Here is a 115,343-nt window from a genome sequence, read left to right as displayed (position 1 = left end):
CGCTTCCTTCGAGGTGTGCTGCGGCGGGCGGGCGAACCGACCGTTGGTGCCCGCCGGGATCTCGGGGAAGACCACCGGCCAGGTGGACTTGTCCGGGAACGTCGGATAGTCGTCAGGCGCCGGAGGCAGCTGGGGGTAGCTGTTCTTCCGCTTGATTGCCATGCGCCATATCCTGCCTGATGCCCCTGGCAGCCTCGGCCCGACCCGGCCGCTCGACCAGTGGCAGCGTCCGCAGCTGGCGTTCCAGGTGCCATTGCAGATGCGCGGCGACCAACCCGCTGGCATGGCTGCGGTGCGCCGGGGTGGAGGTCACCGCGTGCTCCCAGTCGCCCTCGTAGAGCGCGGCCATCAGGTCGAGCACCGCCTGCGGCGGGGTCACCGACCCCGACGGCCTGCAGTGCACACACACGCTGCCGCCCGCGGCGACGTTGAAGGCGCGATGCGGCCCCGGGGCCGCGCACCGCGCGCATTCGACCAGCGCCGGCGCCCAGCCGGCCACCCCCATCGCGCGCAGCAGGTACGCGTCGAGGACGAGCTCACGCGGCCGGGTGCCGTCGGCGACGGCGCGCAGCGCGGCGACGGTGAGCCGGTGCAGCGCGGGGACCGGGGCGCGCTCCTCCCCCGCGATCCGCTCCGCGGTCTCCAGCATCGCGCAGGCACTGGTGTAGCGGCCGTAGTCGCTGACGATGTCGGAGGCGAACGCGTCGATGGCCTGGACCTGGGTGACGATGTCGAGGTTACGGCCCGGGTGCAGCTGAACGTCGATGTGCGCGAACGGTTCCAGCCGCGCGCCGAACTTGCTGCGGGTACGCCGCACCCCCTTGGCGACGGCGCGCACCAGGCCGTGATCCCGCGTGAGAAGACTCACGATCCGGTCGGCTTCGCCGAGCTTGTGCTGACGCAGCACGACCGCTCGGTCCCGGTACAGACGCATCCGCCAAGTCTCCCACTGCCGGGGGACGAATTTCGGTCCGCAGCGCCGATAGTCTTCTCACTGATGGCCGATTCGTCTTCCCGCAGCACCTCCCGCCCCCGGTTTCCCACCCGGTTTCCAACGCTGGGCAACCAGCTGTTTCAGCTCGCCAGCGGCACCGCCACCTCCGTCGACCTGGTGCGTCGCTCGCTGGCGGCGATCGAGGCCAGCCAACCGACGCTCAACGCGTTCCGGGTGGTACTGACCGAGCAGGCCCTCGCGCAGGCCGCCGAGGCCGACCGGGTCCGCGCCGCGGGGCACGACCCGGCCCGCCGGCCCCTGCTCGGTATCCCGATCGCGGTCAAGGACGACGTCGACGTCGCAGGGGTCCCCACCCGCTTCGGCGCCTCCGGCGAGATCCGGCCCGCCGACGCCGACGCCGAGGTGGTGCGCAGGCTCCGCGCCGCCGGCGCGGTGATCGTCGGCAAGACCAACACCTGCGAGCTCGGCCAGTGGCCGTTCACCAGTGGACCGGCCTTCGGCCACACCCGTAATCCGTGGTCGCGGGAGCACACCCCGGGCGGATCGTCGGGCGGCAGTGCCGCCGCGGTCGCCGCGGGCCTGGTCGCGGCCGCGATCGGGTCCGACGGCGCGGGCAGCGTCCGCATCCCGGCCGCATGGACGCATCTGGTCGGGATCAAACCCCAGCGCGGCCGCATCTCGACCTCGCCGCTGCCGGAGGCGTTCAACGGCATCACCGTCAACGGCGTGCTGGCCCGCACGGTGTCCGACGCGGCGCTGGTGCTCGACGCGGCGTCGGGCAACGCGCCCGGGGACCTGCACACCCCGCCGCCGGTGTCGGTGTCCGACCACGTGTCCCGCGCACCGGGACCGCTGCGCATCGCGATGTCGACGAAGTTCCCGTTCACCGGGTTCCGGGCCACCCTGCATCCGGAGATCCGCTCGGCGCTGTCCGGCGTCGCCGAGCAGCTGGCCGAGCTCGGACACACCGTCGTCGCCGCCGACCCCGACTACACGGTGCGGATGTCGTGGAACTTCCTGTCCCGCTCGACCTCCGGTATCCCCGAATGGATGGACCGGCTGGGCCGCAATGCGCCCGGCGGCGTCACGTGGGACCGGCGCACCCTGTCCAACGCCCGGATGGGCTGGCTGCTGTCGCAGAACACACTGCGCAAGGCGCGCGCCGCCGAAGCCGAGGCGCAGCAGCGGATCGGCTGGATCTTCAACCTCGCCGACGTCGTGCTCGCCCCGACGACGGCCCTGCCGCCACCGAAGGTGCATGCGTTCGACGCGCTCGGCGGGCCGGCCACCGACCGCATGATGATCCGGGCCTGCCCGGTGACGTGGCCGTGGAATCTGCTCGGCTGGCCGTCGATCAACGTCCCGGCCGGGTTCACCTCCGACGGGTTGCCGATCGGTGTGCAGCTGATGGGGCCCGCCAACAGCGAACCGCTGCTGATCTCGCTGGCGGCGGCGCTGGAGGCGCTCAACGGCTGGGCCAGATACCAGCCCGAGAACTGGTGGGCTCCGCAGCCGCCGACGGAGCCGGATCTGACCGCTCCGGACTCGGTGACCGGCCGGGTCGCGTAGTCTCCCGCTGTGACCGTCAGCAACCTCGTGCGCACGCTGCCCGCCCTCGCGGTGGCCGGCGCGCTGGTCGTCGGCACGCCCGCGGCCCATGCCGACAATCGGCGGCTCAACGAGAGTGTGGCCGTCAACGTCTACACGATCCAGCACCACGCCGGATGCGACACCGAGATCCAGATCAACCCGCAGCTGCAGCTCGCGGCGCAGTGGCACGCCAACGACGTACTGCGCAACCGGGCACTGGACGGCGACATCGGCTCCGACGGGTCCACCCCGCAGGTGCGCGCCAACAATGCCGGGTTCGTCGGCACGGTCGCCGAGACCGTCGCGATCAACCCGGCGCTGGCGATCAGCGGCATCGAGATCCTCAACCAGTGGTACTACCGTCCCGATTACATGGCGATCATGTCGAACTGCGCCAACACCCAGATCGGCGTGTGGTCGGAGAACAGCCTCGACCGCTCGGTTGTCGTCGCGGTCTACGGTCAGCCCGGCTGACCTCTTTCAAGTTCTGCATCCAAATCCAGTTTGCACTCCTACTCTTTTCAGGGTGCGCGTGTCGTGGCCGCTGGTCGGCCGCTCCGGGGAGCTTCGGACGGTCGAGGCTGCGCTCGCGTCGGCCGAGATGTCCGGGGTGGTCATCTACGGCGCCGCCGGGGTCGGTAAGAGCCGGGTCGCGCGCGAGGCACTGTCCACCGCGGCCGGACACGGCTGGATCACCCGGTGGGCGGTCGGCACCTCATCCGCGCGGTCGATTCCGCTGGGCGCGTTCACCACATGGGCGCCGCCGGGCGTGGCCGAACCGGTGCAGCTGCTGCGCGGTGTGATCGACGCACTGACCGCGGCGCCCGCCGGTGAGCCGGTGGTCATCGGGATCGACGATGTCCATCTGCTCGATGACCTGTCGACGTTCGTCGTGCACCAGATCGTCTCGCGGCAGGCGGCGAAGCTGATCCTCACCGTTCGGGAGGGCGACCCGATCCCGCCTGCCATGCAGGAGGTCTGGCGGGCCGGACGGCTGGAGCGGCTCCACATGCAGCCGCTGCCGCTGCCCGAGACCACCGGCCTGCTGTCGCAGGTGCTCGGCGGGCCGGTGGAACCGGATGCGGCCCAGCGGCTTTGGAACCTGACGCTGGGCAACACGCTGTATCTGTCCCATATCGTCGAGCAGGAGATCGCCGACGGCCGCATCACGTCGGTGGACGGGACATGGCACTGGGTCGGGGACCCGCGGCTGCCGCCGAGCCTGGTCGAACTGATCGAATCCCGCACCGGCGATCTGCCCGGACCCGTCGGCGACGTGATCGACGTGCTCGCCGTCGGCGAGCCCGTCGAACTGGATGCGCTGCGCAAGATCGTCGAACCGGATGCGGTCGAGGAGGCCGAGACCCGCGGCCTGATCCTGCTGGCGCCCACCGCGACAGGCCATCACGTCCGCCTGTCGCATCCGATCTACGGCGAGGTCCGGCGAAAACACGCCCCCGCGACCAAACTTCGCCGGCTGCGGCGGATGGTCGCGACCGAACTCGCGGCGTCCGCCGAGCGCGACGAGATCCCGGTGCTGGTGCGGCGCGCGGCGTTGAGCCTGGACTCGGATCTGGCCCCGGACGCCGACCTGCTGACCCGGGCCGCGCACGGCGCCGTGTGGCTCGCCGATCTTGTTCTGGCCGAACGGCTTGCGCTGGCGGCTGTGCGGGCGGGTGCCGGCGCGGAGCCGAGTCTGGTGCGCGCGCACGCGCTGTCGTGGCTGGGCCGCGGACAGGAGGCCGACGAGGTGCTGGCCGCGATCGACCCGACCGCCCTGACCGACCGCGAACGTGCCCGGCTGGCATTCCTGCGGGCCAGCAACCTGCTGTGGGCACTCGGCGATCCGGACGGGGCGAAGGCGTTGATCGACGAGGCCTCCCGGAGCACGCCGGCGAAGGACCGCGGCTACATCGACGCGTTCCTGGCGGTGTACTGGTTCGCGATGGACGAGCCCGCGGCAGCGCTGGCCGCATCCGAGGATCTCGCGCCCGAGGACATGCCTCCGGTGGTCGGAGCCGAAACCGCCTGGGTGCTGTCCACCATCCACGGCGACGCCGGCCGCACCACCACCGCGGTCACCCGTGCCCAGTCCGGATACGTCGCCGCCACAAGGGATTTCGACAATCCGCAGATGCGGTTCAACATCGCCGACTCCCACGTCGGGGCGCTGCTGCTGGCCGGACGCATCGACGAGGCCCGCGAGGTGGCTGCGCAGGTACACGGTCAGGCCGCCAACCTCCCCGGGGCGACGCAACTGATCGGGACGGCGGTGGCGGGCCGTGCCGCGCTCGGTGCCGGCGACCTTCGCCAGGCCTGCACGCTGCTCGAGCACGCGGCAACCGGGCTGTGCGCCAACCATTCTCTCGGCTGGGGCTACCGGTACCAGATCCCGTGGGCCACCGCGCTGGCGATGCGCGGCGACACCGCCGCCGCGGCGGAGACATTGCAGGCGCTGACGTCGATGCCGCGCCCGTTCCGCAAGCTCGACCATGAGCACAGCGTGGCCGGCGCCTGGGTGGCCGCCAGTCAGGGTGCGGCCAGTGAGGCGGTCAACATCCTGCTGCCCGCCGCCGAGCGGGCAGCGGCGGCAGGGCAGTTCGCCGCCGAGGTCATCTGCCTGCAGACCGCGGCCCAGTTCGGTGAACGAGGCTGCGGCGCACGGCTGTCGGTGTTGGCCGAAATCGTCGAGGGGCCGCGGGCCGCGCTGGCGGCGCGGTTCGCCGAGGCATTGGCGCACGGCGACGCCCCCGGACTCGCCACGGTCGCAGAACAATTCGCCCAGATCGGCGATCACGTCGCGGCCGTCGATGCGAGCTCACATGCCGCGATCGAATACCGCCGCCGCGGGCTGCGGGGGTCCTCGCTGGGATGCTCCGCGCACGCGACCCGGTTGGCCGAAGAGTTCGGCATCAGCACGCCGGCGCTGCGTCAGGCCAGTGGCCGGCTGCCGCTGACCGACCGCGAGTACGAGATCGTGATGCTGATCGGCGAAGGTCTGTCGAATCGCGCCGTCGCCGAGCGGCTGACCCTGTCGGTGCGGACCGTCGAAAGCCACATCTACCGGGCGATGTCGAAGACCGGCACCTCCACCCGCGAGGAACTCGCCGCACTGCTCCCCCGCCGGACGGGCTGACGCGTCGGGTCATCCCGCGCGGCGTGGCGATGAGTTCTGCCCGCCGGTGCAGTCTGTTCTGTGTGGGCAGACTCATCTACGGCATGAACGTGTCTCTGGACGGCTACATCGCCGATGCGCGCGGCGACATCGACTGGTCCGATCCGAGCGAGGAACTGCACCAGTACTGGAACGACTTCGAGCGTGAGACCGCGTTGGCGTTCTACGGTCGGCGGCTCTACGAGCTGATGTCCGCGTACTGGCCGACCGCGGACCAGGATCCGGATGTGCCGCCGCTGATCGCCGACTTCGCTCAGATCTGGCGTGACATGCCCAAGGTCGTGTTCTCCCGCACGCTGGAGTCCGTCGACTGGAACTCCCGGCTCGAGCGGGGCGACCCGGTCGAGGTGGTCAGAAAACTCAAGGCCGAGACCGACGGCCAACTGGAGGTCGCCGGCGCGACACTGGCCGCACCGATCGTGCGGGCCGGACTGGTCGACGAGTACCGGCTGGTGATCGGACCGACCGCGGTGGGCGGTGGCATCCCGTTCTTCCCGACCCTGCCGTCGTGGATTTCGTTGCGGCTGATGGAGAGCCGCACCTTCCCGGGCGGCGCGATCCTGGTTCGCTACGAGGCGGCCACCTAGAAGCGCGGCGACCTAAAAGCCCAGCCGGCCCAACTGTTTCGGATCGCGCTGCCAGTTCTTCGCGATCTTGACCCGCAGGTCGAGGTAGACCTTCGTGCCGAGCAGCTTCTCGATCTGGGTGCGCGCCGCGGTGCCGACCTCACGCAGCCGCGCACCGCCCTTGCCGATCACGATGCCCTTCTGGGAATCCCGCTCGACGTAGAGGATCGCGTGCACGTCGATCAGCGGATCGTCCTCGGGACGACCGGGACGTTCCTCGACCTCGTCGATCACCACGGCCAGCGAATGCGGGAGTTCGTCGCGCACACCTTCGAGCGCGGCTTCCCGGATCAACTCGGCCATCAGCACTTCTTCGGGCTCGTCGGTCAACTCGCCGTCCGGGTAGAACGCGGGACCGGGAGGCAACTGCGCGACCAGGACGTCGACCAGCACGTCGAGCTGTTCGCCGGAGGTGGCCGACACCGGCACGATCTCGGCATCGGAGCCGAACAGCTCACTGACCGCCAGCAGTTGTTCGCCGACACGATCTTTGGACACCTTGTCGATCTTGGTGACGATCGCGATCAGCTTGGTGCGCGGGGCGATGGTGCGGATCTGTTCGTAGATCCACCGGTCTCCCGGTCCGATCTTCTCGTCGGCCGGGATGCACATCCCGATGACGTCGACCTCGGAGTAGGTGTCCTTGACCAGATCGTTGAGCCGCTGGCCGAGCAGCGTCCGGGGACGATGCAGTCCGGGGGTGTCGACCAGCACGATCTGGAAGTCGTCACGGTGCACGATGCCGCGGATCGTGTGGCGGGTGGTCTGCGGGCGGTTGGAGGTGATCGCCACCTTGGACCCGACCAGCGCGTTGGTCAGCGTCGACTTGCCCGTGTTCGGCCGGCCGACGAAACAGACGAAGCCGGACCGGAATTCGGTGTCCTCACTCATAGCGGGGTACCCGACCGGTCGGTGACGATGATCGTCGCGCCTGCGGAGAGTTCACGTACGGCCGCGACCCCGGCGTCGTCGGCCGAGCCGCCGACGAGCACGGCGGCCTCCAGGCCCGCCGCCCCGCTGGACACCGCCGCGGCGACCGCGGCCTGCAGCGCCGTGAGCGTCAGCGCGTCGAGCGTGACCGGCGCGCCCGCGTAGGTCCTGCCGTCGAGGTCACGGACCGCGGCGCCACTGGCGGCTTCCGCGCGCCCCATCGCACCGCGGGCCAGCACCACCAGCTTGGTGTCTTCGTCGTCGAGGACCTGGGTCATTCTCGTTCTTCTCCGTCTTCGGGTTTCGGTTCGACAGGGCTGACCAGCACGGTGCTGACCCGGACCCGGCCGCGCGGATCCGGTCCGCCCTCGGCGCGCAGCCGCAGGCCGTCCCATTCGACCTCGGCGCCGGGCAGCGGCACGCGGCCCAATTCCAGGGCGACGAGGCCGCCGACGGTGTCGACGTCGAGGCCCTCGTCGAAGTGGATGCCGTAGAGCTCGCTGAGATCTTCGATGGGCAGTCGTGCCGACACCCGGTAGCGGTGATCGCCCAGGTCCTCGACCGGGGCCACCTCGTCGGTGTCGTATTCGTCGGCGATCTCGCCGACGATCTCCTCCAGTACGTCCTCGATCGTGACCAGCCCGGCGATCGCGCCGTATTCGTCGACCAGCAGCACCATGTGCACGCGGTCGCGCTGCATCTCGCTGAGCAGCGTGTCCAGCGGTTTGGAGTCCGGCACGAAGACCGGCTTGCGCATCACCGCCGACACCGCGGTGTCCCGGCCGGCGTTGTTGGAGTAGTAGGTCTTCTGGACGAGGTCCTTGAGGTAGACCACACCGACGATGTCGTCGACGTTCTCACCGATGACCGGGATGCGGGAGTGCCCGCTGCGCACGGCCAAGGAGGTCGCTTGACCTGCAGTTTTATCACTTTCGATCCACACCATCTCGGTGCGGGGCACCATCACCTCGCGCGCGGCGGTGTCCCCCAGCTCGAACACCGACTGGATCATCCGGCGTTCGTCGTCGGCGACGACGCCGCGCTGCTGCGCGAGGTCGACCACCTCACGCAGCTCGATCTCCGACGCGAACGGGCCGTTGCGGAACCCGCGCCCCGGCGTCAGCGCATTACCGACCAGCACCAGCAACCGGCTGATCGGCGTCAGCACCACCGAGATCGCTTGCAGCGGAAGCGCGGTCACCAGCGCGATGGTGTAGGCGTTCTGCCTGCCCACCGTCCTCGGCCCGACCCCCACCACCACGAAGCTGACCACCGTCATGATCGCCGCGGCGGCCATCAGGCCGCGGCTGACCCCGAAGTAGTCGTCCAGATAGGCGGCCATCAACACCGTCGCGGTGACCTCGCATGTCATGCGCAGCAGCACGATGAGGTTGATGTAGCGCGGCCGGTCGACCATCAGTTCCAGCAGGCGCACCGCACCGGGTCGTTCCTCGCGCACCAGTTCCTCGACGCGCGCGATCGACACGGTGCTCAGCGCCGCGTCGATGGCGGCGAACAGGCCGCCGAAGCCCACCAGCACGATCGCGCCGATCAGTTGTCCGAGGTTCGTCACAGAGTGTCGCCCGCGGTCACGGCATGTCGAAGTATCGGGACTTGTCCAGCAAGCTGCGGTCCTTCTCGGTCTGCCGGTCCTGGTGGTAGGCCGCGACCTGCTCGGCCACCCACTCCTCGAGAAGCTCGCGCTGCAGCGCGAACATCTCCTTCTCCTCGTCCGGTTCGGCGTGGTCGTAGCCCAGCAGGTGCAGCACCCCGTGCACCGTCAGCAGCGCCAGTTCCTGGCCGAGGGTGTGCCCGGCGTCGGCGGCCTGCTTGGCGGCGAACTCGGGGCACAGCACGATGTCGCCGAGCATCGACGGACCGGGCTCGGGTGCGTCGGGGCGCCCACCGGGCTCGAGCTCGTCCATCGGAAAGCTCATCACGTCGGTCGGCCCCGGCAGATCCATCCACCGCATGTGCAGATCGGCCATCGCCGCGGTGTCGACGAGCACCATCGACAGTTCGGCGCCGGGGTTGACGTCCATCTTGCTGATCACGAAGCGAGCGACGCTGACGAGTTCGGATTCGGAAACGTCGATGCCCGATTCGTTGGACACCTCAATGCTCATCGCTTTTCCACGTCTCTGTTTCTCAGTCCTGTTACCGCCGTGGACGTCCCGAGCTCGACGCGCGCCGCTGGGCCCTGTTCATCAGCGTGGGTTCCTCGTGTTTGGCTGCTGCCCTCTCATAGGCGTCCACGATCTCGGAGACCAGCCGGTGCCGCACCACGTCGGCGCTGGTGAGTTCGGCGAAGTGGATGTCGTCGACGTCGCCGAGCACCCGCATCGCGGTGTTCAGCCCGGACGGCGCACCGCCGGGCAGGTCGACCTGCGTGACGTCGCCGGTGACAACCATTTTCGAGCCGAACCCGAGCCGGGTCAGGAACATCTTCATCTGCTCGCCGGTGGTGTTCTGCGCCTCGTCGAGGATGATGAACGCGTCGTTGAGCGAGCGGCCGCGCATGTAGGCCAGCGGCGCGACCTCGATGACGCCGGCGCTCATCAGTTTCGGGATCAGCTCCGGATCCATCATGTCGTGCAGCGCGTCGTAGAGCGGCCGCAGATACGGGTCGATCTTCTCGCTCAGCGTGCCGGGCAGGAAGCCAAGGCGCTCACCGGCTTCCACGGCGGGCCGGGTCAGGATGATCCGGCTGACCTGCTTGGTCTGCAGCGCGCTGACGGCCTTGGCCATCGCGAGGTAGGTCTTGCCGGTGCCGGCCGGGCCGATCCCGAACACGATGGTGTGAGCGTCGATCGCGTCGACGTAGCGCTTCTGGTTCAGCGTCTTGGGCCGGATCGTCTTGCCGCGCCGCGACAGGATGTCCAGCGTCAGCACCTCGGCCGGCGACTCCTCGACCTCTCCGCTGAGCATCGCCACGGTGTGGCGCACCGCGTCGGCGGTCAGCGGCTGGCCGCTGGCGACCACCTCGACGAGTTCGGAGATGGCTCGTTCGGCCAGCGCGACGTCGGCGGGGTCACCGGCGATGGAGATCGAATTACCGCGCGCGTGGATGTCGGCGGGCAGCAGGCGTTCCAGTGCGCGCAGGTTCTCGTCGGCCGAGCCCAACAGGCCCATGACGTACTCGGGCGGAACCGTAATGCTGCTGCGGACCTGCGCTCCAGGAGAAGGGGATGCGTCCGAGCCGGCGCTCTCGCGGGACACCACGTGTGGTTTTCTGCCTGCTTTCTGGGTTTCGTCCGATGCTGGTGAGAACCCAGTTTAGCCCGGTCGGTGCTGCGTCCCCAACTGGTTACCGGCGGCACGCGGCGGCCGCGACCGCACCACCTGCGGCCACCAGAACCAGCGGCCCAGCAGCGTCGCGATCGACGGCATCATGAACGCGCGCACCACGAACGTGTCGAACAGCAGACCGAGCCCGATGGTCGTGCCGACCTGGGCGATCACCCGCAGGTCGCTGACCACCATCGATGCCATGGTCAGCGCGAACACCACGCCGGCGACCGTGACGACGCTGCCGGTGCCACCGATCGAGCGGATGATTCCGGTCTTGATGCCGGCGCCGATCTCCTCCTTGAACCGCGACACCAACAGCAGGTTGTAGTCCGAGCCCACGGCGATCAGCGCGATGATCGACATCACCAGCACCATCCAGTGCAGCTCGACGCCGATGATGTGCTGCCAGATCAGCACCGAGACGCCGAAGGACGCGCCCAGCGACAGTGCGACCGTGCCCACGATGACGATCGCGGCGATCAGGCTGCGGGTCAGCACCAGCATGATCATCAGGACCAGACACAGCGCCGCGAGGATCGCGATCATCATGTCGTAACGGGAACCGTCGGACATGTCCTTGAAGGTCGCCGCGGTGCCGCCGAGCTGGATGGTGGCGTCTTCGAGCGGGGTGCCCTTGAGCGCCTCGATCGCCGCGATCTTGATGGGCTCGACGCGGGCGAGGGCCTCGGGGGTGGTCGGGTCACCGCGATGGGACACCAACAGCCGGACGGTCTTGCCGTCGGGTGAGAAGAAGCTCTCCATCGCCCGCTGGAAGTCCTCGTTCTCGAACACCTCCGGCGGCAGGTAGAAGGAGTCGTCGTTCATGGCCCGGTCGAACGCTTTCCCCATCTCGGTGGATCCTGCGCTCAGCTCGTCCATCTGGTCGTAGAAGCCGCCCATGGTGGCGAACGTCGTCAACATCATGTGACGCATGCTCTCCATGGTCTCGATCATCGGCGGGAACGTGGCGAGCATCTGCGGCAGCAGCGCGCGCATCGTCTCCATGTTCACCAGCGCCTTGTCGAACGACTCGGTCATGGTGGAGATGCCGTCCATCGAGTCGAACAGCGAGCGGAACGACCAGCACAGCGGGATGTTGTAGCAGTGCGGTTCCCAGTAGAAGTAATTGCGGACCGGGCGGAACTGATCGTCGAAGTTGGCGATCATGTCGCGGATCTGATGCACGGTCTGCTGCATCTCGGTGAAGTCGTCGATCATCACGGTGGTGACCGTCGACAGCTGCGTCATCAGCCCGTACATGGTGCGCATGGTCCCGATCGTGCGGCCCAGGTCCTCGGCCTGGGTCTGCATGTCTTTCATGCGGTCCTTCATCAGCTTCATGTTCTGCACCTGGCTGACACCCTGCATGCTGATCAGGAACGGGATCGAGGTGTTCTCGATCGGTGCGCCGTCGGGCCGGCTCGGCGCCTGGACGCGGGCCACTCCCTCGACGGCGAACACCCGCTTGGCCAGTCGGTCCAGGACCAGGAAGTCCGACGGGTTGCGCAGATCGCGGTCGGATTCGACCAGCAGGATCTCGGGGCTCATCCGCGACAGCGAGAAGTGCTCGGTCGCGGCCTGCAGCCCGGCGTTGGCCGGGATCGACTCCGGGATGTAGCGGGTGTCGTCGTAGCTGGTCTGGTAACCGGGCAGGGCCGCAAGCCCGACGAACGACAGCGCCAGCGAGCCCACCAGGACGGGCCCGGGCCAGCGCACCACCGTGGTGCCGACCCGGCGCCAGGCACGGATGCGCATCGCGCGTTTGGGTTCCAGCAGACCGAACCGGCTGCCGACGGACACGACCGCCGGTCCGAGGGTCAGCGCGACGGCAACACCGGCGGCGATGCCGACCGCGCACGGAACCCCCATGCTCTGGAAATACGGCATCCGGGCGAAGGACAGGCAGAGCATCGCGCCGGCAATGGTCAGACCGGAGCCCAACACGACATGCGCGGTGCCGCGGAACATCTCGTAGTAGGCCTCTTCGTGGGTGGCGCCGGAGGTCCGGGCCTCCTGATAGCGGCCGACCAGGAAGATCACGTAGTCGGTACCAGCCGCGACCGCCAGGGAGATCAGCAGGTTCGTCGCGTAGGTGGACAGGCTGATGATCTCGTAGTGGGCCAGCGCGGCGACGACGCCGCGGGCTACCACCAACTGGATGCCGACGACGGCGAGCATCAGCGCGACGGTGGAGATCGAGCGGTAGAAGAACAGCAGAAGCACGATGATCACCACGAAGGTGACCAGCAGGACGATCGCCATGCTGCTCTCGCCCGCGATGTTCACGTCGGCGATCAACGGTGCCGGCCCGGTCACGTGAACCTTCACCCCGGGTGGCGGCGGTGAGTTCGCGACGATGTCGCGGACCGCGGCGACGGCCTCGTTGGATTCGGTCTCACCCATGTTGCCGGCCAGGTTGAGCGTGGCGTACGCGGCCCGGCCGTCAGAGCTCTGGGCGGCGGCCTCGGTCAGCGGGTCACCCCACATGTCCTGGATGTTGCGGACGTGCTCGGTGTCAGCGGTCAGGTCGGCGATCAGACCGTCGTAATAGTCGTGGGCGGCCTCGCCGAGGGGCTCGTCGTTCTCGCTCTCCAGCACGATCAGGGCGATCGAGTCGGAGTCCGACTCTTCGAACAGCCTGCCCATGTCGGCCATCGCCTGCATCGACGGCGCGTTGCTCGGGCTCATCGACACCGCGTTCTTCGCCGCGACGACCTCGAGTTGGGGCACCAGCGCATTGAGGGCCACGGCGAGCAGCAGCCAGCCCAGGATGATCGGAACGGCCAGCCGCCGGATCCACTGCGGGATGGGCCGGGGTTCCCGAAGGTTGCGGCGGGCCTGGGGATCGTCGCTGTCGTGTCTCATCACGAGGTCGTGGCGCATCAGGAGGCCTTCGCGATGCAGTAGATGTAGGCGCTGACGTTGGAGATCGTGCGTTCGTCCTTGACCCGGCCGTCGCCGGTGATGCGGCACCCGATGAAGCTGCCGTCGCCCTGGGCGACGACGTTTCCGGTCAGGGCCACGGCATCGGTCTCGATGTCGACCGACCACGGCAGGGGGACGTTCACGAGCTGGGTCGCGTCGCCCTCGGCGTCGGTGTAGTTGATGTCGGCGACCGCACCGGGCTCACCCCAGATCTCGTAGCGCAGGATCTTCGGGTCGGACTTGTTCGAATCCTCGGTCACGTTTCCCGCGTAGGTCGGCAGCGGATTCGAGGCGAACATGCCCCGCAGCCGCCACACCGCGAAACCGGCGACGACCAGCACGATCACCAAAACGAGCGGTATCCACGCTCGGGTCACACGGGTGAGAATCGGAGGTCCTTCTGGCTCGGCGCGATCCGCGGGGCGGTGAGGGCTAGAGGGAAGGCTAACCTATCTAACCGTCGCCCGTGGGACTACCCCCCGGGGGTGTATCAGGACCAGCGTCGGGTCAGCACTCCGAGCGCTCCCAGCGCCACGGCCGCCGCGGTGGAGGTGCGCAGCACCGTCGGTCCGAGCCGCACGGTGTGGGCGCCGGCGTCGGTCAGCGCGGCCAACTCGTCGTCGGTGATACCGCCCTCGGGCCCGACGACCAGGGTCAGCGCTTCCGTGCCGGACGGAACCGCTCCGGCCAGCGGTTCGGTCGCCGATTCGTGCAGCACCAGCACGGATCCCGGTGGCGCGGAACGGGTCGACTCGATCAGATCGCGCAGCACCGCCACACCGTCGACGGCCGGGATGTACGGGCGCCGGGACTGCCGGGCCGCCGACCGCGCGACGGCGGACCACCGGCGCAGCCCCTTCTCCGTCTTGGCGGCGCCGTCCCAGCGCGCGACGCACCGCGCGGACTGCCACGCGACGAACGCATCCGCGCCGGCTTCGGTGGCGAGTTCGATCGCCAACTCGGAACGATCCGATTTCGGCAGCGCCTGCACGACGGTCACCGTCGGCACCGGCGGTTCGACGACGCGCCGGTCCTGGACGCGCGCGGTCAGGCGCCCCTTCGCGACGTCCTCGACGATGCAGTGCGCGACCACTCCGGCGCCGTCGGACAGGTCGAGGTGCTCCCCCGCCCTGGTCCGGCAGACCGTCGCCGCGTGGTGGCCCTCGTCGCCGTCGACGACGGCGAGCCCACCGACGTCGGGGACCCCGTCGTCGACGTAGAACAGACTGCGCACGCCGGAACTAGCGGCCGGTGAAGGTCTCGCGCAGCCGGGAGAACAGCCCGCCGCCGTGCGAACCGGATGCGCCGCCCTGTGTGGACCGCACCTCGGCCTCGGCGCGACTGCGTTCCTTGAAGGTGCGCAGCAGTTCGGCGTCCTCGTGGTCGAGCCGGGTAGGCACCATGACGTCGATGTGTGCGTGCAGGTCGCCGCGCACCCCGGAGCGCAGGTGCGGCATCCCGCGACCGCGCAGGGTGGTCACCGATCCCGGCTGCGTACCGGCCGGGATCGTGATCTCGGTGGGCCCGTCGAGGATCGCGTCGACCGTGACGGTCGTGCCGAGCGCGGCGTCGACCATCGGCACCGAGACCGTGCAGTGCAGATCGTCGCCCTCACGCACGAAGACCGGATGCGGCTTCTCGTGCACCTCGACGTAGAGGTCGCCCGCGGGTCCACCACCGGGGCCGACCTCGCCCTGGGCGGCCAGCCGCACCCGCATCCCGTCCCCGACACCGGCGGGGATCTTCACGCTGATCTCGCGGCGCGCACGCACCCGGCCGTCACCGGCGCAGCGGTTACAGGGGTTGGGGATGACCTCGCCGACCCCGCCGCAGACCGGGCACGGGCGCGACGTCATCACCTGGCCGAGCAGCGATCGCTGCACCGTCTGGATCTCGCCGCGGCCGCCACACGTGTCGCAGGTGACCGGCTGCGAATCCCCGTGTGTGCCCTTGCCGTGACACAGGTCGCACAGCACCGCGGTGTCGACGGTGACCTGCTTGGTCACGCCGGTCGCGCATTCCTCGAGGTCGAGGCGCATCCGCAGCAGCGAATCCGAACCGGGCCGGACGCGGCCGACCGGTCCGCGCGACGCGGTGCCGCCGCCGAAGAACGCCTCGAAGACGTCCCCGAGACCACCGAACCCGGAGAAGCCCCCGGCGCCGGCCGCCGCGGACTCCAGCGGATCGCCGCCGAGGTCGACGATGCGGCGCTTCTCCGGATCGCTGAGCACCTCGTACGCGGCGCTGATCTCCTGGAAGCGCGCCTGCGCGGCCTCGTCGGGATTCACATCGGGGTGCAGTTCGCGCGCGAGCCTGCGGTAGGCGCGCTTGATCTCCGAATCACTCGCGTTCTTGCTCACTCCGAGCAGCCCGTAATAGTCGCGTGCCACGTTCACCTTTCCCACCCGACCGACCCGCGTAACCCCCGAAGAGGTCCGCAGGTCAGCGGTTACCTAAGACTTCGCCAATATAGAGAGCAACCGCGGCGACGTTGCTGATGGTTCCCGGATAGTCCATCCGTGTGGGACCCAACACACCCATGCCGCCGAACACTTTGCCGGAACTGCCGTACGCCGTGCTGACCACCGAGGTGTTCGCCATCTCCTCGGCCTCGGTCTCGTGGCCGATCCGCACCGTAACCTTGCCCGCCTCCTGTTGCTGGGCGAGCAGCCGCAGGACCACCACCTGTTCCTCGAGTGCCTCGAGCACCGACCGCAGGGAGCCGCCGAAATCGGCGGTGTTGCGCGTCAGGTTCGCGGTCCCACCCAGCAGCAGCCGCTCCTCGCGGTGCTCGACCAGGGTCTCGACCAACACCGTGGCCGATCGGCCCACGGCGTCGGCCAGCGTGCCCTGGCCGTTGAGATGGGTCGCCAGGTCGGAGACCGCCACCGACGCGGTGGCCAACGGCTTGCCCTCCAGGGCCTGACCCAGCAGGTCGCGCAGCTGGCTCAGCTCGTCCTCGGAGATCGCGTCGCCGAGTTCGACGATGCGCTGATCCACGCGGCCGGAGTCGGTGATCACTACAAGAAGCAGCCGCGCCGGCGTCAGCCCGACGACTTCGAGACGACGCACCGTCGACGACGACAGCATCGGGTACTGGACGACCGCGACCTGGCGGGTCAGTTGGGCCAGCAGCCTCACCGCCCTGCGCAGTACGTCGTCGAGGTCGACACCGGATTCCAGAAAGCTCAGGATGGCCCGCCGCTCGGCGCTGGACATCGGCTTGACGACGTCGAGCCGGTCGACGAATTCGCGATAGCCCTTCTCGGTCGGTACGCGGCCGGAGCTGGTGTGCGGCTGGGTGATGTAGCCCTCCGCCTCCAGCACCGCCATGTCGTTGCGCACCGTCGCGCTGGACACGCCGAGATTGTGGCGATCCACCAGGGTCTTGGACCCGATCGGTTCCTTGGTCTCGACGAAATCGGCGACGATCGCGCGCAGTACTTCGAAGCGACGGTCGTCAGCACTGCCCATTGCTCACCTCACCCTGACGTTAAGCGGACCTGGCTCTCCCATTTTACGGGCACGCCCGGACACGGGGCGTGCTCGGCGCGGGCGGGATACCCTGGCGAGCAAAAGTCAGAGTCATTGCGGGGACCGAGGACAGCGAAGGCGCGTTCGATGATCTTCAAAGGGGTGCGCGACGGCAGGCCCTATCCGGACCACGGGTTGTCCCATCGACAGTGGGCCCAGATCCCGCCCCGCCAGATCCGGCTCGACGAATTGGTCATGACGACAACGGTTCTCGCGCTGGACCGGCTGCTCTCCGAGGACTCGACCTTCTACGGCGATCTGTTTCCCCACGCGGTCAAGTGGCGCGGCAACGTCTACCTCGAAGACGGGTTGCACCGGGCCGTTCGGGCCGCGCTGCGCAACCGCACGGTGCTGCACGCGCGGGTGTTCGACATGGACGCCCCGCTACCGCAGCCCAGCTGAACCGTCGCCACGCGCGACCGACGGTTTGGGCAATCTCTTCATCACGCGGGGCGTGCGCCCTCTCGGCCGCTGCCTGCTCTCTGTGTTGCAGGTCATAGAAATTTAGGTAAGCCAAACCTGCCACACTTTAGGTAACCCTCAGCTAAGGTCTGCGTTCACAGGAAAAACACAGCTAACGAATAGGAGTCCCCTGTGAAAGCCGATCTTCGTGCGGGTGGCGTCAACAAGTTCGCACTCGCCGGCGCCGCGGTGGCCACCGCGAGCGCGATGGCCGTGGCCCCGGTGACCGTGACACCGACCGCCCCTGCGCTGCCCGAATTCTCGACCTCGATGGAGCTCTCGGCGTTCCAGAACCCGTTGACGCTGTGGGCGACGACGATCTCGAACACGCTGACCACCACCGGCGGGCTGGGAACCAACATCGTCACGCAGCACACCGCGCTGGGCGACACCCTGGGTGACCCGGCCATCCGCGCGGAGATCCTGCAGTCCCTGGTCGGGACCATCGGCAACCCCGTCGCGATCTTGCGGGAGGCGCTCGCGTTCCCGGCCACCTACGGCGACCGCATCAAGGCGGCGCTCGCGTCCGCGGGCGGAGCATCGGGCGATGCGCTGTCGAAGCTGCCCGCGGTGCTGCAGACCTCGCTCGGCCACCTGTTGCGTGGTGAGTTCCTGTTGGCGTTCGGCGAGCTGAACTACTGGTTCCTCACCGACGGCCTGAGCGACGGCCGCGGCGCCCTGCTCGACGCGCTGCGCATCCCGGGCGACTTCCTCGAGTCGATCGGGCTCGATCCACTGGCCCGCATCCTCGGCACCTCCTGGATGGACGAGGGCACCAACGGACCCGGTTACGGGCCCGGCCTGCTGTCGCGCGGGGTGATCGGCAACTTCGGCCGCGCCCTGCTCGCGCCGGCGGTCACCGCGATCTTCCAGACCGTCGAGATCCTCGACAGCGCTCGCGAGGCCCTCTTCTCGGGTGATCTCGTGACGCTGGCCAGCGAGGTCATCAACGCCCCGGCCAAGATCCTCAACGCGTTCCTGAACGGCTACGTGCCCGATTTCGTGACCGACCCGGACAGCCCGTACCCGCCCGGGCCCGGACAGAGCTTCCCCGGCCTGCTTTCCCCCACCGGGACGTTCGACTTCTTCTTCGTCCAGATCCCGCAGCAGATCGTGCGGGCACTGAAGATGGAGAAGCCTGCGCCGGCAGCCACCGCGGCGTTCGCCGGGGTCTCCGATTCACCGGCCGATGCGTCGGTGGGTCAGGTTTCCGACACGATCACCCTCGATCTGGTGTCCAGCGAGACCGGTACGGCCCCCGAGGGCGACGACGGCGCCCCGGCGCCCGTCGACGAGGTCGACGAGGTCGACGAGGTCGACGAACTCCCCGTCGACGAACTGCCTGCCGAGGAGCCCGCCGACGTCGACGAGGTGGACGACGTCGACGAGGTCGAGGAGTCCGACGACACGGAGCCCTCCGACGAGCCCTCCGACGAGCCCTCCGACGAGGACTCCACGGACGACAGCGCCGGCGGCGACGACACCGAGTCCGATGCCGGCGAGTCGACCAGCCGGACCAGCAGCAAGCCCAGCGCCGGCGACGAGTGATCGCACCGGCTCTCGGGGGCGGCCGAATCCGGCTGTCCCCGAGGGTCGGTCGTCAGTCGGCGAGCATGGCCTCGCGCAGGCTGCGCGGGCGCAGATCGGTCCAGTTCTGCTCGACGTAGCTCAGGCACTCCTCGCGGGAGGCCTCCCCGAACACCACTCGCCACCCGGCGGGCACATCGGCGAAGACCGGCCACAGGCTGTGCTGGTCCTCGTCGTTGTCCAGCACGTAGAACCGGCCGGCGTCGTCATCGAAGGGGTTGGCGCTCAACGTTTCTCCTCAATGGTGCGGGATGACCGGCACCGAAGTCCGCACCCAGCACGCGGTCGGACAACAGGCCGAGACAAGACAGGTTCGGGAACCCCGGACCTTGGTTGAGCCCGGACAGGCCGGGCAGGAACAGCTTCGGGGCGACCCCGGCTACGGCGAGGTCATAGCCGATCGACTCCTCGAGGGCCTCACCGGTCAGCGGGCCACCCAGGCCGAGTTCGATCAGGTCGAGCGCGTCCTGGCCCAGCAGCGGCAGGAACCACAACGCATCGGCGCCGGAACCGTCGATCACCAGGTCGAAGCCGTGCACGGTCTCCAGCCGCTCGCCGCCGCGATCGGTGTTCAGTGTCAGCCGGATGCGGCCGTCGCGGGGCACCGCGTGCGCGACCCTGCCGCGCAGGTGCCGGATCCGGTCGTCGGCGAGCAGCGCGTCCTGCACCCGCGCCGAGAACACCCCGCGATCGGTGCGGGCCATCGCATCCCGGCGTTCCTCCAGGGTGAGGCCGGTCCATCCGGTCGGGTCGGAGAACAACGTGTTCTCGAAGAAGCTCTCGCCGCGGGTGAACAGGGTCACCGATGGTGAGATCACCGTGATAGTCGAAACCCGGTGCCGGAACAGCTCGTTGAGCATCGAGGCGGCGGTCTCGCCGCCGCCGATCACCGCGACCCGCTCGGCGGAGATGCGTTCGTGCTCGGCGGCCCGGTGCCAGAACTGGGCGATGGACAGCACCCGCGGATGGCCGGGCAGGATCGAGCGTTCGGCCTGACCCGGCCCGGTGACCATCACCCCGTCGGCGCACAGCACGGTCTCGTCGGTGTGCACCGCCCAGCGGTCGCCGTCGACCGAAATCCGTTGCACCTCACCGGTGACCACGGATATTCCGACGGAGTCGGCGACCCAGCGCAGGTACTGACTCCACCGCAGATGGGTCGGGGCGGGCCGGCCGCGGTCCACCCAGTCGGCGAACTGGCCCGTCGAGATCAGGTACGACTGCCAGCTCAGCCGGGTCATCCGCTCGTCGAGTTCGGCGTTGCGGCGGCGGACGAGCGAGGACCGGTACGGGAAGCCGATGTCCTTCTCGGGACTGGTGCCCAGCCGCTGCTGTCCGTCGGTCCAGCCGCCGACCGCGGCCCAGTTGGCCGCCACCTCGGCGCGCTCCACCACGACCACCTCGGGGGCGTCGACACCCATGTCCCGCAGCACCGCGGCCTTGGCCGCCACGGCCACGCCTTTGGCACCCGCCCCGATCACCGCCAGCCTCGGGCTCACCGTGTCACCTCGCTCAGAGCTTCCTGCCATATCGATTGCAGCTCCTCGATATCGGGTCCGGTCAGAATGTCGGGTAGCGCGCGCCACTGCGTGACCAGCACCGGCGCGTCACCATGGGCGACGACGGCCGCGACGATCGTCAACTCGTGGCGCACCGCCAGGTGCGGTTCGGGCACGGTGGACAGCCCCGCCAGCAACAGCTTGTCGGCCTCCACCGCACCACCGGCCGGCCGCAGATCGGTGCGGCCGAGGTAGTTCAGCAGCACCTGCGGTTCGGGGTGGCGCGTCAACCGCGCGGCGGCGTCGGGACGCAGATAGCGCAGCAGCCCGTAGTCGATGCCGCCCGACGGCACCCGTGCGAGCTTCTCCGACACCGACTTCGGGTCGTCGTCGTCGATGCGCAGCGGGTAGATCGCCGACAGCAGCCCGACGGTCTCGGAGCTATCCGTGCCGGTGCCGTGGATGTCGATGTCGATGCGCCCGTGGGTTTCCAGCGCCAGCAGCGGCGGCGGAGTCGGCAGGCCACGGCGTTGCCGCCAGCGGGTGACGGTCCGGGCCGCCGCGGCGACGAGCTGATCGGCCACCGGCCGGTCCGCGGCGAGCAGGCGGGCGGTGCTCTGCGCGTCGCTGACCGCGACGGTGACCGCGAGGCCTCCGGCGCTGTCGGCCTGCGGCTGCACGCGCCGCGCGCCGAGGGCGGGGTCGTCGCCGTCGAGCTGCGACTCCCAGAAGTCGACGCTGTCAAGCGTTTCGGCCCTCTGCCGCAACGCGTGTGACCACCGCCGGTAGCTGGTGTGCTCCACCGATGGCGCCGGGGCGCGCCCGGACAGCAGCGCGTGCCAGCCGGCGTCGAGTTCGCCGATGACGATCTGCCACGACACCGGATCCATCGCGAGCACGTGTGCGGTCAGCACCAGCACACTGGTGCGTCCGGCCCGCAACCAGCCCACGTCGAACAACGGGCCACGTTGCGGATCAAGACTTTCCACCGCTTTGCGGGCATACTCCCCGACCGCCGCGGACAGGTCGCCGTCGACGCGGACCTCGGTCAGCAGATCCGGCAGCGGATGCTCGACCAGGGTCATCCCGGCGCGGTCCAGACGGGTGCGCAGCACGGGGTGCGCGTCGACGACCCCACGAAGCAGCTTCTCGAGGTGATCCCGGGTGATCCCGTCGGGCAGGCGCAGCGCCTCCGTGGACGCCAGCCGGCGCGGGTCGCCGTACTCGTAGAGCCAGTGCGCGTTGGGTAGCACCGGGATCGGACCGTCGCCGTCGTCGCGCCCGGACCCCGGAATCCGGATGTCATCGTCGATCGCGGCGGCGAGCTCGCGGATCGTGGCGCAGTCCAGCATCAGTCGGGCGCGCATCGCGACCCCGCGCCGCCGTGCGGCCTGCACCACCGACAGCGCCACGATGCTGTCCAGCCCCAGCTCCAGGAAGTCGGCGGTGACGTCGACCTCGTCGACGCCGAGCACCTCGGCCAGCAGCCCGGCCAGCTCCGTCTCCGTCGGCGTCTGCGGTGCCACGGATCCACTGTCGGCGGCGGGTTCCAGCGCGGCCAGCGCGCGCTCGTCGATCTTGCCGTGTGAGGTCAGCGGCAGCTGATCCACCGGCACGATCCGGTTCGGGATCAGGTAGCGGGGCAACCGCTCGGCCAGCAGCGCGCGCAGTTCGGCGACCGACGGGCTGCCGGTCACATAGGCGACCAGCCGGGAGCCGCTGACGTGGGGTCGGACCATCACGTACGCCTGCATCACCGACGGGTGGGTGCTGAGCACCGCGGCGACCTCCCCGGGTTCGACGCGGAACCCGCGAATCTTGACCTGGCTGTCGGAGCGGCCGAGAAACGACAGCGTGCCGTCCTCGCACCGGCGCACGACGTCGCCGGTGCGGTACATCCTGGTGCCCGCGACGAACGGGTCGGGGACGAACCTCGCCGCGGTCTCGGCGGCCCTGCCGAGGTATCCGCGGGTGAGCTGCCCGCCGGCCAGGTACAGCTCCCCGACCGCGCCGGCGGGCACCGGGCGCAGCCAGGAGTCGAGCACGTAGGACCGCGTCGACCCGGTGGGCGTGCCGATCGTCGGGCGATCGTGCTCGGCGATCGCGGCGACCACGGCCTCGACCGTCGTCTCGGTGGGTCCGTAGCAGTTGTGCGCGGTCATCCCGGTGCGGTCGCACTCGTCGCGGATCTGCTGCCACACACCGGGATCGATGGCCTCGCCGCCGAGCGCCAGCACCGCCAGCGGGACCGTGGACAACAGCCCGACCGCACGCAGCTGCCCGAACATCGACGGGGTGGTATCGATCATGTCGATCCCGAAGCGGGCTATCACCTCGACGAGCGCTTCGGCGTCGCGCTGGGTCGCGTCGTCGATGATGTGCACGCTGTGCCCGTCGAGCAGCGCGGCCAGCGGCTGCCAGGCGGCGTCGAACGTGAACGACCACGCGTGCGCGATGCGCAGCGGTCGTCCGACACGGGCGGCGGCGGGGCGCAGCACCGCGTCGATGTGGTCCCGGGCGTAGGCCAGCAGCGCCTCGTGAGTCCCGATGACGCCCTTGGGTTCTCCGGTGGTGCCCGAGGTGAACACCACGTAGGCGCCCTGGCCGGGAAATGTGCGGCTCGGCCGATACCCCGGCGGCGGGTCGGCGGCGGCGCCCGCCATCCAGGTCTCGTCGATCACGTGGGCGGCCGTGCACTGGCGCAGGATCGCGTCGATGCGCTCGGCGGGCATCGCCGGATCCAGCGGCACGATCATGCCGCCGGCCTTGAGCACCCCGAACATCGCGATGACGTAATCCGGTCCACGCCGCAACCGGATCGCCACCGGGGTCTCCGGACCGGCTCCCCGCGCGAGCAGCGCCGCGGCCACCCGGTCGGCGGCCTCTTCCAGCTGACGGAAGGTGAGCACGCCGTCATCCCAGCTCAGTGCCACCGAACCCATTCGGGCTGCGGCCATCTCGGCGAGCGCGCCGTGCACCGAGGCGACGGTGGCGATCGCGGCGGGCGCGGGAGCGGGCGGCGTGTCGGCGGGGATCATGCTGACCGCGCGCAGCGGCCGGTCCCAGCCGTCGATGAGGCGTTGCACGGTCGCCAGCAGCCGCTCGCCGACCGATCGCGGCGCGACGGCGCCCAGCGCACCGTCCTTGGCCTCGACGAGCACCGTGAGCCGGCCGTCGGTCAGGTGTGCGGCGAGGGTGACCGGAAAGTGCGCGAGGCTCTGCAACGCGACCGGGGTGAAGGTGGCGTCGCCGGCCTCCAGCGACGGCGCGCCCGCGACCGCGCCGATCGGGAAGTTCTCGTACACCAGCAGCGTGTCGAACAGTTCGCCGACGCCGCCGAGTGTCCTCAGCTCGGAATGACCGAGATGGCTGTGGTCGCGCAACGCGGCGAACACGCGTTGCAGCGCAACACACTGCGCCCCGGCCGGGGTGTGGGGATCCAGACGCACCCGCAGCGGCACCGTGTTGACGAACAACCCGATCATGGACTCGACCCCGGCCAGTTCGTCGGGCCTGCCGGACACCGTGACACCGAAGACCACGTCGGACCGGTCGGTGAACGACGACAGGATGACGGCCCAGGCCATCTGTACCAGGGTGTTGACGGTGACCCCGCGCGAGCGGGCCGCCTCGACCAGCGCCGCGGTGGTCTGCGTGTCGGCCCGCACCTCGGTGATCACCGGCAGCCCGTCCGGCAGCAGCGTGGCGCCGAGTGCGGGTGCCAGCAGGGTCGGGCCGTCCAGCCCGGCCAGGTGTTCGGTCCACGCGGCGCGGGCGGCGCTCTCGTCGCGGGCGGCGAGCCAGCCGATGTAGTCCCGGTACGGGCGCGGGGGCGGGGGCAGCGCCGCGGTGTCCCCGCCGGCGCGGTAGAGCGCGAGCAATTCCGAGACCAGCAGCGACAGCGACCATCCGTCGATCACGATGTGATGGGCGGTCACCACGAATCGCCAACGCGCACTGGTCGTTTCGATCAGCAGGAAGCGGATCGCCGGCCCGCGTTCCAGGTTGAATCGGCGGGCCCGCTCGGCGTGCTCGGCCGCGTCGACTTCACCCGGGTCCGCGGCCACCTGCTGCCAATGCAACTCGGCCTTCTCCGGGATCACCTGCACCGGCCGGCTCAGATTGCCCTGGAAGAAGCCGGCCCGCAGGTTCGGATGCCGCACCAGCATCGCCGCGGCGCACTCGCGCAGCAACGCCACGTCCAGCGCCCCGGTGATGTCGGCGCTCATCCCGATCACGTAGGGGTCGTCGCCGTCGGTCATCGCGGTCAGCGAGAACAGCCCCTGCTGCAGCGGGGTCAACGCCATCACATCGGCGATGGCGGGCGTGGTTTCGGCTGCCGTCACGAAGTCTCGTCCCGGTCGGCCCACGACGCCGCGACCATCGCCAGCTCCTCGTCCGACAGCCCGGAGGTGCTCATCGGTGCGTGGTGGATGTCGCGGGATTCGGTGTCCGCCGCCGAATCCACGGCGGCAGCCAGATCGTGCAGCACCGGATGTTCGAACACCATCCGCGCGGTCAGGCGCAGACCGGCCTTCTTCGCCCGCCCGGCCAGCTGGACGGCGAGAATGCTGTCGCCGCCGAGCTCGAAGTAGTCGTCGTAGCGGCCGATCTCGGCGCCGCCGAGCACGTCGGACAGCACGTCGGCGAGCATCTCCGCGAGCGCCCTCTCCGTATCGGTCCGCGGCGGTTCGCTCGGGCCTGCCGCGCGGGGCGGCGGCAGGTCGCGGCGGCTGGCCGGCAACGTGTCGAGCACGACGATCTTCGGCGGTGCGGTGCCCTCGGGCAGCGCGGCACGGACCGTCTCGGCGAACGCCGCAGGGTCGTCGACCGGCTGGTCGGGCGCCACGTACGCGGCGACCGTGCTGCGGTAGCCGTTGTCCCAGTTGCGGACCGCGGCTTCGGCGACACCGGGGATCCCGGCCAGCGCCGCTTCGAGTTCGTGGTCGACGCGCTCGACGTAGTCCAGCCGGCCGTCCTCGGTCCAGCGCGCGCGGTCCCCGCGGCGCCCGGCCGCCTCGCCGGTGTAGTGCACGTCGGCGACGACACCGACGGGCACCGGGTTGCCCGCGGCGTCGAGCAGGATCGCGTCGGCATCCGGCGGCGGCAGCACGGGGTCGCCGATCGCGAGGTCGTCCAGGGCCAGGTCCGGGTTCTGGGCGAAGGCGGTGATGACGCGGCCGAGCCACCCGGCGAAACGCTCCGCGGTGGCGCGGGCGTACAGGTCGGTCCGGTAGATCACGTGCCCGCGATAGCCGTTGTCCCCGGCGAAGAAGTTGATCGACAGATCCGCGTGCGCCATGTCGAACGTCGGCTCCAGCGCGGTGAACAGCGTGTCGCCGTCGGGGCCGGTGCTGATCGGTCTGGCTTCGGAAAGTTGTTCGCGCACATGGACGACGACGCCGAACAGCGGGTTGCGCGACAGCGAGCGCACCGGGCTGACGGCGTCGACGACCTGGTCGAACGGCAGGTCCTGGTGGGCGTAGGCCTGCAACGCCATCTCGCGGGCACGAAGGCCCACCTCACGCAACGTCGGATTGGCGCTCAGGTCGTTGCGCAGCACCAGGATGTTGATGAAGAACCCGATCAGCTGGTCGAGTTCGGGTTCGGTGCGTCCCGCCACCGGTGTGCCCAGCGGGATGTCGGCGCCCTCCCCCGCCTTGTACAGCGTCGCGGCGACCGCGGCCTGCAGCAGCATGAACTCGGTGACCCCGAGTTCGCGGGTCAGCCCGACGAGTTTGTCGCGCACGCCCGCGTCGAGGGTGAACTCGACAGCATCGGCCGCACCGCCGGGAACCGGTGGCCGCGCGAAGTCGGGTTGCAGCCCGGTCTCACCGGAGAGCCCGTCGAGTTGGGCCTTCCAGTAATCCCGTTGCGCGGCGATGATTCCGGTGTCCTCGGCCAACAGCGAGGCCTGCCATGCGGCGTAGTCGGCGTACTGCACCGGCAGCGGCGCCCAGGTCGGGGCGTCCCCGGCGCAGCGCGCCCGGTACGCGGTGAGCAGTTCGGTGAACAGCACCGCCGCGGACCAGTGGTCGGCGGCGATGTGGTGGATCACCAGCGACAGCACGTGCTGGCCGGGGATCGACAGCACCGCGGCGCGGATCGGCCACTGCTGCTCGAGGTCGAACACCTCCAGTCGCTCGGCGTCGAGTTCGGCACCCAGCCAGTCCTCGTCGGCGCCGGCGCCCAGGCGCACCGGGAACTGCGGGTCCGGTGCGTTGACGAGCTGGTAGGGCACGCCGTCGATTTCGCAGAATGTGGTGCGCAGGCTCTCGTGCCGGGCCACCACGTCGCGCACCGCGGCGACGAGCGCGTCGACGTCGCACGGTCCGGTGAACCGGGCCGCGAACGGCACGTTGTTCACCGGGCCCGGGCCGTCGACGCGGTACTGGAACCACTGCCGCAGCTGCGAGGCGGACATCGGCGCGGGCCCGTCGTGCGGCACGGGCATCAGCCGGGGCCGCGGCAACGGCGCATCGCCCGCGGCCAGTTGGTCGACACGTTCGGCGAGGCCGGCCAGCGTGCCGAGTTCGAAGATCTCCCGGATCTCGATCTCGACGCCGCAGCGCGACCGGATCGCCGCGACCAGCTTGGTGGCCAGCAGCGAATGCCCGCCGAGTTCGAAGAACGAGTCGTCGGCGCCGACCCGGGGAGCACCCAGAAGCTCGGAGAACAGTTGCGCGAGTGCGCGTTCGGTGTCGGTGGCCGGTTCGCGGTAGTCGGCTCCGGTGCTGATCTCGGGAAGCGGCAGCGCGGCCCGGTCGATCTTGCCGTGCGCGGTGATCGGGATCTCGTCGAGCACGACGTACGCGGCAGGGGTCATGTAGTCGGGCAGCGCGGCGGCGACCCTGGCCCGGATACGGGCCACGTCGACCTGCTCACCCGCCGCGGCCGGGGTGAGATATCCGACCAGGCTCTTGCCGAGCCCGGGGAGGTCCTGGCCGAGCACGACGGCCTGCCCGACGGACGGGTCGACGGTGATCGCCGCGGCGACCTCGCCGAGTTCGATGCGGAAGCCCCGGATCTTGACCTGTTCGTCGGCGCGCCCGACGAACTCGAGATCGCCGTCGGCGTTGCGACGGGCCAGATCCCCCGAGCGGTACAGCCGTCCGCCCGGCGTGAACGGATCGGCGACGAAACGCTCGGCGGTCGGGCCGGGCCTGCGGTGGTAGCCACGCGCGACATGGGTTCCGCCGATGTAGATCTCGCCGATCACGCCCGGCGGTACCGGCTGCAGCGCATCGTCGAGCAGATGGACGGTGGTGTTGATCTTGGGTTTGCCGATCGGCACGATCCGGGCGCCCTGCGTACCCTCCACCTTGTACCGGGTGGTGTTGATGATCGTCTCGGTGGGGCCGTAGAAGTTGTGCAGCAATGCGTCGAAGGTGGCGTGGAACTTGTCGGCCAGCTCTCCGGGCAGCGCCTCTCCCCCGATCGGCACCCGCTCCAGGGTGCGCCAGTGGTTCACTCCGGGCAGCGACAGGAACAGGCCGAGCAGCGACGGCACGAAGTGCATCGCGGTGATGCCCTCGCGCTGCAACAGATCCGTCAGGTAGCCGATGTCGGTGAGCCCGTCCGGGCGCGGGATGACGAGGCGCCCGCCGCAGGCCAGTGTTCCGAAGATCTCGCCGATCGACACGTCGAAACTCGGTGACGCGACCTGCAGCAGCCGGTCGGTGTCGCGGATGTCGTACTCGCCCTCGAACCAGGTGAAGTACTCCGAGACCGGCCGGTGCGGCACCGGCACACCTTTGGGCAGCCCGGTCGACCCCGACGTGTAGATCAGGTACGCGGCGTTCTCCGGGCGCAGCGGACGCACCCGGACGTCGTCGGTGGGGTTGTCGGTGCGGTGCTCGTCCAGTCCGGTGACGGCCTCGCGGATCACCATCTTCGGGTCGGAGTCGCCCAGGATGAACGACAGCCGGTCCTCGGGGTAGGTCGGATCGACCGGCAGGTACACCGCGCCGGCCTTGATGATCCCGAGCGCGGTGATGAGCAGCTCCGGGGACCGGTCCAGCAGCACCGCGACCCGGTCCTCGGTGCCGATGCCCTGCTCGATCAGCCAGTGCGCCACCTGATTCGCGGACTCGTTGATCTCCCGGTAGGTGTACTGGCGGCCTTCGTAGACCACCGCGACGGTGTCGGGGATCTTGGCGACCCGGTCCTCGATACGTTCGGCGATGGTGGCCGCGGGCACCTCGAACGTCTCCCCGTGGGAGACCTCGCGCAGCCATTCGGCGTCGCCGGCGCCCATCAGGTCCAGCTTCGCCAGCGGGGTGTCCGGATCGGCCAGCGCGGCGTCGAGCAGCACCACGTAGTGCTCCAGCAGTTGGCGGGCCAGCGCGTCGTCGATGATCTCGACCAGGTACTCGGCTTCGACCACGGCTGCTGCGTCGTCGAGTTCGACCATCAGGCCCAGCGGCAGCTGCGTCAGCTGCCCGCGCAGTTCGGCGCGCGTGCAGGTGATCCCGGGCGGGGCGAACCCGCCGCCGTCGGGTTCGCGGAACCCGAAGCTGACGCGGGTCATCCGCTCGGCGCCGTGCCTGCGGTCGGGGTTGAGCTCGCGCACCACGCGGTCCACGTTGACCTGCTGGTGGGCGATCGCGCCGAGGACGAAGTCCTTGGTCTCGGAGAGGAATTCGGTGAAGCTCTGCATACCGCGTGGCTTCAGGCGCATCACCGCGGTGTTGCCGTGGTAGCCGATGACCTCCTCGCTGTCCGGGCCGCGGAGCAGCACCGGACTGGCGACCAGGATGTCGTCGGCGTGGGTGTAGCGGTGCAGCAGCGCGCCGAATGCGGCCAGCAGCACGATGTACGGCGTTGCTCCGGCGGCACGCGCGGCCGCGCGGACCCGCGCGACGGTGTCGGCCGACAGCGTGACGGTGGTGCGCTGCGACCGCCAGCTCGACGGGACCGCCGAGCCGTTCGGCCCGGGGAGTTCGAGCGGCTCGGGCAGCGCGGTCATCGCGGCGCGCCAGTACTCGAGATCCTCATCCGAGGTCACCGGCTCCGGCGGCGGCGCGGGCGTCGGCGCGAGTTCGGCGCCGGTGTAGGCGCGGGTCAGGTCGGCGAAGAACACCCGCCAGCAGCCGTCGTCCCACGCGATGTGGTGCACCACCAGAAGCATCACGTATTCGGCGGGAGCGGTGCGCGCGACGGTGATCCGCAGCGGCGAGCAGGTCTCGAGGTCGATCGGGGTGCTGAACTCGCGCTGGGCGAGCACCTCCAGTCGCAGCCGGCGTGCATGCTCGGACAGCTCGGAGATGTCGTGCACGGCCCATCCCGGCTGCAGGTCGTCGTGCACGGTCAGGTGTGGTTCGCCGTTCTCGTCGGCGTGGAAGGTGCTGCGCAGCACCGGATGCCGGCGGGACACGGCCGCGACGGCGTCGTGCAGCCGGGACAGGTCCAGCTCGCCGGTGATCCGGTAGGACAGGCTGATGTTGAGCAGCGCACCGCTGGGGTCGACGGACTGGACGAACCACATGCGCTGCTGGCCGTCGGTCAGCGCACCGTCCCGCCGCTCGGCGTCCGGGGTTTCGTGCGCGCGCAGTCCGCGGCCGGCCAGTCGCTGGCGAAGCAGCTCGAGCCGCTGGGCATCCAGGTCAGTGTCAGTCACGCGGGAATCTCATTCTTCCGTGGTTGTTCATCGAGGGCGGCGACCAGTTCGGTGCCGGTGATACCGCCGAGCATGGCGGCCAGGGGTACCGACCTTCCGGCGGCTCGGCGCAATCTCTTGCGCAGGTCCAGGGCCAGCAGCGAGTCGACACCCATGTCGAGCAGTGCCGCGGTGAGGTCGATGGTGTCGGGGTGCACACCGAGTACCGAGGCGAGTTCGGAAACCACCAGCGCGGTGCGGTCTTCGGCGCCGGCATCGACGCCCGGGGCCTCGGCGGCGGGCGCGTCGCGGAACACCTGCAACCGTGCCCGGTCGGCGCTGTAGATCACCGCGTCGCCGCCGTGCTCGCGCAGGCTGGCCTCGATCGCGTCGTCGGCGTCCATCGGCACGAGCCCCGCCCTGCCGATGCGGTCCACCGCCGCATCGTCGACGATGCCGGTTCCGAAGAGCCCGAACCGTGCCGCGCTGCAGCGGAATCCGCCGGCACGCAGTTGCCCGGCCAGCACGTCGAGCATCCGGTTGGCTGCCGCGTAGGCGGCGTGGCCCCGTCCGCCCCACAACCCTGACACCGAGCTGCACAACACGATCCGCGCACCCGGGCGCAGCGGCCAGTGCTCGACGACGTGGGTGATGCCGGCGACCTTGGCGGCGCACGCGTCGGTGAAGTCCTGTGCGGTGAGTTCGGCGCGGTCGGCGAACCGCGCGGTCGCGGCGGCGTGGATCACCAGCGTCGCCCCGTCTCCGCCGAGTTCGGCCGCGGCGACGGCCACCTGAGCGGGGTCGGTGATGTCGCAGCCCAGGCTACGGCTCAGCACCGTGATGCGGCGGGCGCCGTGGCGGGCAAGAACTCTTGCGTAGTGCTGCCCGACCGTGCCGTTGCCGCCGGTGATGACGACGTCGTCGAGCACGCCCGGGTCGGTGAGCCACAGCTCCGGGACCGTCACGGTTTCGTGTTCGACACGCGCGAACAGGGTTGGGCCATCCTCGGTTTCGCGTACCGCGAGCTCATCGCCGTCGGTGAGCACCGCATCCAGCACAGCCGCGGCGTCCACGGTCACCGGCGGGAGGTCCAGATGCCGGAAGTTCACGTCGGGGTGTTCGAACCCGATGCTGCGGTGCACGGCGGCCAGTGCGGCCTGCCCGGGCAGCGGTGCGTCGTCGTGGCGCACCTGTTCACCGGCGACGGTGATCAGGCAGAGGTCGCGGCAGTCGGGTCCGACGGTGTCGCTGTAGCCGAGCAGTCCGGCACCGATCAGATCCGCGAGGGCCCGGGCCGACCGGGTGGCGTCGGAGTCGTCGAGAACCGGCGCGACGACGAGGACGAGGTCGGCCTCGTCGACGGTGGCTGCCTGAACGCCGAGGTGCCGGTCGACGGCGGCGCGCAGCTGACTCCCCAGACCGCTGCGGGGCCCGGGTAGTTCGACGACGGCGGTGCGGCGCAGCGCCAGGGCGGCCGGCGCCGCGTCGCGCGGCTCCCACGCCTCGGTGGCCAGGGTCAGCGTCGGGGCCGGCGGAAGCGGCTGGGGCAGCGCCCACAGGTGGGTGGCGCGCATCGGCGTGTTCGGAAACCCGCGTAGCAGCGGGGTGCCGACGTCGACCGTGTCATCCCAGGCGAAGGCCGGGTCGGAGGCCGCGACGGTCGCGATGCCGGCCGCCATCGTGTCCGCGATCGGCGCGTCGCGGCGGCCGGATCCGACGGTGAGCGCGTCACCTGCGCTCTGGCCCAGGGCGAACAGCAGCGCCGGATGCGCCGACATCTCGATGAAGATGTCGGCGCCCGCGTCGGCGGCCGCTGCCGCCGCGTGGTCGAAGCGAACGGTGTTGCGCAGGTTTGCGAACCAGTAGTCGGCGAAGTCGGTGTCGTGCGGCACCGCGGTTCCGGTCGCCGAACCGATGAACGGGACACCGCCGTCGCGGAACGAGGCGTTCGGCAGCCGGCCGAGCAGGTCGGTGCGCAACGCGTCGAGCAGGCTGGTGTGCGCGGGAAAAGCCATGGTGACCGTGCGAGCGAAGATGCCGCGCTCGGTGGCGACGTCCTTCAGCTTCTCGACCGCCGCGCTCTCCCCCGACACCGCGACCGAGGACGCGGCGTTGACCACCGAGAGTTCGCACCAGCCGCCGGTTTCCTCGATCAACGTGTGCGCGTCGGCGGCCGCGACACCGAGGACGACCATGCCGTAACCCTCGGACAGGTTCTCCAGCACGCCGGCGCGCGCGATCACCACCGCCGCGGCGTCGGCAAGCGTGAGCATGCCCGCGACATGGGCGGCGGCAACTTCGCCGAGGCTGTGCCCGACGGTCAGATCCGGTTCGATCCCGCAGGACCGCCAGACCGCCGACAACGCGACGGCATGGGTGAACTGTGCTGCCTGGGCGTCGATCTGCGACCAGCCTTCAGCGCCCGGCGCGGCGGTCAGGTAGTCCAGCGGGGACCGCTGCCCCGCCTCCTCGAATGCCGCGGCACACTCGTCGGCCGCCGCCCGGTACACGCTCAGCGTGCGGTAGGCCTCGGCGCCCATCGACGGCCACTGATTCCCCTGACCCGGGAACACGAATGCGCGGCAGCCGTTCTCGGCGACCGTGGCACGGGTGACCAGCGGATGGTCGGCGCCGTGGGCCAGCGCGGCCACCCCTTCGGCGAGGTCGCGCAGGTCGCCCGCGCGCACGACCGCGCGGTGGCGCTGGCGCCTGCGCAGCCGCAGTAGCGAGGCCGCGACGGCGTCGAGGGCCGGCTTGCGATCCAGGTAGCCGAGGATTCGGCGCGCGTCCTCGGCGATCAGCGCCTCGGCATGAGCGCTGAGCAGCACCGGGATCCGGGCATCGGGCAGCATCACGGCGCCCCTCCGGCGGGGACTGCGACGATCGCGTGCGCGTTGGCGCCGCTCATCCCGAACGCCGACACCGCGGCCAGCCGTCGTCCTCCGATCTCGGGCCATTCGGTCAGCTTGGTGGCCAGCCGCAGTCCCTGGTTATCCCAGTCGATCTCGCGGCTCGGCTCGTCGGTGTGCAGGCTCCTCGGGATCGCGCGGTGTTCGGCGGCGACCAGGATCTTGGCAAGGCCGAGCGGCCCGGCGGCGGACTGGGCGTGCCCGATGTTCGACTTGACCGAGCCGAGCACACCGCCGTGTCCGGGGCGGGTCGCGCCGTAGGTCGCTGCGAGTGAATGCAGTTCGGTGCGGTCGCCGAGCCGGGTGCCGGTGCCGTGGCCCTCGATCATGCCGATCTCCTCGGGCTGCGCGCCGGAGGCGTCGAGCACGCGCCGGAACAGCCGGGCTTGGGCGTCCCCGCTCGGCGCGGTCATGCCCCTGGTGCGGCCGTCGGAGTTCACACCGCTGGCCAGCACCTCGGCCAGTACCGGGTATCCGTGCCGGTCGGCCACCGAGCGGCGGGCCAGCACGAACATCGCCGCCCCCTCGGCCCACACCGTGCCGCTGGCGTGCGCGCTGTACGGGCGGCAGTGCCCGTCGTCGGACAGCGCGTGCTGCTTGGAGAATTCGACGAAGTAGCCGGGCGAGCCGAGCACGCAGACCCCGCCGGTCAGCGCGATGTCGCAATCGCCGCCGCGCACCGCGGTGACCGCGACGTGCAGCGCGGCGAGCCCGCCGGTGCAGGACGCGTCGATCGTCAGCGCGGGTCCGCCCAGCCCCAGGACGTAGGCGATGCGCCCGGAGATCGCGCCGAGCGTGGTGCCGGTGAGCAGATGCCCGCTGTAGGCCGAGTATTCGGCGAGATCACCGCCATAGCCGAGGTACGAGGCGCCGACGTAGCATCCGACGTCTTCTCCGGCCACGGTGTCGGGGTTGATGCCGGCGTTCTCCAGGGCCCGCCAGCCCACCCGCAGGGCGACCCGCTGCTGCGGGTCGATCGCGACGGCTTCCCGCGGTGAGATACCGAAGAACTCGGGGTCGAATGTCGCGGCGCCGGTGAGGAATCCCCCCAGATCGTGAATGCGTTTGAAGCCCTCGCGGCGTGAGCCGTCGAGCAACTCCTGCACTCGCCAGCCGCGGTCGGTCGGGAACGGGCCGAGCACCTCGCGCTCCTCGGCGAGCATCGCCCAGTATTCGTCGGCGGTGTCGATACCCCCGGGTGCCTCCAGGGCCATGCCCACGATGACGACCGGGTCGTCGGCGCTAACGGCCATGGATCAGCTCTGCCACGGGCCCGGCGAGTTCGGTGATGTAGAAGTGGCCGCCGTCGAACAGGTCCCGCGCGAACGCGCCGCCGGTGTGGGCTTGCCACCGGTTCAGCATGTCCGGCGCGATGCGGTGGTCGCTGTGGGCGCCGAGGGTGTGGATGTCGGCGCGGATCTTCACGTCCGGGGCGGCCGAGTAGCGGTTGAAGGCCTCGTAGTCGGCGCGCACGGCCATCAACAGCAGCTCGACGAAATCCTCGTCGGCGAGCAGTCGGGCATCGGTGCCGCCGAGATCGAGCATGTGCGCGAGGATTTCGCGGTCCTCGGTCGGCAGCCGGGGCGATGCGGCCACCGCGGACGGCGCCTCACTGGCCGACACCCACAGTCGCCGCACGTCGACGCCGCGGGCTTCGGCGATCCTGGCGAACTCGAACGCCACCACCGCGCCCAGGCAGTGCCCGAACAGTTGCAGTTCGCCGAGCACGGACCAGTCGGCGGCGTCGAACAGGTCCTGCGCGAGTTCTTCGACCGTGGCCGTCGCCGGGTGGGTGAGACGTTCGGCGCGCTGCGGGTACTGCATCACGTACGCGTCGAGGCCGCTCGCGGACAACGCCGTGGCCAGGCCGCGGTAGGTGGCGGCGGCACCACCGGCGTGCGGGAAGACCAGGATGGGGCCCGAACTCGCCCGTCCGACGGCGGGGAACCGTTTGATCCACGGCTTCACGGTCAGCGGAGCGCTCACGATGCCGCGGCGTCCATCTGCGCAGCCGCCACCTCGGTGGCGTCCATCTGCGCAACGTCGAGGTACACCTCGGCGACCTCTTCGAGGCAGCTGTCCCGGTCAGCCAACCGGGCCGCCAGCGCGGAAACGGTGCGGGCGGCGAAGATGTCGGCGACAGCGACGAACGGTGCGTCCAGCCAGGCGCGGATTCTGGCGACGGCCTGGGTCGCCAGCACCGAATCGCCGCCGCTGGAGAAGAAGTCGTCGTCGACGCCGACCCGCTCGCTGTCGAGCACCGAGCCGACGATCGAGCACAGCGCGGCCTCCAGCGCCGTCGCCGGGGCACGGTAGGCCACCGCGGTGCTCGCGCCTGCGTCCTTGAGCGCAGCGGCGACCGCGGTCCGGTCGATCTTGCCGCCGACCGTGTAGGGCACCTGGTCGACCACCACGATGGTCTGCGGGATCATGTGCGGCGGAACGACGTTCGCGAGCCCTTCGGCCAACGTGCGGGTGTCCAGCTCGGCCGTGTCCGCGGTGACCAGCGCCGCCAGCACGTCTCGGCCACTGTCGGCCGAGACCACCGCTGCGACAGCGGAATCCACTCCCGGCAGGCCACGCAGGGCGGCCTCGACCTCGCCGAGTTCCACCCGGTATCCACTGATCTTGATGCGGTGGTCGGCACGTCCGACGAACTCGATGACCGCGCCGGGCCGGTACCGCACCAGATCGCCGGTCCGGTACCACCTGATGCCGTCGTGCTCGACGAACCGTTCGGCGGTCAGATCCGGGCGGGCGCAGTATCCGCGCGCCACACCGCGTCCCCCGACCCACAGTTCACCGGGAACCCAGTCGGGGCAGTCCCGTCCGTCGGGGCCGACCACCCGGCACATGTTGTTCGGCAGTGGCACGCCCAGCGGGATCGAGGTCCAGTCGTCGGGGAGGTCGCCGACGACCTCGCAGATCGTGTTGTGGGTGGCCGTCTCGGTGGCGCCGCCGAGTCCGGCGAACCGCATCCGCGGTGCCCGCTTGCGCAACGCGCGCACCATCGCCGGCCGCACCCAGTCCCCTCCGGTCGGCACCACGCGCACCGAGGACAGGTCGCCGTCGACGGCCGAGAGCATCTCCAGCCAACCCGGCATGAAATGCAGGACGGTGACGGCGTGTTCGGAGATCAGCCGCGCCCAGGTGTCCGGATCGCGGCGGTGCTCCTCGTCGACCACGACGATCGAGGCGCCGGCGCGCAGCATGCCGAAGATGTCGAGGACCGACAGGTCGCATTCCAGCGTCGACAGCGCCAGGCAGCGGTCCGCAGGCCCGATCTCGAAGTGTCCGTTGATGAATTCAACGGTGTTCATCGCGGCGTCGTGGGTGATCTCGACGCCCTTGGGCTCGCCGGTGGAACCGGAGGTGAACAGGATGTAGGCACGCTCGGACGGGTCGACCTTCGGGCGCTCGTAATCCCGGGCGCGGCGGCCGACGCGGATCGCTTCGGCGACGGTCAGCGCGGCCATCGTCGTGGGCGGCTCGTCACCGCACACCAGCGCCATCTTCGCGCCGGCGTTGGCCAGCATCCGTGAGCCGCGCTCGGCGGGATGATCCACCCCGACCGGTACGTAGACCGCACCGATCGCCGAGATCGCGAGCAGCGCGATGATCTGCTCGAAGTTCTTGGGCCCCAGCACCGCAACGGTGTCCGAGCGTCGGACACCGGCGACGTCGAGCGCCGCGGCGACAGCAAGTACCTGCTCCCGCAGTTCGGCATAGGTCAGGGTGCCCGCGCTGCTGAGCACCGCGGGCGCGTCGGGCTGCTCGGCGGCGCGCCGGAAGAACCCGTCGTGCAACGCGTCGCCGCTCGCCGCGGCCACGACACTGTTGACGGCGTCGCGGGCGGCCTGTTGATGCGGTGTCACGGCGGGCAGATCGGCGGCATCCCAGGCGGAGTCGTCGGTGGCGAGCCGTTCCAGCTCGGCGATGTGGTGAGCGAACATCGCATCCGCGACGCCGGGACGGAACGCATCCTCGCGGGTGTCCCAGTTGATCATCAGCCCGTCGGCGATCGGCGTGGCCTGGGCGTCGAGCAGCACCTGGGGGCCTTGGGAGATCGTCCACACCGGCTTGCCGAAGAACTCGGTCACCTTGCCGGCGAACAGATCTCCGAGACCGAGCGCACTGGTGTAGACGATCGGCGCCAACACCGGTGTGCCGTGGTGGCGTGTCAGGTCGCGCAGAACGGACAGGCCCGAGTAGCTCGAATGGCTCGCGGTGGTGTGCAGCGTCTCCTGCAGCGCCCGGGCGCGGGCGATCGGGGTGTCGGCCTCGGTCAAGTCCACGTCGAGCATCAACGACGACGTGAAGTCGCCGACCAGTTTGTCGACGTCGGGATGGAACTGTTCGCGGCCGAACATGGGCAGGTTCAACAGGAATCGGCGACTCGTCGACCACCGTGCGAGCGTGCCGGCGTACGAGGCGCCGACCGCCATCGCCGGGGTGACACCGCGCCGGTGTGCCGCTTCGAACAGCGCATCGCGGGTCGCGACGTCGAAGATGTGCACCCGCCGGGTGCCGCGGCGCGGGTCGGCCTGCTCCGAGCGGGGCACCAGAGGCAACGCGGGACCTTCGGGCAACTCGGGGATCCGTTCGGCCCACCACTGCCGGTCGTCATCGGTCCCGGACGCCGGCACCGTCCGCTCGAGCGCGGACCGGTATTCGCGGTAGGTGTATCCGAGTTCGGGAAGGGTTGCGCCGCCGTAGAACTCGGCGAGGTCGGACATGAAGTTGCGGTAGCTGACCGCGTCGGAGGCCTGCATGTCCATGTCGACGTGCAGCCGGGTCCGGCCACCGGCGAGAAGTGACAGCGAGATCTCCAGGACCTCGCCGTGCAGCATCTGGTGCGATTTGGCCTGGCGGATCTCGTCGAGCCGCGCGCGGGTGGCGGCCTCGTCGTGGTCGCGCAGGTCGTACACGGTGACCGGCAGCCCGCGGTCGGTGATGCGCTGGGTTCCGTCCGGCAGGATCTCGACGCGGAGCATCGGGTGACGGGCGGCGAGTTTGGTTGCGGCGTCCTGCAGGACCACGGGGTCCACGCCGGCACCGTCGAGCTCGATGTAGAGGTGCCCGGCGACGCCGCCGAGCTGCTGATCGTCGTTGCGTCCGATCCACATCGCGTGCTGGATCGGCGCGAGTGGGAAGGTCTCGCCGGCGGCGGCGGTCGTGGCGGGAATCGGCTCCGTGGCCGGCGGCACGGTGCGTTCGGCGACCAGGTCCGCCCACGCGGCCACCGTCGGGTTTGCGGCGAGCGCGGCGAACCCGACGTCGATGCCCTGCCTGCGCCAGCGTCCGGACAGCGACATCATGCGGATGGAGTCGAGCCCGGAGGCGATCAGATCCGCCTGCGGGTCGAGCTCGGTGGGATCCACGCCGAGCAGTTCGGCGACTTCGTCGCGAACGGACTGCGTAGTCGTCGACGTCAAAACCACCAACCTCCTCGACCACCACGAAATTTAAGTCAGGCTGCCCTAACTTCGTGCAGGCTACCCTATATTCGATTCACCGAGAACTCCTACCCAGATCGGCGATTTGACTGATGAGTACGGCATTCCTGCCTGACCGCGACAAGGGCTTGTCCCGTGACCTGGCTGTCGGTTTCGTTCCGTTCCCGGCCGAGCGCGCCGAGGAGTACCGCCGCGCGGGCTACTGGACGGGACGGCGACTGGACTCGATCCTGTCCGAGGCCGCCGCGGCGAGGCCTGACAAGCCGGCGATCGTCGACGCGCAGAGCTCGTACACGTTCGCCGAACTCGATGCGCTCGCCGACCGGGTTGCCGCCGGATTCGTCGACCTCGGCATTGCTGCCGGCGACCGGGTGCTCTTGCAGCTGCCGAATTCGTGCCAGTTCGCTATCGCGTTCTTCGGCCTGCTGCGCGCCGGTGCCGTACCGGTGATGTGCCTGCCCGGGCACCGCACCGCCGAGCTGGGGCACTTCGCCCAGATCAGCGATGCCGTCGCACTGATCGTGCCGGACAAGGCGGCGGGGTTCGACTATCGGGAGATGGCCACGCAGCTGGTCGCCGGGCATCCGGCGCTGCGCCACGTGATCGTCGACGGGGAGGCCGGCCCGTATGTGCCGTGGTCATCGATCGTCGGGTTCTCCGGCACTCTGGCCGAGCCACCGCCGGTGAATACATCGCTGCCCGCGTTGCTGTTGGTGTCGGGCGGCACCACCGGGCTTCCGAAGCTGATCGCCCGAACCCACGACGACTACGTCTACACCTCGGTGGCGTGTGCGCAGGCGTGCGAGATGACCGACCGCGACGCGTACCTCGTCGCACTGCCCGCCGGGCACAACTTCCCGCTCGGGTGCCCCGGCATGCTCGGCTCGATGACCGTCGGCGCGACCACCGTGTTCACCGCAGACCCGAGCCCAGAGAACGCGTTCGCGCTGATCGACAAGTACCGGATCACCGTGACCGGTCTCGTCAACGCTCTGGCAAAGCTGTGGGCCCAGGCGTGCGAATGGGAGCCGGTACTGCCGACGTCGTTGCGGTTCGTTCAGGTCGGCGGCTCACGGATGAGCCCCGAGGACGCGCGGTTCATCCTGGAGCGGCTGACGCCGGGGATGTCGCAGATCTTCGGGATGGCCGAGGGCATGCTGAACTTCACCCGGCCCGGCGACCCCGAGGACGTGGTGGTGCACACGCAGGGCCGGCCGATGTCGCCGCACGACGAGATGCGCGTCGTGGACGAGAACGGCGACGAAGTGGCACCGGGCGAGGAGGGCGAGCTACTGGTGCGGGGCCCCTACACGCTCAACGGCTACTACCGCGACGACGAGGCGAACGCGCGGTCGTTCTCCCCCGACGGCTTCTACCGCAGCGGGGACCGGGTGCGCATCTTCGCCGACGGTCCGCGCGCGGGATACGTGGAGGTGGTCGGCCGGATCAAGGACGTGATCCACCGCGGTGGCGAGACGGTGTCGGCGACCGACCTCGAGGATCACCTGCACACCCACCCGGCGATCTACGCGGCCGCCGCAGTCGCACTTCCGGATGAGTACCTGGGCGAGAAGATCTGTGCCGCAGTGGTTTTCCGAGGAAAGCCGATCTCACTGGCCGAGTTGAACGCGTTCCTCGACGATCGGGGCGCGTCCACACACGCGCGCCCCGACGTGCTGGCGCCGCTTCCGTCGCTGCCGACGACCGCGGTGGGCAAGGTCGACAAGAAGGCGTTGGTCGCGCGGCTGAGCTCGCCTCAATAGCGACTTTCACGCCGGGATTTGTCGGTGGTCGCACGTATGTTCGAAGCATGTCGAGGGCGGAGTTGCAGGACGCGGTCAGCGCGCTGCGCGCCGCCTTTGACACCGTCGCAGCCTGTGATCTGGACCTGCTGACCCGCGATGAACTCGTCGAGGTGATGGACGAGCTCGAAGCCCTGGGGTGTCAGCAGCCGGGGATCGGTCATCGATTGTTGGCGCGGCTGCAGACCGAAACCACCGCCCGGGAGATGGGCGCGAAGTCCTGGAAAGACGTGCTGCGGATCCGGTGGCGCATCTCCGCAAGTGAGGCCAACCGGCGCCTGACCGAGGCTGCGGTGTTGGCGCCGCGGCCCTCGGTGAGCGGGCCGGTGCTGCCGCCGCTGCTTCCCGCGACGGCGGTTGCTCAGTCGAGGGGGTTGATCAATCCCGAGCATGTGGAGGTCATCCGCAAAGTGGTCGACAAGCTGCCCTCTTGGGTGGATGCGGTGACCCGCGAGCAGTTCGAGGTCGACCTGGTGCGCACCGCGGTCGGGGTCGGGCCGAAGGAGGTGAAGGACGCCGCCGAACTGACCCTGTTTCTGTTGGATCAGGACGGCCCCGAACCCGATGACACCGAACGCGCCCGCCGCCGCGGTGTCTCGCTCGGTAACCAAGGCCTCGATGCGATGAGCGCGATCACCGGACACCTCACCCCCGAAGCCCGCGCAGTCTGGGAAGCGATCTTCGCCAAATACGCCGCCCCAGGCATGTGCAACCCCGCCGACCCACAACCCTGCACCAGCGGCACGCCGTCGCAGGCGCAGATCGACGGCGACGATCGCAGCCTGGCCCAGCGCCAACATGATGCGCTGATCGCCGTCGGGCGCATCGCGTTGATGAGCGGCGAACTCGGCCAACTCAACGGGCTGCCGGTGTCGATCATCATCCGCACCACACTGCAAGACCTGGAATCGCGTGCCGGGGTCGGCACCACCGGCGGCGGCACCAGAATGCCCATCAAAGACGTCATCCGCATGGCCGGACACGCCAACCACTACCTCGCGGTGTTCGACAAGGCCACCGGGTCGGCGCTGGATCTGTTCCGCACCAAACGCATCGCCACCCCAGAACAACGCATCATGTTGATCGCCCGCGACGGCGGCTGCACCAAGCCATGCTGCCCCGTCGGCGCCTACGGCACCCAGGTCCACCACGTCGTCAACGACTGGGCCCGCGGCGGTCTGACCAACGTCGACGACCTCGGCCTGGCCTGCCCGGCCGACAACCGCAGCGTCAACAACGACGACCCCACCGCCTGGACCACCCAGATGAACACCCGTGGCGAGGTCGAATGGATCCCACCCGAACACCTCGACACCGGCCAAACCCGCGTCAACACCCACCACCGCCCCGAACGGCTACTACACCCACCCGAGGAACCCGAAAACGGCAGTGCGGCCGCCGAACCCGACGACGGCGAGCCAATCCGTGACGCCGAGCCCGATACCGTGCAACCGCCCGACACCCCCGGCGAACCCGGCGGCCCCGCACCACCCGAAGACCACGCGGCTTAACCGCCGCCGGACCCACCGAGCACCTGGACGCCGACTCCGGCGAGGTACGAACGCCCGGAATCGCCGACTTTCCCCCGCCGCGAGGACGGCACGAATCGAGAGAAAGTGGCTGCCCGCCTCTTACGGGTCGGCGCCTCCTTCAATGCCCCCGCACACCTTCTCATCGACCTCATCGACGAGGACGGATTCCGCGCAGTCGGGACACTTTTCACAGAGGGAGGGGCCGGCGCAGCGAGGGCTACACCCCTGTGGGCGGCGCGTCGTATCGACCACGGTTCTTGTTCGTCACCATCCACGTGACCCCGAGAATGACGTCGATGAGTGCCCAGAGGAAAAGAATGAATGCCAAACCGATCATCGTTCCGATCGCCGCACTGGTGACGCAGGCGTCGGAATATTCGCTATCGGTACACGCATGTGCTCCCGAATTGGCTGCAGCGATCACCCAGACAAGAAACAAGACCTGAACGATCACAATTACCCAGGTCAGTGGACGCCACGACCGCATAATGCCCCTTGTCCTGCGACTCGGCACGGTATTGCTGCCCCAAAGTACCTCCGGTCGCGAGCCAAAGCGATCACCACGACTATCCCTCCGCACCGATGCCGGCAAGCGGCCCGCCCGAGCGCCGGCAGCGTCAGACCTCCGCGGCCTCGCTCGTATCCGCACCCCGTGGCACGAGCAGCTCGATGATGCGTTCCGACACCGCGGCGGCAGTCGGGTGCTCCCACAACAGGGTCGGCGGCAATGTCAGCCCGGTCCGCTTCTCCAGTGTGCGCCGCAGCGCGACCGTCATGATTGAATCGACCCCGGTTTCCACCAGCGGCATCCGCGGGTCGACATCCGACGCGGCCAAACCCAGTTCTGCCGCGACGGCTTCGATCACCTGCGCGGATACCCACTCGTCGAGGTCACCGTCACCGGGAACCACCGGTCCCCCGCCGGTGTCCTCTGGTTCGGCGGTCGGCGCCACCTCGGACAGCATCGGCACCGCCGTAGCCTCCGGAAGCACCGGCAACACAACGATATTGGCCTCGTCCCCGCGCAACGCGACGTCCAACGCCCGCATCGCGTCGTCCGCACCGACCGTCCCCATACCGAGAGCTTCGAGTTGGGCGGCTACGAAGCCGGACGTCGACCCCATTCCGAGCCCCCGCCACGCCGTCCACGCGATGCTGACCGTCCGGTCACCGAGCTTGCGGCGGTGCCTGGCAGCCGCATCGAGAAACGCGTTCGCGCAGGCATACGCTCCCTGACCCGGGAAACCGGCCAGGTATCCGCACGACGAGAACAACACCATCCAGTCCAGTTGCCCCGGCGGGAAGAGTTCGTGCAGCGTCATCATGCCCGCGACCTTCGGCCGCATCGCCGCGTGCAGATCCTCGGTGGACGTATCCAGTAGCAGTGCACCGGCTTCCACACCCGCGGCGTGGACCACGCCGCGCACCGCGGGCAGGTCCCGCAGCACCGCCCTGAGACGCTCGCCGGCGTCAGGGGCGCCGATATCGATCGCCGCGACCGAGACGCTCACGCCGCGCTCCTCCAACGCCGACACCACGGCGACGGCCTCGTTGTCGACGGCGTCGGGCCACGCTTGGCGGTGCGGTATCCCCGAGCGCGACAACAGCACCAGCCGGCGAGCCCCCAGATCGGCCAACCGCTGCGCGATCCGCAGGCCGAGCGCACCGGTACCGCCGGTGACCACGTACGTGCCGCCGGGCGTGCACGACACCGGCGCGCCCGCCGCGGCCTGCGCCGGTGCGAGGCGCGCCGCCATGGCCTCCCCGCCGCGCACCACCACCACGCCATGACCGTGCAGTGACGCCAGCACCCCTGCGGGCAGCGGGCCGTCGTCGAGATCGAGCACGCCGCCCCACAGTTGCGGATGCTCAGACGCCGCGACGCGCGCCATTCCCCACAGCGGTGCGTGCGCCAGGCCCGCACCCTCGTGGACGCCTCGGGTCAACACCCACAAACGCGCGTCGGATTTGTTGCCGTGCAACGTCTTCAAGCTCTGCAGCACCATCTCCGCACATGTCTGCGGCTCGACGTCCGCGGGCGGCACCAGAAGTACGACGGTCCCGGAGCCCAGCGGACCCGGAATCTCGCCGACGCTCGAGTACACCGAGCTCGGCACCCCGGCCGCCGCGAGATCGCCGACCACCGCCGCCCCGTCACCGACGACGGCAACCTCGGCCGGGCGGGCGTCCGCAGCGAACGGGGCTGCGCGCCAAGACACCTGGTGCAGCATTCGCGCGAGGTCGGTGCCCTCGGGGCTCTCCAACTCCTCGAACGTCATCGCCGTGATCGCCGCCCGCACCACGCCGGACTCGTCGGCGATCGACACATCGGTCGACGTGCCACCCCGGCGCCGCACATGCAGCAGGGCCACCGCCGGCGGATCACCCCAGACGTGCACACGGTCGATCCGTGCGGGCATCCTCAGCCGCGGCGCGCCGTCGAAGATCGTCGACGCCGCCGAGGTCGCCGCGTCGAGCAGGCCGGCCCACGTCTGCGGCACCGAGCCGTCCGGCTCCGCCGAGACCCGCAGCAGCAGTTCGCCGTTGCCGCGGCGGATGTCCAGCACCCGCCATCCGAAACCCATCGCGGCGACCCCGACACCTGCCAGCGTGTCCACGACATGATCGGCGGGCAGCTGTTCGGGACAGCGGGCGCAGATGTGCGCGTCCAGCTCGCCCGCGAAGTCCTCGTCGGGGGCGATGACGGCGCTGCTGTGGGTGAGCCACCCGTTCTCGGCGATGTCGGTGTCGGTCAGCTGCGAGGAGATCCGCAGCGAGCGCTCCTGCCGCACGACCTGGATGTCGCGGGCCCGGCCCGGCGGCACCGGCGTACGCAGCCGCACGTCCGCCACGCCGGCGCCGGCGGCAGTCAGGAAGGTATTGAGAAGCACTGCGGCAGGAACGATCTCGGTTCCCTGCACCGGATGGTCACCCGGATACGGGCGGTTGTCCATGTCCAGCCGGGTCTGCCAGACCCGCGCGGGCACCTCACCAGTGACGTCGACGACGCCGCCGAGCAGCGTGTTCGCCGCGGGGTCGTGCAGCGCACGCGAACCCGGCGGCGGTGTCGGGGTGCGCCAGTACCGGCGGTGCTGCCACGGCGTGCCGGGCAGCTCGGTCGCCCAGCGTGTGGTCGGCGAAAACCCGTGTGCGACGGGCGCACCGTGGCAGTACAGCGCGGCCACCGCAGCGCCGACCGAGCGGCGCTCCGGCTGATCCCGCCGCAGCACCGGCACCACCGCGTGCTCGGTGATGCCCAGTCCGAGCAGCGTCTCGACGATCGAGTGCGCCACCACCGGATGTGCGGACACCTCCAGGAACAACCGGTGCCCGTCGTCGGCGGCGGCCTGCACCGCCTCGGCGAAGCGCACCCGCTCGCGCAGGTTCGCCGCCCAGTAGTCGGGGCCCCGCGATGCCGTGGACCGCGGATCCTCCAGCGCCGTGGTGTACAGCGGTACCCGGGCCGCACCCGGTGTCGGCAGTTGCGCAACGAGGCCGGCCAGGTCTGCGGTCAGCCCGTCCATCGCCGGGCTGTGGAACGCGACGTCGGTGTTCACCCGTCGCACCGTCATCCCGTCCGCGGTCCAGGCGGCGACGATCTCGTCGACCGCGGCGACCGTGCCCGAGACCACCGTCGACTCGGTCGACGCACTGATCGCCGCGACGATGTCGGAGCGCCCGGCGAGGCGGCGCTGCGCCTCGTCGAACGGCAACCGCACCAACGCCATCGCGCCGTGGCCCATCACCGACCGGAATCCTCGGGCACGGAAGCACGCGACCGACGCCCCGTGCGCGAGGTCGAAAACGCCTGCGACGACGCATGCGGCGACCTCGCCGACCGAATGCCCGATCACCGCGGCGGGCGACACCCCGCGCTCCGTCAGCACCGCGGCCAGACCGACCTGCATCGCGAACGTCAGCGCCTGCACCTGATCGGTGCCACCGAGTTGTTCGGAGGTCAGCGCCTCCCGTGCGGTGAACCCGAGCTCGCGGGCGAACACAACGTCGACCTCGTCGATGGTCGCCGCGAACGCCGGTTCGGTCATCAACAACTCCCGGCCCATGCCGGCCCAATGTGAGCCGTGACCCGAGAACACCCACACCGCACCGTGTTCGGCGGCGGGAAGCACAGTGCCGGTGACGACGCGCGGGTCACGGCGATGTTCGGCCAACGCGGTGAGCGCATCCACCGCGGCTTCGTAGGCCCGCGCACCCGCCAGCCCGTCGGTGACCACGGCACCCCGCACCTGCTCGTGGCCCCGCCGCATCCACATCGTCGTCGCGACTGCCTCGACGGCGGCAGGATGTGCGCGCAGGTGATCGGCGAGCGCCTGGGCGTGGGCGGCGAGCCGAACCTCGGAGCGCGCCGAGACCGGAACGAATGATGTTGGTGCCGAAATGTTCTCGGGAACAGCCGGCAAGAGCGCCTCTTCGACCAGCACGTGGGCGATGGTGCCGCCGTAACCGTAGCTGCACACGGCCGCCCGCCGAGGCGCGGAGCCGCGGGGCCACGGTTCCGGTTCGGTCGGCACCCGCAGTCCGCAGGCCGCCCAGTCCACGGCGGTGGTCAGCGTGCGCACCCCCGCGGTCGGCGGCAGCATCTCGCGCTGCAGCGCGAGCACCGTCTTGATCAGCCCGACGACACCGGCACCACCCTCCAGGTGGCCGACGTTCGGCTTGACCGAACCCACCGCGCACGGGTCATCGATGCGGCCGTACACCGCCGACAGCGCGCCGATCTCGACGGGATCGCCTGTCGGAGTGCCGGTTCCGTGCGCTTCGAGGTAGTCGACGCTGTCCGGGGTGACACCTGCGGCGCGGCAGGCGAGCCGGAACAGGTCAGCCTGGGCGTCGCCGTTGGGCGACATGATGCCGACGGTCCTGCCGTCCTGGGCGACGGCGCCGCCGCGGATCAGCGCGAGCACCCGATCACCGTCGCGAACCGCGTCGGCGAGCCGCTTGAGCACCACGACGCCCGCGCCCTCACCGCGGCCATAGCCGTCGGCGGCGTCGTCGAAGGTTTTACACCGCCCGTCGGGGGCGGTCGCGCCGGCCACGTCGAGCACCCGCGTCAGGCCCGGGCCGATCAGCGCGCTGACCCCACCCGCGAGCGCCAGCGACGTCTCGCCGGCCCGCAGCATTTGGCACGCCTGGTGCACGGCGACCAACGAGGCGGCGCACGCCGCGTCGAGCGCGACGCTCGGGCCGCGCAGATCCAGTAGGTGCGACACCCGGTTGGCGACACCGCACAGCGACGTGCCGATGCCGGTCCAGGCTTCGATGCCGGGCAGGTCTTCCATGATCAATTTGCCGTAGTCGTCGGAGTTGACGCCCATCAGCACCGCGGTGTCGCTGCCCGCCAGCGAACGCGGCGCGATGCCGGCGTGCTCCAGCGCCTCCCACGACACCTCCAGCGCGAGCCGTTGCTGGGGGTCCATCAGTTCGGCTTCACGCGGGGACACCCCGAAGAACTCGGCGTCGAAGCCCGACAGGTCGTCGAGGAAGGTGCCCCACCGGGTGGTCTCGCGCAGCACCGCGGCATTGCGGGGGTCGCGGTGCAGGTAGGGCTCCCACCGGTCGGCCGGGACCTCGGAGACCGCGCTGCCGCCGGCGAGCAGGAACGAGAAGAACTCGTCGGGGGTGGTGATGTCCCCCGCGAGCCGGCAGCCGATGCCGACGACCGCGATCGGCTCCACCGCCGGTGTGACGTTCAGCGCCACGTCGACACTGCCGGCGACGATATGTGGATAGCCTTCCCTAACCCTAGCTTCGCCATGGCGAACATCCTGGCACAGCGACTTTGCTCGCGGTGCACTACCCGGGTTTCACCTGGGCGGCTGGGCTCCGGTGTCCTCCGGATCGACCTCGACCGCGTACGAGGTGATGGCACTGATCTGTTCGCCGTCGAACTCGTAGATCGCGCAACTGGCGACCGCCGTCACCCCGTCCGGGCGCACGTAGCGCACCACCGTGTCGACCGCGACCACGTCGGCACCCGCGGCCACCACCCGCCGATCGAAGCGCACCTCGGCGCCTTCGAGACTCTCCAGGGTGTCCCGGCAGGTGTCGCGCACGGCCTGAGCGCCTTCGAGCACCATGCCGCCGACGATCGTCCACTTCACATCCCTGGCGAGATGGCCGAGCGCGTCCTCGAAGCGGTGCTCGGAGAACGCCAGGGCGACGGCGCCGGGATCGAAGGCCATGGGCACGACCGTAGCGCCCCGGCACAGCGGCACGGTATGACTAGACATATGAATCTGTCGGGTGTCGGTCTGTGGAGTTCGCAACTGCGATACGGAAATCCGGAGGAGGCAGCCGAAGCCGCCGCCGAACTCGACGGGCTCGGTTTCGCCGCGCTGTGGATCCCCGACGTCGGCGGGCCGGTGCTCGACGCGGTGGAGAACCTGCTGTCGGCGACGCAGCGCACCGTCATCGCCACCGGCATCCTGAACCTGTGGATGAACGACCCCGCCGAGGTCGCGTCCCGCTACGCGACGCTGACCGACAAGCACGGCGAGCGGTTCCTGCTCGGCATCGGCTGCAGTCACGCGCCGCTGATCGACTCCAAGGAGCCCGGCCTCTACCGCAAGCCGCTGGCGGCGACCGAGAAGTTCCTCGATGAGATCGACGCGTCCCCACAGCCGGTACCCGTGGGCAACCGGGTTCTCGCCGCGCTCGGCCCGAAGATGCTGCGCCTGTCGGCGACCAAGGCCGGCGGCGCGCATCCGTACCTGACCACGCCGACCCACACCGCCCAGGCCCGCGAGGTGCTCGGGCACGGACCGCTGCTGCTGCCCGAGCAGACGGTGCTGCTCACCGACGACCGCGACAAGGCCCGCGAGATCGGAACGGATTGGCTGCGCTCCTATCTCGCGCTGCCGAACTATGCGAACAACCTGTTGCGGCTCGGGTTCACCGAGGAGGACCTGTCCTCGGTCAGCGACCGGTTGTTCGACGCGCTGATCGCTTGGGGCGACGAGGATGCCGTCAAGAGCCGGGTGCAAGAGCACCTCGACGCCGGCGCCAGCCATGTCTGCGTGCAGGTCCTGACCGCCGATCCGCGCGAGTTCCCGCGCGAGCAGTGGCGCCGGCTGGCCTCAGCGCTGCTCTGATCGGCGCTGCCCTGATCAGCTCAGCAGATCCCGCACCACCGCGTCGGCGAGCAGCCGGCCGCGGTCGGTGAGCACGAACCGGCCCGCCGCCTCGTGCAGCAGGCCGTCGGCGACCGCGGCCCGCGCGCGTTGACGTTCCTGATCGGTCAGCTCCGAGGCGGCCAGCCCGGTGCGCAGCCGCACCGCGAGCATCACGTCCTCGACATGGGCGGTGTCGGCGTCGATGTCCTCGAAGTCGGCGACCGGTAGCGCGCCGGATTCCAGCGCTGCGGCATAAGCGTTGGGGTGCTTGACATTCCACCATCGAGTGGAGCCTGCGAAGCCGTGCGCGCCCGGACCCACGCCCCACCACTGGCCACCGTTCCAGTAGCCGATGTTGTGCCGGCACTCCCCCCCGGGCCGGCTCCAGTTCGACACCTCGTACCAGTCGAATCCGGCAGCGGTCAGGCGGCGGTCGAGCAGTTCGTAGCGGCGCGCGTGCACGTCGTCGTCGGGCGCGGGGATATCGCCGCGCCGGACGCGCCGGGCCAGGGCCGTGCCGTCCTCGACGATCAGCGCGTAACCGGAGATGTGGTCGACGTCGGCGTCGATCGCGGCGTCGGCCGAGCGCAGCAGGTCGTCGTCGGACTCCCCCGGCGTGCCGTAGATCAGATCCAGGTTGACGTGGTCGAAGCCTTCCGCGCGGGCCTCCCGGGCGGCCTGCAGCGCCCGCCCCGGGGAATGCACCCGGTCGAGTGCGGCCAGCACGTGCGGCGCGGTGGACTGCATGCCCAGCGAGATGCGGGTGTAGCCGGCGGTGCGCAGCGCCGTGAAGAACGGCGCCGAGGTGGACTCCGGGTTCGATTCGGTGGTGATCTCCGCCCCGGACGCCAGGGTGAAGTTGTCCCGGATCGCGGTGAGCAGCTCGCCGAGGCGGTCGGCACCCAGCAGCGACGGGGTGCCACCGCCGACGAACACGGTCTGCACGGGCGGCGCGGCGCCGAGGTGGGCGGCGGCCAGCCGCAGCTCGGTGCGCACCGCCGCGAGCCAGCCGTCCGGGTTGGCTCCGCCGAGTTCGGCCGGGGTGTAGGTGTTGAAATCGCAGTACCCGCAGCGCACCGCGCAGAACGGCACGTGGATGTAGATGCCGAAGGCACGGCCCGGACGGGCCGTCATCGGGGGCAGCTGAGGTCGCTGCGCGACATCCGGTTGCGGTGACACATGCCCAGTGTCCCAGAGCGCGGTTTTGCTCACGGTGAGCGCAAATATCGGCCGGTTAGGGTGCACGCAGGTTCCCGTGGCACAATGGCCGCGTGATTGCAGCCCACAGCCTCCCTCGCCGGGTCTCGCTGGTGGCGCGTCTTCATGTCGACTTCAAGCGCGTTTGTACCTGTTGCTGTCTTCGCTGACGCCAGACCTGACCCAGCCCCGATAAACCCTGCTGGCCGCCGGATCTGCGCCGCCGGACAGCCCTCCGGTACGAAGCGCGATCTGAACGCCGGTTCCGACCAGGAGCCCGCCTCATGACCACAGCACAGAACAAGCCCGCCAAGCCCGCCAAGCGTCCCCGCGGTGAAGGCCAGTGGGCGCTCGGCTACCGCGAACCGCTCAATCCCAACGAGCAGTCCAAGAAGGACGACAACCCGCTCAACGTGCGGGAGCGCATCGAGAACATCTACGCCAAGAACGGCTTCGACAGCATCGACAAGGGCGATCTGCGCGGCCGGTTCCGCTGGTGGGGGCTCTACACGCAGCGCAAGCCGGGCTATGACGGCACCTGGACCGGTGACGACAACACCGACATGCTCGAAGACGAGTACTTCATGCTGCGGGTCCGCAGCGACGGCGGTGCGCTGACAGCCGCCGCGCTGCGCACGTTGGGCCAGATCTCGACCGAGTTCGCCCGCGACACCGCCGACATCTCCGACCGGCAGAACGTCCAGTACCACTGGATCGACGTCAAGGACATGCCCGAGATCTGGCGTCGCCTCGACGAGGTCGGTCTGCAGACCACCGAGGCGTGCGGCGACTGCCCCCGCGTGGTGCTCGGCTCTCCGCTGGCCGGTGAATCGCTCGACGAGGTGATCGACGGCACGCCCGCGGTCAACGAGATCGTCAAGCGTTACATCGGCAAGAAGGAGTACTCCAACCTGCCGCGCAAGTTCAAGACCGCGATCTCGGGGCTGCAGGACGTCGTGCACGAGGTCAACGACGTCGCGTTCATCGGCGTGAACCACCCCGAGCACGGCCCCGGCTTTGACCTGTGGGTCGGCGGCGGGCTGTCGACCAACCCGATGCTGGGCCAGCGGGTCGGCGCCTGGGTGCCGCTCGACGAGGTGCCCGACGTGTGGGAGGGCGTGGTCAGCGTCTTCCGCGACTACGGCTACCGGCGGCTGCGCTCCAAGGCCCGGCTGAAGTTCCTGATCAAGGACTGGGGCGTTCAGAAGTTCCGCGAAGTTCTGGAGACCGAGTACCTGAAGCGCCCGCTCATCGACGGTCCGGCGCCGGAGCCGGTGACCCGCCCCATCGACCACGTCGGCGTGCAGAAGCTCAAGAACGGCCTCAACGCCGTCGGCGTCTCGCCGATCGCCGGCCGCGTGTCGGGCACGATCCTGACCAAGGTCGCCGATCTGGCCGAGGCCGCGGGCAGCGACCGGATCCGGTTCACCCCGTATCAGAAGCTGATCATCCTCGACGTCCCCGACGAGAAGCTCGACGAGCTGCGCGCCGGCCTGGATGCGCTGGGGCTTCCGTCTAGCCCGTCACACTGGCGGCGCAATCTGATGGCGTGCACCGGCATCGAGTTCTGCAAGCTGAGCTTCGCCGAGACCCGCAGCCGCTCCCAGGTGCTGGTGCCCGAGCTGGAGAAGCGACTCGAAGACATCAACGCCCAGCTCGACGTGCCGGTCACGATCAACATCAACGGCTGCCCGAACTCGTGCGCCCGGATCCAGGTCGCCGACATCGGCTTCAAGGGCCAGATGGTGGACGACGGCAACGGGCCCGAAGAGGGATTCCAGGTGCATCTTGGCGGCAGCCTGGGCCTGGACAGCGGTTTCGGGCGCAAACTGCGTCAGCACAAGGTGGTTGCCACCGAGCTCGGTGACTACATCGAACGGGTTGTCCGCAACTTCGTGAAACAACGAGAGCAGGGCGAGCGTTTCGCTACGTGGGCGCTGCGCGCCGACGAGGCGGACCTTCGATGAGCGCTCGCGCGAAGAGCGGAAGCTGAGGTGACGGAATGACTGAGACGATGAGCGAGACCGATCTGCAGGCGCTCGCCGAACGCGGCGCGGCCGAACTCGGGCCGAACGCCTCGGCAGACGAACTGCTGGCCTGGACCGACCGGCACTTCGGCGGCAACTACATCGTGGCGTCGAACATGCAGGACGCGGTGCTGGTGGATCTGGCCGCGAAGGTGCGCCCGGGCGTGGACGTGTTGTTCCTCGACACCGGCTACCACTTCGTCGAGACGATCGGCACCCGCGACGCGGTCGAGGCGGTCTACGACGTCAACGTCGTCAACGTGCGCCCCGAGCGCACCGTCGCCGAACAGGACGCGCTGCTGGGCAAGAACCTGTTCGAACGCAACGCCAACGAATGCTGCCGGCTGCGCAAGGTGGAGCCGCTGACGAAGGCGCTGCAGGGCTATTCGGCCTGGGTGACGGGCATCCGCCGGGTCGAGGCGCCGACGCGCGCCAATGCGCCGCTGATCAGCTGGGACAAGGCTTTCGGGCTGGTGAAGATCAACCCGCTGGCGGCGTGGACCGACGAGGACATGCAGAACTACATCGATGCCAACGGCATCCTGGTCAATCCCCTTGTCGACGAGGGTTATCCGTCGATCGGGTGCGCGCCGTGCACCAACAAGCCGGTCGAGGGTGCCGATCCGCGCAGCGGCCGCTGGGCGGGTCAGTCCAAGACGGAATGCGGGCTGCACGCCTCGTGACGGGATCACTTCCCACCCACCCCCCGCTGGTTCTTACCGCACACGGCAGCGCCGACCCGCGGTCGGCCGCGACCGCACGCGCGATCGTCGAATGCATCCGCCGGCTGCGGCCCGGCCTCGACGCGCGAATCGCGTTCTGCGAGCAGAACTCCCCGAATCTGCGCGATGTGCTGGCCACCCTGGGGCACGAGCGTGGCGTCGTGGTCCCGCTGCTGTTGGCCGACGCCTATCACGCCCGGGTCGACATCCCGGCGATGATCGCCGAGTCCGGCGCCGATGTCCGCACCGCGGCCGTGCTCGGTGAGGACGACCGGCTGATCCACGTGCTGCGGCAGCGGCTGGAACACGCCGGGGTGTCCCGGCTGGACCCGAGCGTCGGGGTGCTGGTGACAGCGGTCGGATCGTCCCGGCCGCAGGCGAACGCCCGCACCGCGACCGTCGCGCGCGAACTCACCCTGACCACCCGGTGGGCGGCGACGACCGCGTTCGCCACCGGCCCGCAGCCCTCGTTGGCCGACGCCGCCGCCGAACTGCGCGCTCGCGGGGCCACCCGCCTCGTCATCGCGCCGTGGTTCCTCGCGCACGGCCGGATCACCGACCGTGTCGCGGAATTCGCCGGTACACAAGGCATCCCGATGTCCGCGCCGCTCGGCGCGCACCGCCAGGTGGCCGAGACGGTGCTGGATCGCTACGACGCGGCGCTGGCGCTGCGCGCGGCGGCCTGACTCGTCGCAGCCGCCGGCGACACGGAATCGGTATATTGAGGGACGCAACCCTCACGCGAGCAAGGACTTGATGCAACCTCATAGACCCAAGGCGGTCGCATGCTGACCGCCGTTCTCGGGATTCTCGTCGGCTTTGTCGTCGTACTGCTCATCACCGCCCTGACCGGCTATTTCGTCGCGCAGGAATTCGCGTACATGGCGGTGGACCGGTCCCGTCTGAAGGCACGCGCCGAAAGCGGTGACGCGGCTGCCGGACGCGCCCTGACCGTCACCCGGCGAACCTCCTTCATGCTCTCGGGCGCCCAGCTCGGCATCACCGTCACCGGACTGTTGGTCGGCTACGTCGCCGAACCGCTGATCGGCCGCGGTTTCGAAACCGTGCTCGGCGGGACGGGCATCCCGACCGCCGTCGCCGTGGGCATCGGCGGGCTCGTCGCCATCGGGGTGTCGACCGTGGTGCAGATGCTGTTCGGCGAGCTCTTTCCGAAGAACCTCGCCATCGCGCGTCCCGAACCGCTGGCCCGCCGGCTCGCGATGTCCACCACCGTCTACCTCAAGCTGTTCGGCTGGCTCATCTGGTTGTTCGATCAGTCGTCGAATCTGCTGCTGCGCGCGCTACGCATCGAGCCGGTGCACGACGTCGAGCACTCGGCCACCCCGCGCGACCTCGAGCACATCGTCGCGGCATCGCGCGCGACAGGCGAGATTCCGCGCGAACTGTCCGCGCTGCTCGACAGGATTCTCGACTTCCCCACCAGCACCGCCGAACACGCGATGATCCCGCGTTCCCGGGTGGACGCGATCCCGGCCGACGAGCCGCTGGACGCCGTCCTGCGCCGCATGGCCACCGGCCACACCCGCTACCCGGTGACGGGGTCGGATTCGGACGACGTGGTCGGCATCATCCACCTGCACGACCTGCTCGGCGAGGTGCGGCCCACCGACCGCGCCGGGGAGCGCTGCCGGCCCGCGGTGGTCGTGCCCGAGACGTTGCCGCTACCGAACGTGATGCGGGAGCTGGAACGCGGTGACGACGAGATGGCGATCGTCATCGACGAATACGGAGGTTTCGCAGGCATCGTGACTCTCGAGGATCTCGCCGAAGAGCTCGTCGGCGAGATCGACGACGAACACGACGCCGACACCGAAGCCGACGCCGTCGCCGAAGCCGACGGCTGGTTGCTCGCCGGCGACCTTCCGCTCGACGAGGCGGAGCGCATCCTCGACCTGACACTGCCGCCCGGTGACTACGAGACCGTCGCCGGGATGGTGATCGCCCACGCCGTCGGGCTGCCCGCCGTGGGCGACCAGATCGTCGTGGACCTACCGGGCGATCCTGCCGACCTGATCCACGACGGCACACCGCCGACGAGGAGACTGTCTGTCGAGGTTCGGTCGATCGAACGCCGGGTCCCCGCAACGGTCTTCGTCACCGCACGCACAGACAGCGAGGCCGGCGATGAGTAGTCCTTGGGTCATCGCCGCGATCACCGCAGCGCTGATCGGGTTGAGCGCGTTCTTCGTCGCGGTGGAGTTCGCGTTGATCGCCGCACGGCGCAACCGGCTCGAGGATGCGGCCGCGACGAGCGCGGCCGCCCGGGCGGCACTGCGCAGTGCCGGCGAGCTGTCACTACTGCTCGCGGGGGCCCAGCTCGGTATCACCGTGTGCACCCTGCTACTCGGTGCCATCACCAAACCCGCTGTGCACCACGCCATCACACCCCTGATCAGCGACCTCGGCGCTCCGGCATGGCTGGCCGACACCGGCGGCTTCGTCCTCGCTCTGCTGATCGTGACGTTCCTGCACCTGGTGATCGGCGAGATGGCGCCGAAGTCGTGGGCGATCGCCCACCCGGAACGGTCGGCCACCCTGCTGGCATTGCCGATGCGGGGCTTCATGTTCGTGACCCGTCCGCTGCTGCGCGCGCTCAACCACGGGGCCAACTGGTGTCTGCGCCGAGTCGGTGTGACACCGGTCGACGAACTCGCCGACAGCCAGGACCCCGAGGCGCTACGGCAACTGGTCGAACATTCGGCGGCAACCGGCACCCTGGACGCGCAGTATCACGCGAACCTGGCCAGCGCGCTGAATCTCGAAGCGCTGACCGTCGGCGAGGTGGTCCGGCACGACGCCGAGCCCAGCGACGTCCCCGCTGATGCCACAGCGGACCAGATCCGCGAAACATCCCGGAACACCGGACATCTGCGGTTGCTCGTCCACGACGGCGGAGCCATCGTCGGCGTGGTTCACGTGCGGGACAGTCTCGTCGGCGTCGGAACGGCGAGACAGCTGATGCGTCCCGTGCTGACCATGCCGGAAAGCCTGCCGGTCTACGAGGCGCTGCGGACGATGCGGGAGACGCGGAACCATCTGGTGGTCGTCGAGGGTCCATCCGGACGCGGACTGCTCACGCTGACCGACCTGCTGCACCGCCTGTTGCCGACCGCGGCCTGACCAGGGCACGGCCCGACTAGGAGATGACAACGGCTCCGTCGACCGGCAGCTCCGGCACCCGGGTCGCGCGCACGTAGACAGTGTCACCTTCCTTGAGGCCGAGCGCCTCGGCGTCACCGCGCGTGATCTGCGCGGTGAACGGTGTATGCGTCGCGGCGTTGATCAGTTCGACCCGCACCTCGAACCCGAGCATCACGACGCGGTCGATCACCGCGCGGGTCACCCCGGTGGCCTGGATGGAGTCGTCGGTGGTCGCGATCGCCATGTCGGGATTGCGGCCGACGCGAATGTCGTGCGGCCGCACCAGAACTCCGTTCAGCGACGACACGGCACCGAGAAACGACATCACGAACGCGTTCGCCGGGGCGTCGTACACCTCACTGGGCGAGCCGACCTGCTCGATACGGCCCTTGTTCAGCACCGCGATCCGGTCGGAGATGTCGAGCGCCTCGGACTGATCATGGGTCACCAGCACCGTGGTGACGTGCACCTCGTCGTGCAGGCGGCGCAGCCAGGCCCGCAGGTCCTCGCGGACTTTCGCGTCGAGCGCGCCGAACGGCTCGTCGAGCAGCAGCACCTCGGGGTCGACGGCCAGCGCACGCGCGAGCGCCATGCGCTGCCGCTGGCCGCCGGAGAGCTGGTTCGGGTAGCGGTTCTGAAAGCCGGACAGCCCAACGACTTCCAGCAGATTGTCGACCTTGTCCTTGATCTCGGTCTTCGGCTTCTTGCGGATCTTGAGCCCGAACGCGACGTTGTCGCGCACCGTCAGGTGCTTGAACGCCGCGTAGTGCTGGAACACGAACCCGATCCCCCGCCGCTGCGGCGGGACGTTCGTCACGTCGCGGCCGTTGATCACGATGGTGCCGGAGTCGGGATCGTCGAGGCCCGCGATCGCGCGCAGCAGCGTCGACTTGCCCGAACCGCTCGGGCCCAGCAGCGACGTCAGTGAGCCCTTCGGCACGGTGAAGTCGACGTCGTCCAGCGCCGCGAAGTCACCGAAGCGCTTATTGGCGCCGCGCACGACGATCGCATCAGTCATTGCGTGCTTGTCCCCTCGTTCTGATGGTCGACCAGCGTAGTTGGTGATCAGACCGAGACCCCGACGCGCTGCGCGATCGGTGGGACCCGGGTCGCCCGCACGTACACCGTGTCGCCCGCCTTGAGCCCGAGCGCCTCGCTGTCACCGCGGGTGATCTGGGCGGTGAACGGCGCCCCTGTGCCGGGATCGGTCAGCTCGACGCGCACCTCGAAGCCCAGCTTCACCACCCGGTCGATCGTCGCCTCGACCACCGCGGTGCCGACCCCGGACCCGTCGGCGGCCAGCGTCATCTCAGGGGTGCGGCCGACCCGGATGTCGTGCGGGCGCACCAGCGCGCCGTCGAGCGCGGATACCGCGCCGAGGAAGCCGAGCACGAACTCGGTCTCCGGCTGGTCGTACACCTGGGTCGGGGATCCGACCTGCTCGATGCGGCCTTTGTTGAGCACCGCGATCCGGTCGGACACGTCGAGCGCCTCGGCCTGGTCATGGGTCACCAGCACGGTCGTGACGTGCACCTCGTGATGCAGGCGCCGCAGCCACAGCCGCAGGTCCTCGCGCACCTTGGCGTCGAGCGCGCCGAACGGCTCGTCGAGCAGCAGCACCTCGGGGTCGATCGCCAACGCGCGCGCCAGCGCCATGCGCTGGCGCTGACCGCCCGACAGCTGCGACGGGTAACGGTCCCTGAACCCGCCGAGGCCGACGATCTCGAGGAGATCGTCGACCTTGGTCTTGATCTCGGTCTTGGACTTCTTGCGGATCTTGAGCCCGAACGCGACGTTGTCGCGCACCGTCAGGTGCTTGAACGCCGCGTAGTGCTGGAACACGAACCCGATCCCGCGCCGCTGCGGCGGCTCGTGGGTCACGTCGCGACCGTTGATCACGATGGTGCCGGAGTCGGGCTGATCGAGGCCGGCGATCGCGCGCAGCAGCGTCGACTTGCCCGAACCGCTCGGGCCGAGCAACGAGGTCAGTGAGCCCTTCGGGACCACGAAGTCGACGTTGTCGAGTGCGGCGAACTCCCCGTAGCGCTTGTTCGCGCCTTTGACCTCGATCGCGATGTCATTGGTGGCAGACATGAGTCTCTCTCCTGCTCAGTCTTCGGCTCTGGCGCGTTTACGTTGGGCGTCGAACACGATCTGCGCGATGAGCACAGTCACCGCGACCGCCATCAGCACCGTCGAGATGGTGTAGGCGCCGTAGTCGTCGCCGCGGGTGTAGCGGTCGTGCACCAGCAGGGTCAGCGTCTGCGACTGGCCGGGCAGGTTCGACGAGACCACCAGCACGGCGCCGAACTCGCCGAGGGTGCGGGCCACGGTCAGCACGACACCGTAGGTCAGCCCCCACCGGATGGACGGCAACGTCACGCGCCAGAACGTCTGCCACGCGTTGGCCCCGAGCGTCGCCGACGCCTCCTCCTGGTCGGTGCCGAGTTCGTGCAGCACCGGTTCGACCTCGCGGATCACGAACGGCAGCGTCACGAAGATGCTCGCCAGCACGATGCCGGGGAACCCGAAGATGATCTTGACGCCGAAGTCGTTCTGGACGAACCCGAACAGCCCCGCGGTCCCCCACAGCGCGATCAGCGCGACGCCGATCACCACGGGCGACACCGCGAACGGCAGGTCGATCGCGGCCTGCAGCAGGTTCTTGCCGCGGAACTTGCGGCGCGCCAGCACCAGCGCCGTCGACACGCCGAACACCACGTTGAGCGGCACCACGATGGCCACCACCAGCAGCGACAACGACAGCGCGGACTGCGCGGCCGGCGTGGTGATGGAGGCCCAGAACGCGCCCAAACCGGGCGCGAACGTCTGCCACAGGATCGCGCCGAGCGGCACGATCAGCAGCGCGGTGACGTAGAACAGCGCGATGACGCGCAGGATCAGCTTCGTCGGCAGCGACAGGGTCATCGCGCCGCCTCGTCCCGCTTGGCGGCCTTGGCGCCGAGGTACCGCAACACGAACAGCACCGCGAACGAGATCGCCAGCAGCACGATCGAGATCGCGGCGGCGCCGGCCGGGTCGTCGTTCTCGATGAGCGTGCGGATCCACTGCGACGACACCTCGGTCTTGCCGGGGATCGCGCCGCCGATCAGCACGATCGACCCGAACTCACCGATCGCCCGGGAGAACGCCAGACCGGCGCCGGACAGCAGCGCCGGGGCCAGCGCGGGCAGGATCACCGAGAAGAAGATGGTGGCGTTGTTGGCGCCCAGTGACGCGGCGGCCTCCTCGACCTCTCGGTCGAGTTCCAGCAGCACTGGCTGCACCGCGCGGACCACGAACGGCAGCGTCACGAACGCCAGCGCCAGCCCGACACCCCACGCGGTGTGCTGGATGTGGATCCCGACCGGGCTGCGCGGGCCGTACAGCGCGAGCAGCACCAGGCTGGCCACGATGGTGGGCAGCGCGAACGGCAGGTCGATGAGCGCGTCGACGATCCGCTTTCCCCAGAAGTCGTCGCGCACCAGCACCCACGCGATGAGCAGCCCGAACACCACGTTCACCACGGTCACGGCGATCGAGATGGTCAGCGTGACCTTGAAGGACGCGATCGCCGACGGTGAGGTCACCGTCGTGACGAAGGAGTCCCACCCGCCCTTGGCGGCGATCCACATGATCGCGGCCAGCGGCAGCAGCACGATGATGGACAGCCACACCACCGCGACGCCCACCTGCAGGGAGGCGCCGCCGGGCCGGCGGAATCCCGGGCCGCCGCCCGGAGCCGGTGTCGGCTCCGGGCGGCGCGCGTCAGGATTCGGGTCGACGACAGAAGAGGTCATCCAGTGGCCTGCTTGTAGATCTTGGTGATGGTGCCGTTGTCCTTGTCGAACAGCTGGGTGTCGACGTTCTGCCAGCCGCCGAGGTCAGCGATCGTCCACAGCTTCTCCGGGGCGGGGAACTTGTCGGCGTACTCGGCCAGCACGGCCGGGTCGACCGGGCGGAAGTTGGCTTCGGCCCACAGCTTCTGGCCCTCGGGGGTGAACTGGAAGTCGACGAACGCCTGCGCCTTGTCGCGGTGCGCGCTGGTGTTGACCACCGCGGTGGGGTTCTCGATCTTGAACGTCTGGGGCGGGTTCACATGCTCCAGGTTGAAGTTCAGCGCCTCGTTCTCGTAGGCCAGCAGTACGTCGCCGCTGCCCTGGCGGAACACGTCGGTGGCCTCCCGGCCCGAGCCGGGACGCAGCTTCACGTGCTCGGTGACGAGCTTGTTGACGAACTCGATGCCCGCCTCGGGGTCCTGGCCGCCGTTGCTCGCGTAGGCGTAGGGCGCGAGCAGGTTCCACTTGGCGGCGCCGGAGCTCAGCGGGCTCGGGGTGATCACCTCGATGCCGGGCTGCAGCAGGTCGTCCCAGGTGCGGATGTTCTTCGGGTTGCCGGGGCGGACCGCGAAGCTCACGACCGAGCCGAACGCGATGCCCTTGTTCGGGCCGGCGTCCCAGTTCTCGTCGACCTTGCCCGCCTTGACCAGGCGGGTGATGTCGGGCTCGACGGAGAAGTTCACGATGTCGGCCGGCTTGCCGGACTCGACGCTGCGGGACTGGTCGCCGGAGGCGCCGTAGGACGCCGTGACCTCGATACCCTTGCCCTCCTCGGTCGCGGCGAACGCCGGCGCCACCTTCGACCAGCCCGGCTCCGGCACCGCGAACGCGACCAGCGTCAGCGTCGTCTCGGCGTTACCGCTTCCGCCTTCCCCACCTGCCACGTCGCTCGCGCCGCCGCCGCAGGCGGCCAGCACCGTCGCGGTGGTGGCGAGCGCGGCCGCAGTGCGCCAGCGCCTCGTGGATTTCAGCAGGTTTCGCATGGGTGACCTTTCCGGGTTATCGGGATTCGAGCGGGACCCGTTTGCGGAAAGGCAGGCTCAGTACTGAGGGCAGATACGCCCCAGCCGTCGCCGACCCCGAGCCACGAACGGGCAGGGTGTCAGCGACAACAACAGACATCAGCAACGGCAGAGAAACCCACGGCAATGAGGGCCACGATGTGACCGCTCTTGTTGCCGGACGCCGGTTGCATGGCGCGAAGAATAACAGAAGCTGTGAACTGTCATCTCGTCAGCAGCCACATCACGATGACCAGGACGATCAGCGCGACCAGCGCCAGCGTCACCCGCGAGCGCGGCATCCCCGTCATCGATCGCCCCTTTCGGTATCTCTCACGCCATCTCTCACGGCGCCGTCGTGGCTGCGCCGGGCCCGGCGCAGAACCCGGAGCCCTTTGATGCCGGTGCCCAGCAGCGCGTCGAGGACGACCGCGGTGACATAGGCCAGGGTCAGCACCACCGGCATCACCACCACCGTCTGCGCGACGAACGGCAGACCGGACAGCCACAGCTCCACTCCGTCCCACCAGTTGAGGAAGCCGTCCACCCGGCCAGACTATGCGCCCGCACGCCGGCCGGGACACGGGGTTTGTTCCGGTAGACGCCGGGGCGCCGGACAGTCGATGATGTGCGAATGGTTTTGCCGCAGTCCGATGCGTCCGAGGCCCTGTCGTCCAACGGTGAGTCGTCGGCCCTGACACTCCCGTCGCCGACGATGAACTACAGCCACGGCCCGCTGCGGAATCCGTTCCCGCCGATCGCCGACTACGCGTTCCTATCGGACTGCGAGACGCAATGCCTGATCTCGTCGGCCGGCTCGGTCGAGTGGTTGTGCGTGCCGCGGCCGGATTCCCCGAGCGTGTTCGGCGCGATCCTGGACCGCGGCGCGGGCCACTTCCGGCTCGGCCCCTACGGGGTGTCCGTTCCGGCCGCGCGGCGCTACCTGCCCGGCAGCCTGATCCTGGAGACGACGTGGCAGACCCACACCGGCTGGCTCATCGTGCGCGACGCGCTGGTGATGGGGCCCTGGCACGACCTGGAGACCCGGTCGCGCACCCATCGCCGGACCCCGATGGACTGGGACGCCGAGCACATCCTGCTGCGCACCGTGCGGTGCGTCAGCGGCACCGTCGAGGTCGTGATGAGCTGCGAGCCGTCGTTCGACTACCACCGCACCAGCGCGCACTGGGAGTACTCGGCGCATGCCTACGGCGAGGCGATCGCGCGGGCCACCAAGAACCCCGATTCGCACCCGACGCTGCGGCTCACCACCAACCTCCGCATCGGTCTGGAGGGCCGGGAGGCCAGGGCGCGGACGCGCCTCAAAGAGGGCGACAACGTCTTCGTCGCGCTGAGCTGGTCCAAGCATCCGGCGCCGCAGAATTTCGAAGAGGCCTCCGACAAGATGTGGAAGACCAGCGAATGCTGGCGGCAGTGGATCAACGTCGGCGACTTCCCCGACCATCCGTGGCGGGCGTACCTGCAGCGCAGCGCGCTGACACTGAAGGGGCTGACCTACTCCCCGACCGGCGCGCTGCTGGCCGCGCCGACCACATCGCTGCCGGAAACACCTCACGGCGAACGCAATTGGGACTACCGGTACGCGTGGGTCCGTGACTCCACGTTCGCGCTGTGGGGGCTCTACACACTGGGGCTGGACCGCGAGGCCGACGACTTCTTCGCGTTCATCGCCGACGTGTCGGGCGCGAACAACGGTGAGCGGCACCCGCTGCAGGTGATGTACGGCGTCGGCGGTGAGCGCAGCCTGGTCGAGGAGGAACTCAACCACCTGTCGGGCTACGACAACGCCCGGCCGGTGCGGATCGGCAACGGCGCCTACAACCAGATGCAGCACGACATTTGGGGCACCATGCTCGATTCGGTCTATCTGCACACCAAATCCCGTGAGCAGATCCCCGAGACGCTGTGGCCGGTCCTGCGCGAGCAGGTCGAGGAAGCGATCAAACACTGGCGCGAACCCGACCGCGGGATCTGGGAGGTCCGCGGCGAACCGCAGCACTTCACGTCCAGCAAGATCATGTGCTGGGTGGCCCTCGACCGCGGCGCCAAGCTCGCCGACCTGGAGGGCGAGAAGTCCTACGCCCAGCAGTGGCGCGAGATCGCCGAGGAGATCAAGGCCGACATCCTCGAACACGGCGTCGACGAGCGCGGGGTGCTGACCCAGCGCTACGGCGATCCGGCGCTCGACGCGTCACTGCTGCTGGCGGTGCTGACCCGGTTCCTGCCCCCCGACGATCCGAGGATCCGGGCGACGGTACTCGCGATCGCCGAGGAGCTCACCGAGGAGGGTCTGGTGCTGCGCTACCGGACCGAGGAGACCGACGACGGGCTCTCCGGCGAGGAGGGCACCTTCACGATCTGCTCGTTCTGGCTGGTGTCGGCGCTCGTCGAGATCGGCGAGATCGACCGCGCGAGGCATCTGTGCGAACGGCTGCTGTCGTTCGCGAGCCCGCTGCACCTCTACGCCGAGGAGATCGAGCCGCGCACCGGCAGGCACCTGGGCAACTTCCCGCAGGCGTTCACCCATCTGGCACTGATCAACGCCGTGGTCCACGTGATCCGCGCCGAGGAGGAGGCCGACAGCTCCGGGGTGTTCCAGCCCGCCAACGCCCCGGTGTGACGGCCGCGCGGGGGATTTGCGTCTGCCCGCGCGGAATGCTCGCCGAGGCCCCCGCCGCGGCGGAGCATCGGTGACATGAGTCTCACCGGAGCAGACGAGACATCTCGTCAAGTCATCGACAACGCCGTGGGCATCCTCATCGGGCTGCGCGGATGCTCACGCACCCAGGCGTTCGAGGAGCTGGTGCGTGTCGTCCACCAGACCGGCCTCGGCCTCGGTGCGATCGCGTCCGGGCTGGTCGCGGTCGCCAGTGGCGCCGCGTCCGCCGATCACGCGGAGGCGTTCAACGCCTGGGATGCGCTGATCAGAGGCCGCAGGGCGCACTCATTCTCCTCCGGCTGACGATCGGCAACTTTGAACCTCGCTGACCAGAACTCTGTGCACCGCAGCGTTTCTCGGTCTGAATGTCTAGGCCCGTTGCGGCACAGGCTCTCGACAGCGAGGAAGGTATGTCCATCTACACCGAAGACCTGACGAAGGTCTACGGAAGCACCCGCGCGCTCGACGGCGTGTCCATCTCTGTCGAGCAGGGCGCGATCCTCGGGGTCGTCGGCAGCAGCGGGTCGGGCAAGAGCACGCTGGTCCGCAACATCGCGCTGCTGGAACGGCCGACGCGGGGCCGGGTGGTCCTCGACGGGCAGGACCTGACGGCGCTCCCGGAGCGGGAACTGCGGATCGCGCGCCGCCGCCTCGGCAACGTCTTCCAGTCGGCGAACCTGCTCGACAACCGCACCGCGCGGGCGAACATCGAGTTCCCGCTGGAGATCGCGGGCTGGGATCGCACGGAGCGCTGGCACCGCGCCCAGCAACTGCTGGAGCTGGTCGGCTTGGGTACCCGCGGCGAGAGCTATCCGGCCCAGCTGTCCGGCGGCCAGCGGCAACGGATCGGGATCGCGCGGGCACTCGCGGCGCGGCCGAGCGTGATCCTCGCCGACGAACCCACCAGTGCACTGGATCCGGCGACCACCCAGGAGATCCTGGGCCTGCTCACCGACCTGCGCGACGAACTCGACGTGACCATCCTGCTCATCACCCACGATCTGTCGATCGTGCGCCAGATCGCCGACCGCGTCGCGGTTCTCGACGAGGGCCGGGTGGTCGTACAGGGTCCGCTCGCCGACGTCGCCGCCGATCCCGGCTCCGGGCTGCTGCCGCCGCTGAGCGCTCCCCCGCCTCCCGCCGACGGCGAACTGATCGTCAACGTGGTCGCCGGCGCCGACGCGTCGGCGTCGTTCATCAGCACGCTGGCCCGCGAGCTCGACACCGACGTGCGGATCATCGACGGCGAGGTACTCCGCCTCGGTGAGCAGACGGTGTCGCAGTTCCAGCTGGCGCTGTCGGCATCCGGCCGATCCACCGCCCCCGACCGGGTCGCGGAGTACGCGCGATGGTTCCGGCAACACCGGCTCGGCTTCACCGTCGCCGGGGTGCGCGTATGAGCGCCTTCACCGATTGGATCGACGACTCGATCCTGCTCAAGACCGACGCCGTCCCGGTCGCGCTGAACGAGACGCTACAACTCGTGTTCGTCCCGTTCGTCTTCGTGGTGCTGTTCGGGATACCGCTGGGCGTCCTGCTCTACGCGACCTCACCGGGCGGGTTGTCCCCGGTGCGCTGGCTCAACCGCACCCTGGGCGCGCTCGTCAACGTGACACGCTCTCTGCCCTTCCTGGTGCTGGTCATCGCGTTGTGGCCCCTGGGCCGGTTGCTGGTCGGATCCAGCCTCGGCACCGTCGCGGCGATGGTGCCGCTGACCATCGGCACCATCCCGTTCTTCGCGCGGCTGGTCGAGGCGTCCCTGCGCGAGGTGGATGCGGGCAAGATCGACGCGGCACGCGTCGTCGGCGCCACCCGATGGCAGATCATCACGAAAACTCTTCTGCCCGAATCGATCAGCGGCATCATCGCCGCACTGACCATCACGATCATCGCGCTGCTGGGGTTCTCGGCGCTGGCCGGCGTCATCGGTGGCGGCGGACTCGGGGACCTCGCGATCCGCTACGGTGCGCGGTCCTATGACGGGCCGGTGCTGTGGTCGACCGTGCTGCTGCTGATCCTTCTCGCCCAGTTCTTCCAAGTGGTTGGCGACTTCTTCGCCCGCCGCACCGACCATCGGTCACGCACCGACGAAACACCCGCTGTCGCAGCATGACAGGAAAGGACACACTTTGATGACCACGACTCCCCCGGCCGGACCACCCACCCGACGGACCCCGCTGTATCTGGCGTTGGCCGCCATCGCCGCGGTGGTGGTCGCGGTGGCCGGCTTCCTGTGGCTCGGCGGCGAGGACAAGAAGGACCGCATCACCGTGGCGGCGACCCAGGTGCCGCATGCGGAGATCCTCGAGTTCATCAAGAACGGCCCCGCCAAGGAGGCCGGCCTCGATTTCGACGTCCGCGTCTTCGACGACTACTCCCTCGGCAACCGGTGGCTGGCCGAAAACGACATCGACGCCAACTACTTTCAGCACAAGCCGTACTTCGATGAGCAAGTCGCCGATTTCGGCTACCGGCTGCACGCGTTCCCCGGCGTCCACATCGAGCCGTATGCGGCGTTCTCCGACAAGTTCACCTCCGTTGAGCAGTTGCCCGACGGAGCGCGGATCAGCATCACCGACGACGGCAGCAACCAGGCCAGGGCGCTGGCGCTGCTGCAGACCAAGGGCCTGGTGACGCTACCGGCCGACGGACCGGTCAACGTCAAGACCGTCGGCAACCCGAAGAACCTCCGATTCATCGAGGCCGCACCGGATCTGCAGGCCAAGGCCGTACCCGACGTCGACCTGGCGATCCTCAACGGCAACTACTTCCTCGACGCCGGGTACACCCTCGCAGACGCGCTGATCGTGGAATCCACCGACGACAACCCGTACGCCAACTTCCTGGCCAGCCGCGAGGACAACCAGGGCGACCCGAGCATCGTGAAGCTCGACGAGCTGTTGCACAGCCCGCAGACCAAGGAATTCATCGAGCAGCGCTGGCCCGGTGGCGACGTCTACCCCGCGTTCTGAGGACACCGCGATGAGCATCCACCTGCACTGGTACCTGCCCACCAATGGCGACAGCCGCGAGATCGTCGGCTCGGGCGACGATTCCCACCTCGGGCCCTCGGCAGGCGGGATCCGGCCGCCGACGATCGCCTACCTCGGCGAGATCGCCCGCACCGCCGAACTTCTCGGGTTCGAAGCGGTGCTGACCCCGACCGGGACGTGGTGCGAGGACGCGTGGATCACCACCGCGGCGCTGAGCCAGGTCACGACGCGGCTGAAGTTCCTGGTGGCGTTCCGGCCCGGGTTCATCTCGCCCACCCTGGCCGCGCATCAGGCGGCCACGTTCCAGCGGGTGTCCGGCGGGCGGCTGCTGCTCAACATCGTCACCGGCGGCGACCCGGTCGAGCAGGCACGCTTCGGCGACCACCTCGACCACGACGAACGCTACCGGCGCACAGGCGAATTCCTGTCGGTGCTGCGCGGGGTCAGCTCCGCGCCTCGCGGCACGACGTTCGACTTCGCCGGCGACCACTACCGCATCGACGGCGCCCGCATCGACTTCGGCGACTGGGATCCGCCCCAGATCTTCTTCGGCGGCGCCTCCGAAGCCGCGGAGGAGGTCGCCGCCGAACACGTCGACACCTACCTGGCGTGGGGTGAGACGCCGGCGCAGATCTCGCAACGGTTGGACCGGTTGCGGATCCGGGCCGCCGCGCACGGCAGGACACTGCAGTTCGGCATCCGGTTGCACGTGATCAGCCGCGACACCTCCGCCGATGCGTGGGCGCACGCCGAACGGCTGCTGTCCTCGATCAGCGACGACCGGATCCGGGCGGCGCAGGAGGTTTTCGCGCGTTCGGAGTCGGTCGGCCAGCGCCGGATGACGGCGTTGCACGATGGCCGGACATCCGATCTGGAGATCTCGCCGAACCTGTGGGCGGGATACGGCCTGGTGCGCGGCGGGGCGGGCACCGCGCTGGTGGGCAGCCACACCGAGGTCGCCGACCGCATCGCGGAGTACCACGCGCTCGGCATCGACCACTTCATCCTGTCCGGCCAGCCGCACATCGAGGAGGCCTTCTGGTTCGCCGAGGGCGCCGGAGCGGTGCTGCGGGCGCGTGGGCTGGTGTGACGCACCGGATCCGCCCTCTCGAGACCGACGACGAGCTGCTCGCGGCGTCGAACGTGTTCCGCGCGGCGATGGTTGGCTTCGCGCCGCTGACCGGACTGGAACCGGGACAGATCGCCAAGCTCTCCGAGCCGGGACGCACACTGGGTGCGTTCGACGGGGCCGAGCTGGTGGGCACCACAGAAGCGGTCGGCAGCAGCCTCACCCTGCCCGGTGGCCGGTGCGTTCCGCACGCGGCGGTCACCCACGTCGGCGTGCTGCCGTCGCACACGCGACGCGGTATCGCCACCGCTCTGCTCGCGAGCCAGCTGCACGACATCAGGACCCGCGGTGAAATGGTCGCCACGCTGCGGGCGTCGGAAGCGACCATCTACGAGCGTTTCGGATACGGCGTGGCCAGCACGTCGAGTACCGTAGAGCTCGACAGGAGGCGCGCCGTATTGCGTGCCGGCGTCGAGGGCGGCGGGCAGGTGCGGCTCGTCGACCCCAGCCACGCGTGGGATGTGTTGCCGCGCATCTACTCCGAGAACCACCCGGCCCGCCCCGGCAGCATCGCCCGGCCCTCGGTGTGGTGGCAGCTCCAACGGCTGCGCGCAGCGGGGACCACCGGGGCGCGCTACGTGGCGTTGCACGGCGATCCCGGCGCCGAGACGGGTTTCGTCCGGTATCACCCGGTGGACACAGACAGGTGGTTCGTCAGCGAGCAACGCACCGTCGTGGTCGACGACTTCTTCGCCCCGACCACCGAGGCCTACCTCGGGTTGGTCCGGTTCCTGCTCGACCTCGACCTGGCCGACCGGCTGGTGTTCACGATGTTGCCCCTCGACGATCCGCTGCCCTGGCTGCTCACCGATCCGCGCGCCGCACGGGTGACCGCCACCCGCGACGAGACGTGGCTACGTGTGGTCGACGTCGCCGCGGCGCTCGCCGCGCGCACTTATTCCGGCACCGGGGCGATCACGCTGCATATCAGCGATCCACTGCTTCAGGACAACTCGGGTACCTTCGAGATCTCGGCGGGCGGCGTGCAGCCGAGCACAGCCGCCGCGCGGCTGCGCACCGGGCCGGTCGGGCTGGCGGCCGCGCTGCTCGGCGCGACGCCGTGGCGCACGCTCGCGCTCACGGGTCTGGCCGAGGCCACCGATCCGGAGGTGATTGCGCTGGCGGACAGCTTGTTCCGCACCGACCAGGCAGCGCACACCGGAATCTACTTCTAGCGCACCGTTAAGCTGGCCATAACTTCCGGTTGATCGTAATTCGTGTCATACCACCGCTGTTCGCGGACAGTGTCGAACATGACATGGGCGAACGATGGCGCTGTTTGACGTCTCCGACCTCGCCGTCACCCTCCACACAGGAAATCGCGCCACCGGACGGCGGGCGGTGCGCGCTGTCGAATCATTCAGCTTCTCGGTCGACGCGGGCCAGACCCTGGCAATCGTCGGCGAATCAGGTTCCGGGAAAAGCATTTCCCTGCTCGCCGCGACCCGCCTGCTCGGAACGAACGCCGACGTCACCGGTACGGTGCACTTCGCAGGCAGCGACCTGCTGACGCTGCCGGCCCGGAAACTGCGCCGGGTCCTCGGCAAGGACATCGGGTTCGTCTTCCAGGATCCCCAGAGCAACCTGCACCCGTTCAAATCCATCGGCACCCAGATCGACGAGGTGCTTCGCATCCACGGCGGTGGCACCCGGCGCTCCCGTCGCGCGCGGACCATCACACTGCTCGACGAAGTGGGCATCGTCAGGCCCGAAAAGGCTTACGACAGCTACCCTGCCGAGTTCTCCGGCGGTATGCGGCAGCGCGCGATGATCGCGATCGCCATCGCGAACAACCCGGCGCTGATCATCGCCGACGAACCCACCACCGCTCTCGACGTCAGCGTGCAGGCCGGAATCCTGCGGTTGCTCACGCGGTTGCAGGCCGACCATCGCACCGCCATCGTCTTCGTCAGCCACGACCTCGGCGTCGTCCACGAGATCGCCGACACCGTCGTGGTGGTCAAGGACGGCCGTGTCGTCGAATCCGGTTCCCGCGACCAGATCTACCACGCCCCGGAGCAGCCCTACACCCGGGAGCTGCTGGACGCGTCACGGGTACACAGCATCGACGTGGCACCGTCGACCGGCAGACCCCCGGCGGCCAGAGATGCCGCCCCGCTGCTGGAGGTACACGGCCTGCGGAAGTCGTATCGGGAGCGCGGCCGGCAAGGTCGGCGCCGGACCGTCGTCGAGAACCTCGACTTCACATTGCACACCGGCGAAATCGTGGGTCTGGTGGGCGAATCAGGGTCGGGGAAATCCACCGTGGGACGCATCATCGCCGGACTGCAGTACGCCGACGCGGGCGAGATCACGCTGGCGGGAACGAGGTACCCCACGTCGGTGTCCGACGGGATTCCGCGGCTGCCCGCCGAAATCCGGCGAACGGTGCAGCTCGTCTTCCAGGATCCGTATTCCAGCCTCAATCCGCGCCGTACTGTCGCGGAGTCGCTGGCCGCTCCCCTGCTGGCCCAACGCGAGCCGCGTGAGCTGATCTCCGCGCAGGTCGAGCGCGCCGCTGACGCCGCCCGGCTGCCCCGAGCGTTGATGCAACGGCACCCGGCGGAGCTGTCCGGCGGTCAGCGCCAGCGGGTGGCGATCGCGCGCGCGCTGGTACTCTCCCCGCGGCTGATTGTGGCCGACGAAGCGTTGTCGTCTCTCGATGTGACCACGCAGAGCCAGATCCTGGCCCTGATCCGTCAGCTCGTCGAGGAACAGCACACCGCGTTCCTGTTCATCACCCACGATCTGGGCGTCGTATCGTCGATCGCCCCACGCGTGATCGTGCTCGGCCCCGACGGCGTCGAGGAGATCGGCGACACCGCAGCGGTCTTCGCCGCCCCGCAGTCGTCCTACACCCGGGCCCTCATCGACGCGGTGCCCCGACTGGAGACGCGGGTGTCGTGAGCGGGCTGCTGATTCCGTCGTCGGTGAACGGCGGGCTTTCCGCTGTTCCCGCACGCACCCCGCTGCGGTCGTTGTCCGCCGACCCCGGATTGGTGTTCGGCGCGGTCCTCGTCGGCGTGGTCCTCCTCGCCGCACTGAGCGCGCCGCTGATCGCGGCACTGACCGGCCATGGTCCCACCGACCAGTTCCCCGACGACACGCTCGACGACGCGGGCCTGCCCATCACCGGTGGGAACGGCTTCCTGCTCGGTGCTGACGGCAGCGGGCGCGATGTGTTCATCCGAACCCTGTACGGAGCCCGGATCTCCCTGGGTATCGGCATCCCCGCCACCACTATCGCGATGCTGCTCGGCGTCGCTGTGGGACTGGCCGGCGGCTACTTCGGGGGCCGGATCGACGCGGCGCTCTCGGAGCTGACGAACATCGCGCTGGCGTTCCCGTTCCTCGTCACCGCGCTGAGCGTGGTGACGCTCAACCGTGGCACCGCCGGCACCACCCTCGTCGATCCGATCATCGTGGTGATCGGCATCATCGCGTTGTTTTCATGGACCTATTTCGCCCGCCTCGTCCGGAACTCGGTCATCGAGATCAAGGCAAAACCGTTCGTGCTCGCAGCGATCGGCGCCGGAAGCTCGCATACCCGGGTGATCGTCACCGAGATCCTGCCGAACATCGCTCCGACCGTGATCATCTACTGGGCGGTGCAGTTGCCCACCAACATCGTCGCCGAGGCATCGCTGTCGTACCTGGGCGTCGGGATCAAGGCGCCGACTCCGAGTTGGGGCACGATGATCGCCAACGCACAAGACTCCGCGCTGTATCAGGTGCAGCCGTTGATGCTGATCGCGCCCGCTGTCGGCCTTTTCGTCACGGTGCTGGGATGCAACGTGTTGAGCACGCGGCTGCGCAGCCGCTTCGATCCCAGTTCGGCCCGGTGAACGATGGCGCCCTTCCTGCTCGCCCGGGCCGCCCGGATGGTGATCACCGTCTTCGCCGTCGTGCTGATCACGTTCGGCCTCACCAAGCTCGCCTACCAGAATCCGGGCCGGATGCTGGCCCCGGAGAACGCCTCCCAGCAGACGGTCGACGCCATCACCAAGAGTCTGCGGCTCGATGACCCGTGGTATGTCCAGCTGTGGCACTACGTCGTGCGCGGACCGGAAATCAAGGGCACACCGACGGGACTGCTCAATTGGCCGCCCAGCCTTGGCTATTCGTACCGGGAACAGCGGCCGGTCACCGGATTGATCCTGGAGAAGTTCCCGGTGACGGTCAGCCTCGCCGTCGGCGCGCTGGTGCTGTGGATCGCGTTGTCGGTGCTGCTCGGTGTGTACGCGGCACGGAGACCGGGCGGCTTCTTCGACACCGTGACGTCGGGGATCTCCTACGTTTTCCTTTCGGTACCGACGTTCGTCACCGGGGTGCTGTTGCTGTTCGGGCTGTACTACCAGCTCTCACTCGCAGGGTTCAAGTTCTTCCCGAGCGGCGGGTATGTGCCGTTGACGACCTCACCGGCGCAGTGGGCGCTGCACCTGTTGCTGCCGTGGGCCACCCTGGTGATCGCGCAGGTCGGGTTGTTCCAACGGGTCGTACGCGCCTCGGTACTCGAGGTCGCGAACAAGGACTTCATCCGCACCGCACGGGCCAAGGGCCTACCGCCGCGCAGCGTGTACTTCGATCACGCACTGTCGGCGGCGCTGAACCCGATCCTGACCCTGGGGGCCATCGAGTTCGCCGCGATCCTCGGCGGCGCCATCATCACCGAGCAGATCTTCGGCCTCGACGGCATCGGCCGGCTCGCCGTGAGCGCCGCCAACAGCGGTGACGCGCCGGTGGTGATCGGCTGCACACTTCTGGGCGCCGTCATCTTCGTTGTCGCGACGTTCGTCATCGACGTGATCACCCACGCCCGCAGCGGCAAATAGACCGCGCACCGCAACACACAAGGAGAAATAACGATGAGATCGGTAGTACGCGCTGTCGCTGCGATGGCGGGGGCGGTGATGTTGGTGTCCGGGTGCGGCGCCAGCGATGAGCAGGCCGCCCCCGGTGACCCGTCGCAGCTCTACGGCGGCACCCTCAAGGTGGCTTCGGTCGGCGACATTGATGCACTGGACCCGTTGATCGCCTATTCCGCGGAATCGTGGCAGGTGATCAGGGCGACGACGCGGCAGCTCGTCACCTACGCCGGGAACCAGGAGAGCATCGGGGCCGACACCGAAGTCGTGCCAGACCTGGCCGAGAGCTGGGAGGTCAGCCCGGACAAGCTGACCTACACCTTCCATCTGCGCGACGACATCAACTTCTCGGGTGCCTCGACGCGCCCGATCACCGCGCACGATTTCGTCTACGCCGTCAAGCGTTTCCCCGATCCCAATGCCCAGGTCAGTGCGATCACCTACTACAACGCGCTGTTCGCCGGGTTCGAGGAGTACGCCGCCGAATTCGCCAAGGTGCCCACGGGCGATCTGGCCGCGGTGCAGGAGTTCATCGACACCCACGAGATCAGCGGGCTGAAGGCGCTGGACGACAGGACCTTACAGCTGACTCTGACCCAGCCGGCGAGCGACATCCTCGACATCCTGACGCTGAACTTCGTGTCGCCGCTGCCCGAAGAGGTGGTGTCGAAGTACTTCGCCGACAGCCTGGAGTTCCGGAAGAACTACGTCTCCAGCGGCCCGTACTTCATCGAGTCCTACGAGCCCGACCGTCAGCTGACCCTGACGAAGGTGCCCGAGTACAACAGCGACGGAGACCCGCGAAAAGCGTACGCGGACAAGATCGTCTTCGATACGACAGTCGCCTCAGCCGACGCGGCCTCCCAGCAGTTGCAGACCGGTACCGCCGACATCGGACTCTACATCCGGTCCTATCCGGCCAACGTGATCGCCCAGTACAAAAAGACCGACCCGGACCACCTGCACAAGTCGGCAAGCGGTTCGGCGATCTTCATCAGCTGGAACAATCCGGCCGAACCGGCGACACCTGCTCAGGGTGCACTCAAGGATCTCCGGGTCCGGCAGGCCTTCAACTACTCGTTGAATCGGGCCGACATCGTCCGCGGGCTCGGCGGACCGGATTCCGCGATCGTCAGCAACGAGATCCTGACCTCGACGATCACGGGATACAACGAGGAGAACCCCTACCCGACACCGGAAGACAAGGGCGATCCAGAGAAGGCGAAGGCGCTGCTGACGGAAGCCGGTCAGCAGGACCTGACCGTCAACGTCGCGTACCGCAACACCCCGGAATTCGAGAAGATCGCCACCTCGGTGCAGGCGGCAGCCGAACGCAGCGGAATCACGGTGCGGCTGACCCCGATACCGGGCGAGAGCTGGGGTGCGTTCAGCGCATTCCTCGCCGACAAGTCCAAGCTCGACCAGTGGGACCTCGCCATCACCAACTGGACCCCGGACTGGCAAGGCAACAGCGCCAGGATGACTCTGGGCGGCTGGCTGGATTCGGAATTCGCTCCGGGCGGCACCTGGAACGGTGTCACCTACGACAACCCCGAACTCAATGCTGCGGTGCGTCGTGCGTTCGCCGCCGAGGATTCGACCGAGGACTGGAAGCAGGCCAACAGGATCGCCACCGAGGATCTTGCGTGGTTCCCGTTGATCGAGCGAGTGAAGTCGGTGCCCACCTCGGACCGGGTGACGAATTGGACGTGGCAGTCACTGGGCAACGGCGGCGACATCACCAACATCGCCGTGACGGGATAACGAAAAAGGCGCGTGGTGCCGGCCCCCCGGTCGGCACCACGCGCTTTGTTCAGATCTCAGTCGCCCTGGCCGCCGCGTCCGCGGGCCGCCAGATCGGGCACCGGATCCTTGGCGTTGATCAGCCAGTCACCGAGGATGCGGGCCTTGTACACCCGCGGATTGTGGGATGCAAGGGTGCGCGCATTGCGCCAATGACGATCGAGTGCGAAGCCTTCCGAAACGCCCGAGGCGCCGAGTGCGTCGAAGATGTTCGTCGTGGTGCGCAGCGCGGAACCGATGATCACCAACTGCGCCTGGGTCACCGCGACCTCTGCGTCGATGAGCCGCTGCCGCGCCCTGGCGTCGTCGCCGGAGATCCGTCCCGCGACGATGCCGTCGAGGCTGCGCGCGCTGAGCCCGAGCGCTGCCCCGGCCGCGAACACGTCGGCCGACACCTCCCCGATCACCTGCAGCAGCTGGGCGTCGTCGGTGGGCTTCTCGGCCAGCCCCTGCGGATAATTGCGTTTGCGGTCCGCCAGCGCCGCCGAACCGTCCCGCAACGCGGCACGGGTGATGCCGGTCAGCACCGACAGCATCGCGATCTGGTAGAAGTGCGGCTGGTAGGTGAAGCGTTCCGCGGCGGGGAACACGTTGCCGCGCTCGGCGCGGACGCCGTCGTAGCGAGCCGAGCCACTCGCGGTGGTTCGCTGCCCGAATCCCTGCCAGTCGTCGACCAGCGTGACCCCGGGGTCGGTGCGGCGCACCAACGCGGCGACCAGTTCTCCGTCGCTGTCACGGCCGATGACGTCGAGCCAGTCGGCGTAGAGGCTGCCGGTGGCATAGTATTTCGACCCCGTCACAACCCAATGGTCGTCGCGGGCGGTCACCGTGGTCGTCATGTTGGCGAGGGTGACGTTGTTGGCCTCGGTCCAGCCGCCGCCGACAAACTCGCCGTCCAGAAAGCGGGCGATCCACGCATCGTTGGTGTCCGACACCGGGGCGTTGAGCCGATCCTCGACGAACGCCAGATGGTTGCGCCAGATGTGGGCCACGTTGGAGTCCGCCGCACCGAGGTCGGCCAGCAGCAGGAAGGTCTGCTCCAGCGATGCGCCGAGGCCGCCGCGCTCCACCGGGATTCGCAGCTTCCCGAAGTCGGCGTCGTTGAGCAGCCGGACCTGTTCGTGCGGAAGCACCCGGCGGCGTTCGCGTTCGACGTTGCCTTCGGCGACCTTGTCGAACACCGGCTGGAAGCGGTCCTGCAGATCGGTGAGATCCGCGGTGGGCGCCGTCAGGTAGGTCGTGTTGATCGTCACTGGGGATAACCTTCGATTCGGTAGGCGGACTGGAACTCGACGGCGACGTATCCCAGCCGCGCGTAGAGGAGGTGGGCGTTGCTGCGGTTGTGGATGTCGGTACCGAGAGAGGCGACGGTCAGCCCCCGCGACAACGCGGCGAGCCAGATCTTGCGCAGCAGCAGCTCGGCGATGCCGCTGCGGCGCTGGTCTGCGCGCACCCCGATGTAGTCGGTGTGCGCGCTGCGTTCCTCCGAGGTCCCGGTGCCGGCGGTGTAGACCGATCCCAGCACGTAACCGACGACGTCGCCGCGGTCGTCGAGCGCCGCGATGCTGAAATCCGGTGCGAACAACCGGCTGTGGATATGGTGCTGCCACGCCTCCGGCGTCTTGGACATGTTCCCGAAATGCTCGAGGAACGTGTCGTACTGCAGCCGGCGAACCTGTTCACCGAGCCCGCGGCTGATCACTTCGGGCCAGCGCACCACCGTGATGCCGTCGCGGGAGGCCGCGGCGAGCGCCGCGGGGTCCTCGTCGCCGAGCGGTTTGCGGGTCCGGATGAACTGGCCTTCCCTGACGGCTCCGCGGCGGGTGAGCGCGTCGATCACCGGCGTCTGGGCATCGCCGATGAAAGTGCGCAGGAAAGAGCCCGGGATGGCCGCGCTCTCCGTACGGAACCTCGCCACCAGGTCTTCGACGACGCCGTCGGCGAGGTTTGGCGGAGCGTCCGGGTCGAGCACCACATCGGCGACGATCTCCGGCTGCAGTCCGTGCGGCTGGTGCAGCGCCGCGTAGCCGCGGATGCGTCCCGTCCCGTCGCGGACCACGGTCACCGCATCGGGGTATGCCCCCGAGAGTTGTTCTGCGACATCGCGGGAGTCGGCGGCGAACTTGCGGCCGGCCAGTCCGTCGGTGGTGGCGAGGAAGTCTGCGATCAACGGATGGTCGTGGGAGGTCGCGGGCGTCAACTGCCAGGTGTCGACGCGCCTGCGATGGTCGGTCAGGCTCATGAAATGTCTCCAGGGTGCGGGCGAAGGGTCACGAGTAAAAGCCGGGTGTCGGCTCGGTGCCGTTGAGGACGTAGTCGCCGATCTGAACCTGCTTGTGCTGCAGCGGATCATGCAGGCTCAGTGTTCTGACGTTGCGCCAGAACCTGTCGAGCCCCTCGGCAGCGGCCGTCGATCTGGCGCCGGTGACCTCGAACAACCGACTCGCCACGGTCAGTGCGACTTCGCTGGCATGTACCCGGGCCGCGTTGATCAACGTCACAGCCTCGGCGCGGTGGGACCAGGTCAGGGACGCGCCCTGGACGCGCACGTCGTCGAGCGCGGAGTTGGCGCGCGTGGTCAGCGCGACGGCCGACTGCACCTGTGTCCAGAGCTGCCCGTAGCGCTCCAGGACGAGCGGATCGTCGCCGGCCCGCTGCTTTCCGGACTCGACCCACGCCCGGGACCGGCCGCGGGTGTATTCCGCTGCTTCGGTGAGCGCCCCGACGGCGATGCCGGTGAAGATCGACGCGAAGCCGGCGTACATGTACAGCACGTCGAGGTGGTCGGCCGCGGTCGTTTCGGTGGCGCCGTAGCCGTACCCGATCAGATCGGTCGTCGCTACTTCCACCTCTCTCAGCGTGGTGGTGCCGCTGACGGTCAGGCGCTGACCGATGTTGTCCCAGTCGCCGCCGAACGACACACCAGGCGACGAGCGCTCGACGTGGAAGGTCGCCAGTTGGCCCGACAAGTCGTTGCCGCGCAGCGTCGTCCCGTCGTCGAACACGGTCCACACCAGCAGCACGTCGGCCACCGCGGCGCCGCTGGTGAACGGCTTGGACCCGTTAAGCCGGAAACCCTCCGGCGTCTGGGTGGCCCGGATCAGCGGCGGATAGGCGGCCTGGGCGACGGTGCCGTGGAACAGTCGCCGGCCGGCGATCCGTCGGGCCCGGGCGGCGCCGACGAAGCCGTTCTCCGCACGCGTTCCCGCCAGGCTCCCGAAGTAGTGGTAGAGCAGTACGTGGCCGATCGACGAGTCGGCCTCGGCGATCGTCTGCACCACCTCGGCCACCTGCGACCAGGTGGCGCCCGCACCGCCGTACTCCTCAGGGAGGAACAGTCCCAGCAGGTCGGCGTCCTTGAGCCAGCCGATCTCGTCGACCGGATCGAGTCCGGACCGGTCCCGCTGTGCGGCAGTCACTTTCAGTTTGTCGCGAACAGTCGTCGCGGCGCCGAGGAATTTCGGGGACGTCACGGTGCGGCCGGCTCGCGATCCCGGCGGGCCTGCGGATCGTCATCGTCGGAGGTGGAGTCGGAGGCTGCGTCGGCCTGCGCGAGGACGTCGAGGATGCCCGCGTCGGCGAGACGCTGCTGCTCCTCCTCCGACAGGGTCTGGATCGTGCCGATGCGACGCGCCACCTCCGGCTTGGCCTTGGTCAGGTACCAGTACCAGGCCAGCCCGGATAGCAGGATGCCGCCGAAGATAAACGGCAGGATGTTGAACGGGAATTCGGGCACCGGATAGAAGTTGCTGAAGATCACGTAGCCGAGACCCAGCGCCGCCGCCGCCGACACCGCCAACCGCAACGGCGTGAGCGCCTTGATCTTGTACAGCCAGATCGGTGTCGCGATGACAACCAGCAAGTAGCTGATCAGGAAGCCCCATGTCGCCACGTAGCCGCCGTACACGTCGAACACCAGCCGGCCCGCCGAGCTGAAGGTCGCCACAACGGAGAAGATCAGCGCCAGGGAGCCGATGAACAGCACACCCACCCACGGGGTCTGATAGCGGGAGTGCACCTGCGACAGCGCCTTCGGCAGCGCACCCTCGTGGGCGAAGGTGAACAGCGACCGGGCACCGGCGGTGGTCACCGCGGTGACGAACACGATGAACGCGATCGCCACGGCGCCGCTGACGATCTGGTTGACCCACGCCACGCCTGCGCTGTCCGCCAGCTGCGGGAGCACGGCTTTGTCACCGTCGATGTTGTCGAAGAACAGGATCTGCGGGTAGGTGGCCACGACATACAGCACGCCGAGAATCAGCACGACGCGCAGCAGGGAGCGGGCAATATTGCGGTGCGGGTCCTTGGCTTCGGCGCCCAGCGATGCCACGCTTTCGAAGCCCGCGTAGGACCCGACGGCCGAGACCGCGGCGATGAACGTCGCGCTGGACGCGAGGTGCTGCGGGTTCCACTGCTCCCAGTCGACTCGGAATCCGTAGGTGAGGTAGGAGCCGACGATGATCACCAGGATCGACGCGATCGCGATGAGCTCGAAGACCAGCTCGTACTTCGCTGAGATCGACACCCCGCGGTACGGCAGGTACACCGCTGCTGCCACCACGACGAACACGAGCAGCAGACGGAACCAATGATTTTGGGAGACAATCCCTATCGATTCCAGGAACGCGTCCAGATACAGGACACCGCCCAGCGTTCCGGTGGTCGCGAAGCCGATGTATCCGATGAGCAGGCTGAACCCCGCCGCGAACGCGAAACCGGGGCCCAGCCCGTTGCCGGTGTAGGTGCCCAAGGACCCCGAGGACACCGTGCGCTTGGCCTGGAAACTGATGGTGGTGGCGATGAGTACGACGATCCCGAGGCCCACGATCACCGCCCACGCCGCACCCTTGCCGGCGGCGACGAAAAGCGAGAACGGCACGACCGCGACGGCGACGCTCGGCGCAGCTGCCGCCAGACCCTGGGCGAACACGCCCCACGCGCCGACGGCGTCGCGCTTGAGCCCGGTCCCTTCCGCCGAGGTGAGGCCCCGGCCGGATAACGCCACTGCGGGGCGAGTCGGTGTGGACATGGTGTGCCCGCTTTCTCTCGGTGTTCGGCACGGGCACTTCCGGCTTCCGCGTGGACGCGATAAACCTCAGTCCCACAGCCGATTCGACGACAGGGTTTGATTACTGTCACGGTGCCGGAACATCAGCCCGGACGTGAGCCATCAAATCGGCAAGATTCTTTTCTGCCGGAACGCAGCAGCCGGATGGTCGTCCGGCAACAGTGCGCTGGAGCCACCGAAGATGCGCTGGCGCAGGGAAACCGGCTCACCGGTCGGCCGTGCTCGCCCGCGCCGGCGAAGTTCGGGGATCAGGAATTCCGCGACGTCGGCGAAGCTTCCGGGGGTGATGTGGTAGGCGATGTTGAACCCGTCCACGCCGGCGCGTTCCGCATACGCTTCGAGGTCGTCGGCCACGGTCTGCGCGGAGCCGACGAACAGTTGTCCCCCGAATCCACCGAGACCTCCGACGTAGTCGCGCAGGGTGATCCGTTGTCGATGGCCGGCATCATCGACCGCGGCCAGGATCGACCGGCTGGCGTCGGTGTCGAACTGTTCGATGGGTCGGTCGACCCCGTACTGCGACCAGTCGACACCGCTGAGCGCCGACAGCAGCACCAGACCTCCGTCCAGGTCGTGGTAACGCGCCAGCTCGTCCGCTTTCACGCGGGCCGCCGAATCGCTGCTGTCGGTGACGATCTCGACTGAGGTGATGAACTTGATCGACCCAGGGCTGCGGCCGCACGCCGCGGCGCGGCGCTTGACGTCCTCGATGTTGCGGCGCAGCACGTCGGGCCGAGGGTCGCTGGCGAACACCAGCTCGGCATTGCGTGCCGCGAACTCCCGCCCCGCCGCGGAGGTTCCGGCCTGGAACAGCACCGGGGTGCGCTGCGGTGAGGGCTCGACGAGGTGGGCGCCGGGCACACTGAAGTAGGTACCCTCGTGGGCGATCGGGTGGACCTTGTCCGGGTCGGTGTACACACCGCTGGCGCGGTCGCGCACCACCGCGTCGGGCTCCCAGGATCCCTCCCAGAGCTTGAACGCGACCTCGACGAATTCCTGCGCCATGGCGTAACGCTGGTCGTGCGGGATCTGCCGGTCGCGCCCGATGATGTTGCGGGCGGCGCTGTCCAGCAGCGACGTGACGATGTTCCAGCCGATCCGGCCGTCGGTGAGATGGTCGAGCGTGCTGAACTTGCGCGCCAAGAGGTACGGGTGCTCGTAGGTGGTGGACACCGTGATGCCGAACCCGAGATGTTCGGTCGCGGCGGCCATTGCCGAGACGGCGAGCAGCGGATCCGTCACCGGAGTCTGCACTGCCCGGGCCAGCGCGGCCGACGCGTCACCGCCGAACACGTCGAGTTGACCAACCGCGTCGGCGATGAACAGTGCGTCGAACCCTCCCGCCTCGAGCAACTTCGCCAGCTCGACCCAGTAACGGACGTCGGTGTAGCGGGACGTGGTGTCGGCCGGGTGCCGCCACAGGCCGTAATTGCCGTGCGACACAGTCGACATCGTGAATGCCGACAGGACGAAGGGTGTGATGCTCACGCGGTGATCTCGTTGCGGTTCGGTGGAACGTCGAGGCCGAGGTGGTCGCGCAGCGTGGTGCCGCGGTACTCGTGCCGGAACAGACCGCGCTTGCGCAGCACCGGCACCACCTGTTCGGTGAAGGTCTCGAACTGGCCGGGCAGGCCGGGATCCTTCAGGACGAATCCGTCCGCGGCCCGCGAAGTGAACCAGTCCTCGATCTGGTCGGCGATCTGCTCCGGAGTGCCAACCACCTGGGCACCCCAGCCGGCGACGGTGCGGAACAGGAATTCACGCACTGTCGGATTGCCTTCGGTCGCCAGCGCCCGGTAGCCCGCCAGCGCGGTCTGGTGCGTCTCGGTGTGGTCCGGAAATGCCGAAGCCGGAACGGGTCCGTCGAGATCGGCACCGGTGACATCGACGTCGACCTCGAGCAGCCAACCCGCCTGGTATTCAGGACTGAAATACTCGTAGGCGGTCTGCTCGACCCGGCGCGCCTCCTCCTCGGTGGAGCCGACGAGGTACCACAGCGACGGTGTGATAAGCGGAGCAACGGGCCGTCCCTGTCGCGCCGCCTCGTCGTGAATGCGCTGGTAGAACCGCTGCGCGCGGCCCCTGTTGCCCTGCCCGGTGAAGATCACCTCGGCATGACGCGCGGCGAAAAGACTTCCTGTGTCCGATGATCCGGCTTGGAAGATGACCGGTTGGCCCTGCGGTGAGCGGGCCGCCCCGATCGGCCCCTTGACGTCGAAGTAGGTGCCGTGGTGGTCCGGTACGTGAATCTTGCTGACATCGTGGAAGATCCCGGACTCCCGGTCCGCCACGATCGCCCCAGCCGCCCAGGAGTCCCACAGCTTCTTCACCACGTCGATCGCTTCCTCGGCGATCCGGTACCGCTCGTCGTGTTCGACCACACCGTCGGTGCTGAAGTTGTCGGCAGCAGCTTGAGCGAAGCTGGTGACGAGGTTCCAGCCGATCCGGCCTGCGCTGAGATGATCGAGCGACGACAGCTGGCGTGCGAGGTGGTACGGGTGTTGCAGTGTCGCGGATCCGGTGAGTACCAGGCCGACGCGCTCGGTGACCGAGGACAGCGCCCCCGCGGTGGTGAACGGTTCGAAATCCTCCGTGGTCTTGTACGGCCACGTGGCCGGGGGCCCGAAGTTCAATCCGTCGGCGAAGAACACCGCGTCGAAGGTCGCGGCCTCGGCGGTGCGGGCATGGTCGATCAACCGGCGGCGCACCGCGTCGGTGCTGCTGTCGATGTCGGGATGCCGCCACGGGCCTGCCGAACGGGTGTTTCCGAATGCCAATAGGTGGACTTCACGTGTCACTGCACGGAAGTTAGTGTGCCGCTGATGTTTCCACTAGGTTTCAAACCGTCGCGAGCGCAACTTCGCGCAGCACCTCGATCGTGCGTGCACGCGCGGCGTCGTCGCCGGTGGGGAACGCGCTGAACTCGGTCGCGCCGACGTCGGCGAACCGCCGCAGACCGCGCACGACCTCGGCCTCGTCACCGATCAGGCACACCTCGGCAACGCTGTCGACGCCTTCGCGTTCCATCACGGCCCGGTAGGCGGGCAGCTGGTTGGCGATGCCGAAGGTGGTGTTGATCTGCGCCCGGGTGGCCTCGACGTCGTCGGTGATGCTCACCGGGAGACCGACGATCACCTGCGGCGCGGGCCTGCCCGCGTGGGCGGCCGCCCGGATGATCCGCGGAACGATGTGTTCGGCAACCGCTTTGGGGCCGGCCCAGGTGGTCAGCGTGCCGTCTGCGAGTGCACCGGCCACGTCGAGCATCCTGGGACCCAGTGCCGCGACGACGACGCGGGGCGCGGCGCCGGCGAAGCTCAGCTGACCGACAGCGGTGATCCGCGGTCCGTGATGGTCGACGGCGCGCCCAGCGAGAGCGGGCCCGAGGACCTGCAGGTACTCCCGCAGATAGGCGGCGGGCGCGTCGAACGAGTACCCCAGCGTGTCGGCGACGATGAACCGGTGGCTGACGCCGAGTCCGAGGATGAACCGGCCGCCGGTCGCCGCCGCGGCGGTCAGCGCCTGACGGGCCAGCACGAGCGGATGCTGGCCGTATGCGACGGCGACAGCGGAGCCGAGCTCGATCCCAGGGGTGCGCGTGCCGGCCACCGCCAGCGCGGTGAGCACATCCCAGCCATCGGTCGCGGCCACCGGAGGCAGTTGCGGGACCCACACCCGTCCGAACCCCGCCTCGGCGGCCGTCGCGATATCGCCGAGCAGGCTGTCGAATCCGGCGCCTCGCCCTGGCACGAACGAGAGTGTGATGTCCATGCGTACACCCTTCGGTACGATTCGGAGACTGTCTCCGGTCAATATATGGAGGGAGTCTCCGTTTGTCTACGCACGCCCTGGAAGGCTCGATGAGTCCGACGACCGCCGCACGCCCCCGCCGCGCCGATGCCGCGCGCAACCGCGAACTCCTGCTGCGCGCCGCACACGCCGCTTTCACCGAACGCGGGGTGACCGCCTCCCTGGACGACGTCGCCCGCGCCGCGGGCGTCGGCCCCGGAACGCTGTACCGGCACTTCCCGACCCGCGATGCGCTGGTGCTCGCCGTCATCGACGACGGCCTGACCGACATCCACCGGCTCGGCACGGAACTGCTCGCCGCGGGTGACCCACTCGGCGCGGTGCGCGAATGGCTGCGCGCCTACATCGAACAGGGCGCCATATACAAGGGCCTCGCGGCGACGTTGGCGAGCCCTCCGTCGCCGGCCGACGGAGCGGCGAGCACCTGCGATCAGGCCCGCAAGGCCGGCGCGGCACTGATAGTCCGCGCCGTCGAGAAGGGTGTGCTGCGCGCCGACGTCGACCCGGACGATCTCCTCGACATGGCGGCGGCGATCACCTGGGTAGGTGAACAGCCGGACCGGGACCCGGCGCGATGCCGCCGGCTGCTGGACGTCTTCGTCGACGGACTCCGGGCGCCGGTGTCCTGAATCGGCTACCCGGCGGCGTTGGCCACCATCGCGTCGACGATCTGGACCGCCTCGTCGGTGATGGTGTAGCCGCACGCCCACGCCTCCACGGTCAGGTTCGACACCAGCGACAGCGCGTGCTGGCACGCCCAGCCGTCGGCCCCTTCCTGCGTGGTCACCTGTGTGATCAGATCGTCACCGACCACGACGTCGTCGAGTTCCCACAGGTACTCCCCGTCGCCGACGACGATCGCGTTGTTCGCGCAGTCCTGCCAGGTGGCCTTCGAGTCGTCGAAGAAGTCCCGCGCGTTCTGCGCCTCCGGGTAGAGCACCGCGACCTGCTCGACCCAGTGGTCGTTGTCGGTGCCCGGTTCGCGGGCCACCTGGTCGCGCACGGCGATCCAGTCGGTGCCCTCGTAGACCGGAGCCTCGGCGCCGTACACCGCACCGAGGCAGTCCGGGGCGGACACCTCGGCGGAATGGTCGGTCATCTCGTCGACCTCGCTGGTGACCTCCATGCGGGTGGATCCGACGATCGTGTTGATCTGCTCGATGGGCAGCAGGATCCTGTCGAGGTGGGCCTCGTCGAGCGGGGGGACGTCGAACAGCACGGACCCGTGGCCGCGCACCGCGGTGCCGTCGACGGTGCTCACGCAGCCCGACAGATGCATCGACGCCAGGACCATCGCGGCCGCGACCCACCTGGGGCGCAGCGCATCGATCGTCCTCACCGCGTCATTGTCCACTACCGCCGCGACGGCACGCAGGCGTCAGCGCGATGCGGTGATCTTGTCGAGGATCACGTCGGCCACCGCGACGGCACCCCGCGGATCGCCGGCCGGACGCGGATCGGTGATCTCCACCTCGACGACGCAGTCGCCGGCGACTCCGAGCGCCCGCAGGGCCGTCGGGGCGGCCGCACCGCCGGAGGTGTGCAGCACACTCGCCGACACCATCCGGTCGTCGAACACCACGTCGGTGATCCGGCTCAGTTCGTCGGCGCCTGCCCCGGGCTGCTGGACGGCCACCGACTGCCCGTTGCAGCGCCGCCAGAGCTCGGTCGCGGCGCCGAAGAACGCCTGGGCCGCGCTTTGGTCCGTCATCTGCACGACCCCGAAGAATCCCGCCACCGGGGGGCCGTCTAAGCCGCCGCCGGCCCAGGTGTTGCTGGCCACCGACCGCACCGGGCTGTTCCGGTAGACGACGTCCTGCAAGCGGTATGCGGCGCCGACGCACTCCACTGGGGCGATGTTCGCGTCGGTGACGCTGCTCAGCAGGATGTCGGCGTCGCCTTCGACCGCGGTGCCCATCAGCGCGTTCGGCCCGGTGCCCAGGGCGCCGGCCAGCTCCGGTGCGGTGGGAAGGAGCCCGCCGAGCGGGATCGCCGGCGACGGCTGGGCCACCTCGACGATCCGGACCACCGGCCGCTGGTCGACCGGTGCGCCGGCACAGCCGGACAGCACGGCGCCGGCGCACACCGCGCCCACCGCACCGCCCGCGATACCGCGTGTGACCCGCCTCGACATACCCCTTGAGTAGCACGCCGTGGGCCGCCGCGCGACCCGCTTCAGAGAACCCTCAGAAGTACCCGTTGGCCGGTGGGGTCGTTCCGTTGACCAGAAAGTCGCCCACTACGTGCGCCTTATAGTCCAGCGGGTTGTGGCTGGCGACCGTGCGCGCGTTGCGCCAGTGCCGGTCCAGGTTCAGCGTGCGCGACGTCGCCGACGCTCCGCCGGTGTCGAAGAGCCGTTGCGCGGAAGCCAGCACCAGCCGCTCGGCGACCAGCTGCGCCTGCGCCACCTCCACGGCGGCATCGGCCAACGCCTCGGCATCGTCGACAGAACCGCTGTCCACCAAGGTGTCCAGGGTGTCGGCGGCCGACAGCACCAGCGTCTCGGCGGCGGCCGCAGCGGCCGCGATCTCCCCGACCGCGTGCAGCACGAACGGGTCGGCACCGGCGCGGTCGGCGACCGAGTGCGCCGCCGGACGGGCCTTGGTCTGCACGTACTCCACGGCGTCGCGGCGCACCGCGGCGGCGATCCCCGCCGCGACCGCGGCGAGATACAGCTGCAGGAACGTCGTGCTGTGCCCGAGATGGGCTCCGTCGGAGACGGTCGTGACCTCGACCGGGGCGATCTCGACGTCGGTGAATCGGGTTGCGCCACTGGCGGTGGTGCGCTGCCCGAAGCCGTCCCAGTCGTCGAACAGTTCGACGCCGGCGCGGTCGGTCGGCACGATCACCTGCACGTCGTTGCCGGCGGCGTCGATCGCCGACACCGCGATCACATCGGCGTACAGCGTGCCCGTCGAATAGAACTTGTGCCCGTTGAGCCGCAGCACCCCGTTCGCGTCGGCCAGCACCGTCGTCTCCGAACTGCCCGGGGTCCGGCCCTTCGCGTCGGTGATCGCATTGCCCACCACCAGGCCGGCGTTGATCTTCGGGAACCACTCGGCACGCTCGGCGTCGCTCGCGCGGTTGCTCAGCAGCCGCTCGGAGAACCCGAAGTGTGCCCGAAGTGCCTGCGCGACATTGGAACTGCCCGATGCGATCTGAATGACCGCCGACAGTACGTCGCGGATGCCGCCGCCGGGACCACCGAAGCGCCGCGGTACCCGCAGCGTCAGGATGCCGATGCGGCCCAACTCCGCGACCGCATCGTGCTGCAGTACCCGGTCCCGCTCGGCGGACGGATCCTCGGCGCGCAGCGTCTCGACAATCGGCGCGAGCCGCGCGAGCCGGTCGGCCACGTCACCGGCGGAGCGGGCGTCCACGGTCAGGGTCATCGTTCTCCTCAGAGGTCGGTCAGCGGGGTCAGTCGGCTCGGGCGAAGCGCGGGATGATGTGCTCGGCGAACCGGTCGAGTTCGGCTTCCAGCGGCTGGAACTGCAGCATGAACAACTCGATGCCCGCGGCGTGGAACGCCGAAATCCGTTCCGCGACGGTGTCGTAACTGCCCACCAGGCCGGCCAGTGTGCCGCCGTTGGACCCGACCCGGCTGGTGTTGGCGAGCACCTTGTACATCTGGGTCTTCGGATCGGTGCCGCCAGAGATCTCGGGCCGTTTCTCGGCATCCACCAGCGCCTGCAGGTGCGCGGCCTCCGCGTGCGCCTCGGCGTCGGTGTCGCGCGCGATCACGAACGCCGACAGGCCGAACCGCAACGGCGGCCCGCCGGCACGGCGGGACCGCAGATCGGCGATGACCTCTGCGGTGTCGGGCAGCGGCCTGCCGTTGATGAAGAACACGTCGGCGGTCGCGGCGGCCAGCGCGCGACCCGGCTCGGATTCGCCGCCGACGTAGACCGGCGGGACGAAACGCGGCACCGGCCGCACCAGCGCGGGCTGGCGGCCGCCGATGTCGACCTGCTTGCCCGCCCAGAGCGCGGTGACGATCTCGAGCCACTCCCGGGTGTGGGCGTAGCGGTCGTCGTGGTCGAGCAGGTCGACGCCGAGTGCTTCCAGTTCCGGCAGGAACCAGCCGCTGACCACGTTGATCGACAGCCGGCCGTCGGAGATGTCGGCGATGTTGGCGGCGATCTTGGCGAATACCAACGGGTTCAGCAGCAGCGGCTTGATCGCGCCGATCAGCTCGATACGCTCGGTGGCCTCGGCGATCCCGGCAAGCGTCGACCACGTCTCCAGCACGTCGTCCTCGACGTCGCTGGGGTGGATCACGTGCTGGGCGACCAGCGTCGCGTCGAAGCCGACCTGCTCCGCGTGCACGATCAGGTCGCGGTTACGCCGGTAGCTCGCGTCGGGCGGATCCTGAGGATGATGCCGCGCGCCGTGGTTGCCGTAGACCGGCGCCCACACCCCGAACCTCGGGCGGTCGTTCACTCCGGCAGAACCATTCGCTCCGCTCATGCCGGCAGAACCATTCGCTGCGCTCATGCCGGCAGAACCATTCGCTGCGCTCATGATGTGCTCAGGTAGCGATCGCGCTCCCAATCGCTGACATGGCTTACGTACTGCTCCCATTCGCTGCGCGCGATCGCGGCGAAGTCGAGAACCGACTCCGCGCCGAGGATTTCCAGGATGGTGTCGTCCTGCACGGCGAGCGCCACCGCGGTGCCCAGCGAGTCGGGTAGCGGGGTGCCCTTGCCGTAGAGGTTGCCGGTCGCCTGCTCCGGCGGCTCGCGGCGCGCCTCCAGGCCCGCGATGACGCCCGCCAGCGCCGATGCGATCAACCAGTACGGATTGGAATCCGATGCCCCGGAGCGTAGTTCGATACGGGACCCCTCGGGCTTGTCCTCGATCAGCGAGCGGATCGCGGCGCTGCGGTTGTCCCGGCTCCAGTTCACCGTGTCGGGTGCGAACGTGTCCGGCGCGAACCGGCGGTACGCGTTGACCGAATGCGCGCCGAACAGCGTGATCGACGGCAGGTGCTCGAACAGCCCGGCGATCGCGTGGCGCGCGTCCTGGCTCTCGGCGCCGTCGACCGCCGCGAAGGCCGGCTCATCGCCGCGCCACAACGAGATGTGCAGGTGCGCCGAGCTTCCCGAGTGCTCGGAGAACGGCTTGGGCATGAAGCTGGCGAGCTTGCCGTGCCTGCGCGCCACCTCCTTGGCCGCGTATTTGAGCCGGGCGCTGTCATCGGCGGCGGCCAGCGCATCGGTGTAGACGAGGTTGGTCTCGACCTGGCCCGGGCCGTACTCGGTCTGGATTCCCTCCAGACGCGTGAACGCACCGAGGGTTTCGTACAGGTCGGCGATCAACGGATCGAGCGCGTTCGCGTTCTCCAGCGAGTAGGCCTGGATCTTGTCGATGATCGGCGAACCGTCGGCCTCGAGCAGATAGAACTCGAACTCGACGCCGATCTTGGCGGTGTAGCCCAGGCCGTCCAGCCGGGCCAGCACCCGCTTCAGCACGGCGCGCGGGTCCAGCAGCGACGGGGTGCGGTGATGGGTGACGATATCGGAGATCACATGTCCGACGCCGGGGCGCCACGGCACCCGGGTGAACGTCGAGAAGTCCGGCACCGCATACACATCCGGGTAGCCGCCGTCCCAGTTGGTCAGGCGCAGCCCGTCGATGACCGTGCCGTCGGTGTTCCAGCCGAGCGCGGCTTCGCAGAACGCGAAGCCGGTGCCGGTCGCCCGTTCCAGGAATTGCGCGGCCGGGATCCGTTTACCGGCGGCGTGGCCGAACGGGTCGCTCCAGGCCACCTCGATCTCGTGTAGCGTGCCGTCGGCGATGCCGTCGCGCAGTTCGTCGGCCGCCGCGCCGACCTGAGGTTCGGACAGTTGGGTCACGACGAGACCTTCCGTCCGACGACGATGCCGATCGCGAACGCGCCCACCAGAACCCCGATGACCACCGCGGCCAGCACGCCGGAGCCGCCGACCAGATCGCTGAGGTTGGTCAGAATCAGCACCAGCGAGCCGAGCAGGCCGACGAGGCCGAGTGCCGGCGCGATGCGCACCCGCCACTGCGAATTTCCGCGCAGGTCCCTGGCGAAGAAGGTCAGTACGGCCACGCTGGTCGCGATCAGCAGCACCACGATGCCGACGGTCGTCGTCCCGGCGAACCAGGTGTAGAACTGCGCGGCCGGATCGAGCCCGAACACCACGGCCAGCAGCACGCTGACCGCGACCACGCCGGAAATCCACAGCGAAGCCCGGTGCGGGGAGCCATGTTCGGCGTGGGGGCGGCTCAGCGACGCCGGCAGCACGTCCTTGCGGGCCAGCGCGAAGATGTAGCGTGACGCGACGTTGTGGAACGCCAGGATGCACGCGAAAAGGCTGGTGAAGTACAGCACCGTGATCACATCGGCGCCGAAGACACCGATGTAGCGTGACGCGGTGTCCCCGAGGAAGGTTCCGCCGTTGTCGGTGGCCTGCGCGACCGCCTGCTCGTCGCCCCAGCCGGAAATCAGCGCCCAGCTGGTGATGGCGTAGAAGATACCGATCAGCAGCAACGAGAAGTAGGTGGCGCGCGGGATGGTGCGCTCAGGCGTGCGCGCCTCGTCGCGGAAGATCGCCGTCGCCTCGAACCCGACATAGCTGATGATCGCGAAAAGCAGTCCGATGCCCAGAGATCCGGAGAAGATCGCGTCCGGGCTCACGATGCCCGAGGACAGGCCGTGGTCGCCGCCGCGCACGACGATCACCAGGTCGAGGATCGCGACGATGGCGATCTCGGCGGTCAGCAGCACCGCGAGCACCCGGCTGGACAGTTCGATGTTGCGGTAACCGAGGTAGGTGGTCACGGCGAACGCGGCGGCGGCGAACAGCCACCACGGCAGCGCGGGCCCGCCGAACAACTCGACGACGCTGGCGCCGGCCGGACCGAGCAGTCCGTAGACGCCGGCCTCGAGAGCCACGTAGCTGACCACGGCGACGAACGCGATGCCGATGCCCACCGGTAGGCCGAGGGACTGCCGGACGTAGGAGAAGAACGCGCCCGCCTCCTCGACGTGCGGTGTCATCGCGGTGAACCCGGCCGAGAACAGCAGCAGGATCACGGTCGCGACGATGAACGTCGCCGGGAAGCCGGCGCCGTTCCCGGCGGCCAGCCCGAGCGGCACCACGCCGCCGATGACACCGAGCGGTGCCGCGGCGGCGACGACCATGAACACGATCGATGCGACGCCGAGGTTGCCCCGCAGCCGCCGCGAGTCCGGCGCTTCTGAGCCTTCTGGCGCCGGTAGCTTTGCTGTCAGCCCCTCATCGGGCAGCGTTGCTTCAGACATAGGGACACCCTTCTGGTGTTTCGGGCACTGCTGAACGCAACGTAGAGACGCATCTCACGTTGCTCAATCGTTCGGGTCAGCGTGAATTCTTTCCACCCGCGGGTTTCGCGGGCCGGTGCGACGGCGGGATTCCGCGCTCGCGCGGGGTCATCGCGCCCCAGATTCCGTAGCGTTCCGGGACGCTGACGGCGTGTTCGCGGCAGCGCAGCAGCACCGGGCACTCAGCGCAGATGCGCTTGGCTTGTTCTTCGAGTCCCCGACGGTCCGCGCGTGGCGCGTTCTCCGGGAAGAACAGGTCGGCGGGGTGGTCGAGGCACTTGCCGGACAGCTGCCAACTCCAGTATTCGCCGGCGTCGAGTCGGGGCTGCCATACCGCGGTCATCCGTGCATGCTCACCCAGATTCGGGCGCCCGCCCAGATATCCACTCCCCGTGAGCAATACATCGGCCCCGAACCCCGCCGAGCGTGCGTGTCTGCACCATGACACGCCGCCCGCGGTCGCATTTCACGCACGCTCGCGAACGCGCGAGTGGGGCGTCAGCGCAGCCTCAGGCGCAGAACAGGATGCCGCCGAGCACCACCGCGGCAACCCCGGCCAGCACGCCGATCCACACCCAGCGCGCGGCCAGCGCCGAGGAGTCGAACGCCTCGGTGATCAGCCACGGTGTCGGTGTCTCCTCCATACCGCCACGCTAGGCCCGGCCGGCCGAGACCTGTGGCGACCGGAGCGCCGGGGCGCCGACACAAGGTTCAAATACTCTGCTGGACAACCGAATCGACACTTCGGGCTTTTGAATCAGCCCGCACCGAACTACTTCTTCGGTTTGTCGGCCGCGGACTCGGTGGACAGTGCCGCGACGAAGGCCTCCTGCGGGACTTCGACCCGGCCGATGGTCTTCATCCGCTTCTTGCCTTCCTTCTGCTTCTCCAGCAGCTTGCGCTTACGGGTGATGTCACCGCCGTAGCACTTGGACAGCACGTCCTTGCGGATGGCACGGATGTTCTCGCGCGCGATGATCCTCGAGCCGATCGCGGCCTGCACCGGCACCTCGAACTGCTGGCGCGGGATCAGCTCCTTGAGCTTGGTCGTCATCTTGTTGCCGTACGCCGCGGCGCCGTCCTTGTGCACGATCGCGCTGAACGCGTCGACCGCCTCGCCCTGCAGCAGGATGTCGACCTTAACCAGATCGGCTTCCTGCTCGCCGGCCTCCTCGTAGTCCAGGCTGGCGTAGCCGCGCGTCCTCGACTTCAGCGAGTCGAAGAAGTCGAAGATGATCTCGCCCAGCGGCATCGTGTAGCGCAGCTCGACCCGCTCCGGCGACAGATAGTCCATGCCGCCGAGCTCGCCGCGCCGCGACTGGCACAGCTCCATGATCGTGCCGATGAACTCGCTCGGCGCGATGACGGTGGTCTTGACGACCGGCTCGAACACCGACCGGACCTTGCCCTCGGGCCAGTCCGACGGGTTGGTGACGACCATCTCGGTGCCGTCGTCCTTGACCACCCGGTAGACCACGTTCGGCGCGGTGGAGATCAGGTCGAGATTGAACTCGCGCTCCAGCCGCTCGCGGGTGATCTCCATGTGCAGCAGCCCCAGGAAGCCGCACCGGAACCCGAAGCCGAGCGCCACCGACGTCTCGGGCTCATAGGTCAGTGCGGCGTCGTTGAGCTGAAGCTTGTCCAGCGCCTCGCGCAGCACCGGATAGTCGGAACCGTCCACCGGATACAGGCCCGAGTACACCATCGGCTTGGGCTCGCGGTAGCCCGTCAGGGGCTCTACCGCGCCGTGGCGCGCGGTCGTCACGGTGTCGCCGACCTTGGACTGGCGCACGTCCTTCACGCCGGTGATCAGGTACCCGACCTCGCCGACGCCCAGTCCGTCGGACGGTTTGGGGTCGGGCGAGACGATGCCCACCTCGAGCAGCTCGTGCGTCGCGCCGGTGGACATCATCTTGATCCGCTCGCGCGGGGTGATCTTGCCGTCCACCACGCGGACGTAGGTCACCACGCCGCGGTAGATGTCGTAGACCGAGTCGAAGATCATCGCGCGTGCGGGGGCGTCCGGGTCGCCCTGCGGCGGTGGGATCTGCCGCACCACCTGATCGAGCAGCTCCCCGACCCCGGCGCCGGTCTTGCCCGACACCCGCAACACGTCCTCTGGTTCGCAACCGATGATGTGCGCGATCTCACCGGCGTACCGATCCGGGTCGGCGGCGGGCAGGTCGATCTTGTTGAGCACCGGGATGATCGTCAGATCGCGGTCCAGCGCCAGGTACAGGTTGGCCAGCGTCTGCGCCTCGATGCCCTGGGCCGCGTCGACCAACAGCACCGCACCCTCGCAGGCCTCCAGCGCCCGGGACACCTCGTAGGTGAAGTCCACGTGGCCGGGGGTGTCGATCAGGTGCAGGACAAACTCTTGTTCGGTTCCGTCGTCCCCCGTGACCTTCCACGGCAGGCGGACGTTCTGCGCCTTGATCGTGATGCCGCGCTCACGCTCGATGTCCATCCGGTCCAGGTACTGCGCCCGCATGTCCCTGTCCGCGACCACACCGGTGAGCTGCAGCATCCGGTCGGCCAGGGTGGACTTGCCGTGGTCGATGTGAGCGATGATGCAGAAGTTCCTGATCTGCGCCGGCGCAGTGAACGTCTTGTCGGCGAAGCTAGCGATGGGAATCTCCTGGTGAGCGGGGTCTGTCAGCCTGATCAGGCGACTCCAGAGTATCGAGCGCAACACCCCGCAGCCCAATCGAGGCCTCCGCGGACGCCCTATGCTTGGCGGGTATGGCGTCATCGTCATGGAATTTGAGGGCCTTTCAGCGCTTCCTGGTGAAGAACACCGAAAACATCGTGTTCAACGAAGCGCCGAAACTGGTGCGTCAACTGCAGAAGTCGGACACGCTGCAACGCGGCATCCAGCAGGGCATCCGGATCGGGCTCGACGTGCTGACCGGACCGCCGCCGTCGAACGCGCCCGCCCTGCCGGCCGGGCGCCCCGTGTCGAAGAACTTCGTGCCGACCGCGCACCGGGCGCGCCGGGTGTCCTACACCCCCGACCTCGACGGCCGCGCCGACCCGGGCGAGATCGTGTGGACGTGGGTCACCTTCGAGGACGACCCGACGCGGGGGAAGGACCGCCCGGTGCTGGTGGTCGGCCGCGACCGCGACATCCTGCTCGGCCTGATGCTGTCCAGCCAGGACCACCACCGGGACGACCCGAACTGGATCTCGATCGGCACCGGCAGCTGGGACTACGACGGACGCGCCAGCTGGGTGCGCCTTGATCGGGTGCTCGACGTCCCCGAGGAGGGCATCAGGCGTGAGGGCGCCATCCTCGCCCGCGAGGTGTTCGACGTGGTCGCGGCGCGGCTGCGCGCCGACTACAGCTGGAGCTGATCAGCCCCGGCCTGCCCTCATCCGGGATTTCGCCACATCTGCCACATCGTCGGGCCACCGTCGGGCACGGTGAGCTCAGCGGTGACCTCGAAGCCGAACCGCATGTAGTACGGCACGTTCGATTCCTTGCTGGACTCCAGGTAGGCGGGTGCACCCTCGGCATCGCAGCGGTCCAGCCGCGACCGCATCAGCGCGTTGCCGAACCCTTTGCCGCGCACGTCCGGGTCGCTGCCGATCACCCCGAGATACCAGTGCGGCTCCTCCGGGTGGTGCTTCTTCATGACCTCCCCCATCGTCATGCCGCGGCGCGCGTGCCGTCCCAACGCGCGGATGAGGCTCGGCATCATCCGCAGTTCCTCGCGCGGGGTCTGCTTCCATCGCCCGGGCGGATCCCACAGCGACGCCGCGCCGATCCTGCCCGCTCCCCCGGCGTCTGCCGCCACCTCGGCACCACCGCCGCCCACGAAGTGGTGCCGCGTCATCGCGCCGAACATCCGCTCCAGGGCGCGGACCCGGCGGGTCTCGTCGGGGATCATCCACACCATCACCGGGTCGTCGAAGAACGCCCGCGCCAATACCTGCGACAGCTCTGCGACGTCCCGCTTCTCGACGAAGCGGACACCGATGTCTCCCACGTGCGGTCAGCCCTGGGTGATGTAGGCCTGCAGCTGCTGATGTTCGCGCTCCAGCTGCTCCATCCGGGTCTTGACCACGTCGCCGATGCTGACGATGCCGGCCAGCCGCCCGTCGACCACCACCGGGACGTGCCGCACCCGGTTGTTGGTCATCAGCGCGCTCAGGCTGTCCACCGAATCCTGCGGTGTGCAGGTCGCCACCAGCGTCGTCATGATCTCCGAAACCGGTCTGTGCAGAAGGTCAGCACCCATGTCGTGCAGCTTACGGACGACGTCGCGCTCGGACACGATGCCGAGCAGCCCGTCGGGCGACACCACCACCATCGCACCGATGTTGCGCACCGTTAGTTCGGTCAGCAGCCCGGCGACCGACGTCTCGGGCGTGATGGTCGCGACCGCCGACCCCTTGCTGCGCAGCACGTCAGATATCCGCATCGACCACTCCCTGGGTGATGTAGCTCACACCAGGCTACTACTCGGCGGTTCCCGGCGGGCCCGAGCCGCATAACCGAATCGCCCGCGATCCCCAGGACAGCAGCTGCCTGGACCGGTATACCTACCGACATGATCGAAGTGACGCTGCTCGGCACCGGAAGCCCTATCCCCGACGCGCGACGCGCGGGACCGTCGACGCTGGTTCGCGCCGGCGATCAGACGTTCCTGATCGACTGCGGCCGCGGGGTGCTGCAGCGTGCCGCCGCGATCGGGGTCGGCGCCAACCAGCTCTCGGCGCTGCTGCTGACCCACCTGCACAGCGATCACATCGCCGACCTCGGCGATGTGCTGATCACCCGCTGGGTGTCGAACTTTTCGCCTGACATGCCCCCGCTGCCGATCATCGGCCCGCCCGGAACGGCCGAGGTCGTCGAGAACACGCTCAAGGCGTTCCGCTTCGACATCGGCTACCGCATCGCCCACCACGCCGACCTGACCGCACCGCCGCTCGTCGAGGTCGAAGAGGTGACCGACGGCGTGGTGTGGGGACGCGACGAGGTGTCGATCCGGGTCGGCCCGACCGACCACCGGCCGGTGGAACCCACCATCGGGTTCCGCATCGAACACCACGGCGCATCGGTGGTGCTGGCCGGCGACACCGTGCCCTGCGCGGGCCTCGACCAACTGGCCGCCGGCGCGGGGGCGTTGGTGCACACCGTGATCCGGCAGGACCTGGTGGACGCGCTGCCGGTGCAGCGCATCCGCGACATCTGCGACTACCACTCCACCGTGGAGCAGGCCGCCGAAACCGCGACCCGGGCCGGGGTCGGGATCCTGATCCTGACCCACTATGTGCCGACCTTGCAGCCCGGCCAGGAGGACCAGTGGCGCGCCCTGGCCGCATCCCACTTCGACCGGCAGATCGAACTCGGCGACGACCTGCACCGCGTCGAGGTGCACCCCGGGGTGTGCGCTAAGCCAGCCTGGTGATCTCGACGATCACGTCGAGGTCGGTGGACCCCTCCCCGGAGTAGATGCCCTTGAGCGGGGTGACGTCCGAATAGTCCCGGCCCACACCGACGCTGATGTACTGCTCGTTGATCTCGGCGTCGTTGGTCGGGTCGTAGTACTGCCACTCGCCGGTCCAGGCCTGAATCCAGGCGTGGCTCTGCCCCTCGACCGTGTCGCCGACCTTCGCGTTCTTCTTCGGGTGCAGGTACCCCGACACGTAACGTGACGGAATCCCCATGCCGCGCAACATCATCAGGGTCAGGTGCGCGAAGTCCTGGCACACCCCCTTGCCTTCGCGCAGCGCGTCCACCCCGGAGGTGTGCACGCCGGTGGTGCCGGGCACGTACTTCAGTTCGCCCTGCACCCAGCGGGCCGCCTCGACCACCGCCTCGCGCGGTTCGTGATACTTCGCGATCCGCCGCCCGACCCGTTCGATGCGCTTGCTGGCCGGGACGTAATGCGTCGGCGCCAGCACCTCGTCGTAGCGGTCGCGCACGGCTTCACTGGCGAGGTCGTCCCAGGTGACCTTCACCTCGGGCTCCTCGGGCTTGTCGGTCTCGACCACCGACGACGCCGTCACCTCGAGCTCGGTGTGCGGGGCATGCAGATCGAACGCCGTCACCGCGGTGCCCCAGTAGTCGACGTAGCGGTAAGACCTTGTCGCGGGCACGGTTTCGACCCGGTTGAGGATCACGTTCTGCCGGGAGTCCGACCGCGGCGTCAGCCGCACCTCGTTGAACGACGCGGTGACCGGCGACTTGTAGGCGTATCCCGTCGAATGCACCACACGCATCCGCCACATATCTAGATCTCCCCTTCTTCGATCACCAGCGCATTGCGCCCCGCATCCGTCCACGCCACCCACGGCGCCGCATGGAAGTACTGCACCGCCAACGCTTCTCCGACGTCGAAGCACGTCTGCTGCAGACCGGCGAGCCGCTCCTCCAGCGAGTCCAGCAGCACCCCGGGCTGGAGGAACTCCAGCTCGCTTCGTGCCCGCCCCAGCAGCCGCTGCGCCTCGGCGGTGGCACCGAGCCGATTTTGGGGGCGCTTCATCAGTTCGTCGAGGCTGTGCTCGGCCAGCCGTAGCGAATAGAAGATGGAGCGCGGGAAAAGCCGGTCCAGCAACATGAATTCGACGACCCGTCCCGCGTCGAGGGCGCCGCGGTAGGTGCGCAGGTAGGTGTCGTGCGCACCCGCCGAACGCAGCAGGGTGACCCATGTCGGGGACGACGCGCTGTCACCGACCCGCGACAGCAGCAACCGCACCGTCATGTCGACCCGTTCCAGCGCGCGCCCCAGCACCATGAACCGGTAGCCGTCGTCGCGCGACAACGTCGAGTCGGCCAGGCCGGCGAACATCGCGGCCCTGCCCTCGACAAAGGACAGAAACTCGTGCGGGCCCAGCCGCTTGGCGGCGCGTTCCCGCTCGGGCAGCGCGTTGTAGGTGGTGTTGAGGCACTCCCAGATCTCGGTCGAGGTGACCTCCCGTGCGCCGCGGGCGTTCTCCCGTGCCGCCGAGATCGCCTCGACGATCGAGCAGCCCCCGTAGGTTTCCCGGCTGAACGCGACGACGTCGGTCAGCGACCACACGTCGAGCGCCCCGGCGGGCGGATCGATGCCGAGGACCTTCAGCAGCGTCCGCGACGCCTGGTCCGGATCCACGCTGGAGTCCTCCAGCAGCTGGTGCACCGTGACGTCGAGGATCCGGGCGGTGTCGTCGGCGCGCTCGACGTAGCGGCCGATCCAGTACAGCGATTCTGCGTTTCTCGCCAGCATCAGTTCCCCACCGCCCTACTGCTGTTGCTGCTGCTGTTGGTCCAGCGTGGATTCGACCTTGCCGTTCTTGGCCGACTTGCTCGTCGGCGCCTGCGGCAGCGACCGCACCACCTCGGCGGCGCCGAGCTCGCGGTCGGCGACCGACGTGCGCGACGCCAACACCCAGGTGTCCTTCGAACCGCCACCCTGGCTGGAGTTGACGACCAGTGACCCTTCCGGCAGCGCGACCCGGGTCAGGCCGCCGGGCAGCACCCACACGTCGTCGCCGTCGTTGACCGCGAACGGACGAAGGTCGACGTGGCGCGGCGCCAGCGTGTCGCCGATCTGGGTCGGCACCGTGGACAGCTGCATCACCGGCTGGGCGATCCAGCCGCGCGGGTCGGCGTTGATCTTCTTGGTGATCGTGGCCAGTTCCTTCTCGGAGGCATCCGGCCCGAACACGATGCCGTAACCGCCGGAACCCTCCACCGGTTTGATGACCAGCTCGTCGATGCGGTCGAGCACCTCCTCGCGCTCCTCGTCGAGCCAGCACCGGAGCGTGTCGACGTTGGCCAGCAGCGGCTTCTCCCCGAGGTAGTACTCGATGATCGTCGGCACATAGGTGTAGACGAGCTTGTCGTCGCCGACCCCGTTGCCCACGGCGCTGGAGATCACCACATTGCCCGCGCGGGCGGCGTTGAGGATGCCCGCGACGCCGAGCACCGAGTCCGGCTTGAACTGCATCGGATCCAGGTAGTCGTCGTCGATACGGCGGTAGATCACGTCCACCTGTCGCTCACCCTCGGTGGTGCGCATGTAGACGGCGTTGTCGCGGCAGAACAGGTCGCGGCCCTCGACCAGTTCGACGCCCATCTGGCGGGCCAGCAGCGAGTGCTCGAAGTACGCGGAGTTGTAGACGCCGGGAGTGAGCACGACGACCGTGGGGTCGGCGACGTTGTTGGCCGCGGCGTTGCGCAGCGCCCGCAGCAGGTGCGACGAGTAGTCGCCGACCGCGCGCACGCGGTGCGTCGCGAACAGGTTCGGGAACACCCGCGCCATCGTGCGGCGGTTCTCCATCACATAGGAGACCCCGGACGGCGAGCGCAGGTTGTCCTCCAACACCCGGAAGTTGCCCTGGTCGTCGCGGATCAGGTCGATGCCCGCGACGTGGATGCGCACCCCGTTGGGTGGGACGATGCCGACGGCTTCGCGGTGGAAGTGTTCGCAGGAGGTGACGAGCCGGCGCGGGATGACGCCGTCGCGCAGGATCTCCTGTTCGCCGTAGATGTCGTCGAGGTACATCTCCAGCGCCTGCACGCGCTGCCGGATCCCGCGCTCGAGCCGGGTCCACTCGGCAGCCGAGATGACCCGGGGCACCAGGTCCAGCGGGAACGGACGCTCCTGACCCGACAGCGAGAACGTGATGCCCTGGTCGGTGAACGCTCGGCTGAGCGCCTCCGACCTGGCCTCCAGGTCGGACACGTCGGCGGGTGCGAGCTCTTTGTAGATGCCCTTGTACGGGCCGCGGACGTTGCCCTGGGCGTCGAACATCTCGTCGAAGGCCTTCGCATACGAGCCCAGCTTGTTGTAGCCACCGAAGACGCCGTCATGCCGCTTGGCGGTCTTCGCATTGCTACGAACGGTCCGTACCGTGTCGGTCGCCAAAATGTCCCCTACTCTTTCCCTTACGCACGAAGCGCGAGTATTCGAATGTCATGCTGCAGCATGCGAGCCATTTCGGCAGGCCAGCGGAGCTCGCTTTGGGGGATTTACCCACTCGCTGCTACCCTGAACAGTCGCTGCCCCCGTGCGGGCGCCTAAAGACTTAATCACCCAGTCGACATTTAGAAGGAATACACGCGTGGCCAATATCAAGTCGCAGGAGAAGCGGAACCGCACCAACGAGCGCCGCAGACTCCGCAACAAGTCGGTGAAGTCGTCACTTCACACGGCGGTCCGCGGATTCCGTGAGGCTGTGGAATCCGGTGACAAGGACAAGGCCGGCGAGCTGCTGGCCGCGACCAGCCGCAAGCTGGACAAGGCTGCCAGCAAGGGCGTCATCCACAAGAACCAGGCCGCCAACCGCAAGTCGGCACTGGCCAAGGCCCTCAACAAGCTCTGATCGTCGCGCTCGCCCCGGTTCGCCGGGACGGGCACGGCCACTCTCTCCGCTCAGTCGCTGACCAGTTCGGCGACTGAGCGGACTGCTTTCTCCAGCGCGTAGCCGGCGTCGGCCGCGGCACCCTTGACGTCGGCGTTGAGCGCCGCCACCATGTGCACCGCCTCGGCGACCTTCTCGCGGGACCACCGGCGCGCCTGCTTCTGCGCCTTCTGCACCCGCCACGGCGGCATGCCCAGCTCCCCGGCGAGCCGGTACGGATCCCCGGACAGCGGCCCGACCCGAGCGATCGTGTGCACCGCCTCGGCCAGCGCATCGGCGAGCACCACGTGCGGTTCGCCCGCCATCATCGCCCAACGCAGCGCCTCCGCCGCCCCGGCGACGTCGCCGACCACGGCCTTGTCGGCGATGTCGAACCCCTTCACCTCGGCACGGCCCGAGTGGTAGCGCCGCACCGCAGCCGCATCGACGGTGCCACCGGTGTCGGCGACCAGCTGCGAGCAGGCCGAGGCGAGCTCACGGATGTCGGAGCCGACCGCGTCGATCACCGCGGTCACCGTGTCGTCGTCGACCTTCACCCGGTGTGCACGGAACTCGTTGCGGACGAAGTCCGCGCGTTCGGACGCCTTGGTGATCCTGGCGCACGGGTGCACCGCGGCGCCGAGCTTCTTGAGGTGATCGGCCAGCGACTTCGCGCGGCCGCCACCGGAATGCACGACCACCATCAAGGTGCCGTCGGGCAGGTCCGCGGCCGCGGACTGGATCAGGGCCACCGCATCCTTGCCGGCTTCGGCGGCCGCCTCGAGCACCACGACGCGCTCGTCGGCGAACAGCGACGGGCTGAGCAGTTCGGCGATCTCGCTGACGCTGACCTCGCCGGCACGCAGCCGGTCCACGGGCACGTCGGCGGTGCCCGCGGAGGCACGGGCGGCCTTGAGCACGTCCGCGACGGCGCGCTCGACCAGAAGTTCCTCGTCTCCCAGGATCAGGTGCAGGCCGGAGGTCTGTGTCACCGCACGATCGTGTCACGTCGCCCCGACACCACCCAATGCCATGCCGCCGCCGCGGCCAGCATCACCATGGCCGCGATCAACACGCCGGTCGCCCCGGACGGCATCGGTACCGCGGCGGCAGGCATCCGCGCCGCCCACCGCGCGACGCCGAGCAGCCACCACACCTCGGGGCCGGTGAACCGGATCAACACCTCCGCCCCGGCGGGCCAGACCGCGCAGAGTGCGGCCGCGGCCGTCCCGAGCACGGTGATCGGTGGGATCACGGGCGCCACCGCCAGGTTGGCGGCGACCGCGACCAGGCTCATCGACCCCGAGATCCCGGCCACCAGCGGTGCGGTGACCAGTTGCGCGGCCACCGCGACGCTGACCGCGTCGGCGAGCGGACGCGGCCACCCGCGGTCGACCAGGCGGCGTGACCATGCCGGTGCGATCACGATCAGCGCCGCGGTCGCCGACACCGACAGCGCGAACCCGACGTCGACCGCGAGCTTCGGTGCGCCGACCATCACCGCGACGATGGTGGCGGCCAGCGCGGGCAATGCCTGCCTGCGCCGGTGCGACACCACGGCCAGCAACGTGATCGCCCCCATCAGCGCGGCCCGCAGCACGCTCGCCGACGGCTGCACCACGATGACGAACGCGACCAGCGCCACCGCGGCCAGCACGACCGCGGCTCTCGGCCCGATCAGTACCGCCGACAACAGCACCGCGCCGCAGACGATCGTGACGTTGGCGCCCGAGACCGCGGTCAGGTGGGTCAGACCGGACCGGCGGAACTCGGCCGTCGCGGTGGCCGGGACGGCGCTGGTATCCCCCAGCACCAAGGCCGGCAGCATCGCGGCCTGATCCGGGGGCAGCGCCAGGCGCGCCGCGTCGGCGAACCGGGTGCGCAGATGGTGCGCGGCCCGGTGGATCGGGGCGGCCTCCCCGACGGCGGGTTCGCCGGTGGCGGAGAGCACCGCCACCGTGAGATCACGTCGTGTGGGCCGACCGACCCGGGCCCGGAACGTGGCGGGCTGTCCGGCCGCCAGGCGCGCGTAGTCACCGCTCGAGGCGAATACCAGCACATCGCCCGATGAGCGGGCCCCGTCCAACGCGACCAGCGACGCGCGCATCATGGTGCGGCCGCCGTCCAGGACGCGTGGGGTCTCCGTCGGCGTGACCGTCACGGTGGTCACGGTGCCGACGTAACCGGCGACGGGGTGACCGTCCACCGCGGCGACCCGCACCACGACCGCGACCGCGAACCCGGCACCGACCAGCGCGACCGCCAGCACCGCGGCCACCGGCATCCGCTGTGGTCCGCCCGGGGCACGGCGCCCGGCCCACCATCCCAGCGCCGCGGTCATCGTGACCGCGACCGCCAGTGCGGTGACCGCCCCGGCGCGCAGCCACAGGATGCCCGCCGCGGTGACCGCCCAGCCGGTCAGCGCGGCGGGCACCAGCCGCAGGTCCACCGCTCACACCCGGACCAGGTCGCGCAGCTTGTCCAGCCGGGCCGGGCCGATGCCGTCGACGTCGCCGAGTTGGTCGACGCTGCTGAACCGGCCGTTGGCGTCTCGCCAGGCGACGATCGCGGCCGCGGTCACCGGCCCGACACCAGGAAGGGTGTCGAGCTGTTCGACGGTCGCGCTGTTCAGATCGATCAATCCGCCTGGTGCTGAATCGTTTCCAGGCGCGGCACCGGTTGCCGGCCCGCCCGGCTGCCCGATGACCGCACTGCCGATCTGGGTCGGCTGCCCCGGCGGCGCACCGATCCCGACGACGATCTGCTCTCCGTCGGCGACGCGCCTGGCCATGTTCAGACCGAGCACGTCCGCGCCGTCGAGGGCCCCGCCCGCGGCGTCGAGCGCGTCGGCGATCCGGGCCCCGGGCGACAATGTGACCAGGCCCGGAGTGCGCACCAGCCCGACCACGCTGACCACGACCGGCTCGGTGCCGGCGGCGGCACCCGCGGACGGCGCGGCCGAGGAGACCGTCTCCACCGGCGGCAGCTTGGCCGAGACCACCGCGGGCGTACTGTCGCCGATCAGCGTCAGCACGGTCACCAGCACCGCGACCGCCCCGACCACACCGAGCGCGATCACCCCCGCGCGTCCGGGATCGGCGCGGATCTTCACCAGCCAGGCCGGCGGACCGCCCGTGGTGTCGGCCGGCAGCCACCGCGACAAGGTGGTGTCCGGCGGATCGTCCTCCTCGTCGTCCGCGGCATCGGGACCGGCGCCCAGGCGGCGTCGCAGCCGGTCGGCGGGCAGTTCGGTGGACATGCCGTGACGGTATTGCCGCACCACGACAGCACGGCGGCGAGCGCGCCATCGACGGCGCGGGCTGGGGATGAACTCGGCGTTGGGGACAACGTGGTTAACATGGCTCCCTGATATGAACCACCGCGCCCCGTTGATCGCAGGTGTGGCGTTCGCGGTGCTCTACGCGACAGCCGTGCTGGTACTGCCGGCCCTGCCCGGACCCGATTCCGGCGTCGTCCGCATCCAGGCTCTGCTGCTGGCGTTCTCCGCGCTCGCGGTGGTGGTGGTGCTCGCGTTCGCCCGCGACCGGCTGACCGGACCGCCCGCGCACCTGTTCACCATCGGCGCGTCGATCACCGTCGCGCAGCTGTGCGTGTCGGTGTGGTTCGTCGCCGGGCCGGCGCTGCGGCCGGGTCAGGTGACCGTCGGGACCGAGCGGGCCCTCGACGACATCGCGGCGATGTGGCTGCCGGTGACGGCGATCGCTCACATCATGGTGGCGGTGCCGATCCTGTTGTCCGCCAACGACGGTCATCTGCCGCGCTGGCTGGGCACCGGCGCTGCGGTGTTCACCGTGGAACAGCTGATCGAGACGATCACCATCATCGGCCCGCCCGGCAGCTTCATCTCCCCCGGCGGGCCGATGAACCACTACCTCGGCGGTCTGCTGACGGCGGGATTCTTCCTGGCCCTCGGCGTCGCCCTGACCTCGCCGGATGCAGCCCGCCCCGATCCCGACAGGCCCGCCGACGACAGCCCGACCGACGAGATGTCCGCGGCCGAACATCCGGGAGACTGACCGCACCACCGCGACGCGTCGCGACAGCAGTTCGGCTCAGCGCACGACGACCGAGCTCGGGATCCGCGGTTCGCCCAACAGCTCCCGGTGCGACGGCGGCGTGCGCCCGTCCTCGTCGGTGAGCCCGTAGCGGGCCGCGGTCTCCGCCGCGATCACGGTGTGGCCGCTGAGCTCCCCGAGATCCGGGTCCCGGTAGAGCGCGTCGATCACGTACCCGGTGAACTCCGGGGTCTCGGCCTGCTGCGCGAAGGCCTGCAGCGCTTCGGGATTCCCGTCGAAGGCCGACCGCAGCTTCTCGGTCAGCAGGATGCCCATCCACACCGAGACCGTCGCGACGCCGGTGCCGCGGAAGTCGACCGCCATGTCCGCGGCCATCTTGTCGACCCCGGCCTTCTGCGCACCGTAGGCGGCCCCATGCATGTAGCACACCGATCCGGGTGAGGACGTGAACGCGATGAGGCCGCGGTCCTGCTGGATCAGCAGCGGCGCGGCGTGCCAGGACGCGATGTAGGACGACCGCAGCCCGACGCTCAACACGTCGGCCAGATCACGTGGCTTCTCCCAGAACGGTTTCGGGCTCACCAGGTGATCGGAGACGGCCGCGGCGTTGTTGACCAGCAGATCGAGCCGGCCGGTTTCGGCGCCGACCCGGTCGAAGAACCGGGCCACCGCGTCGTCGTCGCGGTGATCCACCGCGATCCCGACGCCCCAGTTCGGCGCCTCGGCGAAGCTGCGCGCGGTGCCGTACACCCGCCAGCCGCGCGCGGCGAGCGCCGTCGCGATACCCAGGCCGGCGCCGCGGCTGGCTCCGGTCACCACCGCCACCGGGCTCGCCATGTCACTCATGCGGCCACCTTAGAGGCAGTAGCTTGAGGGCCATGACTGTGCCGTCAAAAAGCCCTGTGCCGCCCGAAAGCCCTGATCGACCGCTGCGCGTGATCCAGTGGACCACCGGCAACATCGGGCGCCGCTCGTTGCACGCGATCATCGGCCGCGACGACATGGAGCTTGTCGGCGTGTACGCGCACGGTGCCGACAAGGTCGGCGTCGACGCCGCTGAGCTTGCCGGCCGGAGCGAGCCCACCGGCATCAGGGCCACCTCCGACATCGAGGAACTGATCGCACTGAAGCCGGACGCATGCTGCTACAACCCGCTGTGGCCGAACATCGACGAACTGGTCCGGCTGCTGGAGTCCGGTATCAACGTGTGTTCGAGCGCGGCGTGGATCACCGGCGGCAAGCAGACCCCGCAGGACCTCGACCGGATCAGAAAAGCTTGTGACACAGGTAATTCCACGATCTTCGGCAGCGGTGCGCATCCCGGGATGAGCAACCTGGTGGGGATGGTGCTCTCGGGTGCGTGTGAACGCGTCGACGAGATCAGGATCACCGAGTCGGTGGACTGCTCCACCTATGAATCCGCGGGCACGCAGACCGCGATGGGGTTCTCGCAGGACCCCGACACCCCGGGCCTGGCCGAGAGCGTCCGCCGGGAGAGCGAGGTGTTCGCCGAATCCGCGGCGATGATGGCCGACGCGATCGGCGCCACGCTGGACCGGATCACGTTCGACGTCACCTTCACCGCGGCCACCGGCGACAGCGACCTCGGGTTCATGAAGATCCCGAAGGGCACCGTGGCCGGTGTGCGCGGGTATCACCGCGGCTGGGTCGGCGACCGCAACATCGTCAGCGTCGGGTTCAACTGGATCATGGGCGAGCATGTCGTCCCACCCAAGCCGCTGGAGCACGGACACGTGGTGCAGGTGTTCGGGCTGCCCAACATGCGCACAGTGCTGCACTGCCTGCCGCCGAAGGACTGGACCGAGCCCGGGTTCATGGGGCTGGGCATGATCTACACGGCGATGCCGGTGACCAACGCCGTACCGGCCGTGGTCGCCGCGAGACCCGGTATCGTCACGCTGGCCGACCTGCCGCCGATCACCGGCCGCGCGGCGGTGTGACGCCGCGGGGCTAGGCGACCTGGACCGCGACGCCGACCGCCCCGGCGCCCACGTGGATCGACAGCAGCGGCCCCATGTCGGCGACGGTCAGCGAGGACAGTTGCGGGAGTCGCTGGGTCAGCGCGGCGCCGAGTTCGTCGGCCGCGTCGTGGTTGTCGACGTGGTGCACGACCACCTCGGCGGAGCGCTCACCGACGATCCCGGCGACCCGGTCGACCATCGCCGCGTGCGCCTTGCCGACCGTGCGGATGCGCTGATCGAGCACCAGCCGGCCGTCGACGTCCAGGCACAGCAGCGGTTTGAGCGCCAGCGCGGTGCCCAGCCACGACGCCGTGGTGCGGATGCGGCCACTGCGGCGCAGATTGTCGAGCCGGTGCACGACGAGGAAGACCTGGGTGCGGCCGATCGCGGACCGGGCGGCGGCCTCGACCGCGTCGAGGTCACCGCCGGCGTCGGCGCAGGCGGCCGCGGCGAGCGCGACGAAGCCGACCCCCATCGCCGCCGACCGCGAGTTGACCACGCGCACCGCGGGTCCGAACTCGCGGGCGGCCAGCGCCGCGGCGCTGTAGGTGCTCGACAGCGCACCGGACAGGTGCACCGCGACGACCCCGTCGCCGCCGCTGTCTGCCAGTGCCTGCCGGTAGGTCTCGGCGAGTTCCTCCGGTGAGGCCCCCGCGGTGGTCACCTTCGGCCGGTCGTGAATGTCGTACGGGATGTCGTCGACGCCGTCGCGCAGGTCGGTGCCGTCGAGCAGCACGTGCAGCGGCACCTCGCGCACATCCCACCGGTGGCGCACCTCGGGCCGCAGACGCGACGACGAATCGCTGACGACGACGACGGGCATCCGGGCTCGCTAACCGCGCGAGTCGGGCACGTGCACGCCCGCCTCGGCCAGTCCTTTGAGCATCAGGTCCGCCACCGCCCGGTGTGCCTCGAAGTTCCAGTGGATGCCGTCGGGGTTGCCCCGCCCGCTCGTCACCTCGTCCCCCACCGCCTCTTTGAGGTCGACCAGAGGAACGGCGTGCTCGGCGGCCCACCGGGTGATCGCCGCGACGGTGCCCGGCCGCCCGCGGTGCGAGTGTCCGTAGGTCGGCGCGATGTGCACCGACGGCAGCGACGCCACCACCGGGATCCCAGGCCGGTTGAAATCGATTGCCGCTCTGGTCATCTCGAGATACTCGACGGTCAGGTGCGGAGGCAACGCGGGCCGCGCGATCGGCGAGAGCCTGGGCTGCAGCCAGCCGTACCCGTCGCGCGCCCACCGCCGAAGCCGTGGCGGCCGCACGTAGCGGATCAGTTCCCGCAGCGCGGTCGGCAGCGGCGAGGGCAGCGAGTCCATCCCCGACGTCGCGAAGACCACCGCACCGGCCCTCGGCAACGCGGCCCAAGACCGCGGATCCTGGGTGGCGGCCCACCACACGTCGCGGCTGGTCCAGCCGATCCGGCCGATCAGCTCGACATCCCAGTCCAGTTGTCCGGCAACGAGGTTGGGCCAGATACGCGGATCGTCGGCGGGCAGTCCCCCGGTCGGGCCGTAGTAGGACAGCGAATCGCAGAAGACCAGCAGCGTGGTGCGGCCCGGCTTCGGTCCGGGAGTCGCCTCAGAGGACATCGCCGGCGACCTGTGCCGATGCGTTCCAGACGTCCAGACGCCACCGGATGTCGTCGAAGGAGCTGGGATCCCCGTCGGCACGGGTGTGCCCGGCCAGCTGCACCCAGCTCGCGTTGCCCATACCGCCCAGCACCGGCCAGTTCTCCGGCGGCAGGTCCAGCAGCGCCGCGGTCAGCGCGGCGATCAGCCCGCCGTGCGCCACCAGCACCACCGGCCGGTCGGCGTCCGCCACTCCCCAGTCGGACTGCTGCGCGACCAGTTCGCGCACCAGCGGCACGCTGCGCGCGGCGACGTCGATCCTGCTCTCCCCGCCGTGCGGGGCCCACCGGGCGTCGTCACGCCATGCCAGCCTCGCCCCGGGTGCCTGCGCGTCGACCTCCAGATGGGTCAGGCCCTGCCAGTCGCCGAGATGGGTCTCGCGCAGCCGGGCGTCGATACTGACCGGCTGACCGCACCGGTCGCCGAGGACGACGGCGGTGTCGAGCGCGCGCCGCAGATCGGACGACACGATCAGCAGTGGCTGACGTTTGGCCAGTGACTCGGCGGCCGCGGCGGCCTGCTCGCGGCCGAGTTCGGACAGGTCGGTGTCGAGCTGGCCCTGCATGCGGCTGCCGGCGTTGTACTCGGTCTGACCGTGCCGCAGCATGACGAGCCTGCGGATCCTCATCGCTCGTCCTCGGCCTCATCCTCGTCGGCGGCGGGCGCGTCGAGTTCGACCGGCACGGTCGGGCAGTCCCGCCAGAGCCGGTCGAGCGCGTAGAAGTTGCGTTCGTCCTGATGTTGGACGTGCACGACGATGTCGATGTAATCGAGCAGGGTCCAGCGGCCCTCGCGGGTACCTTCGCGGCGCGCGGGTTTGTATCCGGCGCGGCGCATCTTCTCCTCGACCTCGTCGACGATCGCGTTGACCTGCCGGTCGTTGCTGCCGGACGCGATCACGAAGCAGTCCGTGATGACGAGTTGGCCGGAGACGTCGATCACCACGACGTCGTCGGCGAGCTTGGCCGCCGCCGCCTTGGCGGCGATGGTGGCCATTTCGATGGCTTCAGGTGTGGCGGTCAGGGACGGTCTCCTTCAACTGCTCGGTCCTGGCCGCGATAGAGGTCGCGTTTGGCGACGTACTGCACGACGCCGTCGGGAACCAGGTACCAGATGGGGCGGGACTGTTCGGCGCGCAGCCGGCAGTCGGTGGACGAGATGGCGAGGGCGGGCACCTCGACCAGATGCAGCGCATCGGTGGGAAGCTCGGCCATCGCCGTGGTGATGTGCTTGCCGTCCAGTTCGTAGCCGGGTCTGCTGACCCCGACGAACCGGGCGACCGAGAACATCTCCTCCCAGTTCTGCCACGACAGGATCGACGCCAGGGCGTCGGCCCCGGTGATGAAGTACAGATCCGCGTCGGGGTTCTGGGAGTGCAGGTCACGCAGCGTGTCCTTGGTGTACGTCGGACCGCCGCGATCGATGTCGACCCTGCTGACGGAGAACCGCGGGTTGGATGCCGTGGCGATCACCGTCATCAGGTAGCGATCTTCGGCGGACGTGACGGCCCGGCTGCGCTTCTGCCAGGGCTGTCCTGTCGGAACGAACACCACCTCGTCGAGGTCGAACAGGTCGGCGACCTCGCTGGCCGCGACAAGGTGTCCGTGGTGGATGGGGTCGAATGTCCCACCCATCACACCTAGCCTCCTGCGACGGCGCCCGCCTGACTGCACGAATAGCGAGCTTACGGGAGCGGAGCAGGTGCCTCGGGCCGACTCAAACCGAAGTCAGCCGGGGTGACGTGAGAACCTCGGTGACCTCGAACGCGGTGCGGTCGGCGCGGTAGACATCGCGGGCGTACTCGACGCAGCGCCCCCCGGTGGCCTCGGTGGTGCGGGTCAGCAACGTTCCGGCTGATCCGGCCCGCACACCGAGCTGGGCGCTGGTCGCATCGTCGAGCACGATCGACTCCAGCACCGCCGTCGAGCGCGCCAGATCGAGGCCGTACCGCGACCGCAGCACCGCCCACAGCGATCCGTCCTGCGGCAGGTCCAGAATCCCCGGGGTGAGGTCGGCGGGCAGGAACGTCGTCTCCAACGCGAACGGGACCTCGTCGACGCTGCGCAGCCGGTGCAACACGTGGACGCCGGCGCCTTCCTCGAGGCCCAGGGCACGGCGCACCGCGGGGGTGGCCACCTGGTGTTCGGCCCACAGCGGCTCGGCCGCCGGGCGCCGCCCCATCCGGGCCACCTCTTCGGAGAAGCTACCGACGTGGAAGCGCACCCGCGGTTCGGCGACGAAGGTGCCGCGCGGCGGATTGCGGTAGACCAGCCCCTCGCTTTCCAGCAACGACAGCGACTGGCGGGCAGTCATACGACTGACGCCGTGGTGTTCGGCGAGCTCACGTTCGGACGGCAACAGCGTGTGCGGTGCCAGTTGTTCGGTGGCAATCAGATCACGCACGTCGGCGGCGATCCGCATGTACAGCGGGGTGCCTGAAGGCATCTCTGCAGGGTAGCGACCTAAGTCGACTTCGGTGTCAACATTGTGCGGACGGGTGCGCCATCCCCACGCGGCATCAGAAGTCGCCGATCGGCGGACCGACCGGGTACGCCCCCAGGAAGCCCTTGGCTTTCGATCCGGGGACGGCTTTCATCTCGTCGCGCACCTCGGTCGAGTTCGTGCCGGTGGCCGAGACCACCCCGGCGTCGGCCAGCCGGGCCTCGGAGGTGCCACGGGCGACACCGAAGTCGTTGATGCGCACCACCGCGTAATCGGTGGCCTGCCGACTGCTGACGACCGGCCCGGGGGAAACCTCTTTGACGTCGGCACTGGCCGTGCCCGCGCTCAGCCCGAACAGGGCGGCGGACGCACACACCGAACCCAGGCACATGACGGCCAGCCTTGTCGTCCGACGCGGGAGTGTCGCCGTGCGCTCAACCATTGCCTACCCCTTTGGTCAGAAAGGCGGAAATGTTCTTCGAATCCGGAGAACACGCTCAGGCTATTGAGCGCAACTGTGACGAAGCTGGAAAGCCGTCGGCCGCGACGTTGTTCACGCGTTCGTAACCAGAGCCCGGAGAAGATCCAAAACAGTTGTGCTGCACTAGTTTTCGCCACAAATGGGAGAGCGCCACGCTGGCAGTTCGGTCGCCGGTTCCTGGGAGATCGCCGCGAATGTGGCCGCCCCCGGCGGATCAGACCGGCAGCAGTGCGTCGATCACCGACGCCAACTGTTTGGCCGAGCGGCACTCGTGCATCGTGATGACGCCCTCATAGCGCGGCACCGCGGAGTCACCACTGCCCCACAGGTGCCTCGGCTCCGGATTGAGCCAGTGCGCGTGCCGCGCCGCGTTGACCATGTGCGCCAGCAGATCGGTCTCCGGGTTGCGGTAGTTGTTGCGGCCGTCGCCGAGCACGAGCAGCGAGCTGCGCGGCGACAGCACGTTCGGGAACTTGTCGAGGAACGACACGAACGCGTGGCCGTAGTCGGAATGGCCGTCGCGGGTGAACACGGCTGCCTCGCGGGTGATGCGCTGCACCGCGACCGCGAGGTCGGCGTCGGGCCCGAACAATTCGGTGACCTCGTCGGTGGTGTCGATGAAGGCGAAGACGCGAACCCGGGAGAACTGCTGCCGCAGCGCATGCACCAGCAGCAGCGTGAAGTGGCTGAACCCGGCGACCGAGCCCGACACGTCGCACAGCACGACCAGCTCCGGGCGGGCCGGATGCGGTTTCTTCAACACGACGTCGATCGGCACACCGCCGGTGGACATCGACTTGCGGAGCGTCTTACGCAGGTCGATCTCGCCGGCCCTGGACCGGCGCCGGCGCGCGGCCAGCCGGGTGGCCAGGGTGCGCGCCAGCGGTCCCACCACGCGGCGCATCTGGCGCAGCTGCTCCCCCGAGGCCCGCAGGAACTCGACGTTCTCGGCGAGCTGGGGCACCCCGTACATCTGGACATGGTCACGCCCGAGCTGTTCGGCCGTACGCCGCTTGGTCTCCCCCTCGATCATCTTGCGGAGCTGGGCGATACGTTGGGCCGCGAGGGCTTTGGCGATCTGTTCCTGCGTCGGGGTGGGCTCGTCACCGTACGGCGCCAGCAGCCCGGCCAGCAGTCGGCCCTCGAGGTCGTCCAGGCTCATCGCCTTGAGTGCCTGATACGACGAATACGACGGCCCCCGGCTGGAGTTGTACCGCCCGTAGGCCTCCACGATCTGGGCGATCATCGCGGCGAGCCGCTCGTCGACGTTGGCGAGCTCCTGGTTCTCCGACAGCAGGTCGACCAGCGCGCTGCGCAGCGCCTCGACATCCTCGGGGGGTAATCCCTGCCCGTCCGGGTCGTCGTCCTCAAGCACCGTCTTGGCGCCCAGCGCCGGCGGGAAATACAGGTCGAACAGCGCGTCGAAGGTCTCGCGGTGATCGGAGCGGCGCAGCACCGCGCACGCCAGTCCCTCCCGCAGCACCGTACGGTCGGACAGCCCGAGCGCCGCCATCACCTGGCCGGCATCCACCGTCTCCGACGGGCCCACCGCGATGCCCTGCTTGCGCAGCGCCTCGACGAACTCGACCAGGTGGCCGGGGATTCCGTGCGGGGCCAGCGGCTGCGGCGGGCGGGTGCGGATCGGCGGCATCAGTTGAGCCTCAGCTCCCCGGCGGCCTTGACCTGGTCGGACTGATGCTTGAGCACGACACCGAGCGTCGCGGCGATCACCTCGTCGTCGATGGTGTCCATGCCCAGCGCCAGCACGGTGCGGCCCCAGTCGATGGTCTCGGCCACCGACGGCAGTTTCTTGAGCTGCATACCGCGCAGCACGCCGATGATCCGCACGAGTTCCTCGGCGATCTTCTCGGGCAGCTCCGGCACCCGGGACAGCAGGATCCGACGCTCGAGGTCGGCGTCCGGGAAGTCGATGTGCAGGAACAGGCAGCGGCGCTTGAGCGCCTCGGACAGCTCACGCGTCGCGTTGGAGGTGAGCACCACCAGGGGCCGGCGCTGCGCGGTGATGGTGCCGAGTTCAGGCACCGTGACCGCGAAGTCGCTGAGCACCTCCAGCAGCAGACCCTCGATCTCGATGTCGGCCTTGTCGGTCTCGTCGATCAGCAGCACCGTCGGTTCGGTGCGCCGGATCGCGGTGAGCAGCGGCCGGGTCAGCAGGAACTCCTCGGAGAACACGTCGTCGCGGGTCTGGTCCCAGTCGCCGCCGGCGGAGCCGGCAGAGGCAACACTGCCGGCCTGGATCCGCAGGATCTGCTTGGCGTGGTTCCACTCGTAGAGCGCACGGGATTCGTCGACGCCCTCGTAGCACTGCAGCCGCACCAGCCCCGAACCCGTCGACTGCGCGATCGCCCGGGCCAGTTCGGTCTTTCCGACACCGGCGGGACCCTCCACCAGCAGCGGCTTGCCGAGCCGGTCGGCGAGGAATACCGCGGTCGCGGTGGCGGTGTCGGGCAGATAGCCCGTCTCGGCCAGCCGGCGCGCGACATCGTCGATGTCGGCGAACAGCGGCACGATGCTCGCGGGGACGCTCACGTTAACTCCTCAGGCTCAGGCCGGACGGGTGTGGCCATCGCCCCACACGATCCATTTGGTGGATGTCAGTTCGGGAAGCCCCATCGGGCCGCGGGCATGCAGCTTCTGGGTGGAGATGCCGATCTCGGCGCCGAAACCGAACTGCTCTCCGTCGGTGAACGCGGTGGACGCGTTGACCATCACCGCCGCCGCATCCACCCGTTCGGTGAACCGTTGCGCGGCAGCGAGATCCGTCGTCACGATGGCCTCGGTGTGGCCGGTGCCGTACTCGTTGACGTGGGCGATCGCGGCGTCGACCCCATCCACAACGGCCAGCGCGACGTCCATCGACAGGAACTCGGCGCGCAGCTCCTCCTCGGTCGGGTCGACGTGCACGGTGACGCCGGCGTCCTGCAAGGCACCGATCAGGCGGGGCACCGCGATATCGGCGATCGCGGCGTCGATCAGCACCGATTCGGCGGCGTTGCACACGCTCGGCCTGCGGGTCTTGGCGTTGAGCAGGATCGTCTCGGCCATGTCGAGATCGGCCGACGAGTGAACGTAGACATGGCAATTGCCGACGCCGGTCTCGATGGTGGGCACCTGCGCGTCGCGCACCACCGCGTCGATCAGCCCGGCGCCGCCGCGCGGGATCACCACGTCGACGAGCCCGCGGGCCTGGATCAGATGGGTGACGCTGGCGCGGTCCTCGCTGGGCAGCAGTTGCACCGCGTCGACGTCGAGCGACTCGGTGGCCAGCGCAGCGCGCAGCGCGTCGACGAGTGCGGCGTTCGACTGCGCCGCCGACGAACTTCCGCGCAGCAGAACGGCATTGCCGGATTTCAGCGTCAGGCCGAACGCGTCGACGGTGACGTTGGGGCGGCCTTCGTAGACGATGCCGACCACACCGAGCGGAACGCGTTGCTGGCGAACCTGCAGTCCGTTGGGCAGCGTGCGACCGCGCAGCACCTCGCCGACCGGGTCGGGCAGTCCGGCGACCTGACGCAGGCCGTCGGCGATCGCCTCGACGCGCGCCGGGTTCAGCGCGAGCCGGTCGAGCATCGCGTCAGGGGTGCCCGAGGACCTCGCCCTGTCCAGGTCGGCCTCGTTGGCCTCCAGGATCGTGCGGGTGTTCATCAGCAGATGATCGGCGGCGACGCGCAGCGCGCGGTTCTTGGTGTCAGTGGACAGCGTGGCCAATCCGCGGGCCGCGCCGCGGGCCCGCCGCGCGGCGTCGTGCACCTGCTGGCGCAGGTCGGGGACGGTGGGCGCATGCACACTCATCCGGCCAGAGTATCGAACCTGCGCGGGTCGTTCGACACGTGTCGACCTGCGTCGGGGCTAGGTTGACACCCATGAGCGCGCGCGTCTGCGTAGTGGGCAGTGTCAACGCCGACCTGACGTTCACGGTGGACCGGTTGCCCCGGCCGGGACAGACCGTCCTCGCCTCGGCGCTGGACACCGCGCCGGGCGGCAAGGGCGGCAACCAGGCGGTCGCCGCCGCACGCGCCGGGGCGGCCGTGCAGCTGGTCGCGGCACTGGGCACCGACCCGGCCGCCGACGGGCTTCGCGCGCATCTGGCGGCCAACGCGGTCGGGCTGGACGGTATCGAGACCGTGCCCGGACCCAGCGGCTCGGCGGCGATCCTGGTCGACGCCGGCGCGGAGAACTGCATCGTGGTTGCACCGGGCGCGAACGCGCACCTGAGTCTGAACTCGGCAGCGGTGCGGGACGTCGTCGCCGACAGCGACGTGGTGCTGCTGTCGCTGGAGATCCCGCTCGAGACCGCCCTGGTGGCGGCCCGGGTCGGCCGGGCCGCGGGAGCGACGGTCATCCTCAACGCGTCCCCGACCCCGCCGGACATCAGCGCGCTGGCGGCCGTCGTCGACGTGGTCGTGGTCAACGAGACCGAGTCCGACGCCTGGCTCGACGGTGAGCGTGCGCTGGTCGACCACCTGGTGATCACCCGCGGCGCCCGGGGCGCCCGCCACCTGGGCGGGAACCGGACCGACTATCCGGCCCCGGCCGTCGAAGCGGTGGACACCACGGGCGCGGGCGACGTGTTCGCCGGGGTGCTGGCCGCGCACTGGACCCGCGGCGTCGACTACGCGCTGCCGCGCGCGTGCGCGGCGGGGTCGCTCGCCACGCTGGTGCACGGAGCCGGCGACTGTGCCCCTTACAGTGAGGCTGTCGAGGACGTGCTCGACGCGCCCTGATCCGAGGGGAGAACAGTGATGACGACCGCGCCCCGCCCCCCTGTGCCTTCTCCCGCC

The 115,343-nt window shown here is 69.3% G+C and carries 98 protein-coding genes (1 of these 98 running past the window's edge); 32 read left to right on the top strand and 66 right to left on the bottom strand.

Annotated elements, in window-relative coordinates:
* Together BST38_RS20075 and recO are read right to left on the bottom strand one after the other, a co-directional pair.
* Positions 1-162, bottom strand: the 5' portion of a protein-coding gene (locus BST38_RS20075; RefSeq protein WP_083145229.1) for a decaprenyl diphosphate synthase. It extends 717 nt beyond the left edge of the window; 162 of the gene's 879 nt are visible here — the first part of the coding sequence; it begins with the start codon at positions 160-162; its stop codon lies beyond the left edge, outside the window.
* Positions 113-934, bottom strand: a complete 822-nt coding sequence (gene recO / locus BST38_RS20070; protein WP_083145228.1) for a DNA repair protein RecO — start codon at positions 932-934, stop codon at positions 113-115. Before recO ends, BST38_RS20075 begins: the two co-directional genes overlap by 50 nt.
* 63 nt (positions 935-997) lie before the next feature.
* Between recO and BST38_RS20065 the strand changes: the two genes are divergently transcribed.
* The 4 genes from BST38_RS20065 (at position 998) to BST38_RS20050 (ending at position 6,307) form a co-directional block, all read left to right on the top strand.
* Entirely contained in the window at positions 998-2,524 is a 1,527-nt protein-coding gene (locus tag BST38_RS20065) for an amidase (protein WP_083145227.1), read from the top strand.
* Between the two features lie 9 nt (positions 2,525-2,533).
* A complete protein-coding gene (locus BST38_RS20060) occupies positions 2,534-3,019 on the top strand; it encodes a CAP domain-containing protein (RefSeq protein WP_083145226.1) in 486 nt (161 codons plus the stop codon).
* Between the two features lie 52 nt (positions 3,020-3,071).
* Entirely contained in the window at positions 3,072-5,681 is a 2,610-nt protein-coding gene (locus tag BST38_RS20055; protein ID WP_083145225.1) for a LuxR C-terminal-related transcriptional regulator, read from the top strand.
* A 62-nt stretch (positions 5,682-5,743) separates the two neighbouring features.
* Positions 5,744-6,307: a dihydrofolate reductase family protein gene (locus tag BST38_RS20050; protein WP_083145224.1), complete on the top strand. Its 564-nt coding sequence runs from the start codon at positions 5,744-5,746 to the stop codon at positions 6,305-6,307.
* Between the two features lie 12 nt (positions 6,308-6,319).
* On the opposite strand, the gene era is transcribed toward BST38_RS20050, so the two are convergent.
* The 10 genes from era to hrcA all read right to left on the bottom strand — a co-directional run bounded on the left by era (position 6,320) and on the right by hrcA (position 16,966).
* Complete coding sequence (gene era, locus BST38_RS20045; protein ID WP_083145223.1) at positions 6,320-7,237, bottom strand: GTPase Era; 918 nt, start codon at positions 7,235-7,237, stop codon at positions 6,320-6,322.
* Positions 7,234-7,554, bottom strand: a complete 321-nt coding sequence (locus tag BST38_RS20040) for a cytidine deaminase-like protein (protein ID WP_083145222.1) — start codon at positions 7,552-7,554, stop codon at positions 7,234-7,236. The genes era and BST38_RS20040 overlap by 4 nt, the downstream gene beginning before the upstream one ends.
* Positions 7,551-8,849 carry a hemolysin family protein gene (locus BST38_RS20035; protein ID WP_083145221.1) on the bottom strand — a complete coding sequence of 433 codons (1,299 nt, stop codon included), beginning with the start codon at positions 8,847-8,849 and terminating at the stop codon, positions 7,551-7,553. The genes BST38_RS20040 and BST38_RS20035 overlap by 4 nt, the downstream gene beginning before the upstream one ends.
* A 16-nt stretch (positions 8,850-8,865) precedes the next feature.
* Positions 8,866-9,402: an rRNA maturation RNase YbeY gene (gene ybeY, locus BST38_RS20030; RefSeq protein WP_083145220.1), complete on the bottom strand. Its 537-nt coding sequence runs from the start codon at positions 9,400-9,402 to the stop codon at positions 8,866-8,868.
* Positions 9,403-9,433: 31 nt separating this feature from the next.
* Positions 9,434-10,498: a PhoH family protein gene (locus BST38_RS20025; protein WP_083145219.1), complete on the bottom strand. Its 1,065-nt coding sequence runs from the start codon at positions 10,496-10,498 to the stop codon at positions 9,434-9,436.
* A 54-nt stretch (positions 10,499-10,552) separates the two neighbouring features.
* Positions 10,553-13,432, bottom strand: coding sequence for an MMPL/RND family transporter (locus BST38_RS20020; RefSeq protein ID WP_083145242.1), 2,880 nt, complete (start codon positions 13,430-13,432; stop codon positions 10,553-10,555).
* A 17-nt stretch (positions 13,433-13,449) separates the two neighbouring features.
* Positions 13,450-13,869 carry an MmpS family transport accessory protein gene (locus BST38_RS20015; protein WP_110781815.1) on the bottom strand — a complete coding sequence of 140 codons (420 nt, stop codon included), beginning with the start codon at positions 13,867-13,869 and terminating at the stop codon, positions 13,450-13,452.
* Between the two features lie 113 nt (positions 13,870-13,982).
* Positions 13,983-14,726, bottom strand: a complete 744-nt coding sequence (locus BST38_RS20010) for a 16S rRNA (uracil(1498)-N(3))-methyltransferase (protein ID WP_083145218.1) — start codon at positions 14,724-14,726, stop codon at positions 13,983-13,985.
* A gap of 7 nt (positions 14,727-14,733) precedes the next feature.
* On the bottom strand, positions 14,734-15,882 hold the full coding sequence (gene dnaJ, locus BST38_RS20005; protein WP_083145240.1) for a molecular chaperone DnaJ: 1,149 nt from the start codon (positions 15,880-15,882) through the stop codon (positions 14,734-14,736).
* Between the two features lie 52 nt (positions 15,883-15,934).
* Positions 15,935-16,966 (bottom strand): heat-inducible transcriptional repressor HrcA, encoded by a 1,032-nt coding sequence (hrcA, locus tag BST38_RS20000; protein WP_083145217.1) that lies wholly within the window; start codon positions 16,964-16,966, stop codon positions 15,935-15,937.
* Positions 16,967-17,113: 147 nt separating this feature from the next.
* Here hrcA and BST38_RS19995 point away from each other — a divergent pair, with 147 nt between their 5' ends.
* Both BST38_RS19995 and BST38_RS19990 read left to right on the top strand, forming a co-directional pair.
* A complete protein-coding gene (locus tag BST38_RS19995; RefSeq protein ID WP_083145216.1) occupies positions 17,114-17,428 on the top strand; it encodes a type II toxin-antitoxin system VapB family antitoxin in 315 nt (104 codons plus the stop codon).
* A 192-nt stretch (positions 17,429-17,620) separates the two neighbouring features.
* Positions 17,621-19,036 carry a hypothetical protein gene (locus BST38_RS19990; protein ID WP_083145215.1) on the top strand — a complete coding sequence of 472 codons (1,416 nt, stop codon included), beginning with the start codon at positions 17,621-17,623 and terminating at the stop codon, positions 19,034-19,036.
* Between the two features lie 52 nt (positions 19,037-19,088).
* Here the strand turns inward: BST38_RS19990 and BST38_RS19985 are convergent, their stop codons facing one another.
* The 8 genes from BST38_RS19985 to BST38_RS19950 are packed head-to-tail and all read right to left on the bottom strand — an operon-like array spanning position 19,089 to position 38,522.
* The gene (locus tag BST38_RS19985; RefSeq protein WP_083145214.1) at positions 19,089-19,304 is read right to left on the bottom strand and encodes an MbtH family protein; all 216 of its coding nucleotides are present in this window, start codon (positions 19,302-19,304) and stop codon (positions 19,089-19,091) included.
* Positions 19,282-20,574 carry an NADPH-dependent L-lysine N(6)-monooxygenase MbtG gene (gene mbtG / locus BST38_RS19980; protein WP_083145213.1) on the bottom strand — a complete coding sequence of 431 codons (1,293 nt, stop codon included), beginning with the start codon at positions 20,572-20,574 and terminating at the stop codon, positions 19,282-19,284. The genes BST38_RS19985 and mbtG overlap by 23 nt, the downstream gene beginning before the upstream one ends.
* Positions 20,571-24,920 carry a non-ribosomal peptide synthetase gene (locus BST38_RS19975; RefSeq protein ID WP_083145212.1) on the bottom strand — a complete coding sequence of 1,450 codons (4,350 nt, stop codon included), beginning with the start codon at positions 24,918-24,920 and terminating at the stop codon, positions 20,571-20,573. Before BST38_RS19975 ends, mbtG begins: the two co-directional genes overlap by 4 nt.
* Entirely contained in the window at positions 24,917-30,193 is a 5,277-nt protein-coding gene (locus tag BST38_RS19970) for a non-ribosomal peptide synthetase (RefSeq protein WP_083145211.1), read from the bottom strand. The genes BST38_RS19975 and BST38_RS19970 overlap by 4 nt, the downstream gene beginning before the upstream one ends.
* Complete coding sequence (gene mbtD, locus BST38_RS19965) at positions 30,190-33,024, bottom strand: mycobactin polyketide synthase MbtD (protein ID WP_083145239.1); 2,835 nt, start codon at positions 33,022-33,024, stop codon at positions 30,190-30,192. The genes BST38_RS19970 and mbtD overlap by 4 nt, the downstream gene beginning before the upstream one ends.
* On the bottom strand, positions 33,024-34,334 hold the full coding sequence (locus tag BST38_RS19960) for a beta-ketoacyl [acyl carrier protein] synthase domain-containing protein (RefSeq protein ID WP_083145210.1): 1,311 nt from the start codon (positions 34,332-34,334) through the stop codon (positions 33,024-33,026). The genes mbtD and BST38_RS19960 overlap by 1 nt, the downstream gene beginning before the upstream one ends.
* Entirely contained in the window at positions 34,324-35,070 is a 747-nt protein-coding gene (locus BST38_RS19955) for a thioesterase II family protein (protein WP_165761619.1), read from the bottom strand. The genes BST38_RS19960 and BST38_RS19955 overlap by 11 nt, the downstream gene beginning before the upstream one ends.
* Positions 35,064-38,522, bottom strand: coding sequence for a non-ribosomal peptide synthetase (locus BST38_RS19950; RefSeq protein ID WP_083145208.1), 3,459 nt, complete (start codon positions 38,520-38,522; stop codon positions 35,064-35,066). The genes BST38_RS19955 and BST38_RS19950 overlap by 7 nt, the downstream gene beginning before the upstream one ends.
* Before the next feature lie 107 nt (positions 38,523-38,629).
* Here BST38_RS19950 and BST38_RS19945 point away from each other — a divergent pair, with 107 nt between their 5' ends.
* Together BST38_RS19945 and BST38_RS19940 are read left to right on the top strand one after the other, a co-directional pair.
* A complete protein-coding gene (locus BST38_RS19945) occupies positions 38,630-40,300 on the top strand; it encodes a (2,3-dihydroxybenzoyl)adenylate synthase (RefSeq protein WP_083145207.1) in 1,671 nt (556 codons plus the stop codon).
* Between the two features lie 47 nt (positions 40,301-40,347).
* Positions 40,348-41,850: an HNH endonuclease signature motif containing protein gene (locus tag BST38_RS19940; protein WP_083145206.1), complete on the top strand. Its 1,503-nt coding sequence runs from the start codon at positions 40,348-40,350 to the stop codon at positions 41,848-41,850.
* Positions 41,851-42,088: 238 nt separating this feature from the next.
* On the opposite strand, the gene BST38_RS19935 is transcribed toward BST38_RS19940, so the two are convergent.
* The 3 genes from BST38_RS19935 to BST38_RS19925 all read right to left on the bottom strand — a co-directional run bounded on the left by BST38_RS19935 (position 42,089) and on the right by BST38_RS19925 (position 48,074).
* Positions 42,089-42,325, bottom strand: a complete 237-nt coding sequence (locus BST38_RS19935) for a hypothetical protein (RefSeq protein WP_083145205.1) — start codon at positions 42,323-42,325, stop codon at positions 42,089-42,091.
* Between the two features lie 163 nt (positions 42,326-42,488).
* A complete protein-coding gene (locus BST38_RS19930; protein ID WP_083145204.1) occupies positions 42,489-47,591 on the bottom strand; it encodes a type I polyketide synthase in 5,103 nt (1,700 codons plus the stop codon).
* A gap of 105 nt (positions 47,592-47,696) precedes the next feature.
* The gene (locus BST38_RS19925) at positions 47,697-48,074 is read right to left on the bottom strand and encodes a nuclear transport factor 2 family protein (RefSeq protein WP_083145203.1); all 378 of its coding nucleotides are present in this window, start codon (positions 48,072-48,074) and stop codon (positions 47,697-47,699) included.
* A gap of 48 nt (positions 48,075-48,122) precedes the next feature.
* Between BST38_RS19925 and BST38_RS19920 the strand changes: the two genes are divergently transcribed.
* Positions 48,123-48,983: an LLM class F420-dependent oxidoreductase gene (locus tag BST38_RS19920; RefSeq protein WP_083145202.1), complete on the top strand. Its 861-nt coding sequence runs from the start codon at positions 48,123-48,125 to the stop codon at positions 48,981-48,983.
* A gap of 15 nt (positions 48,984-48,998) precedes the next feature.
* Here BST38_RS19920 and hemW read toward each other — a convergent pair whose 3' ends face one another.
* On the bottom strand, positions 48,999-50,138 hold the full coding sequence (gene hemW, locus BST38_RS19915; RefSeq protein WP_083145201.1) for a radical SAM family heme chaperone HemW: 1,140 nt from the start codon (positions 50,136-50,138) through the stop codon (positions 48,999-49,001).
* A gap of 347 nt (positions 50,139-50,485) precedes the next feature.
* On the opposite strand from hemW, the gene BST38_RS19910 reads away from it, so the two are divergent.
* The 5 genes from BST38_RS19910 to BST38_RS19890 all read left to right on the top strand — a co-directional run bounded on the left by BST38_RS19910 (position 50,486) and on the right by BST38_RS19890 (position 56,091).
* On the top strand, positions 50,486-52,168 hold the full coding sequence (locus BST38_RS19910; RefSeq protein ID WP_083145200.1) for a nitrite/sulfite reductase: 1,683 nt from the start codon (positions 50,486-50,488) through the stop codon (positions 52,166-52,168).
* 35 nt (positions 52,169-52,203) lie between these two features.
* Positions 52,204-52,911, top strand: coding sequence for a phosphoadenylyl-sulfate reductase (locus BST38_RS19905; RefSeq protein WP_083145199.1), 708 nt, complete (start codon positions 52,204-52,206; stop codon positions 52,909-52,911).
* A complete protein-coding gene (locus tag BST38_RS19900) occupies positions 52,890-53,636 on the top strand; it encodes a sirohydrochlorin chelatase (RefSeq protein ID WP_083145198.1) in 747 nt (248 codons plus the stop codon). The genes BST38_RS19905 and BST38_RS19900 overlap by 22 nt, the downstream gene beginning before the upstream one ends.
* A gap of 99 nt (positions 53,637-53,735) precedes the next feature.
* A complete protein-coding gene (locus BST38_RS19895) occupies positions 53,736-55,103 on the top strand; it encodes a hemolysin family protein (protein WP_083145197.1) in 1,368 nt (455 codons plus the stop codon).
* Complete coding sequence (locus BST38_RS19890; RefSeq protein ID WP_083145196.1) at positions 55,096-56,091, top strand: hemolysin family protein; 996 nt, start codon at positions 55,096-55,098, stop codon at positions 56,089-56,091. The genes BST38_RS19895 and BST38_RS19890 overlap by 8 nt, the downstream gene beginning before the upstream one ends.
* Positions 56,092-56,107: 16 nt before the next feature.
* Here the strand turns inward: BST38_RS19890 and BST38_RS19885 are convergent, their stop codons facing one another.
* The 7 genes from BST38_RS19885 to BST38_RS19860 all read right to left on the bottom strand — a co-directional run bounded on the left by BST38_RS19885 (position 56,108) and on the right by BST38_RS19860 (position 61,499).
* Positions 56,108-57,130 (bottom strand): sulfate/molybdate ABC transporter ATP-binding protein, encoded by a 1,023-nt coding sequence (locus BST38_RS19885; protein WP_083145195.1) that lies wholly within the window; start codon positions 57,128-57,130, stop codon positions 56,108-56,110.
* A 47-nt stretch (positions 57,131-57,177) separates the two neighbouring features.
* Complete coding sequence (locus tag BST38_RS19880; RefSeq protein ID WP_083145194.1) at positions 57,178-58,206, bottom strand: sulfate/molybdate ABC transporter ATP-binding protein; 1,029 nt, start codon at positions 58,204-58,206, stop codon at positions 57,178-57,180.
* A gap of 15 nt (positions 58,207-58,221) precedes the next feature.
* The gene (gene cysW / locus BST38_RS19875; protein ID WP_083145193.1) at positions 58,222-59,040 is read right to left on the bottom strand and encodes a sulfate ABC transporter permease subunit CysW; all 819 of its coding nucleotides are present in this window, start codon (positions 59,038-59,040) and stop codon (positions 58,222-58,224) included.
* Positions 59,037-59,912: a sulfate ABC transporter permease subunit CysT gene (cysT, locus tag BST38_RS19870; RefSeq protein ID WP_083145192.1), complete on the bottom strand. Its 876-nt coding sequence runs from the start codon at positions 59,910-59,912 to the stop codon at positions 59,037-59,039. The genes cysW and cysT overlap by 4 nt, the downstream gene beginning before the upstream one ends.
* Positions 59,909-60,934, bottom strand: coding sequence for a sulfate ABC transporter substrate-binding protein (locus BST38_RS19865; protein WP_083145191.1), 1,026 nt, complete (start codon positions 60,932-60,934; stop codon positions 59,909-59,911). The genes cysT and BST38_RS19865 overlap by 4 nt, the downstream gene beginning before the upstream one ends.
* A gap of 119 nt (positions 60,935-61,053) precedes the next feature.
* Entirely contained in the window at positions 61,054-61,146 is a 93-nt protein-coding gene (locus BST38_RS29865) for an Ms4533A family Cys-rich leader peptide (protein ID WP_353961528.1), read from the bottom strand.
* A 113-nt stretch (positions 61,147-61,259) separates the two neighbouring features.
* On the bottom strand, positions 61,260-61,499 hold the full coding sequence (locus BST38_RS19860; protein ID WP_083145190.1) for a hypothetical protein: 240 nt from the start codon (positions 61,497-61,499) through the stop codon (positions 61,260-61,262).
* A gap of 87 nt (positions 61,500-61,586) precedes the next feature.
* Between BST38_RS19860 and BST38_RS19855 the strand changes: the two genes are divergently transcribed.
* The 11 genes from BST38_RS19855 (at position 61,587) to BST38_RS19805 (ending at position 74,383) form a co-directional block, all read left to right on the top strand.
* On the top strand, positions 61,587-63,593 hold the full coding sequence (locus BST38_RS19855; RefSeq protein ID WP_083145189.1) for a glycoside hydrolase family 15 protein: 2,007 nt from the start codon (positions 61,587-61,589) through the stop codon (positions 63,591-63,593).
* Positions 63,594-63,668: 75 nt separating this feature from the next.
* Positions 63,669-63,935 carry an ANTAR domain-containing protein gene (locus tag BST38_RS19850; protein WP_083145188.1) on the top strand — a complete coding sequence of 89 codons (267 nt, stop codon included), beginning with the start codon at positions 63,669-63,671 and terminating at the stop codon, positions 63,933-63,935.
* 107 nt (positions 63,936-64,042) lie between these two features.
* The gene (locus tag BST38_RS19845; RefSeq protein WP_083145187.1) at positions 64,043-65,032 is read left to right on the top strand and encodes a methionine ABC transporter ATP-binding protein; all 990 of its coding nucleotides are present in this window, start codon (positions 64,043-64,045) and stop codon (positions 65,030-65,032) included.
* Complete coding sequence (locus tag BST38_RS19840; RefSeq protein ID WP_083145186.1) at positions 65,029-65,745, top strand: methionine ABC transporter permease; 717 nt, start codon at positions 65,029-65,031, stop codon at positions 65,743-65,745. Before BST38_RS19845 ends, BST38_RS19840 begins: the two co-directional genes overlap by 4 nt.
* Positions 65,746-65,764: 19 nt before the next feature.
* Positions 65,765-66,604, top strand: coding sequence for a MetQ/NlpA family ABC transporter substrate-binding protein (locus BST38_RS19835; protein WP_083145185.1), 840 nt, complete (start codon positions 65,765-65,767; stop codon positions 66,602-66,604).
* A 10-nt stretch (positions 66,605-66,614) separates the two neighbouring features.
* The gene (locus tag BST38_RS19830) at positions 66,615-67,715 is read left to right on the top strand and encodes an LLM class flavin-dependent oxidoreductase (protein ID WP_083145184.1); all 1,101 of its coding nucleotides are present in this window, start codon (positions 66,615-66,617) and stop codon (positions 67,713-67,715) included.
* A complete protein-coding gene (locus BST38_RS19825; RefSeq protein ID WP_083145183.1) occupies positions 67,712-68,929 on the top strand; it encodes a GNAT family N-acetyltransferase in 1,218 nt (405 codons plus the stop codon). The genes BST38_RS19830 and BST38_RS19825 overlap by 4 nt, the downstream gene beginning before the upstream one ends.
* 94 nt (positions 68,930-69,023) lie before the next feature.
* Positions 69,024-70,661, top strand: coding sequence for a dipeptide ABC transporter ATP-binding protein (locus BST38_RS19820; protein WP_083145182.1), 1,638 nt, complete (start codon positions 69,024-69,026; stop codon positions 70,659-70,661).
* Positions 70,658-71,599: an ABC transporter permease gene (locus BST38_RS19815; RefSeq protein ID WP_237160854.1), complete on the top strand. Its 942-nt coding sequence runs from the start codon at positions 70,658-70,660 to the stop codon at positions 71,597-71,599. Before BST38_RS19820 ends, BST38_RS19815 begins: the two co-directional genes overlap by 4 nt.
* Before the next feature lie 3 nt (positions 71,600-71,602).
* Complete coding sequence (locus tag BST38_RS19810; RefSeq protein ID WP_083145181.1) at positions 71,603-72,586, top strand: ABC transporter permease; 984 nt, start codon at positions 71,603-71,605, stop codon at positions 72,584-72,586.
* Positions 72,587-72,619: 33 nt separating this feature from the next.
* Positions 72,620-74,383 carry an ABC transporter substrate-binding protein gene (locus BST38_RS19805; RefSeq protein WP_083145180.1) on the top strand — a complete coding sequence of 588 codons (1,764 nt, stop codon included), beginning with the start codon at positions 72,620-72,622 and terminating at the stop codon, positions 74,381-74,383.
* A 56-nt stretch (positions 74,384-74,439) separates the two neighbouring features.
* Here BST38_RS19805 and BST38_RS19800 read toward each other — a convergent pair whose 3' ends face one another.
* The 7 genes from BST38_RS19800 to BST38_RS19770 all read right to left on the bottom strand — a co-directional run bounded on the left by BST38_RS19800 (position 74,440) and on the right by BST38_RS19770 (position 83,261).
* Positions 74,440-75,675 carry an acyl-CoA dehydrogenase family protein gene (locus BST38_RS19800; RefSeq protein ID WP_083145179.1) on the bottom strand — a complete coding sequence of 412 codons (1,236 nt, stop codon included), beginning with the start codon at positions 75,673-75,675 and terminating at the stop codon, positions 74,440-74,442.
* Positions 75,672-76,664: a GNAT family N-acetyltransferase gene (locus BST38_RS19795; RefSeq protein WP_083145178.1), complete on the bottom strand. Its 993-nt coding sequence runs from the start codon at positions 76,662-76,664 to the stop codon at positions 75,672-75,674. The genes BST38_RS19800 and BST38_RS19795 overlap by 4 nt, the downstream gene beginning before the upstream one ends.
* 28 nt (positions 76,665-76,692) lie before the next feature.
* On the bottom strand, positions 76,693-77,895 hold the full coding sequence (locus tag BST38_RS19790; RefSeq protein ID WP_083145177.1) for an acyl-CoA dehydrogenase family protein: 1,203 nt from the start codon (positions 77,893-77,895) through the stop codon (positions 76,693-76,695).
* Positions 77,892-79,454, bottom strand: coding sequence for an APC family permease (locus BST38_RS19785; protein ID WP_083145176.1), 1,563 nt, complete (start codon positions 79,452-79,454; stop codon positions 77,892-77,894). Before BST38_RS19785 ends, BST38_RS19790 begins: the two co-directional genes overlap by 4 nt.
* Before the next feature lie 141 nt (positions 79,455-79,595).
* Positions 79,596-80,975, bottom strand: a complete 1,380-nt coding sequence (locus tag BST38_RS19780; RefSeq protein WP_272818856.1) for an LLM class flavin-dependent oxidoreductase — start codon at positions 80,973-80,975, stop codon at positions 79,596-79,598.
* A 2-nt stretch (positions 80,976-80,977) separates the two neighbouring features.
* Positions 80,978-82,291 carry an NtaA/DmoA family FMN-dependent monooxygenase gene (locus BST38_RS19775; RefSeq protein WP_083145175.1) on the bottom strand — a complete coding sequence of 438 codons (1,314 nt, stop codon included), beginning with the start codon at positions 82,289-82,291 and terminating at the stop codon, positions 80,978-80,980.
* Positions 82,292-82,331: 40 nt separating this feature from the next.
* A complete protein-coding gene (locus tag BST38_RS19770; protein WP_083145174.1) occupies positions 82,332-83,261 on the bottom strand; it encodes a TIGR03564 family F420-dependent LLM class oxidoreductase in 930 nt (309 codons plus the stop codon).
* 89 nt (positions 83,262-83,350) lie between these two features.
* On the opposite strand from BST38_RS19770, the gene BST38_RS19765 reads away from it, so the two are divergent.
* Positions 83,351-83,929, top strand: coding sequence for a TetR/AcrR family transcriptional regulator (locus BST38_RS19765; protein ID WP_083145173.1), 579 nt, complete (start codon positions 83,351-83,353; stop codon positions 83,927-83,929).
* Positions 83,930-83,934: 5 nt separating this feature from the next.
* On the opposite strand, the gene BST38_RS19760 is transcribed toward BST38_RS19765, so the two are convergent.
* From BST38_RS19760 to lepA, 9 genes are all read right to left on the bottom strand, one after another.
* Entirely contained in the window at positions 83,935-84,594 is a 660-nt protein-coding gene (locus tag BST38_RS19760; RefSeq protein WP_083145236.1) for a sensor domain-containing protein, read from the bottom strand.
* 84 nt (positions 84,595-84,678) lie between these two features.
* Positions 84,679-85,434 carry a sensor domain-containing protein gene (locus BST38_RS19755; RefSeq protein ID WP_083145172.1) on the bottom strand — a complete coding sequence of 252 codons (756 nt, stop codon included), beginning with the start codon at positions 85,432-85,434 and terminating at the stop codon, positions 84,679-84,681.
* Between the two features lie 52 nt (positions 85,435-85,486).
* Positions 85,487-86,692, bottom strand: a complete 1,206-nt coding sequence (locus tag BST38_RS19750) for an acyl-CoA dehydrogenase family protein (RefSeq protein WP_083145171.1) — start codon at positions 86,690-86,692, stop codon at positions 85,487-85,489.
* Between the two features lie 28 nt (positions 86,693-86,720).
* Positions 86,721-87,770, bottom strand: a complete 1,050-nt coding sequence (locus tag BST38_RS19745) for an LLM class flavin-dependent oxidoreductase (RefSeq protein WP_083145170.1) — start codon at positions 87,768-87,770, stop codon at positions 86,721-86,723.
* A 50-nt stretch (positions 87,771-87,820) separates the two neighbouring features.
* A complete protein-coding gene (locus BST38_RS19740) occupies positions 87,821-89,158 on the bottom strand; it encodes a glutamine synthetase family protein (protein WP_083145169.1) in 1,338 nt (445 codons plus the stop codon).
* The gene (locus tag BST38_RS19735) at positions 89,155-90,597 is read right to left on the bottom strand and encodes an APC family permease (protein ID WP_083145168.1); all 1,443 of its coding nucleotides are present in this window, start codon (positions 90,595-90,597) and stop codon (positions 89,155-89,157) included. Before BST38_RS19735 ends, BST38_RS19740 begins: the two co-directional genes overlap by 4 nt.
* 76 nt (positions 90,598-90,673) lie before the next feature.
* Positions 90,674-90,979 (bottom strand): WhiB family transcriptional regulator, encoded by a 306-nt coding sequence (locus tag BST38_RS19730; protein WP_083145167.1) that lies wholly within the window; start codon positions 90,977-90,979, stop codon positions 90,674-90,676.
* A 166-nt stretch (positions 90,980-91,145) separates the two neighbouring features.
* On the bottom strand, positions 91,146-91,280 hold the full coding sequence (locus tag BST38_RS29795; protein WP_272818855.1) for a hypothetical protein: 135 nt from the start codon (positions 91,278-91,280) through the stop codon (positions 91,146-91,148).
* A gap of 128 nt (positions 91,281-91,408) precedes the next feature.
* Positions 91,409-93,328: a translation elongation factor 4 gene (gene lepA, locus BST38_RS19725; protein WP_083145235.1), complete on the bottom strand. Its 1,920-nt coding sequence runs from the start codon at positions 93,326-93,328 to the stop codon at positions 91,409-91,411.
* Between the two features lie 50 nt (positions 93,329-93,378).
* Here lepA and BST38_RS19720 point away from each other — a divergent pair, with 50 nt between their 5' ends.
* Positions 93,379-93,990 (top strand): type II toxin-antitoxin system PemK/MazF family toxin, encoded by a 612-nt coding sequence (locus tag BST38_RS19720; protein WP_083145166.1) that lies wholly within the window; start codon positions 93,379-93,381, stop codon positions 93,988-93,990.
* Between the two features lie 17 nt (positions 93,991-94,007).
* Here the strand turns inward: BST38_RS19720 and BST38_RS19715 are convergent, their stop codons facing one another.
* Positions 94,008-94,625 carry a GNAT family N-acetyltransferase gene (locus BST38_RS19715; protein WP_083145165.1) on the bottom strand — a complete coding sequence of 206 codons (618 nt, stop codon included), beginning with the start codon at positions 94,623-94,625 and terminating at the stop codon, positions 94,008-94,010.
* 6 nt (positions 94,626-94,631) lie between these two features.
* A complete protein-coding gene (locus BST38_RS19710) occupies positions 94,632-95,060 on the bottom strand; it encodes a CBS domain-containing protein (RefSeq protein WP_083145164.1) in 429 nt (142 codons plus the stop codon).
* A gap of 129 nt (positions 95,061-95,189) precedes the next feature.
* Between BST38_RS19710 and BST38_RS19705 the strand changes: the two genes are divergently transcribed.
* Positions 95,190-96,050 carry a ribonuclease Z gene (locus tag BST38_RS19705; protein ID WP_083145163.1) on the top strand — a complete coding sequence of 287 codons (861 nt, stop codon included), beginning with the start codon at positions 95,190-95,192 and terminating at the stop codon, positions 96,048-96,050.
* Here BST38_RS19705 and BST38_RS19700 read toward each other — a convergent pair.
* Genes BST38_RS19700 through BST38_RS19690 form a run of 3 tightly spaced genes read right to left on the bottom strand, consistent with a single transcriptional unit; the run spans position 96,034 to position 99,494 of the window.
* Complete coding sequence (locus tag BST38_RS19700) at positions 96,034-96,873, bottom strand: transglutaminase family protein (RefSeq protein WP_083145162.1); 840 nt, start codon at positions 96,871-96,873, stop codon at positions 96,034-96,036. The two genes, BST38_RS19705 and BST38_RS19700, sit on opposite strands and share 17 nt — an antisense overlap.
* 2 nt (positions 96,874-96,875) lie before the next feature.
* The gene (locus BST38_RS19695; RefSeq protein ID WP_083145161.1) at positions 96,876-97,850 is read right to left on the bottom strand and encodes an alpha-E domain-containing protein; all 975 of its coding nucleotides are present in this window, start codon (positions 97,848-97,850) and stop codon (positions 96,876-96,878) included.
* 15 nt (positions 97,851-97,865) lie between these two features.
* Positions 97,866-99,494 (bottom strand): circularly permuted type 2 ATP-grasp protein, encoded by a 1,629-nt coding sequence (locus BST38_RS19690; protein WP_083145160.1) that lies wholly within the window; start codon positions 99,492-99,494, stop codon positions 97,866-97,868.
* Between the two features lie 196 nt (positions 99,495-99,690).
* Here BST38_RS19690 and rpsT point away from each other — a divergent pair, with 196 nt between their 5' ends.
* Positions 99,691-99,951 (top strand): 30S ribosomal protein S20, encoded by a 261-nt coding sequence (gene rpsT, locus BST38_RS19685; protein ID WP_083145159.1) that lies wholly within the window; start codon positions 99,691-99,693, stop codon positions 99,949-99,951.
* A gap of 50 nt (positions 99,952-100,001) precedes the next feature.
* Here rpsT and holA read toward each other — a convergent pair whose 3' ends face one another.
* The 3 genes from holA to BST38_RS19670 are packed head-to-tail and all read right to left on the bottom strand — an operon-like array spanning position 100,002 to position 103,228.
* Complete coding sequence (gene holA / locus BST38_RS19680) at positions 100,002-100,961, bottom strand: DNA polymerase III subunit delta (RefSeq protein ID WP_083145158.1); 960 nt, start codon at positions 100,959-100,961, stop codon at positions 100,002-100,004.
* The gene (locus tag BST38_RS19675; RefSeq protein WP_083145157.1) at positions 100,958-102,418 is read right to left on the bottom strand and encodes a ComEC/Rec2 family competence protein; all 1,461 of its coding nucleotides are present in this window, start codon (positions 102,416-102,418) and stop codon (positions 100,958-100,960) included. Before BST38_RS19675 ends, holA begins: the two co-directional genes overlap by 4 nt.
* Before the next feature lie 3 nt (positions 102,419-102,421).
* Positions 102,422-103,228: a ComEA family DNA-binding protein gene (locus tag BST38_RS19670; protein WP_083145234.1), complete on the bottom strand. Its 807-nt coding sequence runs from the start codon at positions 103,226-103,228 to the stop codon at positions 102,422-102,424.
* A 112-nt stretch (positions 103,229-103,340) separates the two neighbouring features.
* Between BST38_RS19670 and BST38_RS19665 the strand changes: the two genes are divergently transcribed.
* On the top strand, positions 103,341-104,006 hold the full coding sequence (locus BST38_RS19665) for a hypothetical protein (protein ID WP_083145156.1): 666 nt from the start codon (positions 103,341-103,343) through the stop codon (positions 104,004-104,006).
* 36 nt (positions 104,007-104,042) lie between these two features.
* Here BST38_RS19665 and BST38_RS19660 read toward each other — a convergent pair whose 3' ends face one another.
* Positions 104,043-104,852: an SDR family NAD(P)-dependent oxidoreductase gene (locus BST38_RS19660; protein WP_083145155.1), complete on the bottom strand. Its 810-nt coding sequence runs from the start codon at positions 104,850-104,852 to the stop codon at positions 104,043-104,045.
* Between the two features lie 32 nt (positions 104,853-104,884).
* Between BST38_RS19660 and BST38_RS19655 the strand changes: the two genes are divergently transcribed.
* Complete coding sequence (locus tag BST38_RS19655; RefSeq protein ID WP_181792059.1) at positions 104,885-105,967, top strand: NAD(P)H-dependent amine dehydrogenase family protein; 1,083 nt, start codon at positions 104,885-104,887, stop codon at positions 105,965-105,967.
* 10 nt (positions 105,968-105,977) lie between these two features.
* On the opposite strand, the gene BST38_RS19650 is transcribed toward BST38_RS19655, so the two are convergent.
* From BST38_RS19650 to BST38_RS19605, 10 genes are all read right to left on the bottom strand, one after another.
* Entirely contained in the window at positions 105,978-106,811 is an 834-nt protein-coding gene (locus BST38_RS19650; RefSeq protein ID WP_083145153.1) for a DegV family protein, read from the bottom strand.
* Positions 106,812-106,820: 9 nt separating this feature from the next.
* On the bottom strand, positions 106,821-107,579 hold the full coding sequence (gene octT / locus BST38_RS19645; RefSeq protein WP_083145152.1) for a diglucosylglycerate octanoyltransferase: 759 nt from the start codon (positions 107,577-107,579) through the stop codon (positions 106,821-106,823).
* On the bottom strand, positions 107,569-108,246 hold the full coding sequence (gene gpgP, locus BST38_RS19640; RefSeq protein WP_083145151.1) for a glucosyl-3-phosphoglycerate phosphatase: 678 nt from the start codon (positions 108,244-108,246) through the stop codon (positions 107,569-107,571). Before gpgP ends, octT begins: the two co-directional genes overlap by 11 nt.
* A complete protein-coding gene (rsfS, locus tag BST38_RS19635) occupies positions 108,243-108,641 on the bottom strand; it encodes a ribosome silencing factor (protein WP_083145150.1) in 399 nt (132 codons plus the stop codon). The genes gpgP and rsfS overlap by 4 nt, the downstream gene beginning before the upstream one ends.
* A complete protein-coding gene (gene nadD, locus BST38_RS19630; protein WP_083145149.1) occupies positions 108,638-109,291 on the bottom strand; it encodes a nicotinate-nucleotide adenylyltransferase in 654 nt (217 codons plus the stop codon). The genes rsfS and nadD overlap by 4 nt, the downstream gene beginning before the upstream one ends.
* Positions 109,292-109,334: 43 nt before the next feature.
* On the bottom strand, positions 109,335-110,063 hold the full coding sequence (locus BST38_RS19625) for a GntR family transcriptional regulator (RefSeq protein WP_083145148.1): 729 nt from the start codon (positions 110,061-110,063) through the stop codon (positions 109,335-109,337).
* Between the two features lie 73 nt (positions 110,064-110,136).
* Positions 110,137-110,502, bottom strand: coding sequence for a hypothetical protein (locus BST38_RS19620; protein ID WP_083145147.1), 366 nt, complete (start codon positions 110,500-110,502; stop codon positions 110,137-110,139).
* A gap of 253 nt (positions 110,503-110,755) precedes the next feature.
* Positions 110,756-112,192, bottom strand: coding sequence for a vWA domain-containing protein (locus BST38_RS19615; protein WP_083145146.1), 1,437 nt, complete (start codon positions 112,190-112,192; stop codon positions 110,756-110,758).
* Complete coding sequence (locus tag BST38_RS19610; RefSeq protein ID WP_083145145.1) at positions 112,192-113,091, bottom strand: AAA family ATPase; 900 nt, start codon at positions 113,089-113,091, stop codon at positions 112,192-112,194. The genes BST38_RS19615 and BST38_RS19610 overlap by 1 nt, the downstream gene beginning before the upstream one ends.
* A 15-nt stretch (positions 113,092-113,106) precedes the next feature.
* Positions 113,107-114,354: a glutamate-5-semialdehyde dehydrogenase gene (locus BST38_RS19605; protein ID WP_083145144.1), complete on the bottom strand. Its 1,248-nt coding sequence runs from the start codon at positions 114,352-114,354 to the stop codon at positions 113,107-113,109.
* Between the two features lie 71 nt (positions 114,355-114,425).
* Between BST38_RS19605 and BST38_RS19600 the strand changes: the two genes are divergently transcribed.
* Positions 114,426-115,286 carry a ribokinase gene (locus BST38_RS19600; RefSeq protein ID WP_083145143.1) on the top strand — a complete coding sequence of 287 codons (861 nt, stop codon included), beginning with the start codon at positions 114,426-114,428 and terminating at the stop codon, positions 115,284-115,286.
* Positions 115,287-115,343: the final 57 nt, after the last annotated feature.

It is taken from the genome of Mycolicibacterium parafortuitum, assembly GCF_002086815.1.
Taxonomy (GTDB): domain Bacteria; phylum Actinomycetota; class Actinomycetes; order Mycobacteriales; family Mycobacteriaceae; genus Mycobacterium; species Mycobacterium parafortuitum.
Note: the sequence above shows the minus strand (reverse complement) of the source record. Positions and strands in the feature narration are given on the sequence as shown.

Excerpts from the sequence above, each read along its gene's own strand:
- recO (WP_083145228.1), bottom strand. The coding sequence starts at position 934 with ATGCGTCTGTACCGGGACCGAGCGGTCGTGCTGCGTCAGCACAAGCTC.
- BST38_RS20065 (WP_083145227.1), top strand. The coding sequence starts at position 998 with ATGGCCGATTCGTCTTCCCGCAGCACCTCCCGCCCCCGGTTTCCCACC.
- era (WP_083145223.1), bottom strand. The coding sequence starts at position 7,237 with ATGAGTGAGGACACCGAATTCCGGTCCGGCTTCGTCTGTTTCGTCGGC.
- BST38_RS20040 (WP_083145222.1), bottom strand. The coding sequence starts at position 7,554 with ATGACCCAGGTCCTCGACGACGAAGACACCAAGCTGGTGGTGCTGGCC.
- ybeY (WP_083145220.1), bottom strand. The coding sequence starts at position 9,402 with ATGAGCATTGAGGTGTCCAACGAATCGGGCATCGACGTTTCCGAATCC.
- BST38_RS20020 (WP_083145242.1), bottom strand. The coding sequence starts at position 13,432 with ATGAGACACGACAGCGACGATCCCCAGGCCCGCCGCAACCTTCGGGAA.
- hrcA (WP_083145217.1), bottom strand. The coding sequence starts at position 16,966 with ATGGGCAGTGCTGACGACCGTCGCTTCGAAGTACTGCGCGCGATCGTC.
- BST38_RS19995 (WP_083145216.1), top strand. The coding sequence starts at position 17,114 with ATGATCTTCAAAGGGGTGCGCGACGGCAGGCCCTATCCGGACCACGGG.
- mbtD (WP_083145239.1), bottom strand. The coding sequence starts at position 33,024 with ATGCTGCCCGATGCCCGGATCCCGGTGCTGCTCAGCGCTCATGCCGAG.
- BST38_RS19960 (WP_083145210.1), bottom strand. The coding sequence starts at position 34,334 with ATGGCCGTTAGCGCCGACGACCCGGTCGTCATCGTGGGCATGGCCCTG.
- BST38_RS19945 (WP_083145207.1), top strand. The coding sequence starts at position 38,630 with ATGAGTACGGCATTCCTGCCTGACCGCGACAAGGGCTTGTCCCGTGAC.
- BST38_RS19940 (WP_083145206.1), top strand. The coding sequence starts at position 40,348 with ATGTCGAGGGCGGAGTTGCAGGACGCGGTCAGCGCGCTGCGCGCCGCC.
- BST38_RS19925 (WP_083145203.1), bottom strand. The coding sequence starts at position 48,074 with ATGGCCTTCGATCCCGGCGCCGTCGCCCTGGCGTTCTCCGAGCACCGC.
- BST38_RS19920 (WP_083145202.1), top strand. The coding sequence starts at position 48,123 with ATGAATCTGTCGGGTGTCGGTCTGTGGAGTTCGCAACTGCGATACGGA.
- hemW (WP_083145201.1), bottom strand. The coding sequence starts at position 50,138 with ATGACGGCCCGTCCGGGCCGTGCCTTCGGCATCTACATCCACGTGCCG.
- BST38_RS19910 (WP_083145200.1), top strand. The coding sequence starts at position 50,486 with ATGACCACAGCACAGAACAAGCCCGCCAAGCCCGCCAAGCGTCCCCGC.
- BST38_RS19905 (WP_083145199.1), top strand. The coding sequence starts at position 52,204 with ATGACTGAGACGATGAGCGAGACCGATCTGCAGGCGCTCGCCGAACGC.
- BST38_RS19900 (WP_083145198.1), top strand. The coding sequence starts at position 52,890 with ATGCGGGCTGCACGCCTCGTGACGGGATCACTTCCCACCCACCCCCCG.
- BST38_RS19895 (WP_083145197.1), top strand. The coding sequence starts at position 53,736 with ATGCTGACCGCCGTTCTCGGGATTCTCGTCGGCTTTGTCGTCGTACTG.
- BST38_RS19890 (WP_083145196.1), top strand. The coding sequence starts at position 55,096 with ATGAGTAGTCCTTGGGTCATCGCCGCGATCACCGCAGCGCTGATCGGG.
- BST38_RS19885 (WP_083145195.1), bottom strand. The coding sequence starts at position 57,130 with ATGACTGATGCGATCGTCGTGCGCGGCGCCAATAAGCGCTTCGGTGAC.
- BST38_RS19880 (WP_083145194.1), bottom strand. The coding sequence starts at position 58,206 with ATGTCTGCCACCAATGACATCGCGATCGAGGTCAAAGGCGCGAACAAG.
- cysW (WP_083145193.1), bottom strand. The coding sequence starts at position 59,040 with ATGACCCTGTCGCTGCCGACGAAGCTGATCCTGCGCGTCATCGCGCTG.
- cysT (WP_083145192.1), bottom strand. The coding sequence starts at position 59,912 with ATGACCTCTTCTGTCGTCGACCCGAATCCTGACGCGCGCCGCCCGGAG.
- BST38_RS19865 (WP_083145191.1), bottom strand. The coding sequence starts at position 60,934 with ATGCGAAACCTGCTGAAATCCACGAGGCGCTGGCGCACTGCGGCCGCG.
- BST38_RS29865 (WP_353961528.1), bottom strand. The coding sequence starts at position 61,146 with ATGCAACCGGCGTCCGGCAACAAGAGCGGTCACATCGTGGCCCTCATT.
- BST38_RS19855 (WP_083145189.1), top strand. The coding sequence starts at position 61,587 with ATGGTTTTGCCGCAGTCCGATGCGTCCGAGGCCCTGTCGTCCAACGGT.
- BST38_RS19850 (WP_083145188.1), top strand. The coding sequence starts at position 63,669 with ATGAGTCTCACCGGAGCAGACGAGACATCTCGTCAAGTCATCGACAAC.
- BST38_RS19845 (WP_083145187.1), top strand. The coding sequence starts at position 64,043 with ATGTCCATCTACACCGAAGACCTGACGAAGGTCTACGGAAGCACCCGC.
- BST38_RS19840 (WP_083145186.1), top strand. The coding sequence starts at position 65,029 with ATGAGCGCCTTCACCGATTGGATCGACGACTCGATCCTGCTCAAGACC.
- BST38_RS19835 (WP_083145185.1), top strand. The coding sequence starts at position 65,765 with ATGACCACGACTCCCCCGGCCGGACCACCCACCCGACGGACCCCGCTG.
- BST38_RS19830 (WP_083145184.1), top strand. The coding sequence starts at position 66,615 with ATGAGCATCCACCTGCACTGGTACCTGCCCACCAATGGCGACAGCCGC.
- BST38_RS19820 (WP_083145182.1), top strand. The coding sequence starts at position 69,024 with ATGGCGCTGTTTGACGTCTCCGACCTCGCCGTCACCCTCCACACAGGA.
- BST38_RS19810 (WP_083145181.1), top strand. The coding sequence starts at position 71,603 with ATGGCGCCCTTCCTGCTCGCCCGGGCCGCCCGGATGGTGATCACCGTC.
- BST38_RS19805 (WP_083145180.1), top strand. The coding sequence starts at position 72,620 with ATGAGATCGGTAGTACGCGCTGTCGCTGCGATGGCGGGGGCGGTGATG.
- BST38_RS19795 (WP_083145178.1), bottom strand. The coding sequence starts at position 76,664 with ATGAGCCTGACCGACCATCGCAGGCGCGTCGACACCTGGCAGTTGACG.
- BST38_RS19785 (WP_083145176.1), bottom strand. The coding sequence starts at position 79,454 with ATGTCCACACCGACTCGCCCCGCAGTGGCGTTATCCGGCCGGGGCCTC.
- BST38_RS19770 (WP_083145174.1), bottom strand. The coding sequence starts at position 83,261 with ATGGACATCACACTCTCGTTCGTGCCAGGGCGAGGCGCCGGATTCGAC.
- BST38_RS19765 (WP_083145173.1), top strand. The coding sequence starts at position 83,351 with ATGAGTCCGACGACCGCCGCACGCCCCCGCCGCGCCGATGCCGCGCGC.
- BST38_RS19760 (WP_083145236.1), bottom strand. The coding sequence starts at position 84,594 with ATGGTCCTGGCGTCGATGCATCTGTCGGGCTGCGTGAGCACCGTCGAC.
- BST38_RS19755 (WP_083145172.1), bottom strand. The coding sequence starts at position 85,434 with ATGTCGAGGCGGGTCACACGCGGTATCGCGGGCGGTGCGGTGGGCGCG.
- BST38_RS19750 (WP_083145171.1), bottom strand. The coding sequence starts at position 86,692 with ATGACCCTGACCGTGGACGCCCGCTCCGCCGGTGACGTGGCCGACCGG.
- BST38_RS19745 (WP_083145170.1), bottom strand. The coding sequence starts at position 87,770 with ATGAGCGGAGCGAATGGTTCTGCCGGAGTGAACGACCGCCCGAGGTTC.
- BST38_RS19735 (WP_083145168.1), bottom strand. The coding sequence starts at position 90,597 with ATGTCTGAAGCAACGCTGCCCGATGAGGGGCTGACAGCAAAGCTACCG.
- BST38_RS19730 (WP_083145167.1), bottom strand. The coding sequence starts at position 90,979 with ATGACCGCGGTATGGCAGCCCCGACTCGACGCCGGCGAATACTGGAGT.
- BST38_RS29795 (WP_272818855.1), bottom strand. The coding sequence starts at position 91,280 with ATGGAGGAGACACCGACACCGTGGCTGATCACCGAGGCGTTCGACTCC.
- BST38_RS19720 (WP_083145166.1), top strand. The coding sequence starts at position 93,379 with ATGGCGTCATCGTCATGGAATTTGAGGGCCTTTCAGCGCTTCCTGGTG.
- BST38_RS19710 (WP_083145164.1), bottom strand. The coding sequence starts at position 95,060 with ATGCGGATATCTGACGTGCTGCGCAGCAAGGGGTCGGCGGTCGCGACC.
- BST38_RS19705 (WP_083145163.1), top strand. The coding sequence starts at position 95,190 with ATGATCGAAGTGACGCTGCTCGGCACCGGAAGCCCTATCCCCGACGCG.
- BST38_RS19700 (WP_083145162.1), bottom strand. The coding sequence starts at position 96,873 with ATGTGGCGGATGCGTGTGGTGCATTCGACGGGATACGCCTACAAGTCG.
- BST38_RS19695 (WP_083145161.1), bottom strand. The coding sequence starts at position 97,850 with ATGCTGGCGAGAAACGCAGAATCGCTGTACTGGATCGGCCGCTACGTC.
- BST38_RS19670 (WP_083145234.1), bottom strand. The coding sequence starts at position 103,228 with ATGTCCACCGAACTGCCCGCCGACCGGCTGCGACGCCGCCTGGGCGCC.
- BST38_RS19665 (WP_083145156.1), top strand. The coding sequence starts at position 103,341 with ATGAACCACCGCGCCCCGTTGATCGCAGGTGTGGCGTTCGCGGTGCTC.
- BST38_RS19660 (WP_083145155.1), bottom strand. The coding sequence starts at position 104,852 with ATGAGTGACATGGCGAGCCCGGTGGCGGTGGTGACCGGAGCCAGCCGC.
- BST38_RS19655 (WP_181792059.1), top strand. The coding sequence starts at position 104,885 with ATGACTGTGCCGTCAAAAAGCCCTGTGCCGCCCGAAAGCCCTGATCGA.
- BST38_RS19650 (WP_083145153.1), bottom strand. The coding sequence starts at position 106,811 with ATGCCCGTCGTCGTCGTCAGCGATTCGTCGTCGCGTCTGCGGCCCGAG.
- octT (WP_083145152.1), bottom strand. The coding sequence starts at position 107,579 with ATGTCCTCTGAGGCGACTCCCGGACCGAAGCCGGGCCGCACCACGCTG.
- gpgP (WP_083145151.1), bottom strand. The coding sequence starts at position 108,246 with ATGAGGATCCGCAGGCTCGTCATGCTGCGGCACGGTCAGACCGAGTAC.
- BST38_RS19625 (WP_083145148.1), bottom strand. The coding sequence starts at position 110,063 with ATGCCTTCAGGCACCCCGCTGTACATGCGGATCGCCGCCGACGTGCGT.
- BST38_RS19620 (WP_083145147.1), bottom strand. The coding sequence starts at position 110,502 with ATGGTTGAGCGCACGGCGACACTCCCGCGTCGGACGACAAGGCTGGCC.
- BST38_RS19615 (WP_083145146.1), bottom strand. The coding sequence starts at position 112,192 with ATGCCGCCGATCCGCACCCGCCCGCCGCAGCCGCTGGCCCCGCACGGA.
- BST38_RS19605 (WP_083145144.1), bottom strand. The coding sequence starts at position 114,354 with ATGAGTGTGCATGCGCCCACCGTCCCCGACCTGCGCCAGCAGGTGCAC.
- BST38_RS19600 (WP_083145143.1), top strand. The coding sequence starts at position 114,426 with ATGAGCGCGCGCGTCTGCGTAGTGGGCAGTGTCAACGCCGACCTGACG.